Below are 88,192 nucleotides of genomic sequence, written 5' to 3'. Positions count from 1 at the left end.
CGCGTATTAAAAAAATAAATGTGACATACAATTAATGCTTGAATTATTAATTGTGTTATATTATTATGAAGTTAATAAGTTGTTAAAGCGTTTTCAATTTAGTTTGAGGGGAGTTTTAGAAATGGGTACAATAGTTTGTCAAACATGTAATGGAACAATTGAACATTTCGAAGATGAAAAAGTGAGTGTACTTTATGCGCTTTGCAACCACTGCGATAGTAAAAAAGAAGAAGATGAATTAGTAGAATTTTAATGATGATCTTTATAAAAATAAGAGGCTAACCAGATGGTTAGCCTTATTTTTATATTATTAATTCGAAAAGAAAGCCAAGAAGGCAAGTGGTTTGAAGTTTCGCTGTATCTTGCCAATCGGTATCGTATTATCGATTGATAGAAGCAAAAGCAAAGATCTTAGTGATAGTAGTATACCGACTAACAATCAGTGGGGAATTAAGCAACTCCCCACCGATTGAAGATTCACTTTATCGCGGTTTAATAGGCTGTAAAATTTCCTTATTGTAAAGGTAGAAGAAGGGTAAACAGCCTGTAAATCCCCGATTGGTTCAACTAACCATCAGTGGAACCCCCCCACTGATGGAAGATTCACTTTATCCCGGTTTAATAGGCTGTAAAATTTCCTTATTGTAAAGGTAGAAGAAGGGTAAACAGCCTGTAAATCCCCGATTGGTTCAACTAACCATCAGCGAAACCCCCACTGATGGAAGTTTCACTTTATCCCGGTTTAACAGGCTGTAAAATTTGCTTATTGTAAAGGTACAAGAAGTGTAAACAGCCTGTAAATCCCCGATTGGTTCAACTAACCATCAGCGAAACCCCCACTGATGGAAGTATCACTTTATCCCGGTTTAACAGGCTGTAAAATTTGCTTATTGTAAAGGTAAAAGAAGTGTAAACAGCCTGTAAATCCCCGATTTGTCAACTAAACCATCAGTGGAACCCTCCACTGATGGAAGTTTCACTTTATTTACTCTCAAAAATTTGTAATAAAAATAAAAGTCGTAAATTAATTGTTTGATGCATAAATAATACCTAATCTTTTATTTACTTTCCACATTGTATGGCGCGTATTAAAAAAATAAATGTGACATACAATTAATGCTTGAATTATTAATTGTGTTATATTATTATGAAGTTAATAAGTTGTTAAAGCGTTTTCAATTTAGTTTGAGGGGAGTTTTAGAAATGGGTACAATAGTTTGTCAAACATGTAATGGAACAATTGAACATTTCGAAGATGAAAAAGTGAGTGTACTTTATGCGCTTTGCAACCACTGCGATAGTAAAAAAGAAGAAGATGAATTAGTAGAATTTTAATGATGATCTTTATAAAAATAAGAGGCTAACCAGATGGTTAGCCTTATTTTTATATTATTAATTCGAAAAGAATGCCAAGAAGGCAAGTGGTTTGAAGTTTTACTGTATCTTACCAATCGGTATCGTATTATCGATTGATAGAAGCAAAAGCAAAGATCTTAGTGATGGTAGTATGGGACTAACAATCAGCGGGGAATAAAGCAATTCCACACCGATTAAAGTATCACTTTATCCCGGTTTAACAGGCAATAAAATCCTCACAGTTTGAAGTTTCACTTTATTTACTCTCAAAAATTTGTAATAAAAATAAAAATCGTAAATTAATTTTTGATGCATAATAATACCTAATCTTTTATGTACTTTCCACATCGTATGTCGCGTATTAAAAAAATAAATGTGACATACAATTAATACTTGAATTATTAATTGTGTTATATTATTATGAAGTTAATAAGTTGTTAAAGCGTTTTCAATTTAGTTTGAGGGGAGTTTTAGAAATGGGTACAATAGTTTGTCAAACATGTAATGGAACAATTGAACATTTCGAAGATGAAAAAGTGAGTGTACTTTATGCGCTTTGCAACCACTGCGATAGTAAAAAAGAAGAAGATGAATTAGTAGAATTTTAATGATGATCTTTATAAAAATAAGAGGCTAACCAGATGGTTAGCCTTATTTTTATATTATTAATTAAAAAAAAATGCCAAGAAGGCAAGTGGTTTGAAGTTTTACTGTAACTTACCAATCGGTATCGTATTATCGATTGATAGAAGCAAAAGCAAAGATCTTAGTGATGGTAGTATGGGACTAACCATCAGCGGAACCCCCACTGATGGAAGTATCACTTTATCCCGGTTTAACAGGCTGTAAAATTTGCTTATTGTAAAGGTAAAAGAAGGGTAGACAGCCTGTAAATCCCCGATTGGTTTAACTAACCATCAGTGGAACCCCACTGATGGAAGTATCACTTTATCCCGGTTTAACAGGCTGTAAAATTTGCTTATCGAAAGGTAAAAGAAGTGTAAACAGCCTGTAAATCCCCGATTGGTTTAACTAACCATCAGTGGAACCCCACTGATGGAAGTATCACTTTATCCCGGTTTAACAGGCTGTAAAATTTGCTTATCGAAAGGTAAAAGAAGTGTAAACAGCCTGTAAATCCCCGATTGGTTCAACTAACCATCAGTGGGACCCCCCACTGATGGAAGTTTCACTTTATCACTCTCAAGTATTGAAGATTAGGATCTTCGGGACCTTGAACGGGCAAGCCCACTTCCATATTCGCTTTAATATAATCAATGTTTTCCTGGGTAATGATTTCACCTGGAATGAAAATAGGGATTCCGGGTGGGTACACCATGATAAACTCGGCAATGATTCGGCCGACAGATTCATCAATCGCTACTACTTCTGTATCAGAGTAAAATGCATCTCTAGGAGATAGAGCGAGAACAGGAATTGTTGGGAGCAGGACTTCGATATGCTTGTTCCCGTTTGCAGCAAGATGTTTAAACTCATTTGATAGGTCTTGTAATGCTTGCAATAGGATATTTGCTTCTTGCTTCGTGTCACCATTCGTAATAATACATAGGATGTTATATAAATCAGAAAGCTCGACCTCAATATTGTACTTTTCACGTAACCATTTCTCGACCTCATAGCCAGAAATGCCGAGATCTTTAACCGAAATAATTAGTTTTGTAGGATCGTAATCAAAGGTGGCTGGTGATCCGATAATTTCTTTTCCAACGCAATGCAGGAATGGAATTTTATTTATATCAGCTCGCAACTGATCCGCTAGTTTAATAGAGCGGTCAATCAAGCTATACCCTTCTGTTGCTAAACGTTTTCTTGCTGTATCAAGAGAAGCAAGCAGAATATATGACGTAGAAGTTGTTGTTAACATGCTTATGATTGATTGGACACGATTAGCTGAAACAAGTCCTTCTTTAACGTTTAATATCGAGCTTTGTGTCATCGAGCCGCCAAGCTTATGTACGCTTGTTGCAGCCATATCCGCTCCTGCTTGCATAGCTGATAAAGGTAGTTCATCATGGAAGTGTATATGAACCCCATGAGCCTCATCAACAAGAACTGGAATTTGATAAGAATGTGCCAATTCAACAATTTTCTTTAAATCAGCAGATACTCCGAAATACGTCGGGTTAATAACAAGAAGACCTTTTGCATCTGGATTCTCTCTCAATGCTTTTTCGACTGAATCTATTGTAATCCCATGGGAAATACCAAGGTTTTTATCTATTTCAGGAGTTATGAAGATTGGGATCGCACCAGAAAAAACAATCGCTGACATAATCGACTTATGCACATTTCTAGGTACAAGTATTTTATCACCAGGCCCACAAACTGTCATAACCATTGTCATGATTGCTCCACTTGTTCCTTGTACGGAAAAAAACGTGTGATCAGCACCAAATGCCTCTGCGGCTAGTTCTTGAGCTTGCTTGATCACCCCTTTTGGACTATGAAGATCATCTAAAGGTGCGATGTTAATTAAATCAATCGATAATGCATTATCGCCAATGAATTCACGGAATTCAGGATCCATTCCCTGCCCTTTTTTATGACCAGGAATATGAAACTGGATAGGTTTTTTCTTGGCGTGGTTCACTAAACTTGTGAATAAAGGAGTTTCGTTCTGTGACAATTGTTTATTACCCCTCTTCTAGATATTTATAATTAAGAAAACAAATGAATTATATCATGCGCAATATTATTTGAAAAGAATAATTATTAGTCAGTGTTCTTTGAACTTAGTGTAATGGAACTTTTTCATAAAAATTAGAGGACATTAAATGATAGTATAAGTAAATGTAGGCTTAATTATTTGCGTGTTGATAAACTCGATTTAGAGGTCATTTGTAGATTAGGGGGATAATGTATGAAATGGGAGACAAGAGTGACTGAACTATTAGGAATTCAATATCCAATTGTCCAGGGAGGACTTGCATACTTAGCATATGCAGACCTTGCGGCGGCTGTATCGAATGCAGGTGGTCTTGGCCAAATAACCGCAATGTCTATAGCTACACCAGACTTGTTACGTGCTGAGATCCGGAAAACTAAAACAATGACAAATAAGCCGTTTGGTGTAAATTTTGCAATTGGTCAGCATGGCAGACCGTATGAGCATATGCTTGAAGCAGCCCTGCAAGAAGGAATTGACGTTGTTTCGGTAACTGGAGGAAATCCTACACCGTTTTTTAAGCTTTTACAGGGAGTTCATATAAAGAAGTTAGTACTTGTTGCTGCTAGAAGACAAGCGGAAAAAGCAGAAGAGATTGGCGCGGACGCCGTTATGGTAGTCGGTCAGGAAGGTGGTGGACATCTTGGCAGGGATGATATAGGTACTATGGTGTTAATTCCACAGGTCGTAGACGCAGTTTCGATACCTGTCATTGCTGCAGGAGGTATTGCTGATGGTAGGGGGTTAATGGCTGCGCTTGCGCTAGGTGCAGAAGGAATAGAGATGGGAACGAGATTCATTGCTACAAAAGAATGTATCCATGCGAGCGAGGCCTATAAAAAATCATTGGTTCTAGGAAATGAATATGATACAGTCGTAATTAAGCGATCGATTGGAGCGCCTGCCCGAGCTATTTCGAATAGCTGGACAGAGAACATTTTGAAAATTGAGCAGGAAAACCTGGGGTATGACTCATTAAAAGATTACATAAGCGGAAAGGCTAATAAGCGATTCATTATTGATGGTGAGCCAGATGAAGGATTCGGTTGGGCAGGGCAAACACTTGGATTGATTCGTGATATTCCCACTACGGCTGATTTATTCGAAAGGATCATTTCAGAAGCGGAAGAAACTAGAAGAAAATGGGCAAAATAGTTAAATATCGATCCACGCGAAAATTTTCGATAAAAATAAATATGGCAGGTGATTATAAATGGAATATCAATATCCAATGGATTATACTTGGAGTACAGATGAAATAGTCGATGTAATAAAATTTTTTGAAAGTGTTGAGAAAGCTTATGAAAGTCGTGTAAGTAAAGAAGACTTTATGAAAACTTACAGACGATTTAAAGAAATTGTTCCCGGTAAAGCTGATGAGAAAAACTATACGGATGAATTCCAAGTTAGTAGCGGGTATTCAGCGTACTTAGTTTTAAAAAGAGCTAAAGAAATAGAAGATGGTGGCTGGATTACTTTAAAAAAATAAATTTTCCAAAAAATGTTGACAAAGTGTTTTGTTCAATTTAAGATAATAATTATTAAAACGAATATAAAGCGTTGAAGAAGAAGAGTACCTTATTGTTTGTTCTATAGAGAGCCGGTGGTTGGTGTAAATCGGTGAGCAACTATAAGCGAATGGGCTTCTGAGCTCCAAACCGAAATGTAAAGTAGGCTTTGGCGGAACGTCTCATCGTTATTTGAGGCAGGCATTCTAACTGATGCTGTAAAGTGAGCTTTCGAGCTAATAAAGGTGGTACCACGGGTTCCTCGTCCTTTTGGATGGGGGCCCTTTTTGTGTTTTTTGAAAATATTATATGACAATTCGATGATCAAGAAGAGTAGCCTTTTCAGATGCGTAACAGAGAGCCGGGATGGTGGGAGCCGGTACGATATGAAAAGGGGAATGGACTTGTGAGAGGTTCCTTGAACAATTAGTAGAGGAACACGGCTTCCACCGTTACCGGGTACTAGTATAAGGATCTTCTTATACTGGAAAAGAGGAGGATGTCCAACTGATGGGTTAGACTAAGCCGTATATACAGTGTTGTAATTGACATTTGTATGTATAGGGTAAGAGTTATACCCATTCGAGACATCCTCAAGCTGAGGTGGCACCGCGGTAAATGAATCGTCCTCTGCATACACAAAAATTGTGTATGCAGAGGACTTTTTTGTTTTTTAGGCTATGACCAAGCTCATTGTTGATTTTGGCACTATGTTGATTGGAGTGGGAAGCTAACGCCTTTCGTTTCAATCAACAGGCAAGTTTAACGGAGCCATTTTTTAAGGGGGGATAACATGACAAGTGAAAGAAGGAAATTGACATTCAAAAAGGTGACTGTTGAAGGGGATATACATACACCAATCTCTATTTTCCGAAAGCTTCCAGGTGGGAAGAAATTTCTATTAGAAAGCTCACCTTCTCATCATGACAATGGGAGGTACTCATATATTGGGTTTAATCCATACTTGGAATTAGTGTCAATAGATAAGGTAACTACAAGAATTGGCGCCAATCAAAAAAAGGGGATAGAAATTGGGGCGCTAATGGATGAATTGAAAAAAGAGCTGGACGTTGAATTTGAAGTGAACGATCTTGACATTCCATTCTTTGGTGGAGCAGTTGGTTATTTAGGCTACGATATGATCCGGCAATATGAGGATATAGGTGATGTACCAGAAGATACATTAAATATGCCAGATGCACATATTCTACTTTTTGAAGATGTTATCGTTTATGATCATCTAACAGAAAAAATTCATCTGATTACAAGTAGCTCCGATTATGAAGTGAGGTTGGCAGCTTTAAAGAAGAATATTGAGTCAGCTACTGAAAAAGAACCAGAAAGCGAAAGGGTGCATTTGGATTTCCAATCAAATATTAGCCAGAGAACTTTTGAAAATCTTGTTCATCAAGCAAAAGAAGCCATTGTAGCGGGAGAAGTGTTTCAGGTTGTCTTATCTCAAAGATTTCAGTCACCATTTCATGTTGATCCATTTCAAGCATATCGCAGACTCAGATTATCCAATCCATCTCCATATATGTTTTTTATCGATTTTGAAGAATATACGGTGCTCGGTTCTTCACCTGAAAGTTTAATAAGTGTGAAAGACCGGCAAGTTACGGTCAATCCTATTGCTGGAACTAGACCACGTGGAAGCACTCCAGCAGAAGATCTACAGTATGAACAAAGCTTACTTCAGGATGAAAAGGAGCTTGCAGAACATAAGATGCTTGTGGACCTTGGTCGTAATGATCTGGGGAGAGTGTGTGAAATTGGGTCGATAAAATTAACATCTCAAATGAAAATAGAACGATACAAGCATGTGATGCACATCACTTCAAAAATTAAAGGGATGTTACGTTCAGACCTTACAAGTATTGATGCTTTAATCGCTTGTATGCCAGCAGGAACGGTTTCAGGGGCTCCGAAAATTAGGGCCATGCAGATCATAAACGAATTGGAAAATGTAAAAAGAGGAGTTTATGCAGGATCAGTAGGCTATCTCGGTTTTGGTGGTACCTTAGACATGGCATTAGCCATTCGGACAATGGTTATAAAAGATGCTGTTGCTTATGTTCAAGCTGGAGCAGGTATTGTCTATGACTCAGTAGCTACTACAGAATATGAAGAAACCAGGAATAAAGCAAAAGCATTATTGGAGGTGCAAAGAGATGATATTACTCATTGATAATTATGATTCGTTTACTTTTAACCTATATCAATATCTCGGTGAATTTTACCCTAATATTGTTGTGAAACGAAATGATCAAATAACTATAGAAGAAATTGAAGAGATGAGCCCTGCAGCAATCATTTTGTCACCAGGACCTGGTCGCCCGGAAGAAGCGGGGATATGTATTCCAGTCATTGCCCATTTTTACAAAACGGTCCCTATATTAGGTATATGTCTTGGACATCAAGCAATCGCTTGTGCGTTTGCCGGGAAGGTGGATCGGGCTGCTCAAATCATGCATGGAAAAACGTCTGTAGTTCTGCATAATGGGAAAGGTCTATTCGAAGCGCAAGAGAGTTATTTAGAAGTCATGCGATATCATTCATTGGTTGTAAAAGCTCACAGTTTGCCAAAAGAGTTTGAAATACTCGCAAGAGCTGCTGATGACGGTGAAATTATGGCAATTCAGCATAAGCATTATCCTTTATATGGGTTGCAATTTCATCCAGAGTCGATTGGCACAGTTTCTGGAAAATCAATCCTTTTACAATTTATAAAAAATGTGAAAGATGGTGTTCAATATGAAAAAATATCTTGAAAAACTATCGCAACATGAATCATTATCGCAAGAAGAAATGTTAGATGCGGCCCACTTAATGTTTACTGATGAAATTACAGATAGCGAAATGGCTGCATTTCTCATCGCACTTAAATCAAAAGGAGAAACAGCAGATGAAATTGCAAGTCTTGCTTCTGTACTAAGAAAAAAAGCGATCTCTGTTAACGGACAATTTGACCAAGTGATGGATAATTGTGGAACAGGAGGAGATGGTTCACAAAGTTTTAATATTAGTACAGCCTCAGCATTCGTTTTGGCAGGCGCAGGTATTAAAGTAGCCAAACATGGAAACCGTAGTGTGTCTAGTAAAACAGGAAGTGCTGATGTATTAGAAGCATTAGGTGTGAATCTACATTTAACTAGTCAGGAAATCGAAGAAAGATTAGAAGCAATCGGTATTGCGTTCTTGTTTGCTTCAAAAGTCCATCCGAATATATCGAGAATTATGAAAATAAGAAAAGAACTGAAAATTTCGACGGTGTTTAATTATACAGGGCCGTTAACTAATCCGGTTCAATTGGATTCTCAATTACTTGGTATTAATAAACGAGAAATGCTTGATTTATTTGCGTCAGTTTTAGATAAGTTAGGGAGAAGAAGAGCATTAATAATAAACGGTGCAGGATATATGGATGAAGCAAGTTTACAAGGGACCAACTCAATGATTTTGTTGGAAAATGGGAAGAAAACGCATATTACATTAAATCCTGAAGATGTTGGTTTACCGTATTATACAAATGACATGATTCGCGGTGGCGATGCAAGAGAAAATGCTGATATTATGCTTCGAATATTACATGGAGAAAAAGGTGCATATCGTGATACGGTGCTTTTAAATGCTGGTCTAGGAATATATGCGAACGGGAAAACAGACAATGTTCGCGAAGGTATTGCCATAGCAAAAGAGAGCATTGATAGTGGTCGGGCATTGCAGAAGCTTGAAGCACTTATACATTCTGATACTTATAAAAAGGCGGGGGTAATGTAAATGACAAATATATTGACGGCGATACTTGCTGCTAAACATGAGGAAATTATTAAACTAAGAAAATTGAAATTTCCGAATTATCAATCAGAATATACGAAGAGGTCACTTTTACAAAGTATGAAAGAATCACAAAAAGTTTCGATCATTGCTGAAATAAAACGAGCTTCACCATCCCGGGGAGACATTGATCGAGATGTGGATCCTGTAAAGCAAGCTCTTGCCTATGAAAAAAATGGCGCTTCTGCGATTTCTGTTTTAACAGATAGTGAATTCTTCAAAGGATCATTTGAGGATCTTAAGCAGGTTAGTGAAGCTGTGAAAATCCCTGTTCTTTGTAAAGACTTTATTATAGATGAAATACAGATTGATCATGCTAAACGAGCGGGAGCACATATCATCCTCCTTATAGCAGCTGCTATGCCAGCACATCGTTTGGCGGAACTATATCAATATGCTAAATCAGAAGACTTAGAAGTACTAGTGGAGGTGCATAACGAAGAGGAGCTCCATGCTGTGCTTCCGATTGATCCTGAATTAATTGGAATTAATAATCGGAATTTAAAAACTTTTGAAGTGAATCTTGAAGTAACCGAGCGACTAGGTTCTCAATTACTCGAGATGGACAAACTCTTTATCTCGGAAAGCGGAGTAAAAGTACGTAGAGATGTTGAGCGAGTTAGAGATGCTGGAGCGAAAGGAATATTAGTTGGGGAAACTTTGATGCAAGCGGAAAATCTAAAATATAGCTTTAATGAATTTGACGTCATGCTTAAAGGTGAAAATTATGCACGTTAAAATTTGTGGTTTATCAACTTTAGAAGCAGCACAAACGGCAATTGATTCTGGTGCAGATTATCTAGGATTCATTTTTGCCGAAAGTAAACGGAAAGTGACTCCAATAAAAGCACGAGAAATTATTAGCAATTTAAAGGGGAATGCAAAAAAGGTAGGCGTTTTTGTTAATGAATCGGTTGAGGAAATATCTAGAATTGCCGAATATGCGGGACTAGATATTATTCAACTTCATGGTACGGAAAGCCAGGAATTTGCAAGTAAGCTTACATTACCAGTTATTAAAGCTATTACTATTCATTCTATAGAAGATTTAAAACAGGTTCAGGAATGGGAAACGGAGTATCTTCTACTTGATTTACCGAAAAATCAGATAGCTCCTATAAGAATGACTCTGAATTGGGAGGAAATGATGGGGAAATTACCATATAGTAATCATATTTTCCTTGCCGGGGGATTAACACCTGAAAACGTAGAAACGGCTGTTAAGCTCATTCAACCTTACGCTGTTGATGTATCAGGTGGAGTAGAAACAGAAGGAACAAAAGATTTGATAAAAATCAATGCTTTTATTAAAGGAGCTCAATATAAGAAGGAGGAATTAATATGATAAGCACGTATAGTGGGCCAGACCAAACGGGACATTTTGGTGAATATGGTGGTCGCTTTGTTCCAGAAACATTAATGACGGCAGTATTAGAACTAGAAACCGTATACGAGGAAGCAAAGCATGATCCAGATTTTCAGGAAAAGCTTCAATATTACTTGAAAGAATATATTGGGAGAGAAAATCCATTATTTTATGCGGAAAATCTGACAAAGATTGCTGGTGGTGCGAAAATTTACTTAAAGCGTGAAGATTTAAATCATACAGGTGCCCATAAAATAAATAATACGATTGGTCAAGCATTATTAGCAAATAGGATGGGAAAACGAAAAATTGTTGCAGAGACAGGTGCTGGTCAGCATGGAGTTGCAACTGCAACAGTGTGTGCGTTATTAAAACTAGAATGTGTCATTTTTATGGGGAGTGAAGACGTGCGGAGACAGAAATTAAATGTATTCCGCATGGAACTACTCGGTGCGAAAGTTGTTTCTGTTGATCAGGGAAGTGGCACATTAAAGGATGCTGTCAATGAAGCACTCAGATATTGGGTTTCCAATGTTGCAGATACCCATTATATTATGGGATCTGTGTTAGGACCTCATCCGTTTCCACAAATTGTTCGTGATTTTCAAAGTGTAATCGGCTATGAAACAAAACGACAATATAAGGAAAAAGAAGGGAAGTTGCCTAATACGATTGTTGCTTGTATTGGAGGAGGAAGTAACTCAATGGGAATGTTTTACCCGTTTCTTACAGATTCTTCTGTGAAGTTAATCGGTGTTGAGGCTGCGGGAAGCGGGCTCGAAACAGAGAAACATGCAGCAAGTCTGACAAAAGGAACGAAAGGGGTTCTTCATGGCTCATTGATGTATTTGCTTCAAGACGAAGATGGTCAAATCCAAGAGGCGCATTCCATTTCAGCAGGGCTGGACTATCCTGGTGTAGGCCCTGAACATTGTTTTTTAAAAGACGAAAATCGAGTGACGTATACTTCAGTTACGGACGAAGAAGCACTGGATGCATTTGTTCTTTTATCTAGGGAGGAAGGGATTATTCCTGCTTTAGAAAGTTCACATGCTATAGCTTATGCGATGAAAATAGCCAAAGAAATGAAGGAAGATGAAGGGCTTGTAATTTGCTTGTCGGGTAGAGGGGATAAGGATGTTGAACAAGTTCGTTCATTACTAGGAGGGCACAAGGATGGGGAATAAATCATTACAAGAGACATTAGCTGAATTACATGCAAGGCAAGAAAAAGCATTCATTCCCTATATTATGGCTGGGGATGGAGGATTAGAGAAGCTTAAGGAGGACCTACTTCGTTTGCAAAATGCAGGAGCAACCGCGGTTGAATTAGGTATTCCCTTCTCTGATCCTGTTGCGGACGGTCCAATTATTCAGCTTGCAGGCAAGCGTGCATTAGCAGAAGGAGTGACCTTAAAAAAAATCATTGCCAAGCTAATCGAAATAAAAGAAGAAGTGGAGATTCCAATTATTTTTATGGCCTACTTAAATTCTTTACTTGCATATGGAATAAGCAATTTTAGCAATGACTGTGCTAAAGCTGGAGTTTCAGGGTGTATTGTACCAGATCTACCGATAGAAGAAGAAGGGATTCTTGTACAAGATTTGAAAAAGGTGAAAATCCCGCTAATCAGATTGGTTACGTTAACTAGCTCTCAAGATAGAATTGAAAAAATAGTTGAAAATGCGGAAGGGTTTATTTATGCAGTCACTGTAACAGGAATAACAGGTGTTCGTGAAAGTTTTGAAGAAGAAGTTGGTCTTTACTTAAAAAGAATTCGGGAGGCCAGTTCTATCCCTGTCCTAGCGGGCTTTGGTATTTCAACTGCTGAACATGTAGAAAGAGCCTCGTTATATTGTGATGGTGTGATTGTTGGGAGTAAAATCATACAAAGTCTGCAAACAGAGAATTATCAAGAGATTGATGAATTAATTTTAGCTAGTAAAAAAGTAATCTATTAATTTAAATAGGAGGATGTCTCAAAAGGGTCTGACTTCGTAAACGACACCAGTGAACGTATTAAAAACACGTAGCAAAACTGGAAAGTTGAGTTGCGAAGTTAAATTCTTACATTTGAGACAACCTCCTTTACTTTTTTTGTCCAACGTATAATTGGATATCCTGCATATGAAATCAGATTTTTAAAGGGATGTTTCAGTTAGTGTGTACAAGGGTATTAAATGGACAAAAGCATTATGAATAGTATTGATAAAATCACTGTCTGAGAGGTTAATAGCATCCTCACGCGAGATTTTAATACCACAAAGAATTTCCGCTTTTTTTACTTCTTGCAACCTTTTGAACATAGCAGTTAAATCTTCCACAGATAGCGTTTTATGGGGAATCACTTCTGGTTTTGTATGATCTAACGACCACACAAAATTGGCAGGAATGTTTTTATTAATATTTTTCACAGATTTTTCAAGTGTTTGACCGAACTGAACCTTCATGGGAGCTTCATAAATGACAGCAAACCAAACGAACATATGGCTACCCCATAAACCAATTTGGAAATGAGGCATCATTTTATATCCTCGTTTGTTAGCGGCGAAAGCAACCCAAGTATCGTTTGGTGGATTGATGGTTCGTCTTAAATGTTTAGCTATGTGTGGGTATAGTTCTTGACCAGTCATTGTGGAAAGTTCACCTGCAAAGTGGTTCCCAAGTGCATCTAGTTTAGGGCGAATCTGATCTTTGAGTGCTTCCATTCGATTATCGAGTCCTTCGATTTTAAATACGTCAAAATCTGCAGCTGAAAAACATGTTACGTTCATTTTTTTCCTCCTTAGTTCCTTTAAGGGCTATTGTAGCATAGGTAAAAACATAATTAAAAAAATCAGATTACAAAAACTTGAGTATAGGTTAGAGCACAATTTAGTTACGATTTTCACAGTGAAATCATAGAATGTAATAAAAAAACAGAAAATTTGGTCAATTACTGAAAGGAGTTAATTATTTATGAAACAAGTAATGAATCAAGCAATGAAAGCTAAAGAAGTTGAAAAACACCGAAAAGCAGTGCTTCGAATGGAAATGGATTATGAATTGGCTACTCTTTTTGAAGCAATAAAGGAAGAAAATGATCAGAAGAAAAATCAGTGTAAGCAAAAATTAGAACGTATTCGGAATGAGCTTGTAAAACTAAAGGCACTGTAATTTATAGTAATTATGATCAAGAAAGAAACGAAGCATTGTTGGATTCACCATAGTTGTTTTATGAAAGTTAAATATAGCTGAGCGGACACCGTTTTTTTAAAGTAAATGGTGTCCGCTTTTCGTCATAGGACAAGGTGGGTAAACATGTGAACAAGGTAATAAAATATTTATTGCAGCTAAGCTTTACATATAACGCTGTTTTGGCTTATCCCATATTCCGGGCAGTAGTACCATCAATATGAAATTTTATTTGCTTTCCCTATTTAAAATGAATAGCTTTTATAATGTGCCTATTCAATTTGTAAATTAGTTTGATTATGGGAACACTTAATGTGAAGTAAGATCAGGTTCCAATTGAATAATACGATATGATAAAACTTGATACAGGACAATGTTTCCATTATTCTTGAAGTACGAATTATCGTTAGTAGATTTTATACATCTATGTCTGGAGGATAAAATGATGGAGAATTATTCAGAGATTGATACATATGCAAAGGATTGGATCATGACCGCGGGAAAAAGACTTAAATCATCATTTGAAGAGAACCTCAATATTGAAACTAAGGCAAACGCCAATGATTTAGTTACCAATATGGATAAAGAAATCGAGCAATTTTTTCTTGATAACATTACTGAAACGTTTCCTACTCATCGAATTTTGGGGGAAGAAGGAATGGGGAAACGGATTACGGACTTAAAGGGCGTTGTTTGGATTATTGACCCAATCGATGGGACGATGAATTTTGTTCATCAACAACGGAATTTTGCAATATCCATTGGAATTTATGAGGATGGTGTCGGCAAAATTGGACTTATTTATGATGTTGTACAAAATGAACTGTATCATGCAATTAAGGGTAAAGGTGCATATTTAAATAATATGAAACTGACGAATTTGAAAAAAGTATCGATTTCAGAAATGATACTGTCAATTAATGCCACCTGGCTTATGGAAAATAAAAGGGTTGATCATCAGATTCTTACACCTATAATAAAGGATGTCAGGGGTACAAGATCATATGGATCGGCAGCTATTGAAATGGCTTTTGTTGCTTCCGGAAGAATAGATGCTTATATGACAATGAGACTTGCACCGTGGGATTTTGCTGCAGGTTCCATTTTAATTGAAGAAGTAGGCGGTGAAATAACAACGATGTCAGGAAATCCACTTGATTATTTAAATGGCTCATCATTGTTTGTTTCTAAACCGGGTCTTCATCAAGCGATTTCTGAAACATATTTCCAAAATGGCTGGCCAACTGTAAAATACTAAACTTAGTAAGTTCACCAGCTGAAATCTTAATTGCTAATTATCAGGTGTATTATTGTAGATATTAGCGCAATTGTCTGTTGCTCTCTGCATATGAGAAGTAAAAGTATCTCTTGTAATTTCGCATCTTAATATGTTAGTCTCAAACTTGACATTCAAGCTGAAATACTCAAATTTCGAGAATTATCAATAAAGTGAAACTTACCGAGCGAAATGGAAGTTTCACTTTATTGTTGATCGAAAAAATCCGATAACGTGGCTGAACTAATTTTTTTAATAAATTGTTTAAATTGTATATAAATGACAAAATAAACGGCGGACAAAGTATAAGCTCAACCTTTTTTTGACGCTCTTTTCTATAACTTTCCTTGTTCACGTAATTTTTTCTTTTGGGTAAACCCATACCCCATAATAACTGTTAAAGCTATAACACATATAGCGGCAATTGTGATGCTTTTTTCTGCAATTGCAATACCAATTCCGCTTATACAGATAACTGCTAATAATGCCAATACAAGGAAATTCCATTTAATATTCATGATTTCACCTCTTTATTTATTTATAATGTACAGAATTTCTTGCTTTGATTATACTATGTTTGTGATATAATATGTAAGTTAATGATATAGATATGCCTAAACTAAATTTCCTCTAGGAGTGAATTGCTTGAAATTACGTAATAATATTCGAAATATAGCCATTATTGCCCACGTTGACCATGGGAAAACGACAATGGTGGATCAATTGCTGAAGCAATCAGGTACTTTTCGTGAGAATGAGCACGTAGAAGAACGTGCGATGGATTCTAACGCTATTGAAAAAGAGCGTGGAATTACCATACTTGCGAAAAACACGGCTGTTCAATATAAAGAAACACGCATTAATATTCTGGATACACCTGGTCACGCTGACTTTGGTGGAGAAGTAGAACGAATCATGAAAATGGTTGATGGTGTTCTGCTAATTGTTGACGCTTATGAAGGTTGTATGCCACAAACACGCTTTGTTTTGAAAAAAGCATTAGAGCAAAAAATCACACCAATTGTTGTGGTAAACAAAATTGATAAAGAATCAGCACGTCCGGAAGAAGTAGTGGATGAAGTACTTGACTTATTTATTGAGCTAGGTGCTGAGGATGATCAGCTGGACTTCCCGGTAATTTATGCTTCTGGTATATCTGGAACTGCAAGTATTGACCCTGATCCAGCTAAACAAGAAGAGGATATGACTCCTTTATTTGAAGCGATCGTCGAGAATATTCCTGCTCCAGTTGACAACAGTGATGAACCACTTCAGTTCCAAGTGGCATTGCTTGATTATAACGACTATGTCGGTCGTATCGGTGTCGGTCGTGTTTTCCGTGGGAAAATGCATGTTGGTCAACAAGTAGCTTTAATGAAACTTGATGGTTCTGTCAAGCAATTCCGTGTAACGAAAATTTTTGGTTACATCGGCTTGAAAAAAGTTGAAATCCAAGAGGCTGTTGCAGGTGACTTGATCGCTGTTTCCGGTATGGAAGATATTAACGTTGGTGAAACGGTTTGTCCAACTGAACATCAAGAAGCATTACCTGTCTTACGAATTGACGAGCCGACGCTTCAAATGACATTCTTAGTAAATAACAGTCCATTTGCGGGTCGTGAAGGGAAATATGTTACAGCTCGTAAAATTGAAGAGCGCTTAAGAACTCAACTTGAAACAGATGTGAGCTTAAGAGTTGATAACACAGATTCACCGGATGTTTGGACAGTTTCAGGTCGCGGTGAGCTTCATTTATCAATCTTAATTGAAAACATGCGACGTGAAGGATATGAGCTTCAAGTATCTAAACCAGAAGTAATCGTTCGTGTCATTGACGGAGTTCGTTGTGAACCAGTTGAGCGGGTTCAAATTGACGTGCCAGAAGAGCATACAGGTGCTATTATGGAATCAATGGGAGCTCGTAAAGGCGAGTTGTTAGATATGATTAATAATGGTGGACAAGTTCGCCTTATTTTTAACATTCCTGCACGTGGATTAATTGGCTATTCTACAGAATTCTTATCTTTAACGCGCGGTTATGGCATATTAAACCATACATTTGACAGCTATCAGCCGATGCAAACTGGACAAGTTGGTGGAAGACGTCAAGGTGTACTTGTTTCGATGGAAACAGGAAAATCTACGCAATATGGTATGATGCAAGTTGAAGACAGAGGTATGCTTTTTGTTGAACCAGGCACTGAAATTTATGAAGGAATGATCGTTGGTGAGCATAATCGTGAAAATGATTTAGCAGTAAACATCGTTAAAGCAAAACAAATGACGAATATGCGTTCTGCAAACAAAGATCAAACTTCAACAATGAAAAAGCCGAAAATCATGTCTCTTGAAGAAGCGCTTGAATATTTAAATGATGACGAATACTGTGAGGTAACACCTGAATCGATCCGTCTTCGTAAAAAAATTCTTGATAAAAATGAACGTGAAAAATCAGCGAAAAAGAAAAAACAAGCTGAAACGGCTGAATAATAAATAATTAGCTACTAGGAGGGTTTGAAATGGATATCCAGGAGCGTTTGTCATTTTTTGCTTCTCTATATCGGGTGGATGAGAATCCAGAGGCTGGAATGTGGTACTTGTATTTAACGATTTTTGCACTTTGTGTTGTTGTCTATCAGTTAGGGTTTGCGAAAAAACTACCACTGTTAAAGAACGTAGTCATTTATGCAATTATGGCTCTTGGTTGTACTGTTCTTTCCTTCCTAGCAGTGTTCTTGCCGATGGGAGAAGCACTTGTCATTGCAGCTTTTGTCCTCGGAATTTATAAGTATCGCTTGCATAACTCAAGAACAGAAAAGCAGGTTTAGATGTCCTTAAAAGGGTCTGAACTCACATTCTATACATCGGTAATTGTTTCATTAAAACGATGTATAGAAGATGTGAGGTCAGACCCTTTCGTATTTGCTTGAGTATGTTCCTAACGTAAAGCTCATACATATACTTGTATATGCGAAGGAGAGTTAAGAAATTGATAAAGTGAAACTTCAATCAGTGAGAATTTTCTTGATTCCTCACCTACGCTTCTTCTAAGCCTTAAGATGACCCTGACATATGATCAAAATTAAGAGAACAATAGTGTTTTTTTACCATTCATCATCCTTCTTAACAGTTCGATAAAGTCTGAAATTACCTGTATTAATACGAGCGTTTGTTTTTTCTTCGATTCTCTGATGGCATTCTTGACACATATATGTATGAATCGGGCGATTTCGGAGCTTTTTCGCTTCGGGAGAATCTGTAGGAATGGGTTCAACTTTATCACAAATTACGCATTTTACATTCATCGCAAAAACCTCTTTCGGAATAAAAAATTAACTTAATAAAGACTATGTTAAACCATTTTTTTATAATAAATATGAGCTATAACAATGGTAAATAATACAGTATAAAAACTTCGATAATTAAGTATACCATGTTTTTTTTATAATAAAAAAATAGAAGAGGCATAAATCCTCTTCTAATGGGGAGAAAGATTTCTTCATTGAACTTTTACTCTTGCTTAACATACAGTTAATAAATATCTAGGTAGTTTATGATATATATGAAGAGAGGATACTTTTGTTGAAGTGAAAATGAACTTACAAAGGTTGCCTTTATTTATATCCATTCGATTGCTTTTCTTGTTTATCATCCAAGTTTTTCTTTTCCTGATGATTTAAATTCCCTTTTTGTTCTTCTATTGCTTTTGAAGGAGTAGGGTCTTGGATATCTCCTGGAACTTCTGGGATTATTCTTGATGTAATGTCCGAAAGTTCATTTAAGATTCCGCGAACAGGCTTACCATTTTGGATATCTTTAGCTACTTCTCTAATTCGAGCATTTAAGTCAGGATCAGCAACTACTGCTGCTTTAGCCCCAAATGGGTCGTGCTTTAACGTTTCGCCAACTGAATATTTGATCGTTCCAACCTGTGACCGTTCAATATCAGAATCAATATCGATACCAACAATAGCATAATCACCAAAAACGACTGCAGTTGCATCATTTACATGAGGAACTTTAGAGGCCAAATCAATAAGTCTTTTAGCAGTGTCAGAATTTGTTGCTGGATCTGTTTGTTGTATCGTTGAATAATTCACATTTGTTGCTTGCTGCTTCTTCGTATTTACATTCTCTTGACCTTGTTGATTGGCAGAACAACCGCTGTTCAAGAATAGAAAGCTGGCAATTAAATAAGGAAATATGCGTTTGCTCAATAATAAACCTCCTTTGTACTTTTCGAGATTATCAAAGGTAACTAGCCACAAGTATATGACGTAGGCTACATAAACTGATGGAAGTTTCTTATATAGTCTGTAATTGTTCTTCTATCTTTATGCAGATTGACATATATTTTATCAACAGTCGTCTCGTCCACTATAAAAGGGGGCATTCACCATAGATTTCTATAAGCATTTAAAAAAATGTGAAAGGATACGCCGGTGGAACTTTATTATGTACTAAGTCACCACCTTGAAAAACATCATAAATATTCCGACAAAAGATTAGGCGGGAGGCGTCCTTTTGAACAAAATTTATGTGTTAGATACGAATGTTTTGCTGCAGGATCCATACGCTATTTTTTCGTTTGAAGACAATGAGGTTATCATTCCTGCAGTTGTATTGGAAGAGTTGGATTCAAAGAAAAGATATATGGATGAAATCGGCAGGAATGCGAGACAAGTCTCAAAGCTCATTGATGGTTTTCGTGAAAAAGGAAAATTACATCACGGGATACCGCTTCATAATGGCGGAGAATTAAGAATTGAGTTAAACCATCGTTCATTTCATGAGCTCCAAGAAATATTCATTGAAAAGACAAATGATAATCGAATACTGGCAGTAGCCAAAAACCTTTCGCTAGAAGAACAAACTAAAAAAAATGGCAAGACGGTTATCTTAGTTAGTAAAGATACCCTTGTTCGTGTGAAGGCAGATGCGATTGGATTATTATCACAGGATTTTTTAAATGACCGAGTTGTCGAACTAGATCATATTTATAGTGGTTTTCAAGAAATCTTAGTTTCGCGCGAACTGCTAAATCAATTTTATGGAAAAGGAAGTCTACTTGTATCAAGTATTACAAAAGAACAGCTGCATCCAAATCAATTTATATTGATGAAAGACATTCTAGGCACTTCTGCATCTGCTGTTGCACTAGTTGATTTTACTGGAAAGACAGCGAGAAAGTTGATCTTTGATGAAGATCATATTTGGGGAATTAAAGCCAGAAATGTTCAACAGGTTATGGCGATGGAAATTTTGCTTAGATCGGATATTCCACTTGTTACACTAATTGGAAAAGCAGGAACTGGTAAGACGCTCTTGGCGCTTGCAGCTGGCTTAATGCAAACAGAAGATCTTGGAAGATATAAAAAGTTGCTTGTTGCAAGGCCCATTGTGCCGGTTGGGAAGGATATAGGATATTTACCAGGCGAAAAGGAAGAAAAGCTAAGGCCGTGGATGCAACCTATATTTGATAATTTAGAGTATTTGTTTAATACAAAGAAGCCAGGTGAACTAGATGCAATCTTGGCAGGTATGAGCTCGATTGAGGTCGAAGCACTCACATATATTCGAGGTCGAAGCATCCCTGATCAATTTATTATTATAGATGAAGCTCAAAACCTTACAAAACATGAAGTAAAAACGATTTTGACGAGGGTTGGCGAAAGAAGTAAGATCGTTTTGATGGGAGACCCTGAACAAATAGACCATCCATATCTAGACGAATATAATAATGGGCTAACCTATGTAGTGGAGAAATTTAAAGAACAGCAGATTGCGGGTCATGTTAAATTAATTAAAGGTGAGAGGTCTGGATTGGCTCAGCTTGCTGCTAATTTACTTTAAGAAAAATTATGATTCCATGACGAAGAGTCGGTAAACTTACTTAAGGCACTACGTCATGGAACCAGGTTCAAATTATCGAATAATGAATGCGCGTACATCTTTAATTGGATTCTGAATATTAGATCCATCTCCAAAGTATATGTACATTGGCCCATGTTCTTTAATTGGCTTTCCATTAATAGAGAAACCAATAACAAAAGTTTCTGCATCTTCTTTAGTAAATGTCTGTTCAGAATTCGCTGTTTTGACTACTACTTCAGTTGCATTAGAATTAGGTTCAGCATTATCTAGAAAAGGTTTAAAAGGAATAACAAACGTACCTTCTAATAGCCGTTGTTTCTCAAATTTTCTTTCTGTCTTTAATGTTGGGGGCATTGTTGCTCCCTCGCGGATTTCTTTTTCCCAATGCTTTGATGCTGCAATCGTATATTCCTCTAATTCATTTTCCACTTTAGTATCAGAATTGAAATAGGTTTCAATCTCAACTTTCCGGTCGTCAAAGATCCACACACCTGGATCTAACGTGATTGGAAACTTCACATTACCTTGGATAAATACGATAGATTCCATTTATATACATTCCTCTCTATTTAAATGTTAAGGCTCTTTTCATCGTAAGAATTGTTGTTTTTTTCAAGTAACAAATTCTAGCAGATATTGATTGTAGTTAATATGCGAGACTCCTACTCAGAGAAGCACTGAGGAGGCTCCTGAGACCGCCCGCTTAAAAGCGAGTACCTGTGTAACGAAAATCAACCCAGGATAATAGTGTAAATATAATTTAACAGCAACAAAGGATACGAAAACAGGTTAAGGGGACCTTCATAATAATTATACAAGAATAAGTATAAAGAAAATTGTTGAAAAAGTCACTCACAAGTAAGAAAAGGATTGTTAATCTTGTTCTAATAGACTCAATGGATACCTATCGTTAAAAAGAATGGGTTAGAGCTTATCTAATTATCCTTGCTTTTTTAGACAACTAGGGGTAAAATTTATAGATAAGATTGTACGCTTCTTGAGCGGGGGGATTTCATATGGCATCTGAAATGCTTGTCAATCATCAAGAAAAAGCCTATGCTTTATTAAAAGCAGATGCTGACAAGATTCTAAAATTAATTAAAGTACAAATGGATAATTTGACAATGCCTCAATGTCCTCTATATGAAGAGGTTCTAGATACTCAAATGTACGGCCTATCTCGTGAAATAGATTTCGCTGTTCGTTTAGGTTTAGTCGATGAGGCGGAAGGAAAGTCACTCTTAGAATCGCTTGAGAGGGAACTTTCTGCTTTACATGAGGCTTCTTTAAGAAAATAATATAGTAAGAAATTAACTCAAACGATTCGTTATAGTTGTTTGAGTTTTTTTATATAATTATATTATTACATATAACTTTCCTATTATTGTTATATACATAATTATTATATTTGTATTATACTAAGCAATAATAAATTTAATAATCTTAACTATTTTGAATTTTAAAAAACCATTGACTAAAACGGTTTTATGGAACAAAATTATGAGTAAAAAGTTGCAATGTTCAAACTATGACAAAAAATTGGTTATATGTAAACAATGTGTGAATAAGATCTTGATTTGATTCTTGCTCTTTTTACAATATACAAACGAAAATACATAAAAGTAGGTGTGGGTTAATGGTAAAACGTATAAGAAAAGTTTTGGCAGCAAACCGGGGAGAAATCGCTATTAGGATTTTTCGAGCTTGTACAGAATTAAAGATTAGAACTGTAGCTATCTACTCTAAAGAAGACCACAATTCATATCATCGTTTTAAAGCGGACGAAGCATATTTAGTTGGGGAAGGAAAAAAACCGATTGATGCCTATTTAGACATTGAAGGTATCATTGAAATCGCCAAAAAAAGCGATGTTGATGCGATTCATCCTGGGTATGGATTTTTGGCAGAAAATATTGAGTTTGCTCGTCGATGTGAAGAAGAAGGACTCATTTTTATTGGTCCTGAGACAAAGCATTTAGATATGTTCGGTGATAAGGTAAAAGCAAGAACTCAGGCTGAATTAGCGAATATTCCTGTTATTCCAGGAAGCGATGGTCCTGTGAGTTCGGTTGTGGATGTAGAGGAATTTGGTAAAAAGCACGGTTTTCCGATTATTATTAAAGCATCGCTTGGCGGTGGTGGCCGTGGAATGCGTATCGTTCACAAATTGGAAGAAGTTCAGGAGGCATATGACCGAGCAAAGTCTGAAGCGAAAGCGGCTTTCGGGAATGATGAAGTATATGTAGAACGTTTTATTCAAAATCCAAAGCATATTGAAGTGCAGATCCTCGGAGACAAACATGGCGAAATCGTTCATTTATATGAGCGTGATTGTTCTGTCCAAAGGCGTCACCAAAAAGTAGTGGAAGTAGCCCCTTCCGTTTCTTTAACAGAAGATTTAAGAATGAGGATTTGTGAAGCGGCTGTTCGTTTAATGGAAAATGTCGGCTATGTGAATGCAGGAACCGTTGAATTCCTCGTGGCGAATCAAGAATTTTACTTTATCGAAGTAAACCCGCGCATCCAAGTTGAGCATACACTTACTGAGATGATTACAGGAATTGATATTGTTCAGTCACAATTATTAATTGCTGAAGGACATAAATTATACGAAAAGGAAATCGGTATTCCACATCAAGATGAAATTACAACGAATGGTTTTGCAATCCAATCGAGGGTTACAACGGAAGATCCGTTAAATAACTTTATGCCGGATACTGGTAGATTGGCGGCTTATCGTTCAGGTGGTGGTTTCGGAGTCCGTTTGGATGCAGGTAACGCATTCCAAGGAGCAGTCATAACACCTTATTATGATTCTTTATTAGTTAAAGTCTCAACTCATGCACTTACCTTCGAAAAAGCTGCAGCGAAGATGGAGCGTAATTTAAAAGAATTTAGGATTCGTGGAATTAAGACGAACATCCCTTTCCTTGAAAATGTTGTAAAACATGAGAAATTCCTTAGTGGCGAGTATGACACATCATTCATCGATACAACGCCTGAACTTTTTTCTTTCCCTGTACGTAAAGACCGTGGTACAAAGATGCTTTCTTATATTGGGAATGTAACAGTAAACGGCTTCCCTGGCGTTGAAAAAACGAAAAAACCTGTGTTTGAAAAACCGATCATTCCAATCATTTCAGCGGATGCCCCTACTCAGCAAGGAACAAAGCAAATTCTAGATGCAAATGGTGCTGACGGTCTCGTGAAATGGGTTAAAGAACAAAATGAAGTACTTATCACTGATACGACTTTTCGTGATGCCCACCAATCGCTTTTAGCAACAAGAATTAGAACAACTGATTTAATGCAAATTGCTGAACCGACGGCAAAATTGTTGCCGAATCTGTTTTCCCTTGAAATGTGGGGAGGAGCTACGTTCGATGTCGCTTATCGATTCTTAAAAGAAGATCCGTGGGACAGGCTTCTTGGATTAAGGAAAAAGGCACCTAATGTCCTTTTTCAAATGTTATTGCGCGCGTCCAATGCTGTTGGCTATAAGAACTATCCTGATAATGTAATTGAAGAATTCGTTCAAAAATCTTCACAAGCAGGTATCGACGTCTATCGAATCTTTGATAGTTTAAACTGGGTCAAAGGAATGGAAGTTGCTATTGATGCTGTTCGTCAATCTGGGAAAATAGCAGAAGCGGCTATTTGCTATACAGGGGATATAAATGACCCAACGCGAGTGAAATATTCAATTGATTATTATAAAAATTTAGCGAAGGAATTGGAGAATCAAGGAGCGCATATTCTTGGCATAAAAGATATGGCAGGTCTCTTAAAACCAGAGGCGGCTTATCGATTAATTTCTGAACTTAAAGAGACTGTAGATATCCCAATTCATTTACACTCACATGATACAAGTGGAAACGGTACGTATATGTATGCAAGAGCGATTGATGCAGGTGTAGATATTGTTGATACAGCACTTGGTTCAATGGCTGGTCTTACCTCTCAACCAAGTGCTCAAACGCTATACTATGCACTTGAAGGAACGAAACGTCAACCAAAGCTAGAAATTAATTCATTAGAGAAATTGTCGACTTATTGGGAGGGTGTAAGGGAATATTACCATGATTTCGAAAGTGGTATGGTCTCACCTCATACAGAAGTTTATCAACATGAAATGCCAGGTGGACAATATAGTAATCTCCAGCAACAGGCGAAGGCAGTAGGATTAGGCGAACGATGGAATGAAGTTAAAGAAATGTATCGCCGTGTAAATATTATGTTCGGAGATATTGTTAAAGTTACACCTTCTTCCAAAGTAGTAGGTGATATGGCTTTATTCATGGTTCAAAACAATCTTACAGAAGAAGAAGTCTTGGCAAAAGGAAAGACGATTGACTTCCCAGATTCAGTAATTGAACTTTTTGAAGGTTTCTTAGGTCAACCAGAAGGTGGCTTCCCTAAAGAACTGCAAGAAGTCATTCTAAAAGGTAAAAAGCCGATTACAGTAAGGCCTGGTGAATTATTGGAACCGGTTGACTTTACTGCATTACAAGACGACTTATTTAAGGAACTAGGCAGACCAGTAACAAGTTTCGATGTGTTAGCATATGCACTATATCCTAAAGTATTTTTGGATTATGTAAAAACAAGTGAACAGTTTGGTGATTTATCGCAACTTGATACGCCAACATTCCTTTATGGCATGCGTCTTGGAGAAGAAATTGAAGTGGAAATCGAGACAGGTAAGACTTTAATTGTTAAACTTGTATCAATTTCTCAGCCGCAAGCTGATGGTACGAGAGTGATTTATTTTGAATTAAACGGTCAGGCTCGTCAAGTTACCATTAAAGATGAGGGTATAAAATCCTCTGTTCAAACAAAAATAAAAGCAGACTCTAAAAATCAATCGCATCTTGGAGCAACCATGCCAGGAACAGTACTCAATGTTGTTGTGCAAAAAGGTGAACAAGTTAAGCAAGGAGATCATCTAATAATTACAGAAGCAATGAAAATGGAAACGACTGTACAAGCTCCTTTCTCTGGAATTATTAAAGATATTCATGTTAAAAATGGCGATGCGATTAGTACGGGTGATTTATTGATTGAAATAACTAAATAACCAAAAAGAAACGGCTGACTTAAGTCAGCCGTTTTTCGTATGTATTAATGAATCGTTATTGAAGAATTTGATAGATCTTTCTCTTTATTTTTTTTGTGTGTTGTTTGAAATAACGCCTTTTCATTCTTTTTGCTTCTAGAAGTTAAAAGTAATAAATAACTAAGAACTCCAAAGAAACAAGCAATAAATAATGCATGTGAAAGTGCGATAATCAGATTCAGTCTTGAATAAATAACGAGAGCTCCAGCGACTACTTGTAAAAACACAAGGATTAATGCATAAAGCCATCCCCAATAGAGTACTTTCTGCTGTCGATAGTGTCTATATGCTAGAACCGTAATATACAAAACCCAAACAAAAATGAGCCCAGCAGCTGCCCTATGTCCCATTTGTATCCATTCGTACATATTGGAAGGTAGAACAAATGCATCATTTACACATAGTGGCCAGTCTTTACATACAAGACTAGATTCTGTATGTCTGACCAATGCACCAGTGTAGACTACAAAAAAACAATATGTGATTAAACCGAAAATGTGAAATTTCATTCGTTTGTCAACGATTAATTTATCTGCTTCAAACTTCTTGTCAACCTCAAAGATCAGTAAGGTTAGCAAGAAAACAGCAGCAAAAGAAATTAATGAAATTCCAAAATGAGCAGCGAGTACAAAATCGGATTGTCCCCATTTAACCGCAGCTGCTCCGATTAATCCTTGAAGTAGAAGAAAACAAAAAGAAAGTGCAGAAAGAAATTTAGTTTCGCGGACATCCCCAATTTTTCTCCAGCTCCAAATAGAAAGAATAAGAACCATGAGTCCAACAACACCGGATACTATCCTATGAGCGAATTCAATTATTAGTTCTGGTGTAATTACTTTTGGAATGAGCTGGCCTTCACATAATGGCCAAGAACGCCCGCAACCCATACCAGAATCTGTTTTTGTTACAAGGGCCCCACCTAATAAAATAAGCAACATCCCTAACGTTGTTAAAACAGCAAACCATTTTAAACGCTTTTGCATGTACTCCACCTACTTTATATGCTTTTGAGTAATTACAATATCGACTATGTATGTATCTTAGCATATTTACATCAACTATGATGTCAATATTTCGACAATTATTGTAATTATATGTGTAATTAGTGAACTGGGGTTAATTAGTGATATGAAAACACTTACTTGATAGTAGCTAATTGAAAAGGAAATTACAAGATATTACAATAAGATTTATGTATCATTTTCCTTCCGAAATTAATCTAATGATCCTGGGAAGATGAAATATAGTCTAATTATTTAGATTTTTTATGTAGAAGGTTGAAAGTTTCCTGAGAGTCTGGTAGAAATAAAGAGTATGTATTGTAATTGTTTATTCATTAGGTTAGGTAGAAGTGGGAACTTTTCCTAAGAGAGTCACAATTCCGTCAAAAAGAAAACGAAAAATATACACAAAAGAATTAAAAAGTATGCTTTAATATCAGGAAAAGGTATTTTCCTTCATTTTACTTTTATTGTATTTTTGGTGCCAATCTCTATACTAGGAAAGTTGTCAAAGCTTTGGGTAACATTGCTTTTAATAATTTGGCCTTCCATAGTTACAAATAATGAAAAGTATGGAATAATAGTAGTGAACCGAAATACTTTAACGTATTTGTCGAAATACTCTAAGGAGGAATGAATAATGTCTGATTCAAGAGTATTGACAGAAGCTGATATGAAACCAAACACTATATCTATTTCTGACAATGAAACAACACCATGGAAAGATTTCCTTGCTTTAATAAAAATAGGAATCGTAAATTCCAATTTGATAACAACCTTTACTGGTATATGGCTTGCACTGCATTTTACTGGCATGCCATTTTTAACAAATTTGGATAAGGTGTTTTTTGCGTTGGCTGGCTCCGCTTTAATTATGGCTGGCTCATGCAGTTTTAATAATTATTATGATCGGGATATTGATCATTTGATGGAAAGAACGAAAAATCGTCCTACTGTTACCGGTAAGGCAAGTGCATCAAAAGTATTAATTCTTAGCTTTGTATTGATCGGGCTTGGAATCGCTATGTTAGCCATGACTAATATGACAACCGCAATTTTGGGTAGTTTCGGCGTATTTGCTTATGTCGTTCTATATACAATGATTACGAAAAGAAGGTTTGTATCCAATACAATCGTCGGCAGTATTTCCGGTGCAATGCCACCATTAATTGGATGGGCAGCAGTTGACCCAGGGCTAGGAATTATTCCCTGGATGTTATTTTTAATTATGTTTTTATGGCAGCCACCACATTTTTATGCGCTTGCAATGAAAAGAGTGGAGGAATACCGAGCTGCTGGTGTCCCAATGCTTCCAGTCGTTAAAGGATTTAAAGCTACAAAAAGATCGATGGTTCTTTGGGTAGCATGGTTGATTCCTGTTCCGTTTTTCATGACGGCACTTGGGACAACTTATGTAGTTTTAGCAACAATTTTAAGTGTTGGATGGTTTATACTTGGGATTTATGGTTATAAAATGAAAGATGACTTAAAATGGGCAAAACTAATGTTTGTCTATTCATTAAATTATATGACTATTTTGTTTGTAGCAATGGTCATCCTTACACTTATTAAAGAAGTCAACTAAAGGTATTTCCAAGAATGTCTCAGAAAATCAGTGCTTTTTTGAGACATTCTATAATACATAGAAAAGTGTTTGAACAATTAGAATTATTAACAGAACGCATCACCTTTATTTTTTTTAATTCCTTCAAAAGGGAATTCTTTCTTTAATTAGAAATTTAAGATAGAAAGTAATTCAAAACTTGCACATTTAATTATGGTGAGAAATTTTTACGAAAGAGGGGGTTTCTTAAGCATGAAAACAAGGCTTCGAAAATGGCGTCTGATTTCTCTATTCGCGATAATGACGCTAATTCTAGCGGGCTGTGGGGAAGCTAATCTATCCGCGCTTAGACCAGCTGGAGAAGTAGCACAAAAACAATTTAACCTAATGGTATTAAGTACGCTAATCATGGTACTAGTTATCATCGTGGTTGTTGTTCTTTTTGTAATCGCTATCGTGCGTTTCCGCCGAAAAGCTGGTGACGAAAGCATTCCGAAACAAGTTGAAGGAAGCCACAAACTTGAAGTGATCTGGACGACTATCCCAATCCTGCTTTTAATCATTCTGGCAATTCCAGTCGTAACTTACACTTTCGAGTTTGCGGATACGTCTGCAATGGAAGTGAAGGATAAGGACGGAAAAACAAAAGACGCTGTAGTTATTAACGTCCGAGCAAACCTATACTGGTGGGAATTTGAATATCCTGATTATGGGATCTTCACAAGCCAGGATTTAGTTGTACCTACAGATGAAAAGGTTTACTTTAATCTTAAAGCTTCAGATGTTAAACATTCGTTCTGGGTCCCAGCAGCGGGCGGAAAAATGGATACGAATGTAGATGGAGTCAACCAAATGTATCTTGTGTTCGATAGTAACAAAGCTAGTGAAGCGGAAAATTTATTTTACGGAAAATGTGCAGAACTTTGTGGACCATCTCATGCGTTAATGGATTTTAAAGTAGTAACGAAATCTAAGGATGATTTTAACTCTTGGGTAAAGAGTATGCAGACTGTTGCCAAAGAACCAGCAATAGCTGAAGGTGAGTTAGCTAAACAAGGGCAAGAAATCTTTAACCAAAGCTGTATTGGATGCCATGCTGTTTCAACAAGTAATAATGGAGCTGGTATGGGGCCAAACCTTGCAAACTTTGGAGAACGAGAAAGAATTGCTGGTTTTCTACCTCATGATGAAGAAAATTTAAAAAATTGGATTAGAAATCCTGACGATTATAAACCAGGTAACACAATGTCTGGAAAATATGGCGATTTGACAGATGAGCAGATCGATGCACTTGCTGAATATTTACTTAATCTTAAAGTTGAAGATAAGTAAAATTGACTGAATTGGAGGTTAAATCGTGAGTACGTACGCTAAAAAACAAGGATTTGGTGCAACTTTATGGGATTTCATGACTACGGTCGACCATAAAAAGATCGCCATTCTTTATTTAATATCCGGCGGACTATTCTTTATTCTCGGAGGCTTGGAAGCCGTGTTCATTAGAATCCAGCTTGCAATTCCTGATAATAACTTTATGAGTGCCGGAATATTCAATGAAATGATAACGATGCATGGTACTACCATGATATTTCTAGCAGCGATGCCTATATTGTTGGGAATAATGAATGCTGTTATGCCGCTTCAAATTGGCGCGCGTGATGTTGCGTTTCCATTTCTAAACTCTTTAGGCTTTTGGCTATTTTTCTTCGGAGGAGTTGTTCTAAACCTTTCTTGGTTTTTGGGGGGGGCACCCGATGCTGGATGGACATCATATGCATCATTAGCCATCCATTCTGAAGGACATGGAGTAGACTTCTATGTATTAGGCCTTCAAATATCAGGATTTGGAACTCTTATCGCAGGAATTAACTTTCTTGTTACGATTATTAATATGCGAACTCCAGGTATGACCTATATGAGAATGCCTATGTTTACATGGACAACATTTGTTGTTTCTGCACTAATACTTTTTGCTTTTCCTCCGTTAACGGTTGGATTATTTTTACTGCTTTTCGATAGAATGTTTGGAGCAAACTTCTTTGATGTTGCTGCAGGTGGAAATACAATTATCTGGGAGCATTTATTCTGGATTTTTGGACATCCTGAGGTGTATATCCTAATATTACCTGCCTTTGGAATCTTTTCTGAAATCTTTTCAACATTTTCTAGGAAAAGGCTATTTGGATACTCTTCGATGGTATTCGCAACCGTATTAATTGGGTTTTTAGGATTCATGGTTTGGGCTCACCACATGTTTACAGTTGGTTTAGGTCCGATAGCAAATGCGATATTTGCAATTGCTACAATGGCAATAGCTGTACCAACAGGTATTAAAATTTTTAACTGGATCTTTACGATGTGGGGCGGTAGTGTTACTTTTACTGTTCCGATGTTGTATGCTGTTTCGTTTATTCCGTCATTTACGATGGGAGGAGTAACTGGGATAATGCTTGGTGCTGCACCTGCAGATTATCAATATCATGACAGTTACTTTGTTGTAGCTCACTTCCACTATGTAATCGTAGGTGGAGTCGTACTTGGTATACTTGCTGGTGTTACGTATTATTGGCCAAAAATGTTTGGAACGATGTTAAATGAAACATTAGGGAAGTTTACTTTCTGGCTATTCTTAATTGGCTTCCATTTAACGTTCTTCGTTCAACATTTCCTTGGTTTGATGGGGATGCCGCGACGTGTATTTACGTATTTACCAGGGCAAGGTTGGGAAACATCCAACTTGATTAGTTCAATTGGGGCTATATTTATGTCGGTGGGCGTAATAATTTTGTTAATTAATATAGTTATTACTTCTGTGAAGAACGTAAGAGTGGGTAATGATCCATGGGGAGATGGTCGTACATTGGAGTGGGCTATTCCTTCGCCACCACCATTCTACAATTTTAAGCAATTACCACTAGTGCGTGGTTTAGATGCTTATTGGATTGAAAAAATGGAAGGGAAAAAGGAAATGACGCCTGCTGAACCATTAGATGACATTCATATGCCAAACGGATCTATCATACCTATTTGTATTACAATCGGTTTGTTCATTGCTGCATTTGGCGCATTGTACAATATGGACAATAAGACATGGTCAGTTCCGGTCATAATAATTGGTTTATTAATTACATTTGGTTCCATGCTTGTTCGTTCACTAAAAGATGATCATGGCTTCCATATTCATAAAGAAGAATTGATGGATGATAAAGATAAGGAGGTAAAGGCATAATGCACGTAGAAGAAAAATTTACAGATGCTACATGGCCGGCGTCTCCTGAAACTGCAACATTAGAAGCGAAAAATAAGTATTTAGGATTTTGGTTATTCCTTGGTGGAGAGACTGTACTTTTCGCGTCACTGTTTGCAACCTATCTTGCTTTAAAAGATAAGGTACCTGATTCAAGCATGCCTCTAGCTAAGGACTTATTTGAAATTCCACTTACATTTGCGATGACAATGATACTATTAACAAGTTCATTAACGAGTGTTTACGCAATGTATCACATGAAAAATAACAGTTTTCAGAAAATGCAGACTTGGCTTGTTATTACTGTATTGCTCGGCTTCAGTTTCTTAGCATTAGAAATTTACGAGTTTAATCATTATGTTCATTTAGGGCATTCATTTACAAGTAGCGCATTTGGTTCTGCTTTTTATTCACTAGTTGGATTTCATGGGGCGCACGTTACGTTTGGTCTTATGTGGTTTTTAGCTCTAATGATACGAAATGCCAAACGTGGTTTAAGTTTGTATAATGCGCCTAAATTCTTTGTTGCAAGTTTATATTGGCACTTTATTGACGTTGTTTGGGTATTTATCTTTACTGTCGTTTATTTAATGGGAATGGTGGGATAACTGATGACAAATCAACAATCTAATTCAGCGAACCCGAATTTAAATTTAGCGTTTCGACGGAAACAAAACGCAGAAGAAATGAAGCATCAAGTCATTACTTTTGCAATGATGATTTTCTTTACGGTAATTGCCTTTGTAATGGTAGCAATGGATTCAATTTCAAGTTGGTTTACAATTCCAGTTATCCTTCTACTTGCTGCAATTCAGGTAATATTCCAGCTTTATTATTTTATGCATATGAAGCATAAAGGACATGAGACGATTGCTTTATTTATTTATACTGGTTTGACAGTAGGGTTGATTACGATTCTTGTATTTCTAACGATTGTTTGGCTTTAAATTTGAAGAAAGAGTTGGCATTTTAGACAACTTGTTTCGATCTAGCTTATAGTGTTGAAGTTGAGTCGGTGCTTAAGAGCCGGCTCTTTCTTTTCCTATCATGACCACGATGCGGTGGTTAATAAGTTAAGCTGGTGGTATTTAACTGAATGAATCGATCTAAGAATCAAATTTATCCCTGGTATAACAGGCTGTGATACCCCCACCTCAATTTTTGTGAGAGAATCAAGTAATAAATAGGTGGGGGATGAAGAAAAACACTGATGGAAGCTTCACTTTAAATGAAATACTAGTCTACTGTTATTGAAATAGAGGTATAATAGGGATAATAAGTGCAAATAGAGGTGTTAATATGTCTATCGATATTTTTGGTTTTCGTGCTTTATGGAGTCCATACTTCTTAGTTTTTATGGTTCTGGTCATTGTAGGTTATATGTTACTCGTTTCAAAATTTCGCCATAAGTTTATTAGAAATGAACCTGTAGGAATAAAGCAACAGATACTTTTTGTTACGGCAATTGTGCTTTTGTACATTATCAAAGGATCACCTTTGGATTTATTGGGACATATTATGTTCAGTGCACATATGACTCAAATGGCTTTTTTGTATTTAGTTGTCCCACCCTTATTAATACTTGGAATCCCTGATTGGCTGTGGCGTTCTTTCCTTCGCTTACCAATTATTAAACGGTTGTTTAATTTCTTTACGAAACCACTATTTGCATTAATTTCTTTTAATGCATTCTTTTCGTTTTATCACATACCTTTAGTATTCGATTTTGTAAAAACCAATATGTTGTTACATGCTGGATATACAATTCTACTGTTTATGTTAGCAATATTTATGTGGTTTCCCCTAGTCAATCAATTACCTGAAAGAACCAGTCTATCTGGTGTTAAGAAAGTTGCATATATATTTGGAAGTGGCATATTAATGACTCCTGCTTGTGCATTGATTATTTTCGCAGACGCTCCATTATTTGCAACTTATTCAGACGCATCTGCCTGGTTAGTAGCGATGGAATTATGTGTTCCCGCTTCTGCACTGTCCGGCTTAACATTAAGTGGACCTGAAATGTTTAACGGACTTCCAATCGTAGAAGATCAACAGCTCGGTGGCATTCTAATGAAGATCATTCAAGAAATTGTGCTTGGTGTAGCGCTTGGTTATACTTTTTTCGCGTGGTATCGCAAAGAAAACAGTTCAAACGAGGGAATTGATCCCGTTCCATCTCATTTACAACCAATTAAATAGAAATTTGAAAAAGTATATATTAGAAAACTATTTATCCGGCATTAACAGAAAATCAAACCCAACAAGAATGAAGGTCTTACTTAAAAAGGCTGTTACTTCTTACCGGGTGGGTCAAGACCTCACACTAAACGAACTATATAGTGTGAGGTCTAATCCTTTTTGGCCCCTACGTTAGAAATCATACTTTAAGGAAAAAATAAAGAAACTTGCATTTATTTAATCTTTAAAAGTGAGCATTCTGTTAAGAATATACGAACTTGTTGAATTTTAGAATGATGTTTTATAAAATGAATACGATGAATATAAATAGAGAGGGCGTTAAAGCAGATTATGTCTTTACCAATTCTTCCAACGATTAGTACGTTTTTTATTGTTTTGAGTTCAATTACAGTGGCAATTGGCTGGTATTTAATTAAGAAACGTAATTTTAAAGCTCATGAGTATACAATGTTAGCTGCAGGAGTATTTGCTATCATTTTCTTTACCATTTACGCATCAAGAACTGTTTTTCTCGGGAATACATCCTTTGGTGGACCTGATAGTATTAAAATCTATTATACTGTTTTTCTGATCATTCATATTACCCTTGCTACATTAGGAGCAATACTCGGTATAACGATGTTTACTCTGGCATTTAAAAAGAAATTCGCCACTCACCGTAAGATTGGGCCATTTACAAGTATTGTTTGGTTCTTTACTGGCATAACGGGTCTTGCAGTGTATCTACTGTTATATGTTCTTTACCCTGGTGGAGACACAACATCGCTGATAAAAGCCATACTTGGCACGTAATCTGAAAAATTTAATAAAATATAGAAAAGAGGATGTCCCAAAGGTAAGGTTTAGACTCGACTTAGACTATACACAGTTTGAAACCGATATTCTGTGTGTATAATGAGAGATTAGACCTTGGGACTTCCTCTTTTTTGTTATATCTTACAATCCGTTGAATTCATCCAGTTCTTTTTTTATATCTGCTAATATGCTTTCACATTGTTTGACTAGGGTGGATGGGAATAGTTCATCTTCACCGTATTCTAAACCGTGAGGATAGTAATGCTTGCCCAAAAGTGGAACTAGTAATTTTATAACTGCTTTATGAGCGCCTACATCACCTTCAACCGCATACCCTTGTACACGAAGATAAAAAACACCATCTTTCAATTCGAATTTACGATCGTAACTGACACGTTCATAATCCCATTGCTCAGCTCTAATTAAGCCATAGTCAGCCATTAGACTATCAAGGCGGTTCAAATCTCCAGTCATGTTTTCTAATCCAAATTGTTCGAATCTCACAAAAAAACCTCCTATTCATACAATTAAATATGTAGTAAAAAAATCAGGAGAAATTTGATAAAAGTACATGTTTTACTCCCTAAGGTTTGTATAGACCAAATTCTCTCAAGTTTAATAATAGTATGAATTAATACAAGTTGCAATCGCTATCTTTCCGTATATTGGTACCGTTCACAGAAATACCATAAAAGTTAACAGTTTTTTTACATTTGTTCTAATGATATAGCCAATCCAAATTCTATAATAAGTGTAATAATCATGATATAATTAGATTAAGATATTAAAAAGTAAATTAGTATCCTATTATCTCTACTCGGATTTTTGCAAGTTTTAAACGGGTACCCTTTTTTTATAGCGTTCTAAATGAATTGTTTTAAAATTTAAAGTTCTTAACATCTTTGCTTATCTTAATAAGAGTCAGAGAGGGGAGTGTCTTCTGAAGACGTTCGCTAGAATTATTTTTTTTGTAATTGTATTTTTCATTTTAGGAATTTATTTTAATATTGATCAGAATGATGGCAGAGATGCTGTTCTTGATGGATCAAAGGAAGCTAATCCGGGTGGGCAGGAGAATCTTAAGAGTAAAGCGCCTTCACTTGAAAATGGATTAATCACACCTAAGAGTGGATTGGCGCTGACTATAGGGAAGAATCAAGAAGAAGTATTAAAATCTTTTGGTGAACCAGATAGAATTGATTTATCAGCTTATGGGTATGATTGGTGGATCTATAATAAAAATCCAGATACGTATTTACAGCTGGCAATGGAAAAAGGAAAAGTAGTATCAGCATATGGAATAGGTGATTTAACCGATGTTTCACCTTTTTATATTGGACAACCAATAGACGAAATATATTCAAGTTTGTTTTTTGAAACTTCACTTGATATAGATACAGATACTGGCTCCTATCGTTTTGAATTATCAGAAGAAGATATGAATATAAGACCATTAATTAAGATAGGTGATATTTATATACAGCTTTATTTAGATAAATTTACAGGGACCGTGTCTAGTGTTCGATTTTTAAATGCTGAAACATTGATCAAGCAAAGGCCATATGAAGTAACATACAGAGGTGAATTAATGGGAGAACCTGAATTTTCCGAGGAAGAATGGTTACAGGTTGAGGATGGAAGTAAGCAACAAATATTTGATTTCACTAATATTATCCGAAGTCGGTTTAGTTTGAATCAGTTAAGCTGGGATGAACCCACTTCAGAGGTAGCTTTTCTACATAGTTCTGATATGTATAATGCTGATTATTTTTCGCATACGTCACCTACAGCCGGGGAGCTTGCAGAGAGATTGAAGACAGGTGAGGTCAAGTATACAATCGCAGGAGAAAATATAGCAGCAAAATACGTAGATGCTATTGAAGCAATGGAAGGCTGGTTGAATAGTAAAGGGCACCGAGATACAATGTTAAATAAAGAATTTACACATTTAGGTGTTGGAGTTTATCAAAAGTATTACACTCAAAATTTTATCGGCAAATAATGTTATTGCAGATGTTCTTAAAAGGTCATAACCAAGCATTTACTATACAGGATTTTTGTGATTACACGTTAATTACACTGTAAGTAGTAAATGTGAAGTTTGCCTTTCTGATGAAGCATCTGCTTTTTTGTTGTTTACTGATTGAATTGTAAAAGTTCTTTAGGTTATTAGGCACATATAATTTCGTACAGCATATTCTGAAAATAGGCTAATACTTTATCCCGCATTAACGGGCAGTAAAACCACCTCAAAGCTTAGAGGAATCGAAGTAGAATAGGCGGGGGATAACTGCTCGTAAATGACCAATTGGTTCAATTGACAATCAGTGGGGATGAAGAAAACCCCCACTGATTGAAGTTTCACTTTATTTGGAGGTGAGGAAGAATGGTTAAGAGAAAACGCCCATCAGTTGATAAATTTAAGGAATTCGTACGAACTCATCCAGGGTTAACTGATCAAGTAAAAGCAGGAAAATATTCTTGGCAGCAGTTGTTTGAAGAATGGTATTTATTGGGTGGTGATCACGATAAATGGAATATATATACAGAAGAGAAAAAAGAACAAAAAGTAGAAGAAAAAAAATCGACAGATACTGGAGATATGGTTAGTACACTTGTAAATACCTTTAAAAACATGGATATTACGCAAATTCAACAATATATTTCAAATGCCAATCAAGCATTGGGGGCTATCCAAGGCATTCTCACTTCCTTTCAAGGTGATAATTCTGTAAAAGAAGAACCAAAAAAAATAGAAACTCGTAATAATCCATTTGTGTTTAAAAAAGATTGACAATTAAGGGGGAATTCTAATGCGACAAGATATTTATGAGGTGATTAAAGAAAATGAGGATTTGCTGAAATTAGTAAGGATGCAGCCGTATTGGTATCGTAAATTAATGAGAAATCCCCAATTGCTTGAGAAATTAGATACAGATGCAGCGTTTTTCTTTAAGAAATCAATTCCAGACCGAGTATCTAAATTTTCTGATGGGGTTCAATTTGCTTCGATGATGATGAATATGTTTCAAGCAATGAAAACACCTTCATCTTAACTTAAGTATATAAAAGCGGATAATTCTCTCTCTCTTGCAGAAACTAAAAAAACAAAGGGAGGGCTATTTCATGCGCTATTTTATAGTTGTTTTTCTCATTGGAAGTTTGTTGACTGGTTGTGGTAATAAAATTCCGGAGCCGGAAAATGTAGCAATGGCTTCGACCGATAACGAAATCAGCGATCCTTTCAGTGTACATTATTTCGTTAAGGGAAATTCGATATTTGTGGAATGCTATGTAAAGGATTATTCATTTGCTAATCATAATCAAAAGCAACAGACGACTGTTTATGTATATATGGACGACAAGAAAGTAAAATCAGTAAATACAGCTGCCTTTATTATAAAAGATGTACCAGTTGGTCCTCATAAAATGAGGCTTGTTATCCATAATAAAGAAAAAAAAGTTGATCTTATTAAACAATTTAAGGTACATATAAGTTCAACAATTTGAGGGAAATAAAATTGAACGATGGAATTATATTGAAAATAATAAGAAAAGATAGTCGCTTCTAAATCGTATACATGATAAAATGGTTGTGGAGGTGAGCGAATCTAATGCTTGCTACTATGGAAAGAGTCACTATTTTACAAAAAGCAGATGCCTTGGCTAAAATGGTTCTTGATTCGGAAGTTGGTCAAGAATATTTTGAGCTTTTATATAATTTGCGTCACGATCAAGAGGCCCAGGATAAGATAAGAAAGTTTACATCTTTAAAGGACCTGTTTGAAGAAGTGCAACGCTTTGGTAAATATCATCCCGACTATAAACGGGTGAATTTAGAGATTCGCCATGTCAAGCGAGAGATGGATATGCATCCTTCTATCGCTGCGTTCAAAAGAGCAGAAACAGATTTACAGGCTGTATTAGATGAAATTAGTCATAGAATAGGACATGCTGTTTCTCCTTTTATTAAAGTACCTGCAGGAAGCCCGTTTTTCGAATCAGGGTCAAGCTGTGGTGGTAGCTGTGGTACAGGTGGCGGCTGTGGGTGCTCGGCATAAAGTAAAACTTCAATCAGTGGGGTCTTACTGCTCGTTAATACGGGGTAAAGAAAAGGTCTGAATGTCAGACCTTTTTTTAGTGAAAAGAAAACTACGGAATACGTTGCGTTTGTCTTTTCAAATCATCTCGTATTAAGTTCTAAGGCTCTGTATAAAGATGGTTGAAATAAAAGTAACCGCTATGCTACACTTAACTAAACCTTGTTTGAATGTTTCGTATTTGAGAGAAACATTTCGAGGCTAATTGGATGATTTATTCCAAACTTACTAATCGATAAAGGCAGAATTTCAATCAGTGCACTTACGATTCTTCGATTCCTCTAAGTTTTGAGGTGAGAATCTTACTCCCGTGAAAATAGCCATTTTCATCATATTTGGTGACGCTTGCTTTATGTTTGGCTGCCCGTTAATACGGGTTTAATTTTAGAAAAACTATTATTGATGAATTTTGTCAATAAAAAGGAGCGATATAAATATGTTTGGAACAAGACAAGCTCTTATTGTATATTTACATACATTAAAACAAGCTAAAATGCTTCGGAAGTTTGGCAATATTCATTTTGTCTCTAAAAAAATGAAATACGTGGTCATATATACTAATATGGAGGAAATTGAGACACTGTCTCAAAAATTGAATAGCTATTCGTTTGTAAAAAAAGTTGAAGTGTCTTATAAACCATTTTTGAAAATGGAATTTGAGAACTCTAAGCCTGATAAAGCGAAAGAATACGATTATAAAATGGGAATTTAAAAAAGAGCTAGCTCATAAAATTTTGAGCAGCTCTTTTTTATTGAATTAAGGATTCGTTTTCCTTTGAGTTTTGTGCATTACTTTTCATTATTGATTATTGTAATGCTGGTAAGTATCTGTTCATTCGAAGAATCCCAATAAGATGCTGATAGTATAGTCCGCTTTCGGCGAATTGATTGGAGTTCTTTACTTGTAATTCGATGATAGTTTTATTTAATTCAGTAGCAAGATTTTCAAAAAGCTCGTACCGTTTATTTTTTTTATAATTTGGATTAGGGATACCTTCCCTGCAGACATATAGGGGTTGGAAATCACCTGGTTGTGTCGGTTTTAATACGATTACTAGAGAGGTAATGTGCGTATCGTCTATTTGGGTATGTAGAGCAAGCAGATGGACAATTCTATGTTTGTTTGATTTTCCGATTTCTAGTAATTCATATAGATCTGAATAACCACTTCCAAGTTCAATAAATCGTTGTATCAATTCAATCGCTCCTTTTTTTTCATCATCTTTACTTTATCATGTTAAAAGCGTATGTAAAAGTAACTAAATCAATCGTGAACGGAAGATTGAGTACGAAATAGGATGTTTTTTCAGTCGATTATAGCAAATGATAATTTTTGGGTGAATGTTCAAAATAAAAAAACCTGCAGAATGCTCTGCAGGGTCCTTCTATTTCCTTCACATAAGGAAGAAGGTAAAGGGAGAGGAGAAACCGGAGGAAGGTCTTATGGGGAAATGTAAGACTTCTCCGCGGTTGGCAACAACACCTTCGAAAATGATGTTGTTATTCTTATTATCACCAAATATCTTCTTCTTATTCAAACTAATAGTATTTTTTTCAACTGACTTGTTTCATCGTTCAAATCGTTAATAATCCCTGTTAATTATTATTACTATTTGGGGGATGATGAAATAGACATGGAGCTGATCATGTAAAGTATTGGCTTACATTTTTGAATATGATAGGATAAATGAGAAATGAATTTAGTTGAAATTGTGGTGGAATATTATGAGGGTTGTTTCTGGAATATGTAAGGGAAGACCGTTAAAAGCTGTATCAGGGACAGGGACACGTCCTACAACAGATAAAGTAAAGGAATCTATTTTTAATATGATTGGCCCCTATTTTGATGGCGGTCAAGTACTTGATTTGTTCGCGGGAAGCGGTGGACTTGCGATTGAAGCATTGAGCAGGGGCATGGATAAAGCTGTATTGGTCGATCGTGATTACCAAGCGTTTCAAACAGTAAAAACAAATCTTGAAATATGTGGATTTACTGATTGTTCAGAGGTCTATAAAAATGATGCTGAACGTGCCTTAAAGGCTATTATGAAACGAAGCTTATCCTTTTCGCTAATATTGCTTGATCCTCCTTATAAGCAGCAAAAATTAGTGAAATTGCTTGAAATGATACATGATGCAAAGATTCTTGAAGAATCGGGAATTATTGTTTGCGAGCATGGCAATGATGTTGTGTTACCTGAAAACGTGAATGATTTAGTTAAATGGAAACATGAAAACTATGGTATCATCACTGTTTCAATCTATCGATGGAGAAATGAACGAGGTGAAAAGGAGGAGTTATAGTTGGGGAAAATTTCCATTTGTCCAGGTAGCTTCGATCCAATTACACTCGGACATCTTGATATAATACAAAGAGCTGCAAGAGTATTTGATGAGGTACATGTGGTGATTTTAAATAATAGTTCAAAAAAATCGCTGTTTACTGTCGATGAACGTATCGCGTTAATTCGTGAAGTTACGAAGCATATCCCGAATGTTAAAGTTGATTATTTCCAAGGTTTAACTGTAGATTATGCCAAAAGTGTTAACGCAAGTGCAATCATTAGAGGGTTAAGGGCAGTATCTGATTTTGAGTATGAAATGCAAATTACTTCCATGAACCGTGTTTTAGATGAGTCAATTGAAACTTTCTTTATTATGACGAAGAATAAATATTCTTTTTTAAGTTCTAGTATTGTGAAAGAGGTAGCCAAATACGGTGGAAATATTTCAGAATTAGTCCCAGCCGTAGTTGCAGAGTCACTTCAGGAAAAATTTGCTCAGAAATAAAAAGTTGGATGACCAAAAAGCGTCATACATTCTTCATGTAATAGTTTTTTTATATCTCTATTACATGAGGATGAGTTAGACTGCTCTGGTACATCCTTTTTTTTATTCAGAAAAATTACGAAACAAAGTTAGTTTTATAATGGTGAAAAAGTTGATCACTTAATGGTGTATAAAGTTTCTCTTAATTCCGATAATGAAATAGAGTGTTAAAAATGCAATTGTAATTAAGGGACCATAATCCATTATTTTTTCGTAAAAGTGAAAACCAATCCCATTGTCATTCATCATAAAAACGGGATTAGAGTTCGATGGTTGACCATTTAAGCCCATTTTTTCGTAGATAGGTTTCCAAAGTATAAAGGTAAAAGTAGCAGCCAATATACCATGAACAATTCGTGCGAAGAAAAAGGGTGAAAAGCGAATATCAGTTTCAGCTAGAATACTCGCTACTTGAGCTTGGATGCTAAACCCGCTAAATCCAAGAATGAAACTTGTAATAATTGCTTTCTGCATGAGGGTTGCCTGTTCAACACCACTTGTCATTTGAGAACCGATCGTGATCTCGGATAGACCTGAAATGAAGGCCATACTCAATTCTTCTGGGAAATGAATCATATGTAGTCCGGCGATAACTCCTTGTGCAAGAATTGAAGTGACATTCATGTGAAAAAGCAATTTATTTATTACAGAGAATAAGATAATAAATCCACCAATCATTAATAAAGTATGAATGGAGGAGAGTACAGCGTCGCCGAGTAATTTACCAAGTGGTCGTTTTTCGTTCAGCCGAGTCCGATGCATTTGCTGGAGAGCGGTCTTAATGGAAGGTGCCTTTTTATAATAGGAGCTCGTCTTATCATCATCTTTTCCGTGAAATCTCATCAATAGGCCAACACAAATATTACCTAAATAATGTGAACTAGCAAGCATGATGCCCAAACTAGAATTATGAAAAAACCCAACGGATACCGCCCCAAACATAAATAACGGACTTGAGTAATTAGTAAAAGACACAAGCCGCTCAGCTTCAATCTTCGTTAACAGCTTTTCTTGACGCATTCTTGCTGTATACTTTGCGCCAGACGGAAATCCAGATGCCATACCCATTGCCCAAACAAATCCGCCAACCCCCGGAACCTTAAATAGTGGCCTCATTATTGGTTCAAGAATGACACCAATAAACTTAACAACGCCAAAACCAATAAGTAATTCTGAGATGATGAAAAATGGCAGCAATGATGGAAAAACAATTTCCCACCACATATTCAATCCTCTAATTGATGCTTCAAAAGACTCTTCGGGAAAGGTAATTAAACCTATTGCCATAATGATTGCTGAGGCAGCTAATACGATTGTTTTGATTTTTGTTTTAAACAAAATACGAGCCTCCTTAAAAAGCGAATATGCTATGCACTCATTTAGAGAAATGATAAAATAGGTATAATATGTAAAAATGCATTTTAAGCTAGTAATCTTGTCCACCTAAATACACAATATGCACATAAGCCAGCAATTAACACCATAACTTTGATAAGAAGTTTGAAATAACTATTGAGTGCAAAGAAGGGGGGAAGTCAGCTTTGAGAGAACCGAAAATCGGGTTGGCCCTTGGTTCAGGTGGAGCCCGAGGATTTGCTCATTTAGGAGTTATTAAGGTTTTAAAGGAGGCTGGCATATCAATTGATATGATTGCTGGTAGCAGTATGGGGGCACTAGTCGGTTCTTTTTATGCAGCAGGTTCAGATGTAGAACGTCTATATCGATTATCTAAGGTATTTAAAAGAAAATATTATTTAGACTTTACCGTTCCAAAGATGGGGTTTGTCGCAGGGAAAAAAGTGAAAGAACTTATCCGAGTATTTACCTATAACAAAAGGATTGAGGAGTTAGATATTCCACTCGCTATTGTAGCAACAGATATCAAAAAGGGAGAAAAAGTTGTTTTCCAAAGTGGTTCAATTGCAGATGCAGTTAGAGCGAGTATTTCTATTCCAGGTATTTTTGTCCCAGAAAAAATTGGCGATCGGTTATTAGTGGATGGCGGTGTCATTGATCGAGTGCCAGTATCGGTCGTTAGAAGTATGGGGGCTGATCTTGTGATTGCTGTTGATGTTTCGAATGTGAAAAAGGAAATAGAGATTACATCCATTTATGATGTGATTATGCAAAGTCTCGATATTTTACAAATGGAGCTAACCGAAAGCAGAAAACTATCTTCAGATGTGATGATCCGTCCACATGTGGAAAATTATAATTCAAAATCATTTACAAATATTCATGAAATAATTACTATTGGTGAAGAAGAAGCACGATTAAATCTCGAAAAAATTAAACAATGCATAGATACTTGGAGGGAATCTTACACCAATGAGACGTAAAATTTATATTCGCTCTTTACTTATAGTGTTCGTTCTGATTGTTGGTTCAACTTTTTATTATTTACCTTACTATGTAACAAAACCGGGAATGGCAAAAGAACTTGAACCAATTGTTTCTGTAGAGGGTGGAGACAAGGCTGAAGGAAGTTTTATGCTAACGACAATAAGAATGGGGAAAGCAAATATATATTCATATGCAATCGCAAAGTTCAGTGATTATCAGGAGTTATTTGCTGAAAAGGACATTCGTAGGGAAAATGAAAGTGATGAAGAGTATAACCTTAGACAACTACATATGATGGATGGATCAAAGAATCATGCAATTCAAGTTGCATTCGAAAAAGCAGGAAAATCGATAACTTTTGATTATCATGGAGTTTACGTGCTTGGTGTGATTGAAGGAATGCCTGCAGAAAAAACATTAAAAACTGGTGATCAGATTATTAAAGTAGATCATCTGAAATTTCAATCTTCTCAAGAATTCATTGATTATGTTGCTGAAAAAAAAGTAGACGACGAAATTAACATCGTTTATATTCGCAATAAAAAAGAATATACTGCTAAGATGAAATTAAAAGCATTTGATGAACATTCGGAGAAGGTAGGAATCGGGATATCACTTGAAGATGATAAAAGTCCGGTAACAAATCCTCCTATTAAAATTGATAGTGAGGAAATAGGTGGACCTTCTGCAGGATTGATGTTTACACTTGAAATTTATAATCAGTTAACAAAAGGTGACCTTACGAAAGGGTATCGAATTGCAGGAACTGGTACTATGTCTGAAGATGGAATAGTAGGCCCGATAGGTGGGATTCAACAAAAGATTGTGGCAGCACATAAAAGTGGGGCGGAGATTTTCTTTGCACCAAATGAAGGAGGCAAAAAAGATTCAAATTACCGTGAAGCCTTAATTGCTGCAAAGGATATTAAAACAAAAATGAAGATTGTACCTGTAGATACATTTGATGATGCGCGAACTTATTTAGAAAAGCTTCCTTTTAAAAACTAATGATGCCTCATTTAATTGGTCTGACTCTTTTTTAGAAATGATTTTTTTGGAAGTTGAACGGAGTCATCTTTTTTAGTTATAACTAAGAAAGAGTGTGAAACCAGCATTTCACATGATGGATCCCATGCATACTGATGTAAGACACTACATTAAAATTATGAGGAGTCTAATTAGTTCAGCTAACAATCAGTGGGGAATGAAGAAAATCCCCGCTGATTGAAGTGTCACTTTATAAATATGTCTACTCATTGACAATAACAGGTGATTTATATTCACGTTGCATTAATAATTTTTGATAAGGTTGACTTAGACCGAGAGCGTAAACTTGTGAGGCTCTTAAATCTGGTTGGATGGATGGGTCGTTAAATGCAGACAGCCTGGATATGAGCGGTATGGGGAGATCTTTTTTGATTTTGTTTAAATATTCCCGTCCGTTTGAATTCATCCCGAGTAGCCTTAAAAAGGCTGGTGCTTCTATGAACGCATGCATATCTTCTTTCTTCATTCTAGTTAATAAGTGAACACACATCCTTTGGATCCTTGTCCATGTATAGCGTTTTGTTTTTAATAATGTAATAAATTCGTGGAAGGATGAAGCGATCGCTGCCATTTCCTTCATTCTAAACTCGATCCCTTCTTCAATCTCATAAATACTGGCAAGTTCTTCCACTGTAGCTGAAAGGATTTGATATTTTAACAGAGGCCAGTATTTTTCCCAATCGTGAAAAGAATGATAAACTGCTAAATATTGCTCTAGTACATCCTTTGTCGATTCAGGTATGTATGTAAAGATGTCTTTCAAATTTTTTTTATCCGCTATCGCCTTACGAATACCTGTTGCACTGGCTATTGAGCCGGTAGAAAGTTCAGTATCATGATAGCCCGCTGCAATACGATGAATGGTCATAGGTTTAATTTTAAATTGTTTCGATAACGCTGTTTTTACGTATTCTAGACCGAGAATATTATTTGGCTGAGTTAAATCGAGTACATTTTCATGACCTTGTATTTCATTAAACGCTAGCGATGTGGCTTTAGGATAACTGTATCCTGCCTTTAGATGGTAGCGGACTTTTTCATCAAATTCATCTTTGTTCTTTAATAAAAATTGGTAGGTAGACATAAAAGGTTCAAGTCGACCATTTTCGCTCCCGAAGCAAAATGTATCACAAGCAAGTGTTTCAAGAATACTGATAGCTCCTTGAGCGAAAATTCCTGCTTGCTGTGTTGCAAATGGATAGGGTAATTCAAAAACAAGATCTATACCGCCTTTAAGAGCCATTTTTGCCCGTGCCCATTTATTTACTAAGGCAGGTTCACCGCGTTGAAGAAATGAACCGCTCATGACAGCGATGACTACATCGGCTTTTGCTGCTTTCTTGCTCTCAATTGCATGATATACATGTCCATTATGAAATGGATTATATTCAACTACTAGTCCAACTGCTTTCATAAAACTCCCTCCTCTAAGATAATGTGTTTAGTTCTGTTCATACTTTAACATGAAAATGTAACGGCTCCAAATCACGAAAATTAACAGTTTAGCAAAGTAATGTTTGCATTGCTGTGAAAATTGGATATTATAGTAGGAGTGGGATTTGTGAAAGATGTGAATACTAGAATGGTGAGCTAAAGAGTAGTTACATGCTGTAGTAGCCATCAACTAAGTCGTCTGCTTATTAATCTTATGGGGAGAACCGCCCCTTAGCTTGCTCGTCTTATGTTTGGCGCTGATAAACGGGCACTTTTCGGTTTATGGGTGTAAAGAAAAAATATTGACAAACGGTAGATAGACAGCTATAATTACCTTTGTTGCCTTAGAGGTGATTGATTTGAAATGGACGATTGGCCAACTTCAAAAATTTCGAGATAAAGAATTACAGATCGATGAATTTGTGGATGTTTCTGATCTTAAGGAAAGAGATTCACAAATTCGTGGTGTATCGCCAATAAAGGTAACTGGCAGAGCTGATATTCACTCTTCAGATATTACCTTCCATCTGCACTTATCTGGAACAATAATTCTTCCTTGTTCTCGAACACTGGTAGATGTAAAATATCCGATTGATATTGAAACAACTGAAACCTTTATACTTAAAGCGGAACTTGCTGAATATGCAATAGATGAAGCAACTGCTGTTATTGGCGATGTTGTGGATCTTATACCAGTAATTAAAGAAAATTTATTGCTTGAAATTCCAATGCAGGTTTTTTGTGAGGATGTTAATGTTGAAGGCGCTGCTCCTCAATCTGGGGAACATTGGTCTGTTTTGACTGAGGAAGAACAGAAGCAGAAAGTAGACCCTAGATTAGCAAAGCTTGCAAACTTTTTTGACAACAATAAAGAATCGTAATGGGGAAACAGAAGGAATGTAAAGATTCATTCTTGATTGCTTCTTGACTTTTTATAAGGAGGTGGGAATAATGGCTGTACCTGCTAGAAGAACGTCTAAAACTGTAAAAAGAAAACGTCGTACACACTTCAAATTAGTAGTACCTGGTATGACAGAATGCCCAAGCTGCGGTGAAATGAAACTTTCACACCGTATCTGTAAAGAATGTGGGACTTACAACGGAAAAGAAGTTGTGAGCAAATAATTTCTTAAAATAAAAAAGCACAAAGATTATATTAATCTTTGTGCTTTTTTTATTTGTGAAAAATAGTTTACGTCGATTAGCTAATTACAAGTATAAGGTACGAACCATATGAAAAGCAGGAAATGATGATTATATTCAAGAATACTATCATATTGAATAAAAGAAATTGATATTAGCAGGAATAGCTATGTTTTATCCATCTGAAAGTAGAAGTGTATTTATAATAAATTCTAAAAAATCAGGTATATTATCTTTTCCCTTCTTCTATCTTTTCTATCAAGTGCATATGATTGTAGTACAGTGAGGTTGACTCTAGACCAATAGGGAACGCTCCTTTGTAGTTGCACTCCATCATCTTTGAGCTATGAATTTGTACAGGAAACCTTTATGGCGTTAAAACGCCACCAGTTACTATGAAGGATCAATCAAGTAGCACGCTACACTCACCTAGTCACAATGGTGGCGGTGCGGAGCCGAATTATCGGATGTTTACTCGATCATATAAGTATGCCTGCTAAGTAGGTTATATGAGTAAGTCGCGAAGCTCCGTCCCCATGTCCTTCATACAAAAAAGCCATGTGCATACTTTTCAATAAAAAAGCAGACTTCTTTCTCATAAAGTATGAGTTATACAGTTGTGCATAGTGGATAAAAAATAAGTTGGGGGGATTTCAATGTCAATGGCAAGGCAGGATGCGTGGACTCAAGATGAAGATGTTCTACTAGCTGAGGTGGTTTTACGTCATATTCGTGAAGGAAGTACCCAGCTCAACTCCTTTGAAGAGGTGGGCAAGAGTTTATCAAGAACTGCTGCTGCTTGTGGTTTTCGCTGGAACTCACATGTACGAAAACAGTATAAATCTGGTATTGAACTGGCAAAAATGCAAAGAAAAGAAAATAAGAAACTTCCATTAAGAATAAAAGAAGAAGTTGTATCTACTGTGACAGAAACCTCTGTTGACATCCCGCATTTACATCCAACTAACTCAACGCTTACTATGAAAGATGTTGTCCAGTATCTTACACTAGTGGAGGAACAAACGCTAAATGATAGCCGTGACAGACAGTTGATAACACAAGAGTACGATAAACTTCTGATAGAGAACGAAAATCTGAAAAATGATAACACAAAGCTGTTTGAAAAACTGAAGTCAGTTGAAGATGACTACAATGCGTTGCTTCAAATTATGGAACGAGCAAGAAAATTAATCGTATTCGAAGAAGATAAAAAAGAAAAAAAGGTGAAATTCCAAATGGATAAGAATGGGAATCTAGAAAGAGTGGAAAAGTAACAAAAGAAGGTTAGTTAACTCTTGTAGGAGTGCTTTGCTGTAACGATAGGCTCTATGAATAAATGTGATGGAAAGAATGGCTTTCTAAACATCATTAATCGCACAAGTTGGTATTGAATATTTGCTTGTGTGATTAAATATTTTATCCTACACTAAACGCTAAGTAAGACTCTCATGGTAAGATTCTTAGCATAAGGTTTGGGGAACGACTGCTTGTATAGGTCCGATTGGTAAGATACAGTGAAACTTACCGGTAAAGTTTACACCAACAAGTTGTAGGTCACAAAGACGAAAGTACGTAGTGTACTTTCGTCTTTGTATATTGTAGAACAATATTTCATAGAGCAAACTTATCTATGTAAGGTAGGGATATTAGCGATACTAGAACAGGTTTAACCATCAGAAGAGTGTGAGGTACACCCTTCTGACGGAAGATTTACTTTATTGGTTATTAGTAGTTTCAGGTGTCCATAATATTGGATTTTCCCCCAAATCTCGATCCATATCATATGAAACTGAGTGAAATCCCATTTTGTCCCAAAACTTTTCTGATTTCACTCTTGGATTTGTTTTGATTGGCTTTTTGAAGCTTTTCGCGAAGTCAACAAGTGTGGATCCGTAATGTTTTTGTCTATAATCCGGTAAAACTTCAAGCTTCCATAACTCTAAAAAATCTTGTTTCGGTTCAAAATATTGATCAAATTTTGCTTTTCTTTCGTATAGGCTCATCCTTGCAACAAGCTTGTCGCCAAAGTAAATCCCATAAAATGGCGAGATACTATCGTTTTCGATAATGTTTGCTTCTAAATCATCTATCATTGATAGCTCTTGAATACCGTACTCTTTAAATTTTTTGAATTCTTCCAGTGTTTTATAATTCACTAATAAACGTTCCACTTTATAGTTCATAAAAAAAGCTCCCCCTTTTTACCGCAGTTTATATAAGTATCTAGGAATCCATTAATAGCATGGTATCAGTTAGGCTATCAAAAGAATTCTGAAAAAGAAACCGCTTTACATGTATTATATAATATTTAGTGAAACAATTCCCTAGAAAGATGCTTAATTAACATAATATAAAAAATTATTAAAATAATGCCCAATTTCCTTTGCTTTTAAAAAGGATAAAGCGATAATAAGTTGACTAACCTTATCTTTTATACAACATCATCGAAAATAATATTCAGATCAAAAGGATTTCATTCCAAGTAGTGATTAAGTTTGGTAACATAAATAATAAATAACCTCACTCTCGATGAGGAAATCAACTTTAAAAAGGAGTAATAGGCGGAGTATAGCAAAAAATCTAATTTATCCCGCATTAACGGGCGAGAAAACCCCAACTTTCGGTTTAAGCAGAAATGCAGATTAAATTAATCATGCTTCGTCCCATTTTCCTATAAAAATGGAAGGTAGGGAGCTATGGATATAGGAATAATCGGCGGTGGATCGATAGGACTACTTTTTGCCGCTTATTTACAAGGGGTATATGAGATTACACTATATACAAGAACGAAAAAACAGGCTGATGAACTTATGCAGCTAGGGTTAACACTAAAAAGAGATGGACTATCTAAGATCAAAAGGGTAAAAGTGGTTCCGATTTTTGAGGGGATTGCTAAACATGACTTATTGTTTATAGCTGTTAAACAGTATCACCTTCATGAGGTGATCCCTCTTATTCAAGATCCCGAAATTCCGCTTGTGTTTTTACAAAATGGATACTCACATATTAAAATGATAAAACAGTCAGCTTTACAAGAAATTTATATCGGGGTAGTCGAGCATGGTGCATTAAAACATGATAATACAACGGTTGAACATACAGGTTTAGGAGTGACCAGAATTGCAGCCTATTCGGGGAAACTTAAAGATTTTCCGTTATTTCAAAGAGAAATTAGTATGTTTCCCTTTAAAGCTGAGAAGGATTTTCAGGAGATGCTTCTAAATAAATTATTAGTAAATGCAATGATTAATCCTTTAACTGCAATATTAAAGGTTGAAAACGGTGAACTTATTAATAATCCTCATTTCTATTTATTATTTAAAAAGTATTTTGAAGAAATTTCGAATATATTTGAAATTGAAAATAGAGAACAGGTTATAGATCATATTGAACAAATTTGTCTCGCAACTTCGAAAAATCGTTCATCTATGTTAAAAGATATTGAATTAGGAAGGAAAACTGAAATTGATGCGATTACGGGTTATATCATGGAGTCTGCGATAGAAAGGAAAAAACCGTATGAAATGACAGCAATTATATATTCCTTAGTTAAAGGGATGGAAAGTTAGGTGAGTGTGTAACATGGTATCAATGTTCTCGAGTGTAGCTGCAACTTTCATAACAATGCCTATCCTTGCGTATATCATTTTTTTCATTGTTATGAAGCAAGTAACCGGAAATCATCGGCGTTCTGTACAAGTAGCGATGGATATTAGCACTCTTTTATTTATTCTTTCTGTACATTATCTTATTATCGCTATCTGGGATCGCCACATTATTTGGGTTTTACTTTTGGCAATGATTACGATTGGATGCATTGTAGTTGTTGTTCACTATCGGGTCAAAGGAGAAATAATTTTTCAAAAAGTATTAAGAGGTTTTTGGCGGCTTAATTTTGCCTTTTTCTTTTGTGTTTATTTTGTTCTTTTACTTTATGGAATTACCACAAGGGTTCTGTTGACCTTTTAAATTGCCAATATAAAGATATTAGAGACACAGTAGCAGAAGTCGTGGGCAAGTTTTTTTGTATTCAGCAAATGTGATGATATACTCAATTTAGAATTGTAGAAGCAGAGAAAGGGAGTACATAAATGGAGTTGAAAGATCTCGCGTTACCATCACTAAATGCATTTGCTTCAGATTATCTTACTAATCAATTAGACATAGATGATTTTTTCCATTACAGCTTAACTGATGAAGGAAAGTATAATAAACGATATCAGGAATTAATGTCACGAAATTTCTTTCGTGCTGAAGTGGCTGATTACATAGAGAATTATATGGAAAAGTATACTTTGTCGATTCCCATTAAAAAAAATATAGAGGCATTCCGAAAAGAAGATTCTGTTGTTGTTATTGGAGGACAGCAGGCAGGGCTACTAACGGGCCCACTCTATACGATTCACAAAGTGATCTCCATTATTAAACTAGCTGAAGAACAAGAAAAGGCGTTAGGTAAGAAGGTTATTCCTGTTTTTTGGATTGCTGGAGAGGATCATGATTTAGCTGAAGTGAATCATGTTTATACGTTAAAGAATGGAATTACAGAGAAAAACACATACCCATTTTATCATCCATTTAAATCAATGATTTCGGACATTGAGCTTGATACAGAAATCGCTCAATCTTGGGTACGTGAAATTATCGAGTCATATGGAGAGACGGAATTTACTAATAAATTACTTGCTGATACAAATGAATTCATTAAACGATCTACAACATTTGTTGAGTTTTTTGCCTGTTTAATTCATACCTGGTTCCATGACTATGGCCTTCTTTTGATCGATGCGGCTGATCCTGAATTAAGAAAGCTTGAATCAGAGTTTTTTGCGATGTTCATTGATAAGGCAGAAGAGATTACAGCGGCCGTACAATCTCAGCAGACACATATTCAGCAAAAAGGATATAAACGGATGATAGACATGCAAGAAAAAGCAGCAAATTTGTTTTATTATGATCCGAAGAAAAAAGATCGAATTTTACTTGAAGTGGAAAATGGGATTTTTTCAGGGAAAAATAAGGATGTTTCTTTTACACAGCAAGAGTTGCATAAATGTTCAAGAGTTACACCTGAACGATTAAGTAATAATGTAGTGACTCGGCCAATCATGCAAGAAATGCTATTTCCAGTGCTTGCATTTATATCTGGTCCTGGTGAAATTGCCTATTGGGCAGAACTAAAGCAAGCTTTTGAGCTGTTTTCAATGAAGATGCCTCCAATTGTACCAAGGCTAAATATTACGATACTTGAGCGAGGAATAGCTACAGACCTGAACGAGGTAGGAATGAAATTGGAAACTGTGTTAACAAAAGGAACGAAACCAGCTCAGAGTCAATTCCTTAATTCTGTCAAGGATGATACAATCGAGGGATTATTCCATGAAATGAAAGCGAAGCTAAATGAGAATCACGCTTTGTTTACCGAGAGAGCCTTAACACTCGATAAAGGGTTAGATCCATTGTTACAGAAAAATCGGCAATTTATTGAACAACAGCTTGATTTTATTTATGGGAAAGTGACTGATAGTTCACGTAAAAAACATGAAGTAGTCTTGAATAAGTATGAGCGGATTCAAAATTCATTATTTCCGCTTGATGCTCCTCAGGAAAGAATGTGGAATATATTCTATTATGTTAATAAATATGGTACAGATTTTATAAATGAATTGGTTCAGCAGCCGTACACATTTAATAACGAGCATAAAGTTATTTATCTGTAAGAGTTTTTTATTCCAATATTCACTATTCTTATATGGATTTCGTTTTAAGTTTGGATACACTATGCTTTGCAATTTATCATTAAATAAGGTAAAGAAGACAGGCGGTTTGCGTCTGTCTTCTTTTTTTTACTTTGAAACTTGCCTATTGAAGGCAAAGAGAGGCGTTCGCTGTCCACGGGCGGGTCCACTGCGCGCCCGTGGGTCTCCCTTTAACTCGCTATTCCCGCAGGAGTCTCACGCCTTTCGCTACAATCAACATCTGGGTTTAACATAGCCTTTGCTTTTATTAGGGCTAGCATCAAGCTAGTCAGATAATTAAAAGGACTCACCTCGTAGATGATTCACATTATTAAATAAACTGGATATTTAAGGAGGAATAACTTACTAAGTACAGAATTTATATAATAAGTGGTGAAAAGTGGGGGAATGTGGTACAGTGTTAAAAGAAAGTGGGGGTAGTAGGCATGTTCATGGGGGAATATCATCACAGCATTGATCCAAAAGGGCGTATTATCGTTCCGGCTAAGTTCAGAGAACATCTTGGCGATTCGTTTGTATTGACTCGTGGTCTTGATCAATGCTTGTTTGGCTACCCGATGGATGAATGGCGTCAACTGGAGGATAAGCTGAAAGGCTTGCCATTAACCAAGAAAGATGCCCGAGCTTTTACCCGATTTTTCTTTTCCGGTGCAACTGAATGTGAACTGGATAAACAAGGAAGGATCAATATCCCCACACCGCTAACTTCATATGGAAAATTAGAAAAAGAATGCGTCATTCTCGGAGTTTCCAATCGAATTGAGATTTGGAGTAAGGCCATTTGGGAAGACTATTTTTCAACATCAGAAGATTCATTCGCTGAAATAGCCGAGAATATGATTGGCTTTGATATTTAAACGAAGAATCTGCATCACTAATCGATTGGAAGGATGTATTACATGTTTCAACACACAACCGTACTACTCAAAGAAACTGTTGATGGATTACACATTAAGCCAGACGGCATATATGTTGATTGTACACTTGGAGGAGCAGGACATAGCGCTTATTTAGCATCTCAGTTATCGGATAAAGGTAAGCTCTACGCTTTTGACCAAGATGAAACGGCCATTAAGAATGCCCATGAGAAATTAAAAGAATATGGCGACAGAGTGGTATTAATTCAGAACAATTTTAAACATATTGCAGAAGAACTTTTATTAAGAGGTGTACATGAAGTAGATGGAATTTTGTACGATTTAGGTGTTTCATCTCCCCAGCTTGATACCCCAGAACGAGGATTCAGCTACCATCATGATGCACAACTAGATATGAGAATGGATCAAACTGCAAGTTTATCCGCTTATGATGTGGTAAATAATTGGTCATTCCAGGAGTTAACGAAAATTTTCTTTCGATATGGAGAAGAGAAGTTCTCAAAGCAGATTGCTCGTAAAATCGAAGCGGCACGTGAAATTAAGCCGATTGAGACAACTGGTGAACTTGTTGAATTAATTAAAGAAGGTATACCAGCTCCTGCGAGACGTAAAGGTGGTCACCCTGCTAAACGAATTTTCCAGGCGATACGAATTGCTGTGAATGATGAGTTAGGTGTTTTTGAAGACTCTCTGGAGCAAGCTATAAAATTACTTAAGCCAAATGGTAGAATTTCAGTCATTACTTTTCATTCATTGGAGGATCGTATTTGTAAATCAGTATTTAAACAATACAGTGATCTACCAGAAATGCCACACGGTCTCCCTGTTATTCCGGAAGAGTTTCAACCAATTTTAAAATTAGTTACAAGAAAACCGATACTGCCATCGGAGGAAGAATTGGAAGAAAACAATCGTTCACGTTCAGCTAAGCTGAGGATTGCTGAAAAAAGATAAAGGAGGAAATTAAAATGAGCTCAGTTGCGAAAAAAATTCAAGAACAACAGATTCAAGAACAACAAAAATCTGTACAAACCGTCATTGTCCGTAAAACAAAAATTTCTTTTGGTGAAATGATGTTAATCTGTGCTTTGGCTGTTGGAATTGCTTTTCTAGGGACCAAGGTAATTTCTAATCAGGCAGCAATTTATAAAACGAATAAAGAGATACAATTGACAAATCATTCTATAGAAGAACAGACTAGGGTGAATGTAGACTTAAAAGAACAAGTTAGTGAATTAAGTACGTATGAAAGGATTTGGAAAAAAGCAGCCGACCTTGGTTTAAAACTGAATGAAAATAACGTAAAGGTTGTGCAGGAATAATGCAAACGAAGCAAAAAAATATGAAGCTTGGAGCAGCGTTTTTATTCGTAGTATTCGGGCTGCTCTTTTTTGCGTTAGTTGCCCGTTTTTTCTACATTGAAGTTACCGGACAGGCTGGCGGGGAAGTACTTGCAGCAAAAATTGAAAAAAAATACGAAAAGCAACGGGTGCTTGAGGCTAAAAGAGGCAGCATTCTAGATACGAACGGTGAAGTAATAGCAGAAGATACAGCCTCCTATACGCTATTTGCGGTATTGGACGAAAAGATGAAACCCAATTATGTGGTTGATCCGAAACGAACAGCCAACGAATTAGCAAAAGCTATTGATATGGATGAATCGGATATTTATGCACTTCTTACAAAAGATAAGAAACAAGTGGAATTCGGAAATGCAGGCAAGGATATCTCATACGATGTTAAATCAAAGATTGAGAAAATGAAGCTTCCTGGCATAGGATTTACTCGCGAAAATAAACGCTTTTATCCAAATGGCGTGTTTGCCTCTCATTTAATTGGCTATATTGAAAAAGATGAAAAATCAAATGAAATGATTGGTAAGATGGGGATTGAAAAGTTTTTAAACAAAGAATTAAAGGAAACAGATGGAAAACTGACGTTTGATGGTGATAGATGGGGATTCTCACTGCCTAATAGCAAAGAAAATGTAAAGGCACCAAAAGATGGTGCAGATGTTACTTTGACTATTGATAAAAAGATTCAGACCTTTTTAGAAGATTCAATGTCTAAAGTTCAGGAAAAATATGACCCAGAACAAATCATTGCCATTGTATCTAATCCGAAAACCGGAGAAATATTAGCGATGGGGCAAAGGCCTACTTTCCATCCAAAAACGAAAAAAGGATTGACAGATACATGGAGAAACTTAGCGATTGAGGAGTCGTATGAACCTGGTTCAACGATGAAAATATTTACATTAGCGGCAGCAGTTGAAGAAGGTGTATTTAATCCGAATGAAACCTTTGTTTCAGGAAATTACAAAATTAAAGGAACAAAACCTATAAATGATCATAGTGGAATGCCGTTCGGAGAAAATATGACATTTTTAGAAGGAATTCAACGATCTTCAAATGTCGGTGTTGTAACGTTTGCAATGGACCGTCTTGGAGAAGAAAAACTCCGTGATTATATTACAAAATTTGGTTTAGATCGTATTACAGGGATTGATTTACCTTTCGAAAAAACTGGTACAATTCAGTACAAATATAAACGTGATAAAGCAATGACTTCTGTAGGACAAGCGTCGTCAATGACTGCTATTCAACAAATTCAAGCAGCTTCTGCAATAGCTAATAATGGAAAAATGATGAAACCTTATGTAATTAAAGAAGTGACTGATCCAAATAAGGGCGAAACGATTCAAAAAACTAATCCAACTATGGCAGGGCAGCCGATATCAGCAGAAACTGCCAAAAAGGTCCGTGAGTATTTAGGAACTGTGCTTACTGCAGAGCATGGGACAGGGAAAAAATATCAAATTGAAGGTTATGAAGTAGCTGGTAAAACAGGGACTGCTCAATTTAGTACAAGTGATGGCTTATCAAGAGGTGGTGGAAACTATATTTTTTCTTTTTTAGGAATGGCGCCACTTGATGACCCAGAACTTGTTGTCTATGTTGCGGTAAAAAAACCAAAATTAGAAGTAGGGGAAGCTGGGTCCGATCCAGTATCGGAGATCTTTAATCCAGTCATGAAAAGCAGCTTGCAATATTTAAACATTGAACCAGCAAATATTCCAAATCAAACTTCAGAAAAAATAAGTGATTATACAGATCAACCTGTAAAGTCTACGGTTGAAAATCTCCAAAAGTCAGGATACGAAGTTGTTACGATTGGAAAAGGTGCTACGGTTATCGATCAAGCTCCTAAAGCTGGAACGATTTTATTAGAAGGTGAAAAGGTTATTATCCGGACGGAAGGAGATATGTTTGCTCCAGACTTAACAGGCTGGTCTCTAAGAGATGTTATGAAGGTGGCGAATATTGCGAAGCTGAAATTAAATGTTGCAGGAAACGGATATGTCGAAAGTCAGAATTTTAAAGTAGGTGCCGTGATAAAAGAAGCAGATTATTTCATTGTAAACTTGAAAAAGCCAGGGGATATTGTTCAGGAAGAAATAGAAGATAAAGATCAAGAAGACGAAGTGGTTAATTAAATGGAATGAATAAGAATAATCTAAGAGCTGGCTCCGTGACAACTACGTACAGTTTACATGAAGTGTTAGAAAACACTTATAACTGTATGGAGAGTCCTGGGGCTAGCTCCTTTTTTCACTCTCATCTTTTTTTATGCTAATTATTATTCAGAAAAAATAACGCCTTCATTTTTTGTTCTAGTTAAATTTAATACATCATATAACTGGTACAAGCAGGATGAAAATGGAGGTGCCTTTTTGTGCGTGTGTCAAATGTAACGGTAAGAAAACGGCTGGCAATCTTCTTACTTTTTGGGCTTACGGTCTTTACTATTATTGTTTTTCGATTAGGAATTGTTCAATTTTATCTCGGTGAGAAATTAACGGGACTCGCAGAGGATTCTTGGAGCCGAAATATTACTTTTGAACCAATGCGTGGTCAAATTCTAGATCGGAATGGTGTCCCGTTGGCAACAAATATCTCAGCTCCGACGGTATATGTAATTCCGAGACAAGTTGTCAATCCAGCTGAGACTGCAGAACAGCTCGCTTCTGTATTGGATATGGATAAAGAAAAAGCGTATAAACTAATTACAAAACATTCTTCGAGCGAAAGAATACCTGAAGGAAGAAAAATCTCTCACGAAAAAGCAAAAGAAGTGAAGGCTCTTGGTCTCAAAGGGGTATACATTGCAGAAGATTCAAAGCGTTATTATCCATTTGGTGAATTCTTATCCCATGTGCTCGGGTTTACAGGCGCTGATAATCAAGGATTAATGGGAATTGAGCTATCCTATGATAAGGATTTAAGCGGTGAAAAAGGCTATGTAAAATTATATACCGATGCAAAAGGCAAAAAGATGGAGAATATGGCGGATGACTATAGTGCACCTATTAATGGTGATGATCTAAAATTGACCATAGATAGCAAAATTCAAACCATTGTTGAAAGAGAGCTAGATCTTGCAGAAGCGACTTATAATCCAGATGGAATAATTGCCATTGCACTGAATCCCAATAACGGTGAGATTCTGGCAATGTCAAGCAGACCGACATTCGATCCTGCTAATTTTCAAAATGTGAAAAGTGAAGTCTATAACCGTAATCTTCCTGTATGGAGTTCCTATGAGCCTGGTTCAACGTTCAAGATCATTACTCTCGCTGCAGCGTTGGAAGAGGGAAAAGTAGATCTGGAGAGGGATTCGTTCTATGATCCTGGGTATATCGAAGTAGCAGGGACGAAGCTTCATTGTTGGAAAAGAGGTGGTCATGGATCGCAAACATACATGGAAGTGGTACAAAATTCATGTAACCCTGGTTTTGTGGAGCTAGGAATGCGGCTTGGAAAAGATAAACTTTTTCAATATATTAGTGATTTTGGTTTTGGGAAAAAGACCGGGATCGATCTTCAAGGTGAAGGAACTGGAATTTTATTTGACATTGATAAGGTTGGACCACTTGAACAAGCTACTACTGCGTTTGGACAAGGCGTATCAGTCACTCCGATTCAACAAGTAGCAGCTGTTGCGGCAGCAGTGAATGGCGGCACATTGTATACGCCTTATATCGCTAAAGAACTGGTTGACTCTCAAACAGGTGAGACAATCATGCGGAAATCACCTCAAGCAAAAAGGAAAGTCATTTCTGAAGAAACTTCCGCAAAAATCCGTGGAGCACTTGAGACTGTTGTAGCAAAAGGAAGTGGTACTGGGGCATATGTAGATTCATATCGCGTAGGTGGAAAGACCGGTACTGCGCAAAAAGCGGAAAATGGGCGCTATTTAGAAAACAACTATATCGTTTCATTCATTGGGTTTGCACCAGCGGATCATCCCGAAATAGTCGTTTATGTAGCGGTCGATAATCCGAAAGGAACAATTCAATTTGGTGGAGTAGTAGCGGCCCCTATTGTAGGCAATATAATGGAGGATGCATTACGAACAATGGGTGTGAAACCACGTGATACGCAAATTGAAAAGAAAACGAAATGGGATGATCCAGTCATGGTTGAATTACCAGATGTAGTAGGGTTAACTGCAAAGGAATTGCAAACACAGCTTATCGGCAAAGTAAACTTAGATATAAGTGGGGATGGGTCTATGGTAGTAAAACAGTCCCCTGAAGCAGGAGTAAAGGTAAAAGAAGGTTCAACAATAAGAATTTATCTTGGCGAAAGTTCAGAATAAGTATAGAATAATAAAGAAACAAATCAAGCGGCTGGGATAATTTCAGCCGCGGTTTTTTTACGCAGTGACAGGATTGTTCATGTGTTTAACCTAAGGACGAATCCTAACCTCGACAGATTGAATGCATTACTTTATAATAATGCCTTTAAATAGGCAGAGAGGAATGGAAAAATGAGACTTCAAGCGATACTTTCAACCTTACAATCTTTGACAAAGTTTGAAGGGGAAAATCCTGAAATAACCTCCATTGAACATGATACAAGACGAGTAAAAGAAGGAAGTTTATTTGTTTGTGTGAAAGGTTACACGGTGGATGGCCATGACTTTGCAGAAAAAGCAGTCGAACTAGGAGCAGCAGCTATTTTAGCTGAAAAACCAATGAGTGTAGGAGTCCCAGTGTTTGTTGTTCGTGATACGAAACGAGCTATGGCAGTCGTTGCCGATGCTTTTTACAATCATCCTACCCAAAAGCTTAAGTTAATCGGAATAACAGGAACAAACGGCAAAACAACAACGAGTCATTTGTTGGAAAAAATCTTTCAGGATGAGCATGTGGCAACAGGTTTAATTGGAACGATGTATACGAAAATTGGCGAAAAAATAGCTGAAACAAAAAATACGACACCAGACAGCATTACCTTACAACAAATTTTTCATCAGATGACGCAAGCTCAAGTGGATACAGCAATTATGGAAGTATCTTCACATGCATTGGAGCTTGGAAGGGTTCACGGTTGTGATTATGATATTGCCGTATTTACGAATCTTACACAAGACCATCTTGATTTTCATGGAACGATGGAACAATACAAATTTGCAAAATCCTTGTTTTTCTCACAGCTTGGAAATGCCTATGTAGATAATCGACCAAAATACGCAGTATTGAATGCGGATGATGGAGCGACAGGAGATTTCATCAAGGCAACAGCTGCACATATTCTTACATATGGTATTGATCAAGAAGCAGATATTATGGCTAAGAATATATCCATTCATTCAAGTGGAACTCAATTTACATTAGTAACGGCTGGAAGAGAGCAACTTGTGAACCTAAAACTAATCGGTAAATTCAGCGTCTATAATGTTCTTGCTGCCATAGGGGCTTCTTTATGTGCGGGAGTACAACTTGATTCAATCATCCGGTCACTTGAATCTGTCGAAGGTGTGGCAGGACGTTTTGAGCTTGTCCAAGGCGGTCAGGATTTTGCGGTGATTGTCGATTATGCCCATACACCTGACAGTCTTGAAAATGTCTTGAAAACAGTGCGTGAATTTGCAAATAAGAAAATATTTGTTGTAGTGGGTTGTGGTGGGGATCGTGATAAAACAAAACGACCAATCATGGCGAAAATTGCATCAGAGTGGGCGACAGACCCTATTTTCACTTCTGATAATCCTAGAAGTGAGAATCCATCACAAATTTTACGAGATATGGAAAAGGGAGTTACCGAAAAGAATTATCAGGTCCTTGAAGACCGGAAAGAAGCGATTGAATATGCAATCTCTGCGGCAACAAGTGGGGATGTTGTTTTAATCGCCGGAAAAGGCCATGAAACCTATCAAATCATCGGTAAACAAGTGCTTGACTTTGATGATAGATTGGTTGCAAAAGAAGCAATTTTACGAAATAGGAAGTAAATAAAGGGAGATTGTGTATACTTAAAAAAGAGAACGTTAATATCTATCATTATTAAGAGATAGACACAATGAGGTTTTACACTTTCTTAATGGGACGATGTCTCCTTTGAATGACTAATTCTCTTTTTTTGCTTATTAAAAAGTATCAGGATCTCTTCTTTCAACTAGTTTTGCTGACTAGCAAAAGCAACCCAACCTCACTTTGAGCGAGGTAATCTGATGGGGAAGAAATCTTCATGCAGTTGCTTAGCTTATGCTAGTCTTTAGATTGATCAAGGTGCCTGCTTTTTTATAAAAGGCTATGTTAAAGCTCATTGTTGATTTTTGGCTCTATGTTGATGGAGCGGAAGGCGTGAGACTTCTACTTAGAAAAGCGAGTCAAAGGGAGACCCCGCAGGCGCACAGCGCCAAGGAGGCTTCCGGACCGCCCGCGGTAAGCGAACCACTCTGTTGCAATCAACGGGCAAGTTTAACAGAGCCTTATATAAAAATATGAAGTAACAGGTTTATGTCTGAATGTACATGTGCCAACTCATAAACTACCTTGTGTCTCTTTGGCAAAGCTGTATGTAAAAACTTGTTTTTATAAAAAATCGGCGGCGGTTTTTCTTATACGAACAATAAAAAAACAGAAAGTGATGGAATTTCAAAAAATGTTTATTATGAAAAGAAATATAAGTATTCTGAACAAAACATCTGGAACATATCATGAAGTGGATGAAAAAACAGCAGTAGAATTAATAAATTGTTATGCTGCATTAGGAATGAGGGAATAGATTCATGTTAGAACAAGTAATTTTTTATACAATATTGACTGGGTTTTTAATTACGGTTCTTCTATCCCCGATTTTTATCCCTTTCTTACGCAGGCTTAAATTTGGACAAAGCATTCGGGAAGAAGGTCCGAAATCTCATCAGAAGAAATCTGGAACACCGACGATGGGCGGTTTGGTCTTTTTGCTTGCTATCGCCATTACAACTCTAACAATGGTATTTAAATTTTCTGAACCAACTGTAGAAATTTATTTATTGTTGTTTGTTATGATTGGTTTTGGCGTTTTAGGTTTTCTTGATGATTTCATAAAAGTGGTAATGAAACGAAACCTTGGCTTGACATCACGTCAGAAGTTAATTGGACAAATTATCATATCCGTCATTTTTTATCTAATCTATCGCAAGACAGATGCTTTCGTACCTGAAATTACGATTCCAGGAACCGACTTGGCGTTACATGTAGGCTGGTTTTATATCATCATTGTGATTTTCTGGTTGGTTGGTTTTTCGAATGCAGTCAATTTAACTGATGGCTTGGATGGACTTGTTTCAGGAACGTCTGCGATTGCTTTTGGTGCATTTGCTGTACTAGCCTGGAATCAATCACAATATGATGTTGCGATTTTTTCTGTTGCCGTAGTAGGGGCGGTCCTTGGATTCCTCGTATTCAATGCCTATCCTGCAAAGGTATTTATGGGAGATACCGGATCTTTGGCATTAGGTGGTGCTATTGCGACCATCGCGCTATTAACAAATTTGGAGCTCATATTAGTTATTATCGGCGGGGTATTCGTCATTGAAACATTATCGGTAATGTTACAGGTCGCATCTTTTAAAACGACAGGAAAACGAATTTTTAAAATGAGTCCTTTGCATCACCATTATGAGTTGGTCGGTTGGTCTGAATGGCGAGTCGTCGTCACATTTTGGTCGGTGGGCTTATTATTGGCGATTTTAGGAATCTATTTAGAGGTGTGGTTATAAGTGAAAGAGACTACTAGTTATTTAAGGAAAAAGATATTAGTGTTGGGATTAGCAAAAAGTGGAGTAACAGCAGCATCCCTTTTACATAAACTAGGTGCTTTTGTAACAGTCAATGATATGAAACCATTATCAGAGAATCCAGAAGCGCAAGGCTTACTGGAACAAGGAATCAAAGTTGTGTGTGGAAGTCATCCGATAGAATTACTTGATGAAGGCTTTGAACTTATAGTGAAAAATCCAGGAATTCCTTATCGAAATCCACTGGTTAAAGGGGCGATTGAAAGAGGCATTCCAGTCATCACAGAAGTTGAATTAGCCTATCAGATTAGCGAAGCACCGTTTGTTGCGATAACTGGAACAAATGGCAAAACAACGACTACAACGCTTATCTATGAAATACTCAAAGAAGGTGGAAAGTTGCCGTTGATCGCAGGAAATATTGGAACGGTTGCTTCTGGAGTGGCGGAAACTGCAACAGCTGATGAAACGATTGTTATTGAATTATCATCTTTCCAATTGATGGGGATTGATATGTTTAAGCCAAAGATCGCAGTTGTAACAAATATTTATGATGCTCATCTTGATTACCATGCTTCAAAACAGGAATATATTGACGCGAAAGCGGCAATAATGAAAAACCAAATCGACAGTGATTATTTTATCTATAATGCGAACCAAGAAGAAACGGTGAATATGGCAAAGAATTCGTTGGCAGAGCTTGTTCCATTTTCGATTACAAGCAAGTATGAAAATGGAGCGTATATCGAAGACAATGCTGTATATTTCCGTGGTGAGCGAGTAGTTAATATTTTGGATATTCGCTTGCCCGGAAAGCATAATTTAGAAAATGTACTCGCGGCCGTAGCAACTGCAAAACTTAAAAAGGTCAAGAATGAAGCAATTCAGCGTGTTCTTGCCACCTTCCAGGGGGTTACCCATAGAACTCAATATGTAGCAACCATTGAAGGAAGAATGTTTTATAATGATTCTAAGGCTACGAATATTTTAGCTGCATCAATGGCATTATCATCTTTCGAAGTTCCAGTTATCCTGCTTGCGGGAGGACTTGATCGAGGTAATGAATTCGATGAACTAAAACCATATTTGAAACATGTTAAAGCTGTCATTACATTTGGTGAAACTGCATCGAAAATTGAGCGTGTTGCCAGAGAAGCAGGAATATCTATTGTAAAACATGTCGATAATGTAGAGAAAGCCGTACCTGCAGCGTATGAAGTTTCTGAAGAAGGAGATTGCATCCTACTTTCACCTGCATGTGCAAGTTGGGATCAGTACAAAAGTTTCGAAGTAAGAGGAGACATGTTTATGGAGGCAGTGCATAAACTGAAATAAGAGCTTCTTACTTGAAACACTGAGCTTGCATAATGGAGGATAAATTCTACTTCTCTTGTTCGAATGACATCTTTAAAAAAAGTGATAAAGTAGTACTCTATTATTAAAAGTTAAGATTATCCCCTATGGATGGTAATTCAGTAATCGAAGCTAGATATGATTGACGCGCTTTTATATGATTGCTAATTTTTACCGAACCGGCTCGGCTTTTACAAGCAGTTTTCTAAGGGGGAACTTGCCGTTACTAATGGGTAAACCTACTTATCACTTTTTTTGCTTATTATGTTAATTTCATTAGCATGATAGGAATAGAAGGCTCGTACAGGCTCTAATACGTACTAGAGGTGTATGACAGTGCCGTTGAAAAAATCAAATCCGGATTTTATATTAATTATTGTTACTTTATGTCTATTGGCGATTGGTTTAATCATGGTATATAGTGCTAGTGCAATATGGGCTGCTTACAAATTTGAGGGAGACTCGTTCTACTTTGCTAAGCGCCAACTTCTATTCGCTGGAGTGGGAGTATTCGCAATGTTCTTCATCATGAATGTAGATTATTGGACATGGCGAACGTGGGCAAAGGTGATTATTATCTTTTGTTTTGTCTTGTTACTTGCTGTATTAATTCCTGGAATAGGTGTAGAGCGAAATGGTTCACAAAGCTGGATTGGTGTTGGTGCATTTTCCATTCAGCCATCAGAGTTTATGAAGTTAGCTATGATTGCTTTTTTAGCGAAATTTTTATCAGAACGGCAGAAGTTTATTACCTCCTTTAAGAAAGGACTAACTCCTTCATTGGGTATTGTGTTTTTAGCTTTTGGTTTAATTATGTTACAGCCAGATCTTGGGACAGGAACTGTTATGGTAGGGACTTGTGTAGTGATGATTTTTATTTCAGGGGCAAGAGTGATGCATTTTATTTGGCTTGGATTACTCGGTGTAGCTGGCTTTGTGGCTCTTATTGCTTCAGCACCATATCGGATAAAGCGAATTACCTCCTTTCTAGATCCGTGGGCAGACCCGCAAAATAGTGGCTTTCAAATGATTCAGTCTTTTTATGCAATCGGTCCAGGTGGGCTGTTTGGGCTTGGACTTGGTCAAAGTCGGCAAAAATTTTTCTATTTGCCTGAACCGCAAACGGATTTTATTTTTGCTATTATTTCAGAAGAACTTGGGTTTATTGGTGGAACTTTGGTGATTTTATTATTTTCATTGCTATTGTGGAGAGGGGTTCGGATTGCATTAGGAGCTCCTGACTTATATGGGAGTCTTGTTGCAGTTGGAATTATTGCCATGGTAGCAATTCAGGTAATGATTAATATCGGAGTTGTAACAGGGCTAATGCCCGTAACAGGAATAACTCTTCCGTTTTTAAGTTATGGCGGATCTTCTTTAACTCTGATGCTCATAGCGATCGGAGTACTATTGAATATAAGTCGATATTCAAGGTATTAAAAATCATAGCATGGCCTAAAGTAAATAATACCAATAACGTAAACTTCATCCCCCCACGGATTGTTAGTGGAACAAATCGGGCTTTTACTGACAGTTAATGCTGGATAATAACAATAGCACTTTCAAATTTAGAAATATGTCAAAGTAAATAGGAATTGCTCAAGAATGAGGAAACTCTTTCTATGGGCAATTCCTATTTTGAATCATGTTATCGAGAAAAAGTTGTGAATCATTCTTGTTTGAAGCTAAATAAGATAAATAGCAAATAATTATCCAATAAAATGATTCTAATTACCTATCAATCACTATTGAATATACTTTAATTTATGTAATAAGAACCGATGATATAGGTAATAAAAATTATTTATAGGTCTTTGGAGATGCAACGAAAGAAGCATTTGTGAAATAATTAAATATTTAAAATATTACTAGTTTGTTTCTTATATAAAATCTAGTGTTTATTGTGGTAATGAAAGGGTGTTTAGACTATAGTATAAGAGGGTAAAAGCTGATGGTGCTTTGTTTTCTATATCTTAGAAAAAATTTGGTGTTAAAGATAATTGATGTCTACCGTCTCTTTACATATAATATACGATGTCTTATTAGAAGTTATCCTGCATTAACGGGACTGAACTTCCAACTACAAGGCTTAAAGGATTTAAAGAAGCGAGTGGAAGTAACTGTCCGTAAATGCCCGATTGGTGAGATAAAGTGATACTTACCTTTGTGGTTTTCAAAGGTAAGTTTGCAACCACAGGATGTGGGGCGCACAGATGTAAGACTCTAAAACGGGACAACAATCAGTGGGGTGAAGAAACCCTAACTGTTTCAAGTTTCACTTTATAGAGGGGCGATCGGATTATTCAAAAACGAACCGTTCAAACGATATAGCATACAATGAAAAAACTGCATGTGAGGGAGGATTATGATGAAAGAAGTTATAGAGAAATTACAACAAATGGAAATAGGGAAGGTTCGTGAAAATGAGCCGCTTGCAAACCATACAACAATGAAAGTTGGCGGTCCTGCAGATATTTTCATTGAGCCATCATCTCTTGAAAATTTAGAAAAAACGATGAAAATCATTAAAGAGTTTGATATCGAATGGCGAGCAATTGGGCGTGGATCAAATTTGCTTGTTTCAGATCAAGGCATAAAAGGTGCTGTTATTAAATTAGGTAGAGGTTTAGATGGGTTAGAAATAGAAGGTACTGAAATCACAGCAGGGGCTGGATTTTCACTTGTAAGTCTATCTGTACAATTTAGTAGAAAAGGACTTTCAGGATTGGAGTTCGCGAGTGGAATACCAGGTTCAGTTGGTGGTGCTGTGTATATGAACGCCGGTGCCCATGGATCAGATATTTCAAAAATATTAAAAAAGGCATATATTCTATTTGCTGATGGAACACTAGAATGGTTATCAGCAGAAGAAATGGAATTCTCCTATCGAACGTCGATCCTACAAAAAAAACGACCAGGTATTGTTTTAGCAGCTGTTTTTCAATTAAATCCAGGTAATCGGGAGGAAATTGTTGCAGCAATGCAGAACAATAAAAATTATAGAAAAGAAACTCAACCATATGATAAGCCATGTGCTGGAAGTATATTCCGTAATCCCCTGCCACAATACGCTGGTCAACTTGTTCAGGACGCTGGATTAAAAGGTTATGCAATTGGTGGAGCAAAAATTTCTGAAATGCATGGGAATTTTATTGTTAATACAGGAGAAGGTACAGCAGAAAATGTGTTAGCTCTAATTCAGCATGTAAAAGAAACTGTATATGAAAAATTTGCGATTAAGCTTGAAACAGAAGTCGAAATAGTTGGTCGAAGATAACTTCTGAAATAAAAAACATGCTTAATCATGTGCTATAAAGATATCCTGAAATAGTCTCATTAGCATTATTATGAGATCTTGTTCCTGCCGATTGGCAACAGGCGGATTACAAGCATAGTCCATTTGTTTTCAGGAAGAGGTGAGGGGGATGGAAAAAGGAAAAGTAGTTTCCATTGAAGATCGCATCCCAAAATTAAAAAATCTTAGAAAAAGAAAAGCGAATAGAAGATTGATTCTATTGCTATCTTTCTTTTTTATCCTAATTGCTTGTGTACTATATTTTCTTTCCCCATTAAGCCATATTAAAGAAATCAAAGTAAGAGGGAACCAATATTTATCATCAGATCAAATTGTTTCGTTAAGTGGATTAACAAATGACACGAACATTTGGAAAGTAAACAAAAGAGAATTGATAAATAAAATGAAAGAAAGTCAAGAGGAAATTGAATCTGTTACAGTTACAACACAATTTCCAAATTCAGTGTTGATTACGATAACCGAATTTGAACGAATCGCATACCTTTCAAAAAATAATCGATTCTATCCTATTATGGAAAACGGTAAGATCCTGACCGAGCTAAAACGGGGCGAAATCCCAGTTTTCGCTCCAGTACTGATTGATTTTACTGAAGGGGATGCTCTAAACCTATTATTGGATGAATTGAAAGCATTACCTGAAGAAATCCGTAACTCGATTTCTGAAATTCGTAAGGAACCTACCAAAACGGACCTCTATCATATAACGATGTTTATGAATGATGGTTTTGAAGTGAGTGCTACTAGCAGAACTTTATCCAAGAAAATGATACACTACCCTTCAATTGTTGCTCAATTAGACCCAAAAGTAAAAGGGGTCATTAATCTTGAGGTAGGCTCTTACTTTAGAGCATATGATACACCAAATCTAAAGGAAGAGAATGATGAGGGGTTAGCACAATGAAAATCATTAAAGGTAGAAAAGTCATCCTCTCCATCGTAAGTCTTATTTTAGGATTTATGGTTGCCTTTTCCTATAACTTAACAAAGCAAAAACAGCGAGAAGCAGCCATTGTAAATCAAACATGGGATCGAGAATATGAGCTTAGAAAACAACTGATTGAACAAGAGAAAGTAAACAGGAAACTTAGTGAGGAATTACGGAAAAAGCAAGCACAAGTAACAAATATTGAAAAAGATCTATCACAAGAAAAAGAATCCTTGTTTAAGCTTGCTGAAGAAGCCGAGAAATATCGGATGTTTCTAGGAAAGATTAAAGTGAGAGGACCAGGTCTTTCTGTGACTCTTTCAGATGGTACAGCAGCAAAAGTGGACGATAACATAAATGATTACCTAGTGCATGAACAACATGTATTTAAGGTCATTAATGAATTGTATATCTCTGGTGCAGAGGCAGTGGCTGTTAATGGACAAAGATTGAATCATGATTCGTATATAGTTTGCAATGGTCCTGTAATTACTGTGGACGGACAGCAGTATCCCGCACCTTTTGTGATTACAGCCATTGGCAACACTAATGTTTTGGAGGCTTCACTTAACTTAGCTGGTGGAGTCAAAGATCAATTAGTGAATGAAAATATTATATTTACAATATTGAAGCAAAATGAAGTGGAAATGGAACCAATATTTAGTAGTTAAAAATCACCGTATGAAAGCTAGGTGACGTTTTTTGAAAAAAAGGAACAAAATTGCCTTTACTTTAATTGCGGTGATCGTTGGATTCATGGTAGCCATTCAGTTTAATACGATTAAAGAGCCATCCATCAAACAAGTAAAGGATACTCGTGATTCCTATGAACTTAGAAGCGGTATACTAAAGGAGCAGAAAGTCCAAACTGAATTGGTTAAAGAAATTAGAAATTTAGAAGAGAAACTTGCCCAATATGAAACAACTATAAGCCAAAGTAAGGAGCAAGTACTTAGTGAAACATTGGAAGAGCTTAGAAGTAATGCAGGTATGACTTCGGTGAGTGGAAAAGGAATTATTCTAACCATTAAACCGATTGAGGAGAATATCCTATTAGGCGAGAACGTTCAGAATGTTTCTCCTGATCTTTTAAAGCGGCTGCTAAATGAATTATACCAATATGACGCAAAAGAGATTGCAGTAAATGGGCAGAGGATAATTACTACATCTGTTATTCGAGATATTAATGGACAAACAAAGATCGATGGCAAGAGTATATCAAGGGATTCTATTGAAATTAGGGTACTTGCTGAAAATGCTCAAAAACTCAAAGAAAGAATTCAGGTTTCTGAGACAATTGATAATTTTTATGTGGATAATTATGAGGTTACGATTACTAATCCATTAGACATAGTAACGCTACCGCCTTATCAAAACTCATTAAAAATTCAATATATGGAACCCATTGATGAATAGGAGGACTAATGACTATGTGGCTTCCTATTTTTGGCCTTTTAATAGGCATCGCTTTAGGCCTTTTAACGGATATCAAAATTTCTTCTGAATATGCGAACTATTTATCGATAGCAATTCTTGCAGCATTAGATACTTTAGTGGGTGGAATAAGAGCCCATTTACAAAATATCTACGATGAAAAGGTCTTTGTAACTGGATTTTTCTTTAATATCATCTTAGCTGCAAGTTTAGCTTTTCTAGGCGTACATCTTGGTGTAGACTTATATTTAGCTGCAGTTTTTGCATTTGGTGTTAGATTGTTTCAAAATATAGCAGTTATCCGACGCATAATTTTAACAAAATGGTCCCTTTTCAAAGAAAAGGCAGAAAAAAATTAGTGTTTTTTTAAAGGAAATATGGTATACATGACGAATATTGTTAAGAAGTGTATCGTTTATGAAACAGATGACCTGACATGTGGAATATTAGTTTTTAATACATGTATGATTCTGCTTTGAAAATTAGACAATGCTTATCCAAAGTAAATTGGATTCTTTGGTAGCTATATCACAACAATATGGTTATGAAGGATAAAAAGAACAATTGTATTACTTAATTTGGATTTTAGAAAGATGTTAAAACTTGAAGGAGGTGCCATGGAATGAACAACAATGAAATATACGTAAGTCTCGACATCGGTACATCCAGTGTTAAAGTAATCATTGGGGAAATGGTTAATGATACATTAAACATAATCGGTGTAGGAAATGTGAAATCAGAAGGATTAAAAAAAGGGTCAATCGTAGATATAGATGAAACAGTTCAATCGATTCAGCGGGCCGTTGAACAGGCAGAACGAATGATTGGAATGGAGATCAATAAGGTAATAGTCGGCATAAGCGGCAATCATGTAATGCTACAACCGTGCCATGGCGTTGTCGCAGTTTCAAGTGATAATAAGGAGATAACCATCCAAGATGTTGTAAGGGTTAGAGAGGCAGCCGAATTGATTACGATTCCTTCTGACAGGGAGATTGTTGATATTATTCCAGTTCATTATAAAGTGGACGAGCTTGATGAGATAAGCGATCCAAGAGGCATGATTGGTGTTCGATTGGAAATGAGAGGGATATTAATCACAGGTTTGCGTACGATTTTACATAATTCATTACGATGTGTAGAAAGAGCAGGTTTGGAAATTACAGACATTGCCCTTCAGCCACTCGCTGCGGGCTCTCTTGTGCTTTCAAAAGATGAAAAAGAACTTGGAGTAGCGCTTCTAGATATTGGTGGTGGTTCAACAACACTTGCTGTTTTCGAACAAGGGTACTTGAAACATACGTGTGTGATACCAATTGGTGGAGAAACGATTACTAAGGATCTTTCTATCGTATTACGGACAACAACAGATGATGCGGAGAAGATCAAGATTAAACATGGACATGCCTTTTATGACGATGCATCAGAAGAAGATGTGTTCAACATACCAATAATCGGGAGTGATCAGCAACAACCTTGCAATCAGTTAATGTTAGCTGACATAATTGAAGCAAGGATGACAGAGATATTCGAACTTGTTCAAAACGAATTAAATAGAATTGGCGAGAGCGATCTTGCAGGAGGTTTTGTATTGACTGGCGGCGTTGTGAAGATGCCGGGAGTATTAGAACTTGCTCAATATAGTTTCCAAAACCGAGTGAGAACAGCGGAACCGAATTATATAGGTGTTCGGGAACCTCAATATACAACAGCTGTTGGATTAATTAAACATGCTTGTAAAAAGACAAGAATACAAAAAAATAATGAAGCTCCTGTAGCTGCAGGTTCAGCTTACGAAAACCGAGAACAGAGTCAAAAAATGCAGCAACCTCAACCGAAAGAACGAGTGGAGAAGCCTCGGGCCGAAAAAGGTGAATCTAAATTCAAAAAGATCCTTGGTTACTTTTTTGAATAGACAGGAAATTATTGGAATATCGTCAAATTAGGAGGATTATCATGTTGGAGTTTGATTCTAATCTAGAAACATTAGCTACTATAAAAGTCATCGGTGTAGGCGGGGGCGGTAACAATGCCGTAAACCGTATGATTGAGCACGGGGTCCAGGGGGTAGAGTTTATTTCTGTTAATACAGATGCTCAAGCTCTCAATCTATCAAAAGCAGAAATCAAAATGCAAATTGGTGGTAAACTTACTCGTGGATTAGGTGCAGGGGCGAATCCAGAAGTAGGTAAAAAAGCAGCTGAAGAAAGCAAGGAACAAATTGAAGAAGCGTTAAAAGGCGCCGACATGGTATTTGTAACGGCTGGAATGGGCGGCGGTACTGGAACAGGTGCAGCTCCCGTTATCGCTCAAATTGCAAAGGATTTAGGGGCGTTGACAGTAGGAGTTGTGACTCGACCGTTCACATTTGAAGGACGTAAACGTTCAACACAAGCTCAAGGCGGTATCGGTGCCATGAAGGAATCAGTTGATACGTTAATCGTCATTCCAAATGATCGATTACTTGAAATCGTTGATAAGAGTACGCCAATGCTTGAAGCATTCCGTGAAGCTGATAATGTCCTTAGGCAAGGTGTTCAAGGGATCTCTGATTTGATCGCGGTACCTGGACTTATTAACTTGGACTTTGCAGATGTCAAGACGATCATGTCTAATAAGGGTTCTGCGCTCATGGGAATTGGTATTTCTTCAGGAGAGAATCGTGCGACCGAAGCGGCGAAAAAAGCGATCTCAAGTCCACTTCTTGAAACTTCTATTGATGGTGCACAAGGTGTACTTATGAATATTACTGGCGGAACGAATTTAAGTTTGTTCGAAGTTCAGGAAGCAGCCGATATCGTTGCAAGTGCCTCTGATCAAGAGGTAAATATGATTTTTGGTTCAGTTATTAACGAGAACTTTAAAGATGAAATTGTTGTAACGGTTATTGCTACTGGCTTTAGTGATTCAGAAGAGATTAAACCTGCATCGTCAGCGTCAAGACCTTCTTTTGGGCAACGTCCAGCATCGCAAACTCCAGCGACTGGGGTAAAACGAGAAGTGAAAAGGGAAGAACATGTCGAACAGCAGCAACAGCAGCCTGTTCGTAACTCTAATCAGGCAGAAGATACATTGGATATACCGACCTTTTTACGTAACCGTAACAAACGTCGTTAATTTGTTTAATAATAAAATTTCATAGAATAAAAGTTTTATTTTGACAAATTTCTTTGTCAATAAGACTTTTTTCTCCAGTATTAAAGAGAGGATTTCCCATTAAAGGCTCTACCTCACACAATTAACACAGTTTATGTGATATATCCACGTCAAATAAACTGTACATAAATTGTGTGAGGTTTAACCTTGTTGCGATGGGACATCCTCTTTTTTGTCTGCATTTCATTTCACTTAACATACACCTAGTTAGTCTTAATTCACTATCATGAATATCGAAAAAAGTGATAATATATATTCAAATATGACTAAAGTCTTAGGAATCTAGGAACTTCGTTACTCATTTCCCCATTTCAACTAAATTTTTGATAAAAGGAGACTAAGGGAAGTCGTACACTTCGTCTGCTATTCATTTTGTATCCACTCTCCACTCGATAGTAACTAACATTTTACTTGTTTTGCTACTGCATCTATTTTAGATCAGCAGTATGAACACTTCCCTTTATTCTAACTTAACAGGATAATAGCCCCATCTATAATATGTTAAGGGAAAAGTAGATGGAGGATGAAGAAAATCCAAATTATTTTTTCTACAAAAAGTCCCAAAATATCCAGTCATAATGTGACACACTTTCTGATGCGAGGTACGATATACTTTTTGCTAACAGAAGATGTGCAAGCTATTCTGTAGAATGATTACTATTATTTTACTCTTCATTGCTTTTACAGAAAGTAATGATATCTGTGAATTCGCATTTCTAAAAGGGTGGTGTATATTTGACGCTCTATTTGGATGTTATTTGGCTATTGAATTGGATTTTTGATTGTCTTTTACTTTACTGGACTGCGATTTTGTTAAAGAGAAAAGTACCTTTTTGGAGAGTTCTTGTAGGGGGATTCCTTGGTTCTCTTATCATTGTCTTATCATTTACTTCTTATCATATGTTCGCTGATAAAGTGTTGGTTAAACTATTATTCTCCGTCTTAATGATTTTAACAGTTTATGGTTTTGGGAGGTTCTATGTTTTTATAAAAAGTTTGGCTACGTTATATTTCGTTACGTTCTTGTCTGGTGGTATTTTGCTCGGACTCCATTACTTGTTTGAAACGAACATTCTATCTGGACAACACACAATGTACAAAGGGATTAATCAGTTCGGAGATCCAGTCAGTTGGATATTTGTTATTGTTGGATTCCCGCTCGCATGGCAATTTTCTAGAAGAACTTTAGATACGATAGAAATGACAAAGATTAACCATCAACAACAGGTTAAAGTTACGGTGAAAATTGATAATTTTATTTGTTCAGTAGAAGGTTTTATTGATAGTGGAAATAATCTGTACGATCCAATTTCACGTTCTCCAGTCATGATTTTGTCGCTAAATGGCCGAGAAAATATGATTCCGCAAGATATGGCAGCTCTGTTTAAAAATCCAGATATTCTACTTAATGAAATGGGGGACACACAATATACGTGGGAAGATCGGTTGCGAATTATTCCAAGTAAAGTCGTTGGAAATGATCACCAATTGTTGACTGCCATTAAATCAGATTGGATTGAAATTATTCAAAATAAAGATATTTTTCGGGTGAAAACTGGACTAGTATCTTTTACTTATCAAACGTTATCAGCGGATGGTAAATTCGAATGCATTGTCCATCCGAAAATGGTAACGGGAATTCCAGTTCAAGCTGTTTCATAAGCGATAGATAAAATATACTCACATTTCTAGAAAATAGAAGGGAGAATTCAGTTGAAAAAAACTATTCTACGTCTCACTTATTACTGGTATAAATTACTATTTAAGCTTGGGTTGAAAACTGATGAAATCTTTTACATTGGAGGAAGTGAGGCACTACCGCCGCCACTTTCTAAAGAAGAAGAGGAAGTTTTAATAAATAAGTTACCAAAAGGTGACGAAACAGCTCGTGCCATGCTAATTGAGAGAAACTTACGACTTGTTGTTTATATTGCGAGAAAATTTGAGAATACAGGTATTAATATTGAGGATTTAATCAGTATCGGTACAATAGGATTAATCAAAGCAGTTAATACATTTAATCCAGAGAAAAAAATTAAATTGGCTACATACGCATCTAGATGTATCGAAAATGAAATTCTCATGTATCTGCGAAGAAATAATAAGATTCGTTCTGAAGTGAGTTTTGATGAGCCTCTTAATATTGATTGGGATGGTAATGAATTATTGCTTTCCGATGTACTTGGAACAGAGGAAGATATTATAACGAAAGACCTAGAAGCTAATGTGGACAGAAAATTGTTAACAAAAGCCCTCACTCAGCTTTCTGATCGAGAAAAGCAAATCATGGAGCTCCGGTTTGGATTAGCTGGACAGGAAGAAAAAACGCAAAAAGATGTAGCGGATATGTTAGGGATTTCGCAATCTTATATTTCCAGATTAGAAAAAAGAATTATTAAAAGACTTAGAAAGGAATTTAATAAAATGGTGTAAAAATTTTTTTCTAAAGGTAGGTAGCTATTTACAATGGTTTGATCTTTAATCGGTGTTTTTTACGTTTCTTCACTGTGCATATTTTTCAAACTCCGGGAGATACTTAATTTTGAAAGGCAGCTCCTGTGAGGAGGGAAAAATTTTGTCTCGTAACAAGGTTGAGATTTGCGGTGTTGATACATCAAAACTACCGGTATTAAAAAATGAAGAAATGCGGATTCTTTTTAAAGAAATGCAAGGTGGCGATTCATCAGCGAGAGAAAAACTAGTAAACGGCAATCTTCGGCTCGTGTTGAGCGTAATTCAGCGCTTCAATAACCGGGGTGAATTTGTGGATGATCTATTTCAGGTAGGCTGCATTGGTTTAATGAAATCGATTGATAATTTCGATTTGGGTCAAAATGTTAAATTTTCGACATATGCTGTTCCGATGATTATCGGAGAAATTAGAAGATATTTACGTGATAATAATCCAATCAGGGTTTCTCGTTCGCTACGAGATATCGCCTATAAAGCATTACAGGTAAAAGAAAAGCTAATGAGTAGAACATTACGTGAACCAACAGCTGAAGAAATTGCAAAAGAATTAGATGTTTCTCATGAAGAAATTGTCTTTGCACTTGACGCAATTCAGGATCCTGTTTCATTATTCGAGCCTATTTATAATGATGGTGGAGATCCGATTTACGTCTTAGATCAATTAAGTGATGAAAAAAATAAAGACAGTCAATGGATTGATGAAATTGCGCTGAATGAAGGAATGCGTCGTTTAAATGAACGGGAGAAGATGATTCTCCGAAAGCGATTTTTTCAAGGGAAAACCCAAATGGAAGTGGCTGAGGAAATTGGCATTTCACAAGCGCAAGTTTCTAGACTTGAGAAAGCAGCAATCCGGCAAATGAATAAGAATATCCAACAATAAAGGATATTGTATGGATGGTAACAGACTCCATTTCTTGGCAAGGTCAGGAATATGGAGTTTTTTTGCGTTAATATATAAACCAAGAAAGAATTAAAATCAAGCATATGTGGTTTCATTTTAAACATATACATAGAATTAAGAAACAACATTTTGATAAAACTCCCTGATTGAAGTTATACTTTATCGCAGTATATCATGTAATACTACTATAGGAATAATCCTTTATTAGGCTATGTTAAAGCTCATTATTGATTTTGGCATGATGTTGATTGGAGCGGAAGGCGTGAGACCTGCAGAAAACAGAGTCAAAGGGAGCCCCCCACAGACGCACAGCACCGAGGAGGCTATTGGACCGCCCGTGGGAAGCGAACGACTTTCGTTTTAATCAACAGGGTTTAATAGAGCCAATTATTAAAAAATTCGTTAAACTTGTTATTTTATTAATTTCTGAGTTTAAATAAGAGGAAATCTGCACATACCCTTTCATGATTAGACAGAGGCACTCGTTATGTAAAATGGATAATAAATTTGAATAATGTAGAGGAGCTGATCAGTTTGGTCAGAATATCTGAATTTCAAATAAAGGATATTGTCAATATTGGAGATGGAAAAAGATTGGGGAATATGGTGGATCTTATTATTAATCCTCAAGCAGGTTCCATTGAAGCGATTATTGTATCGAATGGGAGCCGGATGCTTGGGATTTTTGGAAAAGATGAAGAGATTATTATCCCTTGGAAAAAAATAAAAAAAGTTGGCGAAGATGTGATTCTCGTTGAACATTCATTTGCATTTAAAGAAAGTCTTGATGATTAGCAAGTAATTGTGCTTTTCATAGTGAAAATAAAAGGGAATATGATACACTTAATAAAAAACAAGAGGTAGGGATTATGACAGAACCATTTTTATTGCGTGAAGAAGAATTTTATTGTCTCGAAAGCTGGATGAATAAGTTTCCAGGGCTAATTGCAGGGTTCACAACAAAAAATGGTGGAGTTAGCAAGGGGGACTATGCTTCACTGAATATCGGCTTTCATGTGGGTGATAACACCGAGGATGTTATCGCAAATCGCCAAATCTTAGCAAAAAAGCTTTCATTTCCTTTAACAGATTGGGTTTGCGCTGAACAGACGCATGAGACAAAGGTTGAGAAGGTTTTCCCGTCAGACTGTGGAAAGGGCTCGAAAGATTATCTTACCAGCCTTAAAGCAACGGACGGACTTTTTACTACAGAGAAACAAATTCTCCTCACCCTTTGTTATGCGGACTGTGTACCCCTTTATTACATCGCACCAAAGTATGGCAAGGTCGGGATCGCTCATGCAGGTTGGAGAGGAACAGTTTCTGGGATTGCAGCTTCTATGATTGAGTCATGGAATCAAGCTGGTATTAAGTCTACAGACATTCATGTAGCAATTGGTCCAGCTATTTGTGGCGAATGTTATGTTGTCGATAATAAAATTGTCAAGTTTGTGCAAAAATTGGTGGAAGATTATGACGAAAAGCCATATAATTTAATTAGCGATGGACAATATAAGCTAAATCTGAAACAGGTCAATACTGAAATTTTAGTAAAGGCCGGTGTTCCTCGAGAACAAATTGAAATTTCTACACTATGTACCAGCTGTGAAAATGATACATTTTTCTCTCATAGGCGTGATCAAGGAAAAACAGGACGTCTTATGAGTTTTATCGGCTGGAAGGAGGAATAAAAGGAACATTGAGAGTAGCAGATAATAAAACGATTATTGATGAAAAAATAAATGCTGCATGTCAGAAAAGTGGCAGAAGCCGTGAAGAAATTACGGTAGTAGCTGTGACAAAGTACGTTTCAGTAGAGCGTGCCAATGAAGCGATAGAAGCTGGGCTTCATCATCTCGGTGAAAATCGAGATGAAGGGCTTATAAATAAATATGCTGTATTAGGGGACAAGCCAATCTGGCATTATATTGGCAGCCTGCAAACTAGGAAGGTCAAAAATATCATAGATAAAGTGGAATATATTCATTCCCTTGATCGGATTTCGTTGGCCGAAGAAATTCAGAAGCGGGCGGCTAAGCCTATAAAATGTCTAGTGCAAGTAAATGTTTCTGGGGAAGAATCAAAGCATGGTATTACTCCTTTAGAGACGTTATCATTTATTCGTAGTTTAGAATCTTTTTCAAATATTCAAATTGCTGGATTAATGACAATGGCACCTCTTACGGAAGATGAAAATGAACTTCGGACTTGCTTTAAAAAATTGAAGGAGTTACAAAAAGAAGTTCAATCTGCCAACATGACACATGCACCATGTATGGAGTTATCAATGGGAATGTCGAATGATTTCACAATTGCAATTGAAGAAGGTGCAACGATGATTCGCATAGGAACTGCATTAGTCGGTGGGGAATCCTAAGGAGGTACACGATTCATGTCATTTGTATCAAAATTTAAATCATATTTTGCATTGGATGATGAATATGAATACAGAGAAGAATTGGTCGAGGAAGAGGTGAAGGAAACGAAACCAATGAAATCATCGAAAAGCTTCCAAACCTCACAGAATGAAAATAAGAATGTAGTAAGTTTGCAAAGTGTTCAAAAATCTTCTAAAGTAGTATTATTAGAACCGCGTGCATACTCAGAAGCCCAAGAAGTAGCAGACCATTTAAAAAATCGCCGTGCAGTTGTAGTAAACTTGCAACGAATACAGCATGACCAAGCTAAACGAATTGTCGATTTCTTAAGTGGGACGGTTTATGCAATCAGTGGGGACATACAAAAAATTGGTACAGATATATTCTTATGTACTCCGGATAATGTGGACGTTTCCGGAAATATTACTGGGTTCGCTTTGGACGAGGAGTACGAAGAAGCGAGGTGGTAGAGCGAAATGACAATGTTAGTTGGGATTATATTAACGGTGATTAAATTTTATTCATATGCACTAGTTGCCTATATTTTAATGTCATGGTTTCCCAATGCTAGAGAAACATCGATTGGGCAGTTTTTAGCTAGGATCAGTGAGCCATATTTAGAACCGTTTAGAAGATTTGTTCCACCTCTTGGAATGATTGACTTTTCACCAATTGTTGCAATTCTTGCTTTGCAGTTTGCAGGTTATGGGATCAGTCAGATTTTCTTGTGGATTTAAAGGTATTTAAGGGAGTAGCATTTCATGAATATTTATCAGCATTTCAGGCCGGAAGAAAAAGAGTTTATTGATCATGCACGTGGTTGGGTCGAGGCGGTAAAGCAGAATTATTGTCCCAGATTAACTGATTTCCTTAATCCGCGTGAACAACAAATTTTACTTGCTTTGGTTGGAAATGATGATGCCGCTTTACTGCAATTTTTTGGAGGAAGTGAAGCGGTAGAACGTAAACGTGCCCTCATTTATCCCGATTATTATGTACCAGAGAAAGCGGACTACCAATTGATTTTATTCGAAATTTCATACCCAAAGAAATTTATTTCGTTGGAACATAGGCATGTCCTTGGTACGCTCATGTCGCTTGGTTTGAAGCGTGAGAAATTTGGTGACATTTTAATAGATGGACAGAATGTTCAATTTATAGCGGCAGCAGAAATTGAGGATTATCTTACTGCAAACTTAGAAAAAATGGGCAATGTTTCTGTTTCAATTAAAAAGCTTTCTTTAACAGAGATTATTATAATAAAAGAGCATTGGGAAGAGCAGAGCCATACCGTTTCATCACTTAGACTGGATGTTCTACTAGCTGCTGTTACTAATCTTTCAAGACAAAAAGCCCAAACTCTACTAGCTGCTGGTAAAGTAAAAGTCAATTTTAAAAGTACTGAGCATGGTTCAATGGAATGTCGAGAAGGTGACACTTTATCTGTAAGAGGGTTTGGTAGAGCCAAAATTTTGTCGATAGATGGTAAAACGAAAAAAGAAAAATGGCGAATAAGTATCGGCAGGCATAAATAATGAATAAATTAGCAAGAACATCATTTAAGACATAGAGAATACATGGAGGTGCATCATGCCATTAACCCCGATTGATATACATAATAAGGAGTTCAGTAAAGGCTTCCGTGGATATGATGAGGATGAAGTAAATGAATTTCTTGATCAGATTATTAAGGATTATGAGCTGATACTCCGGGAAAAGAAAGAACTTGAACAGAAACTGAATGAGGTAGATGATCGTCTTGGCCACTTTAATAATATTGAGGAAACATTGAATAAATCGATCATCATTGCTCAAGAGGCTGCGGAAGAAGTAAAGCGTAATGCCCAAAAAGAAGCAAAATTGATTATTAAAGAAGCTGAGAAGAACGCTGATCGGATTGTTAATGATTCTCTAAGTAAAGCAAGAAAACTTGCTTTGGAAATTGAAGAATTGAAGAAACAATCCAAAGTATTTAGGACAAGATTCAAGATGCTAGTGGAAGCACAGCTAGATTTGTTGAGTGCAGATGACTGGGATAATCTAATGGAATATGAAGTCGATGCAACCGAATTTGCAGACAAAGATTCATAATATCGCCTTGACTTTTCACACTTGTTTCGCATATAATTTCTTACAATCAACCTAATATTGATATGAAACGATGATAGGGATAGTAAATGCATTCATACACTTATTTAAGCGAACCGGAGATGGTGAAAGTCTGGTATAAGTGAACGTATTGAATATCACCCTGGAGTTCCGAGTCGAACCCGTAAAAGGCAGTAAACGAGGCGTTCATTCGCGTTACGAATGCTTGAGAGGATAAAGGATATCTAATGCTTTATCTAGCCAGGGTGGTACCGCGGGAAAAAGTCTTCTCGTCCCTATTTTAGGGATGAGAAGACTTTTTTTGTTGCTTAAAAACGATATGAAGTTTTACTACCTCTATAAAAGGCTGAAAACCCCACCACAATTGTGATAGTAAATTAAATATTGAGGTAATGGGGAGGAACAAAGAAGTAGAACTAGTCAAGTTGCTTTAAGCTTTTCTAATTGGATGGAGGAAGAATTATGGAATACAAAGATACTTTATTGATGCCCAAGACAGAATTCCCGATGAGAGGAAATTTACCGAAAAGAGAACCAGAAATTCAATCAGCATGGGAAGAAATGAATATTTATCAAAAGGTGCAAGAAAAAACAAAAGGCCGACCGCTTTTCATCCTTCATGATGGCCCTCCATACGCAAATGGAGATATTCATATGGGGCATGCTTTGAATAAAATCTTGAAGGACTTCATTGTTCGATTTAAATCAATGAATGGTTTTCATGCACCTTACGTACCTGGTTGGGATACACATGGTCTCCCAATCGAAACGGCACTAACAAAAAAAGGTGTGAAACGGAAAGAAATGAGTGTCGCAGAATTCCGTAAGCTTTGTGAAGAATACGCTTATCAACAAATTGATGGCCAACGTGAGCAATTTAAACGTTTAGGTGTTCGCGGCGATTGGGAAAATCCATATATTACTCTTAAGCCTGAATATGAAGCACAGCAAATTAAAGTATTCGGTGATATGGCAAAAAAAGGATATATCTATAAAGGGAAAAAACCAGTTTATTGGTCTCCATCAAGTGAATCTGCACTTGCTGAAGCTGAAATTGAATACCAAGATAAACGTTCTGCATCGATTTATGTTGCATTTGATGTAGTAGATGGTAAAAACGTTCTTGAAAATGGTACGAAAATTGTAATCTGGACAACAACACCTTGGACTATTCCAGCAAACCTTGGTATTTCCGTTCACCCTGATTTGACATATGTTGTTGTAGAAGTGGATGGAACACGCTATGTAGTTGCACAAGCGCTTCTTGAGACAGTTTCTGCGACTATTGCTTGGGAAAATCCAACTGTTGTAAAAACAGTAAAAGGAAATGAGCTGGAACATGTTTTAGCGAAGCATCCTTTATATGACCGTCAATCTCTAGTTATGCTCGGTGAACATGTAACGACAGATGCAGGTACTGGTTGTGTCCATACTGCGCCTGGACACGGGGAAGATGACTTTATTGTTGGTCAAAAATACGGCCTTGATGTTTTGTGCCCTGTTGATGAAAAAGGGGTTATGACAAATGAAGCAGGTGAGTTTGCGGGTCTTTTTTATGATGAGGCAAATAAACCGATTACTGATAAGCTACAAGAAGTCGGCGCGTTATTAAAGTTGAACTTCATTACCCATTCATATCCACATGACTGGCGGACGAAAAAACCGACAATCTTCCGTGCAACAGCTCAGTGGTTTGCATCAATTAAAGATTTCCGAAGTGAACTATTGACAGCAATTGAAGAAACAAAATGGGTTCCAGCTTGGGGAGAAACTCGTCTGTATAATATGGTCCGTGACCGTGGAGACTGGTGTATTTCTCGTCAACGGGCTTGGGGAGTTCCAATTCCTGTGTTTTATGCAGAAGATGGCCAGGAAATTATCACTGATGAGACGATCAATCATGTATCTGATTTATTCCGTGAGCATGGATCAAATGTTTGGTTTGAACGTGAAGCGAAAGACTTGCTTCCGGAAGGATTTTCACATGTTGGTAGTCCAAATGGTCTCTTTACAAAAGAAACAGATATTATGGATGTTTGGTTCGATTCAGGATCATCACATCAGGCCGTTTTGGAAGAGCGTGAAGATCTACAACGCCCTGCTGACTTATATTTAGAAGGATCAGACCAATATCGCGGTTGGTTTAACTCATCGCTTTCAACTGCAGTAGCAGTAACTGGGAAAGCACCGTATAAAGGCGTGTTAAGTCATGGTTTTGCCCTTGATGGTGAAGGTCGCAAAATGAGTAAGTCAATTGGAAACGTCGTAATCCCAGCGAAAGTAATGAATCAACTTGGAGCAGATATCCTTCGTTTATGGGTTGCTTCTGTAGACTATCAATCGGATGTCCGTGTATCTGACCCAATTTTGAAACAAGTAGCAGATGTATATCGTAAGATTCGAAATACATTCCGTTTCCTTTTAGGGAATTTGGAAGGATTTAATCCAGAGACGGATAAAGTTGTCTATGAAAATCTTCGTGAAGTCGATCAGTTTATGATGATTAAATTGAATAAATTAATCAAACAAACAAAATCAGCCTATGAAAATTATGAATTTGCATCTATTTATCACCTTGTTAATAATTTCTGTACACTTGATTTAAGTGCTTTCTATTTGGATTATGCGAAGGATATTTTATATTGTGAGGCGCCTGACAGTCATGATCGTAGAGCTATCCAAACATTCTTATACGAAGCATTAGTAAGTTTGACTAAGCTTGTATCACCAATCCTCTCTCATACAGCGGATGAAGTTTGGGCATTCATTCCTGGTGTTTCTGAAGAGAGTGTACAGTTAACAGTGATGCCTGAAGAATATTCTGTGACTGACACGAACACAATCGAAGAAAAATGGAATGCCTTCTTAAATCTTCGTGACGATGTACTTAAAGCGTTAGAAGAGGCTAGAAATCAAAAAGTGATTGGCAAATCTTTGAATGCAAAAGTAACTGTTTTTGTAGATGAAAAAGAACAGACTTTGTTAAATAGCATCGAAGAAAATCTTGAACAACTATTCATTGTTTCTAAGTTTGCAGTAGGTGGAACAGTGGAAGATGCTCCAAAAGAAGCAATCAAATTAGACAAAGCTGTAATTGTAGTTGATAAAGCCGAAGGTGAAACTTGTGAACGCTGCTGGAATGTTTCAGAAGAAGTAGGGACAGTTGAAACACATCCAACTCTTTGCCCTCGCTGTGCTACAGTTATGTCGGAACATTATACAAACTAAAATAGCCATCTAATAAGGATGTGTCATCAGGTCTGTTTCCTACATTATAATGTGGGGACAGACCTTTTAAAATTCGGATTATTTAACAATCTTAATTATGCAATGAATAAAGATTGTGCTACAATTCATTAGAAAAGATTGCGATTAGGTTGGGGGATTGAATATGTTCTATTATATAATTGCCCTGTTGGTTATTGCGGCTGACCAGCTAACGAAGTGGTTTGTTGTGAAAAAAATGGAGTACGGGGAAAGCATCGAAATTATTGAAAATTATCTATATATCACTTCACATCGAAATCGTGGTGCTGCCTGGGGGATTCTTCAAGGTCAAATGTGGTTCTTTTACTTGATTACTATAGTTGTTATTATCGGAATCATGTACTACATCCAGAAATTAAGCAAAGAAAGTAAACTTTTAGGCGTAGCGCTTGGCTTAATGCTAGGTGGAGCGATTGGTAATTTTATTGACCGAGTTATCAGAAAAGAAGTAGTGGACTTCGTTCATACGTATATTTTTAATTATAGCTTCCCTGTATTTAATGTTGCCGATTCAGCACTTTGTATTGGTGTTGCTTTACTCGTAATTTATATGTTTTTAGCAGAGCGACAAGAAAAGAAGGAGAGACAGAATGACTAATTTTTCATACATCATTGAATCATCAGAAAGTAAAGCACGAATTGACAAGGCGTTAGCAACTTTGAACGAGGAATGGTCTCGAAATCAAGTTCAGCAATGGATTAAAGAGGGCCATGTTCTTGTGAATGGTGCTGCTGTAAAAACGAATTACAAATGCCAAGAAGGCGATGAAGTCATCGTTAAGATCCCTGAACTTGAAGAATTGGATGTAGTTGCAGAAGAAATGAACTTAGAGGTCTTTTATGAAGATAGTGATGTTCTTGTAGTGAACAAACCTCGTGGTATGGTCGTTCACCCGGCTCCTGGTCATACTTCTGGCACACTTGTTAATGGCTTAATGGCCCACTGTACGGATTTATCAGGTATTAATGGGGTCATGCGTCCAGGAATCGTTCACCGTATTGATAAGGATACATCAGGTTTATTAATGGTTGCTAAAAATGATATGGCCCATGAAAGTCTTGTGCAACAGTTGGTTGATAAATCTGTAACTAGAAAATATCAAGCAATTGTACACGGTGTGATTCCCCATGATTTTGGAACGATTGATGCACCAATTGGTCGTGATAAGAAAGATCGCCAAAGTATGACTGTAACTGATGAAAATTCAAAAAAGGCTGTTACTCATTTCAGGGTAATCAAACGATTCAAGAATTTCACTCATGTTGAATGTCAATTAGAGACAGGAAGAACCCATCAAATTCGTGTCCACATGAAATATATCGGATATCCGCTCGCTGGAGATCCGAAATACGGTCCAAGGAAAACATTGGATATTAATGGACAAGCTCTACACGCAGGATTGCTAGGCTTTGTACATCCGCGTACGAAGGAGTATATAGAATTTGAAGCACCGCTACCAAAAGAGTTTATAGACGTGTTGGATTATCTATCAAAAAGTAATTGACAGCTTTATAAAATAGAGATAAGATAAGTTTATGTAAATTATGAACCTTTAAAACGGTCCAGTGAGACCGAGAAGGAAACGGATAAATTGGCTAACTTTTATTGCCAATTAAAAAAAATCCCCGTGCCTTCTTGGTAAGGGGATTTTTTAATGATTATAAACCCATCATAAAGTGAGGCGGGGAGACATAAATGACTGAAAAAGCAATCGTTTTAGATGAACAAGCCATTCGCCGTGCACTGACTAGGATTGCGCACGAAATCATCGAGAAAAATAAAGGCATTGAAAACTGCGTTTTGATTGGAATTCGTACAAGGGGAATTTACCTCGCCAATCGACTGGCAGAAAGAATTAGTGAAATCGAAGGCAATGATATAAAAGTGGGAGAGCTTGATATCACACTTTATCGCGATGATTTATCAAAAACGACAGCGGATGGTAATCCGATCGTAAATGGATCCGATATTCCGGTTGAAATTGAGCGAAAAACCGTTATTCTCGTTGATGACGTTTTGTATACAGGAAGAACAGTACGGGCAGGAATGGATGCATTAGTTGATATGGGAAGACCATCACAAATCCAACTTGCTGTACTTATTGACAGAGGTCATCGAGAATTACCGATACGTGCGGATTTTGTTGGTAAGAACGTACCAACATCCCAAACAGAGAAAATATCTGTCTGCTTGACTGAAGTTGATCATGAAGATCAAGTAAGTATATTAGAAAAATAAATAAAGCCCTTTTTAATAGGCGGTCCTGAGAGGCTGACAAAGGGGAGAATGTTTAGACGTGACATGCCTTAATACAGGCATCATCAAGTCTTAAGCAATCCTCTTTGTGCAAAAGACAAAGAGGATTTTTTTTTATGTAAATTGGAGGAAAGTTTCATGGAACAAGTAAAGAAAAAAGACATCATGTATGATGTAGAAGATGTACCTAAATTAGGGCATTGGCTTACATTAAGTTTACAGCATTTATTCGCTATGTTTGGCGCAACAGTACTAGTTCCCTTCTTAGTAGGACTTAGTCCAGCGGTAGCACTCATATCAAGTGGACTAGGTACGTTAGCATACCTGCTCATTACAAAAGGAAAGATTCCGGCTTATCTGGGCTCATCATTCGCTTTTATATCACCAATTATTGCTGCAAAAGCATCTAGTGGACCCGGCAGTGCCATGATCGGCTGTTTCGTTGCAGGGTTGGTTTACGGGCTTGTTGCACTGATTATTTATAAAGCCGGGTTAAATTGGTTAATGAATATCCTGCCGCCAGTTGTCGTTGGACCAGTTATTATGGTTATTGGCTTGAGCTTAGCTCCTACGGCTGTAAATATGGCCATGTATATTAATCCAAATACAGATAATCAGATTTATAGTATTACGAATATCACAATTGCCCTGATTACTTTAATTGTCACGATAATTGGAAACATTTATTTTAAAGGCTTCTTCGGTTTGATACCGATTTTAATCGGTATCACCGTCGGATACATTTGTTCAATTATTGCTGGCATCGTTAATTTTGAACCAATTCGAGAAGCAAATTGGTTTGAAATACCAGAATTCATGGTGCCATTTGCAACATACACTCCTACATTTTCTTGGGGAGTCATCGCCATTATGGTTCCAGTCGCGATTGTGACTCTTTCCGAACATATTGGCCATCAAATGGTATTAAGTAAAGTAGTAGGACGAAACTTCCTTGAAAAGCCTGGATTACATCGTTCGATAGCAGGTGATGGCGCTGGAATTATGATCGG

At 36.7% G+C, this 88,192-nt stretch carries 85 protein-coding genes and 3 other annotated features (1 of these 88 only partly in view); of the genes, 73 read left to right on the top strand and 12 right to left on the bottom strand.

Going from position 1 to position 88,192, the window contains the following annotated elements:
- Positions 1-121: 121 nt before the first annotated feature.
- The 3 genes from V179_RS0119760 (at position 122) to V179_RS0119745 (ending at position 1,964) form a co-directional block, all read left to right on the top strand.
- The gene (locus V179_RS0119760; protein WP_028393004.1) at positions 122-253 is read left to right on the top strand and encodes a GapA-binding peptide SR1P; all 132 of its coding nucleotides are present in this window, start codon (positions 122-124) and stop codon (positions 251-253) included.
- A gap of 950 nt (positions 254-1,203) precedes the next feature.
- Entirely contained in the window at positions 1,204-1,335 is a 132-nt protein-coding gene (locus V179_RS0119750) for a GapA-binding peptide SR1P (RefSeq protein WP_028393004.1), read from the top strand.
- Between the two features lie 497 nt (positions 1,336-1,832).
- On the top strand, positions 1,833-1,964 hold the full coding sequence (locus V179_RS0119745; RefSeq protein ID WP_028393004.1) for a GapA-binding peptide SR1P: 132 nt from the start codon (positions 1,833-1,835) through the stop codon (positions 1,962-1,964).
- A gap of 581 nt (positions 1,965-2,545) precedes the next feature.
- On the opposite strand, the gene V179_RS0119740 is transcribed toward V179_RS0119745, so the two are convergent.
- A complete protein-coding gene (locus V179_RS0119740) occupies positions 2,546-4,003 on the bottom strand; it encodes an aminotransferase class I/II-fold pyridoxal phosphate-dependent enzyme (protein ID WP_028393003.1) in 1,458 nt (485 codons plus the stop codon).
- A 234-nt stretch (positions 4,004-4,237) separates the two neighbouring features.
- Here V179_RS0119740 and V179_RS0119735 point away from each other — a divergent pair, with 234 nt between their 5' ends.
- The 9 genes from V179_RS0119735 (at position 4,238) to trpA (ending at position 12,715) form a co-directional block, all read left to right on the top strand.
- Complete coding sequence (locus V179_RS0119735; RefSeq protein ID WP_028393002.1) at positions 4,238-5,197, top strand: NAD(P)H-dependent flavin oxidoreductase; 960 nt, start codon at positions 4,238-4,240, stop codon at positions 5,195-5,197.
- A gap of 58 nt (positions 5,198-5,255) precedes the next feature.
- Positions 5,256-5,531 carry a UPF0223 family protein gene (locus tag V179_RS0119730; RefSeq protein WP_028393001.1) on the top strand — a complete coding sequence of 92 codons (276 nt, stop codon included), beginning with the start codon at positions 5,256-5,258 and terminating at the stop codon, positions 5,529-5,531.
- A 62-nt stretch (positions 5,532-5,593) separates the two neighbouring features.
- Positions 5,594-5,823 (top strand) — a binding site (T-box leader).
- Between the two features lie 38 nt (positions 5,824-5,861).
- Positions 5,862-6,184, top strand: a binding site (T-box leader).
- Between the two features lie 159 nt (positions 6,185-6,343).
- Positions 6,344-7,738 (top strand): anthranilate synthase component I, encoded by a 1,395-nt coding sequence (gene trpE, locus V179_RS0119725; RefSeq protein WP_028393000.1) that lies wholly within the window; start codon positions 6,344-6,346, stop codon positions 7,736-7,738.
- Complete coding sequence (locus V179_RS0119720; RefSeq protein ID WP_028392999.1) at positions 7,722-8,321, top strand: anthranilate synthase component II; 600 nt, start codon at positions 7,722-7,724, stop codon at positions 8,319-8,321. The genes trpE and V179_RS0119720 overlap by 17 nt, the downstream gene beginning before the upstream one ends.
- On the top strand, positions 8,305-9,330 hold the full coding sequence (gene trpD, locus V179_RS0119715; RefSeq protein WP_028392998.1) for an anthranilate phosphoribosyltransferase: 1,026 nt from the start codon (positions 8,305-8,307) through the stop codon (positions 9,328-9,330). The genes V179_RS0119720 and trpD overlap by 17 nt, the downstream gene beginning before the upstream one ends.
- Positions 9,331-10,125 (top strand): indole-3-glycerol phosphate synthase TrpC, encoded by a 795-nt coding sequence (trpC, locus tag V179_RS0119710; protein WP_028392997.1) that lies wholly within the window; start codon positions 9,331-9,333, stop codon positions 10,123-10,125.
- Positions 10,115-10,732, top strand: coding sequence for a phosphoribosylanthranilate isomerase (locus V179_RS0119705; RefSeq protein WP_028392996.1), 618 nt, complete (start codon positions 10,115-10,117; stop codon positions 10,730-10,732). The genes trpC and V179_RS0119705 overlap by 11 nt, the downstream gene beginning before the upstream one ends.
- On the top strand, positions 10,729-11,940 hold the full coding sequence (trpB, locus tag V179_RS0119700; protein ID WP_028392995.1) for a tryptophan synthase subunit beta: 1,212 nt from the start codon (positions 10,729-10,731) through the stop codon (positions 11,938-11,940). Before V179_RS0119705 ends, trpB begins: the two co-directional genes overlap by 4 nt.
- The gene (gene trpA / locus V179_RS0119695; RefSeq protein ID WP_028392994.1) at positions 11,930-12,715 is read left to right on the top strand and encodes a tryptophan synthase subunit alpha; all 786 of its coding nucleotides are present in this window, start codon (positions 11,930-11,932) and stop codon (positions 12,713-12,715) included. Before trpB ends, trpA begins: the two co-directional genes overlap by 11 nt.
- Positions 12,716-12,895: 180 nt before the next feature.
- Here trpA and V179_RS0119690 read toward each other — a convergent pair whose 3' ends face one another.
- Positions 12,896-13,528 carry a YktB family protein gene (locus V179_RS0119690; protein ID WP_028392993.1) on the bottom strand — a complete coding sequence of 211 codons (633 nt, stop codon included), beginning with the start codon at positions 13,526-13,528 and terminating at the stop codon, positions 12,896-12,898.
- Positions 13,529-13,712: 184 nt separating this feature from the next.
- Between V179_RS0119690 and V179_RS0119685 the strand changes: the two genes are divergently transcribed.
- The gene (locus tag V179_RS0119685; RefSeq protein ID WP_028392992.1) at positions 13,713-13,910 is read left to right on the top strand and encodes a hypothetical protein; all 198 of its coding nucleotides are present in this window, start codon (positions 13,713-13,715) and stop codon (positions 13,908-13,910) included.
- Positions 13,911-14,373: 463 nt separating this feature from the next.
- A complete protein-coding gene (locus V179_RS0119680) occupies positions 14,374-15,186 on the top strand; it encodes an inositol monophosphatase family protein (protein ID WP_028392991.1) in 813 nt (270 codons plus the stop codon).
- Positions 15,187-15,539: 353 nt separating this feature from the next.
- Here V179_RS0119680 and V179_RS0119675 read toward each other — a convergent pair whose 3' ends face one another.
- On the bottom strand, positions 15,540-15,722 hold the full coding sequence (locus tag V179_RS0119675; RefSeq protein ID WP_034302053.1) for a YlaF family protein: 183 nt from the start codon (positions 15,720-15,722) through the stop codon (positions 15,540-15,542).
- 127 nt (positions 15,723-15,849) lie between these two features.
- On the opposite strand from V179_RS0119675, the gene typA reads away from it, so the two are divergent.
- Both typA and V179_RS0119665 read left to right on the top strand, forming a co-directional pair.
- Positions 15,850-17,694, top strand: coding sequence for a translational GTPase TypA (gene typA, locus V179_RS0119670; RefSeq protein ID WP_028392989.1), 1,845 nt, complete (start codon positions 15,850-15,852; stop codon positions 17,692-17,694).
- A gap of 29 nt (positions 17,695-17,723) precedes the next feature.
- Positions 17,724-18,032 (top strand): YlaH-like family protein, encoded by a 309-nt coding sequence (locus V179_RS0119665; protein ID WP_028392988.1) that lies wholly within the window; start codon positions 17,724-17,726, stop codon positions 18,030-18,032.
- A gap of 276 nt (positions 18,033-18,308) precedes the next feature.
- Here V179_RS0119665 and V179_RS0119660 read toward each other — a convergent pair whose 3' ends face one another.
- Both V179_RS0119660 and V179_RS0119655 read right to left on the bottom strand, forming a co-directional pair.
- Positions 18,309-18,509 carry a YlaI family protein gene (locus V179_RS0119660; protein ID WP_028392987.1) on the bottom strand — a complete coding sequence of 67 codons (201 nt, stop codon included), beginning with the start codon at positions 18,507-18,509 and terminating at the stop codon, positions 18,309-18,311.
- A 309-nt stretch (positions 18,510-18,818) separates the two neighbouring features.
- Positions 18,819-19,421, bottom strand: a complete 603-nt coding sequence (locus V179_RS0119655; protein ID WP_028392986.1) for a YhcN/YlaJ family sporulation lipoprotein — start codon at positions 19,419-19,421, stop codon at positions 18,819-18,821.
- Positions 19,422-19,728: 307 nt separating this feature from the next.
- On the opposite strand from V179_RS0119655, the gene V179_RS0119650 reads away from it, so the two are divergent.
- Positions 19,729-21,057, top strand: coding sequence for a PhoH family protein (locus tag V179_RS0119650; RefSeq protein WP_028392985.1), 1,329 nt, complete (start codon positions 19,729-19,731; stop codon positions 21,055-21,057).
- A 72-nt stretch (positions 21,058-21,129) separates the two neighbouring features.
- Here V179_RS0119650 and V179_RS0119645 read toward each other — a convergent pair whose 3' ends face one another.
- Positions 21,130-21,627: a hypothetical protein gene (locus V179_RS0119645; protein ID WP_028392984.1), complete on the bottom strand. Its 498-nt coding sequence runs from the start codon at positions 21,625-21,627 to the stop codon at positions 21,130-21,132.
- A gap of 467 nt (positions 21,628-22,094) precedes the next feature.
- On the opposite strand from V179_RS0119645, the gene V179_RS0119640 reads away from it, so the two are divergent.
- Both V179_RS0119640 and pyc read left to right on the top strand, forming a co-directional pair.
- Positions 22,095-22,376, top strand: a complete 282-nt coding sequence (locus V179_RS0119640) for a YlaN family protein (protein ID WP_028392983.1) — start codon at positions 22,095-22,097, stop codon at positions 22,374-22,376.
- A 338-nt stretch (positions 22,377-22,714) separates the two neighbouring features.
- Positions 22,715-26,155 carry a pyruvate carboxylase gene (gene pyc, locus V179_RS0119635; protein ID WP_028392982.1) on the top strand — a complete coding sequence of 1,147 codons (3,441 nt, stop codon included), beginning with the start codon at positions 22,715-22,717 and terminating at the stop codon, positions 26,153-26,155.
- 44 nt (positions 26,156-26,199) lie between these two features.
- Here pyc and V179_RS0119630 read toward each other — a convergent pair whose 3' ends face one another.
- Positions 26,200-27,177 (bottom strand): COX15/CtaA family protein, encoded by a 978-nt coding sequence (locus V179_RS0119630; RefSeq protein ID WP_028392981.1) that lies wholly within the window; start codon positions 27,175-27,177, stop codon positions 26,200-26,202.
- Between the two features lie 658 nt (positions 27,178-27,835).
- Between V179_RS0119630 and cyoE the strand changes: the two genes are divergently transcribed.
- The 7 genes from cyoE (at position 27,836) to V179_RS0119595 (ending at position 35,000) form a co-directional block, all read left to right on the top strand.
- The gene (gene cyoE / locus V179_RS0119625) at positions 27,836-28,780 is read left to right on the top strand and encodes a heme o synthase (protein WP_028392980.1); all 945 of its coding nucleotides are present in this window, start codon (positions 27,836-27,838) and stop codon (positions 28,778-28,780) included.
- Positions 28,781-29,011: 231 nt separating this feature from the next.
- Positions 29,012-30,091, top strand: coding sequence for a cytochrome c oxidase subunit II (gene coxB / locus V179_RS0119620; protein ID WP_028392979.1), 1,080 nt, complete (start codon positions 29,012-29,014; stop codon positions 30,089-30,091).
- A gap of 76 nt (positions 30,092-30,167) precedes the next feature.
- The gene (gene ctaD, locus V179_RS0119615) at positions 30,168-31,988 is read left to right on the top strand and encodes a cytochrome c oxidase subunit I (protein WP_407637265.1); all 1,821 of its coding nucleotides are present in this window, start codon (positions 30,168-30,170) and stop codon (positions 31,986-31,988) included.
- Positions 31,988-32,614, top strand: coding sequence for a cytochrome (ubi)quinol oxidase subunit III (locus V179_RS0119610; protein ID WP_028392977.1), 627 nt, complete (start codon positions 31,988-31,990; stop codon positions 32,612-32,614). The genes ctaD and V179_RS0119610 overlap by 1 nt, the downstream gene beginning before the upstream one ends.
- A 3-nt stretch (positions 32,615-32,617) precedes the next feature.
- Entirely contained in the window at positions 32,618-32,953 is a 336-nt protein-coding gene (gene ctaF, locus V179_RS0119605) for a cytochrome c oxidase subunit IVB (RefSeq protein WP_028392976.1), read from the top strand.
- 352 nt (positions 32,954-33,305) lie between these two features.
- Entirely contained in the window at positions 33,306-34,208 is a 903-nt protein-coding gene (gene ctaG / locus V179_RS0119600; RefSeq protein ID WP_028392975.1) for a cytochrome c oxidase assembly factor CtaG, read from the top strand.
- A gap of 330 nt (positions 34,209-34,538) precedes the next feature.
- Positions 34,539-35,000, top strand: a complete 462-nt coding sequence (locus V179_RS0119595; RefSeq protein ID WP_028392974.1) for a DUF420 domain-containing protein — start codon at positions 34,539-34,541, stop codon at positions 34,998-35,000.
- A 144-nt stretch (positions 35,001-35,144) separates the two neighbouring features.
- Here the strand turns inward: V179_RS0119595 and V179_RS0119590 are convergent, their stop codons facing one another.
- Positions 35,145-35,507 (bottom strand): YugN family protein, encoded by a 363-nt coding sequence (locus tag V179_RS0119590; RefSeq protein WP_028392973.1) that lies wholly within the window; start codon positions 35,505-35,507, stop codon positions 35,145-35,147.
- Between the two features lie 628 nt (positions 35,508-36,135).
- Between V179_RS0119590 and V179_RS0119585 the strand changes: the two genes are divergently transcribed.
- The 6 genes from V179_RS0119585 to V179_RS0119560 all read left to right on the top strand — a co-directional run bounded on the left by V179_RS0119585 (position 36,136) and on the right by V179_RS0119560 (position 39,815).
- Positions 36,136-37,005 carry a CAP domain-containing protein gene (locus tag V179_RS0119585; RefSeq protein WP_235179168.1) on the top strand — a complete coding sequence of 290 codons (870 nt, stop codon included), beginning with the start codon at positions 36,136-36,138 and terminating at the stop codon, positions 37,003-37,005.
- Between the two features lie 384 nt (positions 37,006-37,389).
- Positions 37,390-37,797, top strand: coding sequence for a spore coat protein YlbD (gene ylbD, locus V179_RS0119580; protein ID WP_028392971.1), 408 nt, complete (start codon positions 37,390-37,392; stop codon positions 37,795-37,797).
- Between the two features lie 19 nt (positions 37,798-37,816).
- Positions 37,817-38,059, top strand: a complete 243-nt coding sequence (locus V179_RS0119575; protein WP_028392970.1) for a YlbE-like family protein — start codon at positions 37,817-37,819, stop codon at positions 38,057-38,059.
- A gap of 70 nt (positions 38,060-38,129) precedes the next feature.
- Complete coding sequence (locus tag V179_RS28380) at positions 38,130-38,513, top strand: hypothetical protein (protein ID WP_051405051.1); 384 nt, start codon at positions 38,130-38,132, stop codon at positions 38,511-38,513.
- A gap of 104 nt (positions 38,514-38,617) precedes the next feature.
- Positions 38,618-39,064: a YlbF family regulator gene (locus V179_RS0119565; protein WP_028392969.1), complete on the top strand. Its 447-nt coding sequence runs from the start codon at positions 38,618-38,620 to the stop codon at positions 39,062-39,064.
- A gap of 475 nt (positions 39,065-39,539) precedes the next feature.
- On the top strand, positions 39,540-39,815 hold the full coding sequence (locus tag V179_RS0119560; RefSeq protein WP_028392968.1) for a YlbG family protein: 276 nt from the start codon (positions 39,540-39,542) through the stop codon (positions 39,813-39,815).
- Positions 39,816-39,909: 94 nt separating this feature from the next.
- Here the strand turns inward: V179_RS0119560 and V179_RS0119555 are convergent, their stop codons facing one another.
- The gene (locus V179_RS0119555) at positions 39,910-40,299 is read right to left on the bottom strand and encodes a DUF7147 family protein (protein ID WP_028392967.1); all 390 of its coding nucleotides are present in this window, start codon (positions 40,297-40,299) and stop codon (positions 39,910-39,912) included.
- 529 nt (positions 40,300-40,828) lie between these two features.
- Between V179_RS0119555 and rsmD the strand changes: the two genes are divergently transcribed.
- A complete protein-coding gene (gene rsmD, locus V179_RS0119550) occupies positions 40,829-41,407 on the top strand; it encodes a 16S rRNA (guanine(966)-N(2))-methyltransferase RsmD (RefSeq protein WP_028392966.1) in 579 nt (192 codons plus the stop codon).
- Positions 41,408-41,893, top strand: a complete 486-nt coding sequence (coaD, locus tag V179_RS0119545) for a pantetheine-phosphate adenylyltransferase (protein ID WP_028392965.1) — start codon at positions 41,408-41,410, stop codon at positions 41,891-41,893.
- Between the two features lie 159 nt (positions 41,894-42,052).
- Here coaD and ylbJ read toward each other — a convergent pair whose 3' ends face one another.
- The gene (gene ylbJ, locus V179_RS0119540) at positions 42,053-43,270 is read right to left on the bottom strand and encodes a sporulation integral membrane protein YlbJ (protein ID WP_028392964.1); all 1,218 of its coding nucleotides are present in this window, start codon (positions 43,268-43,270) and stop codon (positions 42,053-42,055) included.
- 203 nt (positions 43,271-43,473) lie between these two features.
- Between ylbJ and V179_RS0119535 the strand changes: the two genes are divergently transcribed.
- Entirely contained in the window at positions 43,474-44,271 is a 798-nt protein-coding gene (locus tag V179_RS0119535) for a patatin-like phospholipase family protein (RefSeq protein ID WP_028392963.1), read from the top strand.
- Positions 44,261-45,283 carry a SepM family pheromone-processing serine protease gene (locus tag V179_RS0119530; protein ID WP_028392962.1) on the top strand — a complete coding sequence of 341 codons (1,023 nt, stop codon included), beginning with the start codon at positions 44,261-44,263 and terminating at the stop codon, positions 45,281-45,283. The genes V179_RS0119535 and V179_RS0119530 overlap by 11 nt, the downstream gene beginning before the upstream one ends.
- Positions 45,284-45,524: 241 nt before the next feature.
- Here V179_RS0119530 and V179_RS0119525 read toward each other — a convergent pair whose 3' ends face one another.
- The gene (locus V179_RS0119525) at positions 45,525-46,736 is read right to left on the bottom strand and encodes a nucleotidyltransferase (protein WP_028392961.1); all 1,212 of its coding nucleotides are present in this window, start codon (positions 46,734-46,736) and stop codon (positions 45,525-45,527) included.
- A 379-nt stretch (positions 46,737-47,115) separates the two neighbouring features.
- On the opposite strand from V179_RS0119525, the gene V179_RS0119520 reads away from it, so the two are divergent.
- The 3 genes from V179_RS0119520 to V179_RS0119510 all read left to right on the top strand — a co-directional run bounded on the left by V179_RS0119520 (position 47,116) and on the right by V179_RS0119510 (position 49,173).
- Positions 47,116-47,637 carry a YceD family protein gene (locus tag V179_RS0119520; RefSeq protein WP_028392960.1) on the top strand — a complete coding sequence of 174 codons (522 nt, stop codon included), beginning with the start codon at positions 47,116-47,118 and terminating at the stop codon, positions 47,635-47,637.
- A gap of 70 nt (positions 47,638-47,707) precedes the next feature.
- Positions 47,708-47,881 carry a 50S ribosomal protein L32 gene (gene rpmF / locus V179_RS0119515; RefSeq protein WP_028392959.1) on the top strand — a complete coding sequence of 58 codons (174 nt, stop codon included), beginning with the start codon at positions 47,708-47,710 and terminating at the stop codon, positions 47,879-47,881.
- A 674-nt stretch (positions 47,882-48,555) separates the two neighbouring features.
- Positions 48,556-49,173 carry an RsfA family transcriptional regulator gene (locus tag V179_RS0119510; RefSeq protein WP_028392958.1) on the top strand — a complete coding sequence of 206 codons (618 nt, stop codon included), beginning with the start codon at positions 48,556-48,558 and terminating at the stop codon, positions 49,171-49,173.
- Between the two features lie 441 nt (positions 49,174-49,614).
- Here V179_RS0119510 and V179_RS0119505 read toward each other — a convergent pair whose 3' ends face one another.
- A complete protein-coding gene (locus V179_RS0119505; protein ID WP_028392957.1) occupies positions 49,615-50,082 on the bottom strand; it encodes an N-acetyltransferase in 468 nt (155 codons plus the stop codon).
- 513 nt (positions 50,083-50,595) lie between these two features.
- Here V179_RS0119505 and V179_RS0119500 point away from each other — a divergent pair.
- The 34 genes from V179_RS0119500 to V179_RS0119310 all read left to right on the top strand — a co-directional run.
- Entirely contained in the window at positions 50,596-51,468 is an 873-nt protein-coding gene (locus V179_RS0119500; RefSeq protein ID WP_028392956.1) for a 2-dehydropantoate 2-reductase, read from the top strand.
- A gap of 13 nt (positions 51,469-51,481) precedes the next feature.
- The gene (locus tag V179_RS0119495) at positions 51,482-51,868 is read left to right on the top strand and encodes a DUF3397 domain-containing protein (protein WP_028392955.1); all 387 of its coding nucleotides are present in this window, start codon (positions 51,482-51,484) and stop codon (positions 51,866-51,868) included.
- 122 nt (positions 51,869-51,990) lie between these two features.
- Positions 51,991-53,619, top strand: a complete 1,629-nt coding sequence (bshC, locus tag V179_RS0119490; protein ID WP_028392954.1) for a bacillithiol biosynthesis cysteine-adding enzyme BshC — start codon at positions 51,991-51,993, stop codon at positions 53,617-53,619.
- 464 nt (positions 53,620-54,083) lie between these two features.
- A complete protein-coding gene (gene mraZ, locus V179_RS0119485) occupies positions 54,084-54,515 on the top strand; it encodes a division/cell wall cluster transcriptional repressor MraZ (RefSeq protein ID WP_028392953.1) in 432 nt (143 codons plus the stop codon).
- A 42-nt stretch (positions 54,516-54,557) separates the two neighbouring features.
- Positions 54,558-55,490 (top strand): 16S rRNA (cytosine(1402)-N(4))-methyltransferase RsmH, encoded by a 933-nt coding sequence (gene rsmH, locus V179_RS0119480; protein WP_028392952.1) that lies wholly within the window; start codon positions 54,558-54,560, stop codon positions 55,488-55,490.
- Positions 55,491-55,504: 14 nt separating this feature from the next.
- A complete protein-coding gene (gene ftsL / locus V179_RS0119475) occupies positions 55,505-55,858 on the top strand; it encodes a cell division protein FtsL (RefSeq protein ID WP_028392951.1) in 354 nt (117 codons plus the stop codon).
- Positions 55,858-58,032: a penicillin-binding protein gene (locus tag V179_RS0119470; RefSeq protein WP_028392950.1), complete on the top strand. Its 2,175-nt coding sequence runs from the start codon at positions 55,858-55,860 to the stop codon at positions 58,030-58,032. The genes ftsL and V179_RS0119470 overlap by 1 nt, the downstream gene beginning before the upstream one ends.
- Before the next feature lie 239 nt (positions 58,033-58,271).
- Positions 58,272-60,197 carry a stage V sporulation protein D gene (locus V179_RS0119465; protein WP_028392949.1) on the top strand — a complete coding sequence of 642 codons (1,926 nt, stop codon included), beginning with the start codon at positions 58,272-58,274 and terminating at the stop codon, positions 60,195-60,197.
- A gap of 171 nt (positions 60,198-60,368) precedes the next feature.
- Positions 60,369-61,835, top strand: coding sequence for a UDP-N-acetylmuramoyl-L-alanyl-D-glutamate--2,6-diaminopimelate ligase (locus V179_RS0119460; protein ID WP_028392948.1), 1,467 nt, complete (start codon positions 60,369-60,371; stop codon positions 61,833-61,835).
- Positions 61,836-62,615: 780 nt separating this feature from the next.
- On the top strand, positions 62,616-63,593 hold the full coding sequence (mraY, locus tag V179_RS0119445) for a phospho-N-acetylmuramoyl-pentapeptide-transferase (protein ID WP_028392946.1): 978 nt from the start codon (positions 62,616-62,618) through the stop codon (positions 63,591-63,593).
- Positions 63,594-64,946, top strand: coding sequence for a UDP-N-acetylmuramoyl-L-alanine--D-glutamate ligase (gene murD, locus V179_RS0119440; protein ID WP_028392945.1), 1,353 nt, complete (start codon positions 63,594-63,596; stop codon positions 64,944-64,946).
- A gap of 354 nt (positions 64,947-65,300) precedes the next feature.
- Positions 65,301-66,404, top strand: a complete 1,104-nt coding sequence (spoVE, locus tag V179_RS0119435) for a stage V sporulation protein E (protein WP_028392944.1) — start codon at positions 65,301-65,303, stop codon at positions 66,402-66,404.
- 928 nt (positions 66,405-67,332) lie between these two features.
- Positions 67,333-68,241, top strand: coding sequence for a UDP-N-acetylmuramate dehydrogenase (gene murB / locus V179_RS0119425; RefSeq protein WP_028392942.1), 909 nt, complete (start codon positions 67,333-67,335; stop codon positions 68,239-68,241).
- Positions 68,242-68,389: 148 nt separating this feature from the next.
- Positions 68,390-69,181, top strand: coding sequence for a cell division protein FtsQ/DivIB (locus V179_RS0119420; protein ID WP_028392941.1), 792 nt, complete (start codon positions 68,390-68,392; stop codon positions 69,179-69,181).
- Positions 69,178-69,876 carry a DUF881 domain-containing protein gene (locus V179_RS0119415; RefSeq protein ID WP_028392940.1) on the top strand — a complete coding sequence of 233 codons (699 nt, stop codon included), beginning with the start codon at positions 69,178-69,180 and terminating at the stop codon, positions 69,874-69,876. The genes V179_RS0119420 and V179_RS0119415 overlap by 4 nt, the downstream gene beginning before the upstream one ends.
- Before the next feature lie 31 nt (positions 69,877-69,907).
- Complete coding sequence (locus V179_RS0119410) at positions 69,908-70,621, top strand: DUF881 domain-containing protein (RefSeq protein WP_028392939.1); 714 nt, start codon at positions 69,908-69,910, stop codon at positions 70,619-70,621.
- 14 nt (positions 70,622-70,635) lie between these two features.
- Positions 70,636-70,998, top strand: coding sequence for a small basic family protein (locus V179_RS0119405; RefSeq protein WP_028392938.1), 363 nt, complete (start codon positions 70,636-70,638; stop codon positions 70,996-70,998).
- 263 nt (positions 70,999-71,261) lie between these two features.
- A complete protein-coding gene (gene ftsA / locus V179_RS0119400; RefSeq protein ID WP_028392937.1) occupies positions 71,262-72,554 on the top strand; it encodes a cell division protein FtsA in 1,293 nt (430 codons plus the stop codon).
- Between the two features lie 41 nt (positions 72,555-72,595).
- Positions 72,596-73,756, top strand: a complete 1,161-nt coding sequence (ftsZ, locus tag V179_RS0119395) for a cell division protein FtsZ (protein WP_028392936.1) — start codon at positions 72,596-72,598, stop codon at positions 73,754-73,756.
- Positions 73,757-74,530: 774 nt separating this feature from the next.
- Positions 74,531-75,457 (top strand): sigma-E processing peptidase SpoIIGA, encoded by a 927-nt coding sequence (gene spoIIGA / locus V179_RS0119385; RefSeq protein WP_028392935.1) that lies wholly within the window; start codon positions 74,531-74,533, stop codon positions 75,455-75,457.
- 51 nt (positions 75,458-75,508) lie between these two features.
- Complete coding sequence (gene sigE / locus V179_RS0119380; RefSeq protein WP_028392934.1) at positions 75,509-76,228, top strand: RNA polymerase sporulation sigma factor SigE; 720 nt, start codon at positions 75,509-75,511, stop codon at positions 76,226-76,228.
- 142 nt (positions 76,229-76,370) lie between these two features.
- Entirely contained in the window at positions 76,371-77,150 is a 780-nt protein-coding gene (sigG, locus tag V179_RS0119375; RefSeq protein WP_028392933.1) for an RNA polymerase sporulation sigma factor SigG, read from the top strand.
- Between the two features lie 555 nt (positions 77,151-77,705).
- A complete protein-coding gene (locus V179_RS0119365) occupies positions 77,706-77,966 on the top strand; it encodes a YlmC/YmxH family sporulation protein (protein ID WP_028392932.1) in 261 nt (86 codons plus the stop codon).
- Between the two features lie 74 nt (positions 77,967-78,040).
- A complete protein-coding gene (gene pgeF, locus V179_RS0119360; RefSeq protein ID WP_028392931.1) occupies positions 78,041-78,862 on the top strand; it encodes a peptidoglycan editing factor PgeF in 822 nt (273 codons plus the stop codon).
- 8 nt (positions 78,863-78,870) lie between these two features.
- Positions 78,871-79,548, top strand: coding sequence for a YggS family pyridoxal phosphate-dependent enzyme (locus V179_RS0119355; protein WP_028392930.1), 678 nt, complete (start codon positions 78,871-78,873; stop codon positions 79,546-79,548).
- A gap of 15 nt (positions 79,549-79,563) precedes the next feature.
- Positions 79,564-80,019, top strand: coding sequence for a cell division protein SepF (locus V179_RS0119350; RefSeq protein ID WP_028392929.1), 456 nt, complete (start codon positions 79,564-79,566; stop codon positions 80,017-80,019).
- 6 nt (positions 80,020-80,025) lie between these two features.
- Positions 80,026-80,286: a YggT family protein gene (locus V179_RS0119345; RefSeq protein WP_028392928.1), complete on the top strand. Its 261-nt coding sequence runs from the start codon at positions 80,026-80,028 to the stop codon at positions 80,284-80,286.
- A gap of 24 nt (positions 80,287-80,310) precedes the next feature.
- The gene (locus tag V179_RS0119340; protein WP_028392927.1) at positions 80,311-81,084 is read left to right on the top strand and encodes a YlmH family RNA-binding protein; all 774 of its coding nucleotides are present in this window, start codon (positions 80,311-80,313) and stop codon (positions 81,082-81,084) included.
- Between the two features lie 55 nt (positions 81,085-81,139).
- Positions 81,140-81,640: a DivIVA domain-containing protein gene (locus V179_RS0119335; protein ID WP_028392926.1), complete on the top strand. Its 501-nt coding sequence runs from the start codon at positions 81,140-81,142 to the stop codon at positions 81,638-81,640.
- A gap of 61 nt (positions 81,641-81,701) precedes the next feature.
- Positions 81,702-81,938 (top strand) — a binding site (T-box leader).
- A gap of 182 nt (positions 81,939-82,120) precedes the next feature.
- Positions 82,121-84,886 carry an isoleucine--tRNA ligase gene (gene ileS, locus V179_RS0119330; RefSeq protein ID WP_028392925.1) on the top strand — a complete coding sequence of 922 codons (2,766 nt, stop codon included), beginning with the start codon at positions 82,121-82,123 and terminating at the stop codon, positions 84,884-84,886.
- A gap of 163 nt (positions 84,887-85,049) precedes the next feature.
- Positions 85,050-85,523, top strand: a complete 474-nt coding sequence (lspA, locus tag V179_RS0119325) for a signal peptidase II (protein WP_028392924.1) — start codon at positions 85,050-85,052, stop codon at positions 85,521-85,523.
- Positions 85,516-86,430, top strand: a complete 915-nt coding sequence (locus V179_RS0119320; protein ID WP_028392923.1) for an RluA family pseudouridine synthase — start codon at positions 85,516-85,518, stop codon at positions 86,428-86,430. The genes lspA and V179_RS0119320 overlap by 8 nt, the downstream gene beginning before the upstream one ends.
- A gap of 191 nt (positions 86,431-86,621) precedes the next feature.
- Positions 86,622-87,164, top strand: coding sequence for a bifunctional pyr operon transcriptional regulator/uracil phosphoribosyltransferase PyrR (gene pyrR, locus V179_RS0119315; RefSeq protein WP_028392922.1), 543 nt, complete (start codon positions 86,622-86,624; stop codon positions 87,162-87,164).
- Between the two features lie 156 nt (positions 87,165-87,320).
- On the top strand, positions 87,321-88,192 hold the 5' portion of the coding sequence (locus V179_RS0119310) for a uracil-xanthine permease family protein (RefSeq protein ID WP_028392921.1). 433 nt of this gene lie beyond the right edge of the window; only the first 872 of its 1,305 coding nucleotides appear in the window; the start codon lies at positions 87,321-87,323; the stop codon falls past the right edge of the window.

It is taken from the genome of Bacillus cihuensis (genome assembly GCF_000504145.1).
Taxonomy (GTDB): Bacteria; Bacillota; Bacilli; order Bacillales; family DSM-1321; genus Peribacillus; species Peribacillus huizhouensis.
This window is presented reverse-complemented; position numbering and strand designations above follow the sequence as displayed.

Excerpts from the sequence above, each read along its gene's own strand:
- V179_RS0119460 (WP_028392948.1), top strand. The coding sequence starts at position 60,369 with ATGAGACTTCAAGCGATACTTTCAACCTTACAATCTTTGACAAAGTTT.
- mraY (WP_028392946.1), top strand. The coding sequence starts at position 62,616 with ATGTTAGAACAAGTAATTTTTTATACAATATTGACTGGGTTTTTAATT.
- trpA (WP_028392994.1), top strand. The coding sequence starts at position 11,930 with ATGGGGAATAAATCATTACAAGAGACATTAGCTGAATTACATGCAAGG.
- V179_RS0119335 (WP_028392926.1), top strand. The coding sequence starts at position 81,140 with ATGCCATTAACCCCGATTGATATACATAATAAGGAGTTCAGTAAAGGC.
- trpB (WP_028392995.1), top strand. The coding sequence starts at position 10,729 with ATGATAAGCACGTATAGTGGGCCAGACCAAACGGGACATTTTGGTGAA.
- V179_RS0119735 (WP_028393002.1), top strand. The coding sequence starts at position 4,238 with ATGAAATGGGAGACAAGAGTGACTGAACTATTAGGAATTCAATATCCA.
- ileS (WP_028392925.1), top strand. The coding sequence starts at position 82,121 with ATGGAATACAAAGATACTTTATTGATGCCCAAGACAGAATTCCCGATG.
- V179_RS0119630 (WP_028392981.1), bottom strand. The coding sequence starts at position 27,177 with ATGCAAAAGCGTTTAAAATGGTTTGCTGTTTTAACAACGTTAGGGATG.
- V179_RS0119340 (WP_028392927.1), top strand. The coding sequence starts at position 80,311 with ATGAATATTTATCAGCATTTCAGGCCGGAAGAAAAAGAGTTTATTGAT.
- pyrR (WP_028392922.1), top strand. The coding sequence starts at position 86,622 with ATGACTGAAAAAGCAATCGTTTTAGATGAACAAGCCATTCGCCGTGCA.
- mraZ (WP_028392953.1), top strand. The coding sequence starts at position 54,084 with ATGTTCATGGGGGAATATCATCACAGCATTGATCCAAAAGGGCGTATT.
- V179_RS0119610 (WP_028392977.1), top strand. The coding sequence starts at position 31,988 with ATGCACGTAGAAGAAAAATTTACAGATGCTACATGGCCGGCGTCTCCT.
- ftsA (WP_028392937.1), top strand. The coding sequence starts at position 71,262 with ATGAACAACAATGAAATATACGTAAGTCTCGACATCGGTACATCCAGT.
- ctaD (WP_407637265.1), top strand. The coding sequence starts at position 30,168 with ATGACTACGGTCGACCATAAAAAGATCGCCATTCTTTATTTAATATCC.
- V179_RS0119345 (WP_028392928.1), top strand. The coding sequence starts at position 80,026 with ATGACAATGTTAGTTGGGATTATATTAACGGTGATTAAATTTTATTCA.
- V179_RS0119510 (WP_028392958.1), top strand. The coding sequence starts at position 48,556 with ATGTCAATGGCAAGGCAGGATGCGTGGACTCAAGATGAAGATGTTCTA.
- lspA (WP_028392924.1), top strand. The coding sequence starts at position 85,050 with ATGTTCTATTATATAATTGCCCTGTTGGTTATTGCGGCTGACCAGCTA.
- V179_RS0119745 (WP_028393004.1), top strand. The coding sequence starts at position 1,833 with ATGGGTACAATAGTTTGTCAAACATGTAATGGAACAATTGAACATTTC.
- V179_RS0119690 (WP_028392993.1), bottom strand. The coding sequence starts at position 13,528 with ATGAACGTAACATGTTTTTCAGCTGCAGATTTTGACGTATTTAAAATC.
- cyoE (WP_028392980.1), top strand. The coding sequence starts at position 27,836 with ATGTCTGATTCAAGAGTATTGACAGAAGCTGATATGAAACCAAACACT.
- V179_RS0119685 (WP_028392992.1), top strand. The coding sequence starts at position 13,713 with ATGAAACAAGTAATGAATCAAGCAATGAAAGCTAAAGAAGTTGAAAAA.
- ftsZ (WP_028392936.1), top strand. The coding sequence starts at position 72,596 with ATGTTGGAGTTTGATTCTAATCTAGAAACATTAGCTACTATAAAAGTC.
- ctaG (WP_028392975.1), top strand. The coding sequence starts at position 33,306 with ATGTCTATCGATATTTTTGGTTTTCGTGCTTTATGGAGTCCATACTTC.
- V179_RS0119750 (WP_028393004.1), top strand. The coding sequence starts at position 1,204 with ATGGGTACAATAGTTTGTCAAACATGTAATGGAACAATTGAACATTTC.
- V179_RS0119595 (WP_028392974.1), top strand. The coding sequence starts at position 34,539 with ATGTCTTTACCAATTCTTCCAACGATTAGTACGTTTTTTATTGTTTTG.
- V179_RS0119665 (WP_028392988.1), top strand. The coding sequence starts at position 17,724 with ATGGATATCCAGGAGCGTTTGTCATTTTTTGCTTCTCTATATCGGGTG.
- pgeF (WP_028392931.1), top strand. The coding sequence starts at position 78,041 with ATGACAGAACCATTTTTATTGCGTGAAGAAGAATTTTATTGTCTCGAA.
- V179_RS28380 (WP_051405051.1), top strand. The coding sequence starts at position 38,130 with ATGCGCTATTTTATAGTTGTTTTTCTCATTGGAAGTTTGTTGACTGGT.
- murB (WP_028392942.1), top strand. The coding sequence starts at position 67,333 with ATGAAAGAAGTTATAGAGAAATTACAACAAATGGAAATAGGGAAGGTT.
- V179_RS0119500 (WP_028392956.1), top strand. The coding sequence starts at position 50,596 with ATGGATATAGGAATAATCGGCGGTGGATCGATAGGACTACTTTTTGCC.
- V179_RS0119720 (WP_028392999.1), top strand. The coding sequence starts at position 7,722 with ATGATATTACTCATTGATAATTATGATTCGTTTACTTTTAACCTATAT.
- trpD (WP_028392998.1), top strand. The coding sequence starts at position 8,305 with ATGAAAAAATATCTTGAAAAACTATCGCAACATGAATCATTATCGCAA.
- V179_RS0119405 (WP_028392938.1), top strand. The coding sequence starts at position 70,636 with ATGTGGCTTCCTATTTTTGGCCTTTTAATAGGCATCGCTTTAGGCCTT.
- rpmF (WP_028392959.1), top strand. The coding sequence starts at position 47,708 with ATGGCTGTACCTGCTAGAAGAACGTCTAAAACTGTAAAAAGAAAACGT.
- V179_RS0119675 (WP_034302053.1), bottom strand. The coding sequence starts at position 15,722 with ATGAATATTAAATGGAATTTCCTTGTATTGGCATTATTAGCAGTTATC.
- V179_RS0119640 (WP_028392983.1), top strand. The coding sequence starts at position 22,095 with ATGGCATCTGAAATGCTTGTCAATCATCAAGAAAAAGCCTATGCTTTA.
- V179_RS0119530 (WP_028392962.1), top strand. The coding sequence starts at position 44,261 with ATGAGACGTAAAATTTATATTCGCTCTTTACTTATAGTGTTCGTTCTG.
- trpC (WP_028392997.1), top strand. The coding sequence starts at position 9,331 with ATGACAAATATATTGACGGCGATACTTGCTGCTAAACATGAGGAAATT.
- V179_RS0119680 (WP_028392991.1), top strand. The coding sequence starts at position 14,374 with ATGGAGAATTATTCAGAGATTGATACATATGCAAAGGATTGGATCATG.
- V179_RS0119350 (WP_028392929.1), top strand. The coding sequence starts at position 79,564 with ATGTCATTTGTATCAAAATTTAAATCATATTTTGCATTGGATGATGAA.
- V179_RS0119495 (WP_028392955.1), top strand. The coding sequence starts at position 51,482 with ATGGTATCAATGTTCTCGAGTGTAGCTGCAACTTTCATAACAATGCCT.
- ctaF (WP_028392976.1), top strand. The coding sequence starts at position 32,618 with ATGACAAATCAACAATCTAATTCAGCGAACCCGAATTTAAATTTAGCG.
- V179_RS0119660 (WP_028392987.1), bottom strand. The coding sequence starts at position 18,509 with ATGAATGTAAAATGCGTAATTTGTGATAAAGTTGAACCCATTCCTACA.
- coxB (WP_028392979.1), top strand. The coding sequence starts at position 29,012 with ATGAAAACAAGGCTTCGAAAATGGCGTCTGATTTCTCTATTCGCGATA.
- ylbD (WP_028392971.1), top strand. The coding sequence starts at position 37,390 with ATGGTTAAGAGAAAACGCCCATCAGTTGATAAATTTAAGGAATTCGTA.
- bshC (WP_028392954.1), top strand. The coding sequence starts at position 51,991 with ATGGAGTTGAAAGATCTCGCGTTACCATCACTAAATGCATTTGCTTCA.
- V179_RS0119705 (WP_028392996.1), top strand. The coding sequence starts at position 10,115 with ATGCACGTTAAAATTTGTGGTTTATCAACTTTAGAAGCAGCACAAACG.
- V179_RS0119320 (WP_028392923.1), top strand. The coding sequence starts at position 85,516 with ATGACTAATTTTTCATACATCATTGAATCATCAGAAAGTAAAGCACGA.
- V179_RS0119730 (WP_028393001.1), top strand. The coding sequence starts at position 5,256 with ATGGAATATCAATATCCAATGGATTATACTTGGAGTACAGATGAAATA.
- V179_RS0119575 (WP_028392970.1), top strand. The coding sequence starts at position 37,817 with ATGCGACAAGATATTTATGAGGTGATTAAAGAAAATGAGGATTTGCTG.
- trpE (WP_028393000.1), top strand. The coding sequence starts at position 6,344 with ATGACAAGTGAAAGAAGGAAATTGACATTCAAAAAGGTGACTGTTGAA.
- V179_RS0119420 (WP_028392941.1), top strand. The coding sequence starts at position 68,390 with ATGGAAAAAGGAAAAGTAGTTTCCATTGAAGATCGCATCCCAAAATTA.
- V179_RS0119565 (WP_028392969.1), top strand. The coding sequence starts at position 38,618 with ATGCTTGCTACTATGGAAAGAGTCACTATTTTACAAAAAGCAGATGCC.
- V179_RS0119645 (WP_028392984.1), bottom strand. The coding sequence starts at position 21,627 with ATGGAATCTATCGTATTTATCCAAGGTAATGTGAAGTTTCCAATCACG.
- rsmD (WP_028392966.1), top strand. The coding sequence starts at position 40,829 with ATGAGGGTTGTTTCTGGAATATGTAAGGGAAGACCGTTAAAAGCTGTA.
- V179_RS0119470 (WP_028392950.1), top strand. The coding sequence starts at position 55,858 with ATGCAAACGAAGCAAAAAAATATGAAGCTTGGAGCAGCGTTTTTATTC.
- V179_RS0119505 (WP_028392957.1), bottom strand. The coding sequence starts at position 50,082 with ATGAACTATAAAGTGGAACGTTTATTAGTGAATTATAAAACACTGGAA.
- rsmH (WP_028392952.1), top strand. The coding sequence starts at position 54,558 with ATGTTTCAACACACAACCGTACTACTCAAAGAAACTGTTGATGGATTA.
- V179_RS0119525 (WP_028392961.1), bottom strand. The coding sequence starts at position 46,736 with ATGAAAGCAGTTGGACTAGTAGTTGAATATAATCCATTTCATAATGGA.
- V179_RS0119560 (WP_028392968.1), top strand. The coding sequence starts at position 39,540 with ATGTTTGGAACAAGACAAGCTCTTATTGTATATTTACATACATTAAAA.
- V179_RS0119760 (WP_028393004.1), top strand. The coding sequence starts at position 122 with ATGGGTACAATAGTTTGTCAAACATGTAATGGAACAATTGAACATTTC.
- ftsL (WP_028392951.1), top strand. The coding sequence starts at position 55,505 with ATGAGCTCAGTTGCGAAAAAAATTCAAGAACAACAGATTCAAGAACAA.
- pyc (WP_028392982.1), top strand. The coding sequence starts at position 22,715 with ATGGTAAAACGTATAAGAAAAGTTTTGGCAGCAAACCGGGGAGAAATC.
- V179_RS0119415 (WP_028392940.1), top strand. The coding sequence starts at position 69,178 with ATGAAAATCATTAAAGGTAGAAAAGTCATCCTCTCCATCGTAAGTCTT.